This window comes from Pseudomonas sp. GW821-FHT09E04 (assembly GCF_059416185.1).
The window spans coordinates 659,514-774,856 of sequence record NZ_JBWKOR010000003.1 but is presented as its reverse complement, the minus strand read 5'-3'; the positions used below and the strand labels follow the sequence as shown (position 1 = coordinate 774,856).

Genomic DNA, 115,343 nt, shown 5'->3' with positions numbered 1-115,343 from the left:
GCGATGTGGTAGAGCGCATAGGCGGTCAGCAACCCGATAAACGAGCCCCAGATCCAGTCAATCGCCTTGGTGGTGGCGGGGCTTTCCGAGGCCATGACCTTGCGCGCCGAACGCGGCAAGCTCAGGCGCATGTTGCCGAGCCGGCTGATGACGCGGGTGACGGGGCGCAAAATGCGCTGGATCAACCGGGTGCGCTGGATCAGATTCAGTACCCAGGACTCCGGCGCGGCGGTCTGCGATGCGGTGTTTTCCATGCGGAACTTGTCGGCCCACGCCACCAGCGGGCGGAACAGGAACTGGTCGTAGATCAGGATGACCACGACCATCGTCAGGATGACGTAGCCCACCGCGTGCATGTCTTTTTGCGCGATGGCCATGGCCAGGAACGAACCGATCCCCGGCAGGGTGATGGTCTGGTCGCCGACGGTGATCGCTTCGGACGCCACCACGAAGAACCAGCCGCCGGACATGCTCATCATCATGTTCCAGACCAGTCCGGGCATGGCGAAGGGTACGTCGAGCTTCCAGAATTTCTGCCAGCCGGACAGTTGCAGGTTGGTCGATACCTCCACCAGGTCCCGCGGCAGCATGCGCAGCGACTGGTAGAAGCTGAAGGTCATGTTCCATGCCTGGCTGGTGAAAATGGCAAAGATCGCGGCGAGTTCCGCGCCCAGCACCCGGCCTGGAAACAATAATAGAAAGAAGGTCACGGTGAAGGAGATGTAACCCAGCACGGGCACCGATTGCAGGATGTCCAGCACCGGCACCAAGAGTTTTTCGGCCCGACGGCTTTTCGCCGCCAAGGTGCCGTAAAGCAGGGTGAACACCAGTGCCGCGACCATCGCCGCGAGCATGCGCAGGGTGGTGCGCATGGCGTATTCGGGCAGGTTGCTCGGGTCCAGGGACACCACTTCACTTTGCAGGGAGCCGATCGGGGCCCAGGTTTCCCGGGCACCGATGGAGAAAAACAGCAAAAAGCCGATCACCAGCGGCAGGGCGATCAAGTCCCAACGATTGGGCAGCAGGCGCCGTGTCGTGGCCGGTATGTAGTGACGGAACACTTTATTCATAAGCAGTGAGTCCTGCAGCGTTCTGAATGGAGGCGCGGCTGTCTGAGCGTAGCTTCTGTCTGCATTGCGCACCCGGGAACGAGCGGGCGCTCATTCCATGACTTCAAGCAGGAAGTGGATGCTGCGGACCCGGTGAATTCACCGGGTCGAGAGGGTTGGCGCATCCGGTTTCGGGCCGGATACGCAACTTGCGCGGATTGTATATTTCGGAATGTTACAGGGGCGTAAAAAACACCGCCCGCGAGGACTTTGCGTTAGTTCATTCAGCGTGCGTACAGGTTGAGGAACCAGGGGGTTACTTGAACCGCCGCTCCACACCTTTTTCCACCAGGATCTTCGCCGAAATCTCTTCCACCGAAAAATGCGTGGAGTTGATGTGCGGGATGTTCTCGCGGCGGAACAGGTTCTCCACTTCGCGCACTTCGAATTCGCACTGGGCGTAGCTCGAATAGCGGCTGTTGGGCTTGCGCTCGTTGCGGATCGCGGTGAGGCGGTCCGGGTCGATGGTCAGGCCGAACAGCTTGTGCTGGTGGGCGCGCAGGGCAGCCGGCAGTTGCAGGCGTTCCATGTCGTCTTCGGTCAGCGGATAGTTGGCCGCGCGGATGCCGAACTGCATCGCCATGTACAGACACGTCGGCGTCTTACCACAACGCGACACGCCCACTAGTATCAGGTCGGCCTTGTCGTAATAGTGGGTGCGGGCGCCGTCGTCGTTGTCGAGGGCGAAGTTCACCGCCTCGATCCGCTCCATGTAATTGGAGTTATGACCGATCGAATGGGATTTGCCGACGGTGTAGGAAGAATGCTCGGTCAGTTCCTGCTCGAGCGGGGCGAGGAAGGTCGAGAAGATGTCGATCATGAAACCATTGGAGGTTGCGAGAATCTCACGAATGTCCTGATTGACGATGGTGTCGAAGATGATCGGCCGGAAACCGTCGGTTTCAGCGGCTTTGTCGATTTGTTGTACCATGGCCCGCGCTTTTTCCACGCTGTCGATGTAGGGCCGCGTGAATTTGCTGAAGGTAATGTTTTCGAACTGCGCCAGAAGGCTTTGACCCAGGGTTTCGGCGGTGATGCCGGTGCCATCGGAGATAAAGAAAGCAGATCGTTTCATTTGCACCTTGGGCCTTAAGCTAGTGACGAATCTTGGATATGATAGGCGCGATTTGCCGGCCGCCATTGGCCCGCATTCTCACTTATTTTCCAGGTCCAGGCCATACAGCCGGCCAACGCTCCCCCGAGCCGCCGGTTTCTGAGCTTTTCCAACACAGTTAGTGGAGAGATCACCTTGGTAGAGTACGTAGTTTCCCTCGATAAGCTCGGCAAACACGATGTTGAGCATGTGGGGGGCAAGAACGCATCCCTGGGCGAGATGATCAGTAACCTGGCCGGTGCCGGTGTTTCGGTCCCCGGCGGCTTCGCCACCACGGCGCAGGCCTATCGCGACTTCCTGGAACTGAGCGGTCTGAACGATCAGATCCACAAGGCCCTCGATGCCCTGGACGTCGATGACGTCAATGCCCTGGCCAAGACCGGCGCCCAGATCCGCCAATGGATCATGGAAGCCGAATTCCCTGAAAAACTGAATGCCGAGATCCGCACCGCGTTCGCCGCGCTGTCGGCCGGCAATCCTGACGTGGCCGTGGCCGTGCGTTCCTCCGCCACCGCCGAAGACTTGCCGGACGCATCGTTCGCCGGTCAGCAGGAAACCTTCCTGAACATCCGTGGCGTTGAAAACGTCATCCGCGCGGCCAAGGAAGTGTTCGCTTCCCTGTTCAACGACCGTGCCATTTCCTACCGCGTGCACCAGGGCTTCGACCACAAACTGGTCGCCCTGTCGGCCGGCGTGCAGCGCATGGTGCGTTCGGAAACCGGCACCGCCGGCGTGATGTTCACCCTCGATACCGAATCCGGCTTCCGTGACGTGGTGTTCATCACCGGCGCCTACGGCCTGGGCGAAACCGTCGTACAAGGCGCGGTGAACCCGGACGAATTCTATGTCCACAAGGGCACGCTGGAGGCCGGTCGCCCGGCAATCCTGCGCCGCAACCTGGGCAGCAAGGCCATCAAGATGATCTACGGCGACGAGGCCAAGGCCGGTCGTTCCGTGAAGACCGTTGATGTCGACAAGGCCGAGCGCGCGCGTTTCTGCCTGACCGACGCTGAAGTCAGCGAACTGGCCAAGCAGGCGATGATCATCGAGAAGCACTACGGCTGCCCGATGGACATCGAGTGGGCCAAGGACGGTGACGACGGCAAGCTGTACATCGTGCAGGCCCGTCCGGAAACCGTGAAGAGCCGCACTCAGGCCAACGTCATGGAACGTTACCTGTTGAAAGAAACCGGCACCGTGCTGGTGGAAGGCCGTGCCATCGGCCAGCGCATCGGCGCCGGCAAGGTGCGGATCATCCGCGACGTGTCCGAGATGGACAAAGTCCAGCCGGGCGACGTGCTGGTCTCCGACATGACCGACCCGGACTGGGAACCGGTCATGAAGCGCGCCAGCGCCATCGTCACCAACCGTGGCGGCCGTACCTGCCACGCGGCGATCATCGCCCGTGAACTGGGGATTCCAGCCGTTGTAGGTTGCGGCAACGCCACCCAGCTGTTGAAAGATGGCCAGGGCGTGACCGTGTCCTGCGCCGAAGGCGACACCGGTTACATCTTCGAAGGCGAACTGGGCTTCGACATCAAGAAGAACTCCGTCGACGCCATGCCGGAGCTGCCGTTCAAGATCATGATGAACGTCGGCAACCCGGACCGCGCCTTCGATTTCGCGCAACTGCCGAATGCCGGTGTGGGCCTGGCCCGTCTGGAATTCATCATCAACCGCATGATCGGCGTCCACCCGAAAGCACTGTTGAACTACGACGGCCTGCCGCAGGAAATCAAGGACAGCGTCGACAAGCGCATCGCCGGCTACGACGATCCGGTCGGCTTCTATGTCGAAAAACTGGTTGAAGGCATCAGCACCCTGGCGGCGGCGTTCGCACCGAAGAAGGTCATCGTGCGTCTGTCGGACTTCAAGTCCAACGAATACGCCAACCTGATCGGCGGCAAACTGTACGAGCCGGAAGAAGAAAACCCGATGCTGGGCTTCCGTGGCGCGTCGCGTTACATCAGCGAATCGTTCCGTGACTGCTTCGAACTCGAGTGCCGTGCACTGAAACGCGTACGCAACGAGATGGGCCTGACCAACGTCGAAATCATGGTGCCGTTCGTGCGTACCCTGGGCGAAGCCAGCCAGGTGGTCGATCTGCTCGCCGAAAACGGCCTGGCCCGTGGCGACAACGGCCTGCGCGTGATCATGATGTGCGAACTGCCGTCCAACGCGATCCTGGCCGAAGAATTCCTCGAATTCTTCGACGGTTTCTCGATCGGTTCCAACGACCTGACTCAACTGACACTGGGTCTGGACCGTGATTCCGGGATCATCGCGCACCTGTTCGACGAGCGTAACCCGGCGGTCAAGAAGCTGCTGGCCAACGCGATTGCCGCGTGCAACAAGGCCGGCAAATACATCGGCATCTGCGGTCAGGGTCCTTCGGACCACCCGGACCTCGCCAAGTGGCTGATGGAACAAGGCATCGAAAGCGTTTCGCTGAACCCGGACTCCGTGCTGGAAACCTGGTTCTTCCTGGCTGAGGGTCAGGCGCAGGCCTGATCGGTGAGTGAAGAGGCCGGTCCCTGACCGGCCTCTTTAGGATTCAAGTAGGGCGAGCTCTCCGGATGCCGCCCTTTTTTGTGCAAGAGCATTATGCAAAGCAGCAGTGACCTATTTCCTGTCGCCCTGATCAGCGCCGAACGACGCGGTGATCTGAGCGAAGACGTATACCGCTTGAAACCGGGCAACAGCCCTGACTGGTCCGTGGAAATCGCGGTGACCCGTCTCGGCATGGCCGATGAACCGGCGACACGCGGCGTACCGGTAATTTTGCTGCATGGCAGCTTTTCCAATCGGCGCTTCTGGTTCTCCCCGAAAGGGCTGGGGCTGGGCGCCTACCTGACGCGTCTGGGTTTCGATGTGTGGATCCCGGAAATGCGCGGCCACGGCCTGTCCCAGCGTAACGAGGACTACCGCCGCAACCGCGTCGCCGACTACGCCCGTTACGATTTGCCGGCCATCGCCGCGTTCGTGCGTGAGCAGAGCGGGCAGGTACCGCACTGGATCGGCCATTCGCTGGGCGGCATCACCCTGGCGGCAGCGCTGGGCGGCGAATACCTCGGTGAACCGGCCGTGGCGTCGGCGGCGTTTTTCGGCACGCAGGTCAGCCGTACGTACTGGCCGTTGAAAATTCCGCCGGTGGAGTGGAGCGGACGCTTCATTCTCAAGCGTTTTGCCCAGTTGTCTGGCTCGCGGCTCAAGCGTGGCCCCGAAGATGAGCCGATCGGCCTGGCGCTGGAAAGCATGCGCTGGTACGGCCTGTTCGGGCGTTTTGGCGACAAGGACAAGGATTGGTGGGCGGGGCTCGCCGATGTTCAGGTGCCTGTCTTGGCGGTGACGGCGGCCGGCGATCATCAGGATCCGGCGTGGGCCTGTCGCAAACTGTTCGATCAGATCGGTTCCGAGCACAAGCAATTCATCAATCTGGGACGCGAGCAGGGCTTCAACGACAATTTCGGCCATGTCGAGATGTTGGTGAGCAAGGCTGCCCAGGCTGAAGTCTGGCCGCTGGTGGCGCGTTGGCTGGCGGATCAGCACACGCCGTTGCTGGGCGAAAAGCCCGATCTGGCAGCGGCGGTGTGATCGGAACACGCTGAAAAGGGCATTTCGTTCGAGTCGGCTTGCGGCTAAGATATGACGCATTGGACGGTTCTGGTCATATTTAGTGACTGTTTCGCTATTACGTTTCAGCCTTTGTTCAGGTTCGGTCAGCGACCATTGCATGGACTAAGGTAAACAGCGACCGCCGGGACTCGTTTCAAAAGAGTGCGACATCCTTGATCGTCTTCCTTGTTACAGGAGTTTTTCGATGAACCATTACCTTACGCCTGACCTGTGCGACGCCTATCCGGAGCTGGTGCAGGTGCTGGAACCGATGTTCAGCAATTTCGGCGGCCGTGATTCCTTCGGCGGCGAAATCGTGACCATCAAGTGCTTCGAAGACAACTCGCTGGTCAAGGAACAAGCCGAACTCAAGGGCAACGGCAAGGTGCTGGTGGTCGATGGCGGTGGTTCCCTGCGCTGCGCGCTGCTGGGCGACATGATCGCCGAGAAAGCCGCGAAAAACGGTTGGGAAGGGCTGGTGATCTACGGATGCATCCGCGATGTGGACGTCATCGCCCAGACCGATCTCGGTGTCCAGGCGCTGGCCAGCCACCCGAAGAAGACCGACAAGCGCGGTCTCGGCGACCTCAACGTGCCGGTGACGTTTGCGGGTGTCACGTTTCATCCGGGCCAATACATCTATGCGGACAACAACGGCGTGATCATCTCGCCGAGCCCGCTGAAGATGCCTGAATAAAATCGCGGTAAGCACTGGGGTGAGGATGTTCGAGGAAGAAAACGCGCAATGGGGGCTGGTGCATGCCCTGGTGCTGGACGGTAAAGGCGGTGCGCGTTCGATAGCCCGGACTGATCTCGACAGTTTGCAGCTGCAGGCACACGAAAGCCTGTGGCTGCACTGGGATCGCAGTCACCCGCAGACCCAGACCTGGCTGCGCAAATCCAGCGGACTCAACGAATTCACCTGCGACCTGCTGCTGGAAGAGAACACTCGCCCACGGCTGTTGCCGCTGCCCGATTCCGAATTGCTGCTGTTTTTGCGCGGGGTCAATCTCAATCCGGGTGCCGAACCGGAAGACATGGTGTCGGTACGGATTTTCGCTTCGGCCCAGCGTGTGATTTCCCTGCGTTTGCGCCCATTGCGCGCCACCGATGAACTGTTGGCGATGCTGGGGGAGGGCAAAGGCCCGAAAACCTCGTCCGAACTCATTCTCTATCTCGCTCAATACCTCACCAACAAGGTGCAGGATCTGGTCACTTGCCTCTCGGAAGTGGTCGATGAAGAGGAAGAAAAACTGGATGCCGACGAACGGTATACTCCCGAGCACGGTGCCATTTTGCACATCCGTCGCCGGGCGGCCGGACTGAAGCGTTTTCTTGCGCCGCAGCGGGATATTTTCGGACAGCTGACGCGGATAAAACTGCCCTGGTTCGTCGATGACGACGCCGACTACTGGAACGAATTGAACAACAGCCTGACCCGCTATCTCGAAGAGCTCGAATTGACCCGAGAGCGCGTGGGGCTTGTGCTGGACACCGAAGACCGGCGTTTGAGCGTGCGCATGAATCGCACGATGTACCGCTTCGGGATCATCACCGGGATCTTTTTGCCGATGAGTTTTCTCACCGGCCTGCTGGGGATCAATGTCGGCGGAATTCCGCTTTCCGGGAGCCCCTACGGATTCCTTGTGGCGTGCCTGCTGATGGTCTCGGTGGCGCTCGGACAATGGTGGTTGTTCCGCCGTTTGCGCTGGGTATGACGATGCGCCATGTGACCCGACCAAATTTGCCCGCGTCTTTCACAGACATCACGAGAGGTGCGTATGCACGATCCGTTTGAACAGTCTTTGCGCGACATGCTCAACGCCTCGCCGTCCGGCCGCGACGACGACGCCTGTCTGGGCCGCGTACTCAAAACCGCCAACCGCCAGGTCGGCGCCGGCGATCTGTTCAGCCTGCTGGGCCGTTGGCTGCCCGCGCTGATGATCGCCCTGAACAACGGCTCGGCCCATGTCGCGCCGGTTTCCCGTCTTCGTAAACCTACCGCTCGCACTGCTGATAAGGCTGATTGAATATGGAACTTGATCTCTGGACTCAGAGCCTCGTCACGGCAATGACTGCGTTGTGGACCAAAGTCGCTAATTTCATCCCGAACCTGTTCGGCGCACTGGTGGTGCTGCTGTTGGGCTTCGTGGTGGCCAAGCTGCTGGACACCCTGTTGTCCAAACTGCTGGCCAAGCTCGGTCTGGATCGCCTGATGGGCGGCACCGGGCTGACCAAATTGATGTCCCGTGCAGGACTGCAAGTGCCGATCTCGACCCTGATCGGAAAAATCGTGTATTGGTTCGTTCTGCTGATTTTCCTGGTTTCTGCAGCAGAATCCCTTGGGCTTGAGCGGGTTTCAGCTACGCTGGACATGCTGGCGCTGTATGTGCCGAAAGTTTTCGGCGCAGCCCTGGTGCTGCTGGTCGGTGTATTGCTGGCGCAGCTGGCCAACGGTCTGGTGCGCGGTGCGGCAGAAGGCGTGGGTCTGGACTACGCTTCAGGGCTTGGGCGAATTGCCCAGGGTCTGGTGATCATCATCAGTATCTCGGTCGCGATCAGTCAGCTCGAGGTCAAGACCGACCTGCTGAACCATGTGATCGTCATCGTATTGATTACCGTTGGTCTGGCGGTTGCGCTGGCCATGGGCCTGGGAAGCCGGGAAATTGCCGGTCAGATTCTTGCGGGAATCTATGTGCGTGAGTTGTATCAGGTTGGGCAACAAGTGCGTGTTGGCGAGGTCGAAGGCCAGATCGAAGAGATCGGCACGGTTAAGACTACATTGCTGACCGATGAGGGTGAGCTAGTCTCACTCTCCAATCGGATCCTGCTGGAACAGCATGTGAGTAGCCGCTAACCCGGCAAACCCTGCTAATGTATGCCGCCGCAAAATGCCAGCTGATGCTGGCAGCGGTGGACATTGACCTGACTGTCGGCACGACTTGTTTTGAATAAAGCCCAAACGCTATCCACGCGCTACGACCCCCGCGAGCTCTCTGATGAGGAGTTGGTCGCGCGCTCGCATACCGAGCTGTTTCACGTGACTCGCGCCTATGAAGAACTGATGCGGCGTTACCAGCGAACATTATTTAACGTTTGTGCGCGGTATCTTGGGAACGATCGCGACGCAGACGATGTCTGTCAGGAAGTGATGTTGAAGGTGCTGTACGGCCTGAAGAACTTCGAGGGGAAATCGAAGTTCAAGACATGGCTATATAGCATCACTTACAACGAATGCATCACGCAGTATCGGAAGGAACGGCGAAAGCGTCGCTTGATGGACGCACTGAGTCTTGACCCCCTCGAGGAAGCGTCCGAAGAAAAGGCGCCGAAACCCGAGGAGAAGGGCGGACTCGATCGCTGGCTGGTGTATGTGAACCCGATTGACCGTGAAATTCTGGTGCTTCGATTTGTCGCAGAGCTGGAATTTCAGGAGATCGCAGACATCATGCACATGGGTTTGAGTGCTACAAAAATGCGGTACAAACGTGCTCTAGATAAATTGCGTGAGAAATTTGCAGGCATTGCTGAAACTTAGTTCAGCGCAAATATCTCTTACGTGTAGGCAAGTTCTGATAGACTTGCCGCCGAGTTGTCCCCCGGTTTGCGGGACTGCTTCACAATCACCAGATGGGGATTTAACGGATGAAACTGAAAAACACCTTGGGCTTGGCCATTGGTTCTTTGATTGCCGCTACTTCGTTCGGCGCACTGGCACAAGGCCAAGGCGCAGTTGAAGGCGAACTGTTCTACAAGAAGCAGTACAACGACAGCGTTAACCATGTCGAAGACGGCTTCAACCCAGGCGCCTCTATCGGTTACTTCTTGACCGACGACGTATCGTTGAACTTGACCTACGACAAGAACAACCACACCCGTTCGAACGACGGCACCGGCAGCCAGAAGCTGGGTGGCGACAACTTCGGTCTGAACGCTCAGTACCACTTCAACAACGCTGGTGACGCTCTGCGTCCTTACGTTGCTGGCGGTGTGAAGCACGGCAGCCTGACCAACGTAGCTGCTGACGGCCACACCGGTCGCGATCAGTCGACCTACCTGACTGCTGGCGCTGGCGTTAAGTACTACTTCGCTGAAAACTTCTACGCCCGTGCTGGTGTAGACGCTGACTACAAACTGGACAACGGTCGCTGGAACTACGCTCCAGTAATCGGTCTGGGTGTGAACTTCGGTGGCGGCAACAAGCCTGCTGCTGCTCCAGTTCCAGCACCAGCTGAAGTCTGCTCCGACAGCGACAACGATGGCGTTTGCGACAACGTTGACAAGTGCCCAGACACCCCAGCCAACGTAACTGTTGACGCTGATGGCTGCCCGGCAGTTGCTGAAGTTGTTCGTGTTGAGCTGGACGTGAAATTCGACTTCGACAAGTCGGTCGTCAAGCCAAACAGCTACGGCGATATCAAAAACCTGGCTGACTTCATGAAGCAGTACCCATCGACTCGCACCACTGTTGAAGGTCACACTGACAACGTCGGTCCTGACGCTTACAACCAGAAACTGTCCGAGCGTCGTGCAAACGCCGTTAAACAAGTTCTGGTTAACCAGTACGGTGTTGAATCGTCCCGCGTTGGTTCGGTTGGCTACGGCGAATCCCGCCCAGTTGCTGACAACAAAACCGAAGCTGGTCGTGCTGTTAACCGTCGCGTAGAAGCGCAGGTTGAAGCTCAAGCTAAGTAATTAGCTCGCCGCTTTGAGAAAAGCCCGGCTTATGCCGGGCTTTTCTTTGTCTGCGATTTGGTGAAAACCAGATGATCAGGCTGACTGATCGGCTGGCCAGGCGAGAAAATCGGCTCGGGCCGCAGAAGCTGCTACCGCACCAATCACCAGAATGGCAGGGCTCTTGAGCGCAAACCTGCAGGCGTCTCCCTCCATTCTCGTCAGATCGCTCCGGCATTCCCGTTGTTGTGGCAGGGATGCGTTCTCGATCATCGCCACGGGCGTATTCATCGCCATCCCGCCGGCCAATAACTGCTCACGAATCTCGCTGAGCTTGGCCACTCCCATATAGATCACCAACGTCGTGCCGCTTTGCGCCAGCGCCTGCCAGTTCAATTGGCTGTCGTCCTGAGTGTGCGCAGTGACCAGCGTTACACCCCGCGCCACGCCGCGCAAAGTCAGCGGAATGTCACACTGCGTCGCCCCGGCCAGCCCGGCAGTGATGCCATTGACCAGCTCCACTTCAACCCTGCGCTCACGCAGCCACTGCGCTTCCTCGCCGCCACGGCCGAAGATGCAGGGATCGCCGCCCTTGAGGCGAACCACACATTTGCCCTGGCGCGCATAACGCAGCATTAGCCGATGGATGAATGCCTGTGGCGTCGAGCGACAGCCGCCGCGTTTGCCGACCGGAATGATCCGTGCGGCCGGGCAGTGCTCCAGCACGGCGTCGTTGACCAGATCGTCGATCAGCACCACATCCGCTTCGCGCAAGGCACGCACGGCTTTGAGCGTCAGCAATTCAGGATCGCCGGGACCCGCGCCCACCAGCCAGACTTTTGCATTCATGGTGTTTTCCTCTTCAGATGACGGCGACCGGCCGCGCTTCGGCGACCAGCAAACGCTTGATTTCCGGGACGCAGGAACCGCATTGCGTGCCGCAGCCCAGTGTGTTTTTCAAACCCTGCAAATCCAGACCTTCTCGAATGCCGGCGCAGACCGCGCTGTGGCTGACGTTTTTGCAATTGCACAGGGTCTTGTCGGCAACGCTCTGCACACCGGCATTACCCGGCGGCGCACTCATCGGCGCCAACAGCCAGCGCCGCAGTTGTTCGTCTGCGCGGCCCTCCAGCCACAAGCCTTGCAGCCAATGCTGGGCGAGGGTTTCGCCGGCGAGGCGGATCGCCGTGATTCGCCCGTTCTCGATGCGTACCCGTTTGCCGATGGCCCTGCGCGGATCGTCATAGGCCAGTACCGGACCGTCGATCAGGGCCAGGCACTGGTCGATTTCGCGCAGCAACTGCGGATCGGGTGCGGCGGCACTGGCAGCGCGTATCAGCAGCGCCGGACGCTCGCGACCGACGAGGCTGAGGCTGGCGTAGGAAAACGCCTCACACAGCGGTCGAAGCGCCTCAAAGTGTCGTTGAACATCGCCCTCGATCAGTGCGAAAAGCTGCCAGGGCAGATTCACCGGTTCCAGCCGTACACCGCTGTGCTTGAGTTCCGGTTGCTTCGACAAGGGATCGAAGGCGGGCAGGGTCAGGCAGTTCACGCCGCCCTTGAGAAAACGATCGCCCCAGTGCATCGGCAGAAAGGCCTGGCCCGGACGCACGCTGTCATCGCTTCCGACCGCCACGATCACCGCGCCCCGGCGGCTCTTCAGACTCACCAGATCCCCCGGCTGCAAACGGTGCCGACGCAATTCGTCCGGGTGCAGGCTCAGCACAGCTTCGCTGACATGCCCGAACAACTGTGCCGCCGTGCCAGTGCGGCTCATACCGTGCCATTGATCACGCAGGCGACCGGTGATCAGGGTCAGTGGAAAACGCGCGTCCCGTTGCTCTTTTGCAGCGCGATAGGGATCGGCAACAAACTGCGCGCGACCGCTGGCCGTAGGAAATATGCCGTCGCAGTACAGGCGCGGAGTGCCTTGTCGGGCGCCCTCAGGAAACGGCCATTGCTGCGGTCCGATTTCATCAAGCAACCCATGGCTGATGCCGCACACGTCCAGATCGCGGCCACGGGTCAGTGCTTTGAATTCATCGAACAGCTGAGCGGGCTGATCGAACGCAAACAGGCTCGGCTTTTGCGGGCGCAGACGTTTCTCCAGGCGTTGTGCGAAATCAACCGTGATCGCCCAGTCCGGTCGCGCTTCACCCGGTGCGGTAATGGCTTTGCGGACGTGGGAAATCCGCCGTTCGGAGTTGGTCACTGAACCTTCCTTCTCGCCCCAACTGGCCGCCGGCAGCAGCAGATCGGCAAACGCTGCGGTTTCAGTGGTGCGAAACGCCTCCTGCAACACCACGAACGGACAAGCCTCCAGCGCCGCGCGTACGGCGTTCTGATCCGGCATCGATTGCGCCGGGTTGGTGCAGGCAATCCACAGCGCCTTGATCTTGCCGCTGCGCACGTGTTCAAACAGTTCGATGGCACTGAGCCCGGTGTTTTCCGGCAGCGAATCTACGCCCCAATACGCCGCCACTTCTGCGCGGTGCTCCGGATTGGCAGCCTCACGATGACCGGGCAACAGGTTGGAGAGGCTGCCGGTTTCCCGCCCGCCCATGGCATTCGGCTGACCGGTCAGGGAGAAAGGTCCTGCACCGGGCCGGCCGATTTGCCCGGTGGCCAGGTGCAGGTTGATCAGCGCACTGTTCTTCGCGCTGCCGGCGGTGGACTGGTTCAGGCCCATGCACCACAGCGACAGAAAACTCGGCGCAGTGCCGATCCATTCGGCGCATTGCTGCAACTGCTCGACGCTGATCCCGCATAGCTGCGACACCATGGCCGGGGTGTAATCACGCACCAGGCTTTTCAGCTCGGCGAGGCCTTCGGTGTGGGCCTTGATGAAGTCACGGTCGATCCAATCTTCCCACAACAGCAGATGCAAAATCCCATGGAACAACGCGACATCGGTGCCCGGCAGAATCGCCAGGTGCAGGTCGGCAAGATCGCAGGTGTCGGTGCGCCGTGGGTCGATGACGATGACTTTCATCTGCGGACGACGGGATTTGGCCTCTTTAAGACGACGAAAAAGCACCGGGTGGGCGTAGGCCATGTTACTGCCGACGATCATCACGCAATCGCTCAGTTCCAGGTCTTCATAGCTGCACGGTGGCGCGTCGGCGCCGAGGCTGCGCTTGTAGCCGACCACTGCCGAAGACATGCAAAGCCGCGAGTTGCTGTCGATGTTATTGGTGCCGACCAGCGCCCGCGCCAGTTTGTTGAAGGCGTAGTAGTCCTCGGTCAGCAACTGCCCGGAGATGTAGAACGCCACGCTGTCCGGGCCATGTTCGGCGATGGTTTCGGCGAATACGTTGGCGGCGTGCTCCAGCGCGGTGTCCCAGTCGCAACGACTGCGCGCCAAACCTTTGCCCAAGCGCAGTTCCGGATACAGCGCGCGCGCTGCCAGATCACCGGTCAGGTGCAGGGTCGAGCCTTTGCTGCACAGTTTGCCGAAGTTGGCCGGGTGCGCCGGATCACCGCTGACGCCGAGAATGCGCTCGCCGTCATGCTCGATCAGCACGCCGCAGCCGACCCCGCAATAACAGCAGGTCGAGGCGGTCGTCTGGCGGTTCATCAGACGGCGTCCCGCAGGGCCAGCTGGACGCGGCCGTTTTCGACCCGGGCCGGGTGATGGTGCGCGCAACCGATGTCCGGCGCCTGGGCTTCGCCGGATTGCAGGTCGATCTGCCAGTTGTGCAGCGGACAGGCCACGCGCTTGCCGTAGATCAGGCCTTGGGACAGCGGGCCACCCTTGTGCGGGCAGCGGTCATCGAGCGCGAAAACCTCATCGTCACTTGTGCGAAAGATCGCAATGTCACCCTTGGGCCCGGCAATGATCCGCGAACCGAGGGCATTGATCTCTTCCAGGGCACAGATATCGAGCCAGTTCATGCCGGCACCTCCAGGTTTTTCACGGGGATCACGTCGAACTCTTTCTTCAGTTGCGGCTGCGCGAGGCGCTCTTTCCACGGGTCCTGTTCGAACGACAGGGAGAATTGCAGGCGCTCGTTCAGGGCCTTGCGGCGCTCGGGATCTTCCAGCACGGCTTTCTTGATGTGCTCCATGCCGACTCGTTGCAAGTAGTGCACGGTGCGTTCGAGGTAAAAGGCTTCTTCGCGGTACAGCTGCAGGAACGCGCCGTTGTATTCGCGGACTTCCTCGGCGGTCTTGAGCTTGACGAAGAACTCGGCGACTTCGGTCTTGATCCCGCCGTTGCCACCGATGTACATCTCCCAGCCGGAGTCGACACCGATGATTCCTACGTCCTTGATCCCTGCTTCCGAGCAGTTGCGCGGGCATCCGGAGACCGCCAGTTTCACTTTGTGCGGCGACCACATGTTGAACAGGTCATGTTCAAGGTCGATGCCCAACTGAGTCGAATTCTGCGTGCCGAAGCGGCAGAACTCGCTGCCGACGCAGGTTTTTACGGTGCGGATCGATTTGCCGTAGGCGTGGCCGGACGGCATGTCGAGGTCTTTCCACACACCGGGCAGGTCCTGCTTCTTGATCCCCAGCAAGTCGATGCGCTGGCCGCCGGTGACCTTGACCATTGGCACCTGATATTTGTCCGCCACGTCGGCGATTCGCCGCAGTTCCGACGGGTTGGTCACGCCGCCCCACATCCGTGGCACCACCGAGTAGGTTCCGTCCTTCTGAATGTTGGCGTGGGCCCGCTCGTTGATCAGGCGCGACTGCGGATCGTCCTTGGCTTCGCCGGGCCAGGTGGAAATCAGGTAGTAGTTGAGGGCGGGGCGGCAAGTGGCGCAGCCATTCGGGGTGCGCCAATTGAGGTAGCTCATGGTGCCGGCGATGGTCAGCAGGTGCTGCTCGCGAATGGCTTGACGGATCTGGCCGTGATTGAGGTCGCTGCAGCCGCAGATGGCTTTTTCGCTTTTCGGTTTGACATCCGCCGCGCCGCCGACGGTGTTGATCAGGATCTGCTCGACCAGACCGGCGCAGGAGCCGCAGGAACTGGCCGCCTTGGTGTGTTTCTTCACTTCGTCGACGCTGAACAGACCGTGTTCCTGAATCGCCTTGACGATGGTGCCCTTGCACACGCCGTTGCAGCCGCAGACTTCGGCGTTGTCGGCCATGCTCATGGCTTTGTCCTGGCCCTGATGTCCTACGTCGCCGAGGGCGTTTTCACCAAACATCAGATGATCGCGGATCTCGCCGATGGCGTGATTCTCACGAATTTGTCGGAAATACCAACCGCCATCTGCCGTATCGCCGTACAGACAGGCGCCGACCAGCACGTCATCCTTGATCACCAGTTTTTTGTACACCCCGCCGATCGGGTCGGAGAGGGTGATGGTCTCGGTGCCTTCGCCGCCCATGAAATCGCCAGCGGAAAACAGGTCGATGCCGGTGACTTTCAATTTGGTCGAAGTCACCGAGCCTTGATAACGGGCGAAACCCAGTTGCGCCAGGTGGTTGGCGCAGACCTTGGCCTGTTCGAACAGCGGCGCGACCAGGCCGTAGGCAATGCCACGGTGGCTGGCGCATTCGCCGATGGCATAGATGCGCGGGTCGTAGGTTTGCAGGGTGTCGTTGACCAGAATCCCGCGATTGCACGGGATGCCGGCCTTTTCCGCCAGTTCGGTATTGGGGCGGATGCCGGCGGCCATCACCACCAGATCGGCGGGGATGATGTCGCCGTTCTTGAATTGCACCGAGCCGACGCGACCGTTGCCGGCGTCGTGCAGGGCCTGGGTCTGTTCGCACAGGCGAAAGTGCAGGCCACGGGATTCGAGGGCGGTTTGCAGGAGCTGGCCGCTGGTCTTGTCCAGTTGCCGCTCCAGCAGCCATTCACCGAGGTGCACCACGGTGACGTGCATGCCGCGCAGCATCAGGCCGTTGGCCGCTTCGAGGCCGAGCAGGCCGCCGCCGATCACAACGGCGTGCTTGTGGGTCTTGGCGGTGTCGATCATGGCCTGAGTGTCGGCGATGTCGCGGTAACCGATCACGCCCTGCAAGGTGTTGCCGGGGATTGGCAGGATGAACGGGGTCGAGCCGGTGGCGATCAGCAGGCGATCGTATTCGGCCTCGGTGCCGTCTTCGGCGATCACCCGGCGCTTGACCCGGTCGATCTCCACCACTTTGCGGTTGAGCAGCAGTTTGATGTTGTTTTGCAGATACCAGTCGAGATCGTTGAGCACGATCTCTTCGAACGTCTGTTCGCCGGCCAGCACCGGCGACAGCAGGATGCGGTTGTAGTTGGTGTGCGGTTCGGCGCCGAAGACCGTGATGTCGTACAGCTCGTTGCTCAGCTTGAGCAATTCTTCCAGGGTACGGACCCCGGCCATGCCATTGCCGATCATCACCAGTTTGAGTTTTTTCATCAGGTTCTCCGCAAGCTTCGGGCGTGCCTCTTGTGGGCAGTCAGGCCTTGCTCGACAAAAATGGCGCAAACAAAAAAGGCGTCCCGCCAGTTACCTAGCGAGGACGCCTTTGTCCTTGTCCCGTTCTCTCGGGAAGCCTGGCCTTCGTCGTTGAAGGTCGGGCTTTATGTCAGTTGAAAACGTTAATGCAGTGGTTGTGCCAAGTCCTGATGAGCCGCGAATTCACTGGGATAGTGCTGGAATTGGCCAGATGTACATTGTGGCTTTTGCACTGAATGGAAGCGGCACGCCCGTTAATGGAGCGCTGGATTAGCCATGAAACAACAGAAACATCAGCACCAGATTGCCCAGCAGTGCCAGCAACGCCAGTGTCCGCCAGACTTTCAGTGGCTCCCGTTCGAGCAAGGGTCGAGGGCGTACATTCAGGCTGCGGCGTTCACCCTGTTCCAGCGTCAGCAGCCATTCCTCGGCGGTTTCATAGCGTTGCAGAGGATCAGCCGAGACGCCACGTTCCAGACACTGCGCCAGCCATTCCGGCAGATCCGGTCGATAACGCGCTGCACTTACCGGCACCCCGAAACGCGGACGCTGAAAGGCTTCGATTTCTCCGTAGGGGAAATGCCCGGTGAGCAGGAAATACAACGTCACGCCCACTGCATACAGATCCTGGCGAGCCTCGGGCGCATCACCCCGAAAGGACTCCGGGGCGATGTAGCTCGGGGTTCCCGGTAGCGTCGACGGTGTGTCCTGTGAAAGACCTGGGCAATAAGCCAGGCCGAAATCCAGCAGGCGCAACTCGCCGTCGTCCCCCAGCAGCAGGTTCTCCGGCTTGATGTCGCGGTGCAGAATCTGTCGCCGATGCAGCAAACCGACGGCCCGCAACAGGCGTTCGGCCACGTCCTGCCACTGAGCCAACGGTAGTGGGCCGGCTCGCTCGAACAACTGAGCCAGGGTTGTCCCCGAATATTCACGCATCACGTAGTACAAATGCTGACGCTGACTGGCGCTATGGACTTCAGGGAAATGTCGCCCGGCCACGCGTTTGAGAAACCATTCTTCCGCCAGCAAGGCCTGACCTGCGTGGGCATCGTCCGCCAGCCGTGTGGGCAAGGTTTTCAACAGCCACGCCTGGCCTTGGCTATCGAGGACGCGATACAGCAACGATTGCTGGCTCTGGCCGACGATGCCTTGCACCTGCCAGCCTTCGAAGGTCTGGCCCGGTTTGAGCACCGGGGGCAGCGGCCATTGCTGCAACTGGATCAGCGCATCGCCGATGCTCGCTTCCCCCACGGCATCCACCCGCACCAGCAAGGCACTGGCGTTGTCCTGACTGCCGGCCAGATGCGCGGCGTTGACCAGTGTTTGTGCCGCTCTGTGCAGATCCGGTTGATCACGCAGGATCCCGGCGATGGACGTGTCGCCGAGCGCGGCCCAGACACCATCGCTGAGCAGCACGAAGCTTTCGCCCTCACGCAGCTCGCCGTCGAGAAAGTCCAGCACCAGATGCTGGTCCAGGCCCAGTGCACGTTTGAGCACGTGCTGCATGCCCGGTTGCTCCCAGACGTGATCCTCGGTGATGCGCTGCAGGGTGTCGGCGTGCCAGCGATAGGCCCGGCAATCCCCCACATGCGCCAGCGTGAAGCGTCTGCCGCGCAGGACCAGCGCGCTGACGGTGGTGAGCAACGGCTGGCCGCCGCCATTGGCCTGCAACCAGCGGTTTTGCGCGAGCAACAGGCGATCCAGCGCCTGAGCCACGCTCCAGGTCTGCGGGGTGGCGTAGTAGTCCAGCGCCAGCGCCTGCAAGGTCGAGCGCGCAGCCAGACCGCCATCGGCGCACTGGCTGACGCCGTCGGCGATGGCGAACAGAAACCCTTTGCTGGCGGCCAGCGCCGGGGCCGGAGTGACCAGGCGCAAGGCGTCCTGATTCTCCGCGCGGGGGCCGGTGGCGCTGGCTTCAGCGAAGCTCAGTTGCAGGGCCATGCGGGCCTCAGACCCGGGCAGCGGTCACGGCCGCCGAGCCCCAGGTGGTTCTCCAGCGACGCTTGACCCCGTGCAGACCGAACCACGCCAATACGCCAAGACTGGCAAACAACCACAGCGCCAGTTGATAGCTGCCGGTGCTCTGTTTGATTGCGCCCATACCGGCGGCGAGGGCAAAACCGCCGATGCCGCCGGCCATGCCGATCAGCCCGGTCATCACGCCGATCTCCCGGCGAAAGCGCTGCGGCACCAATTGGAACACCGCGCCGTTACCGGCACCGAGACCGAGCATGGTGCAGACGAACAGTGCCAGTGCCGCGTAGGAACTCGGCAGGTTGAAGCCGACCGCTGCGATACAAACTGCGGCCACCGTGTACATCGCCAACAGCGTGCGAATTCCACCGAAACGGTCAGCCAGCGCGCCACCCAGCGGCCGCATCAGGCTGCCGCCGAACACGCAGGCGGCGGTGTAGTAACCGGCGGTGACCGGGCTCAGGCCGTATTGATCGTTGAAGTAGCCGGGCAGGGCGCTGGCCAGGCCGATGAAACCGCCGAAGGTGACACTGTAGAAAAACATGAACCACCAACTGTCGCGGTCGCCCAGGGCCTTGAAGTAGTCGGCCATAGATTTGGCTTTTGGTCGCTCCGGCGCGTTTTTCGCCAGCCACGCAAACAGCACCAGGGTCAGGATCAGCGGAATCAGGGCGAAACCGAACACGTTGCTCCAGCCGAACGACGCGGCCAGTACCGGGGCGATCAACGCAGCGAACACGGTGCCGGAGTTACCGGCGCCGGCGATGCCCATCGCCTTGCCCTGATGCTGCGGCGGATACCACTGCGAGGCCAGCGGCAGCGCCACGGCGAACGAAGCGCCGGCCATGCCGAGGAACAGGCCAAGCAGCAGGGCCTGTTCGTAACTGTGGATGCCGAGTTTCCAGGCGCCGAACAGTGCACAGATCACGGTCACTTGACCGATCAGACCGGCGGTTTTCGGCGACAGGCGATCGGCAAGCATGCCCATCGCAAAGCGCAGTACCGCACCAGCGAGAATCGGCGTGGCCACCACGAGGCCGCGCTGTTGGGTGGTCAGGTGCAGGTCGGCGGCGATCTGCACCGCCAACGGGCCGAGCAGATACCAGACCATGAAGCTCAGGTCGAAATACAGGAAGGCCGCGAACAGGGTCGGGGTGTGGCCGGATTTCCAGAAGCTTTTATTCATCGCGCACCTCAGCGGTAGAGAATCTCGAGAAGGAGTCAGAACCAGCACAGTGGGGCGCCGCCACGGCCGCACCACCGGCCCCGGTCAATGGGGCCAAAACGCAAAAACGCCGCTACCCGGATCGCCGAAAGGGGCGAAGAAGGTGAGCGACGTCTTTGTCGTGGGTGGGGCAACCGCCGTTGGTTACCTGTAGGGATTGCTTAGCGATATTTGTGCCAAGTCAAAATCAAAAGCCCCTCACCCTAACCCTCTCCCGGAGGGAGAGGGAACCGACCGGGGGATATTCGAGAGATACGCCGACGTGAACGATCGGCTTTGAATCCATAATCGACTGGTTTTTTCAGGTCGATGTATGACGCAAGACACTGCGGTCGGTCCCCTCTCCCTCGGGGAGAGGGTTAGGGTGAGGGGCTTTTCAGCCAAGCAGCTCGCTCATGGCGATGATCTGCTCCGCGACCTGAATCAGTTTCTGCTGGCGGCTCATGGCCTGGCGGCGCATCAGGGTGTAGGCCTCTTCTTCGTTGCAGTCCTTCATTTTCATCAACAGACCCTTGGCCAGTTCGATGCGTTTGCGCTCGGCCAGTTGCTGGTCGCGGGCCTGAAGCTGGGCGCGCAGGGCCTGATCGCTTTCGAAGCGGGCCATGGCCACGTCGAGAATCGGCTGCAAGCGTTGTGCGTGAATGCCTTCGACGATGTAGGCACTGACCCCGGACTTGATCGCCTGACGCATCACGCCAGGGTCATGCTCGTCGGTGAACATCACGATCGGCCGGGGCTGGTCGCGGCTGACCAGCACCACTTGTTCCATCACATCACGGCTCGGTGACTCGGTATCGATCAGAATCACGTCCGGGCGCACCGTTTCGACGCGCGCGGGCAGGTCGATGGTCAGGCCGGACTCGTCGATGACCTCGAAACCGGCCTCGGTCAACGCAGCTTTCAGGCGCCCGACTTTTTTCGCGGTGTCGTTGATCAGCAGAATGCGCAACATGTTCGCGGTCTCCTGTCAGCGGCGGGCGAGAAGGGGGGCGTTGTTGCTCAACGCGTGCAGCTTGAAACTTTGCGCGTAGGCGGCCGGGTCGCTGCCGTCCCAGACCTTGCCGTCGATCAACTGGCTGCTGCGCATGTCCTCGGTGCCGACCGGCACATCGACAGCGCTGGCAGCGTCGCGGTACAGCGCCAGTTGCTGCACCTGACGGGCGACGGCGAGGTAATCCGGGTCGTCGCGCAGCAACCCCCAGCGGCGGAACTGGGTCATGAACCACATGCCGTCCGACAGGTACGGCAGGTTCACCGCGCCATCGCCGTGAAAGCGCAGGGCGTGGGGGTCCTGCCAGCGATTGCCCAGACCGTCGTCGTAATCGCCGAGAAAACGCGGTTCGATGCAGGAAACCGGGGCGTCCAGATACTCGGCGGCGCTGAGCAGCTGCGCGGTGCTGCGGCGGTTTTCCGGGCTCTCTTCGATGAAACGGCTGGCTTCGAGGATCGCCATCACCAGTGCGCGGGCGGTGTTGGGGTATTGCTCGACGAAGGCGCGGGTGCAGCCGAGGACTTTTTCCGGGTGGTCGGGCCAGATGGTCTGGCTGGTCGCCATGGTGAAGCCGAGATTCAGCTGCACCGCGCTGGCTGCCCACGGCTCGCCCACGCAGAAACCGTCGATGCGACCGGCCTGCAGGTGCGCGACCATTTGCGGCGGCGGTACGACCACGCTGTCGACATCCTGCAACGGATGGATGCCCTGACTTGCGAGCCAGTAATAAAGCCACATGGCGTGGGTGCCGGTGGGGAAGGTCTGGGCAAAGGTCAGCCTTGCGCGGGTTTGGTGCACGTGGCGGTCCAGCGCCTCAGGACCGGTCACGCCCAGGCTCTGCAAACCGTGGGACAGGTTGAGGCTCTGGCCGTTCTGGTTCAGACCCATCAGCACCGCCATGTCGGTCGGCGCGACGCCACCGATGCCCAAGTGCACCGCGTAGATCAGACCGTACAGGCTGTGGGCGGCATCGAGTTCGCCGCTGACCAGATTGTCGCGCAGGTTGGCCCAGGAACTCTGGCGCTTGAGGTTCAGGGTCAGGCCGTAAGGCTGGGCAAAGCCTTGCGTGGCGGCGACCACCACCGAAGCGCAGTCGCTCAGGGCCATGAAGCCGAGGTTGATCGCGCTTTTTTCCGGGGCATCGCTGCCGTTGACCCAGGCCAGTGGCCCTATGGAGGTTTGAGTCATGAAAAGCCATCCTCAAAAAAAACGTCGTCACGGACTTTGTCGAGGCAAAACCCGGTGACGACGCCATTGTCCTTGCCTGCCTGCCGTCATTGGCCTGCGGGCTGATGCAGGGGAAGGTGCAAGGCATATGCCAGTGCAGGGGATTTGCGTGTGCGCCTCGCGCGGCGGGGCGATGCCCGGCTATAATCGCCGCCTCTTTTCGCCGCCTCGAGTCATACCCGCCCATGTACACCCTGGCCCGTCAGCTGTTGTTCAAACTTTCCCCGGAAACCTCCCACGATCTGTCGCTGGATCTGATCGGCGCGGGCGGGCGTTTGGGCCTCAACGGCTTGCTGTGCAAGGCCCCGGCGTCGCTGCCGGTGAATGTCATGGGCCTGGACTTCCCGAACCCTGTGGGTCTCGCGGCCGGTCTGGACAAGAACGGCGCGGCCATCGACGGCTTCGCGCAGCTGGGTTTCGGTTTTGTCGAAATCGGCACCGTGACTCCGCGCCCACAGCCGGGCAACCCGAAACCACGGATTTTCCGCCTGCCGGAAGCCGAGGCGATCATCAACCGCATGGGTTTCAACAACCTCGGTGTGGATAACCTGCTGGCGCGGGTCGCGGCGGCCAAATACAAAGGCGTGCTGGGGATCAACATCGGCAAGAACTTCGACACCCCGGTCGAGCGTGCGGTCGATGACTACCTGATCTGCCTGGACAAGGTCTACGCCCACGCCAGCTACATCACGGTCAACGTCAGTTCGCCGAATACCCCGGGCCTGCGCAGCCTGCAATTCGGCGACTCGCTCAAGCAATTGCTGGCAGACCTGGCCACGCGCCGCGCCGAACTGGCCCTGCGCCACGGCAAGCATGTACCGCTGGCGATCAAGATCGCGCCGGACATGACCGACGAAGAAACCGCGCAAGTCGCGCAAGCACTGATCGAAACCGGGATGGACGCGGTGATCGCCACCAACACCACCCTCAGCCGCGTGGGCGTTGAAGGCATGGAACACGGTGACGAGGCGGGCGGTCTGTCCGGCGCGCCGGTTCGCGAGAAGAGCACCCACACGGTCAAAGTGCTGGCGTCCGAGCTGGGTGGCAAACTGCCGATCATCGCGGCGGGCGGTATCACCGAAGGCAAACATGCGGCCGAGAAGATCGCTGCCGGCGCGAGCCTGGTGCAGATCTACTCCGGCTTCATCTATAAGGGCCCGGCGCTGATCCGTGAATCCGTGGACGCGATCGCCGCCAAGCGCTGATTGGCAGATATAAAAAGGCAGGCATAAAAAAGGGCTCCTCGAAGGAGCCCCTGGGCCGTAGCCCGCCGTCCGGGAAGGACGTGCATGGTGATCAGGGTGTTGCGAAATCAGATTGTCGTGTCGGAATAAGTGCCCTGTGTCAGCCGACGGCGTGAAGTTCGTTGAGTCTGTGGATTCCCGCAGTGCCGGTCATACCGTCCCAGTTGTCGCCGCGTCCTTCTCGCCAGCCGTTGATCCAGGCTTGACGTACCGACGGTAGAGTAAATGGGCAAAGCTCACGGGATTTGCCACCAACGCCATATTGATATCCGCGCAAAAATGCTCTTTCCAACGGATCACGCTTAAGTCTTCTCATAGGGTGTTTCCCTCACTTGTTGACTGTTTTTGTCGCGTCGACCTCAATTGAGGTCTGGCAGAAAACTCTGCCGTTGGCGGCTCGCTGCCGGCGTGGCGAGCCAAGGTGTTGACGCCGTTGCGACGTCAACCTGTGTCCAGTTCTAACCAATGAGTCACATCGAGGGAATGACCGTTTTGTCATAAGGACGTAACGAAAAGGATGCTATGGCGATAAGTAACGCCAGGTTTCATGAATGTTTATTCACCAAACCCCGGTATGATCGGCCCTGCACTGTATGACAGGTTTAATTCCTTAGTGAGAATGACCCACGTTTACCGTCGGGTACTTTTCGACGAAGGGTTGCTTTGAGTCATTTTGTTGCATCAACTTTTTTATCTGTCCCGGCATCTAAGCTCTTTTAACCCGAGCAGCGGGGATGGAACGGCACACCTTCGTGCCACGCGGGCGCTCTTGTAGAAAAGCGCCTGATTGAAAACCGGATCGGCAATGCGTTGTCGGTTCATTAGCCAAAGGCTCTGGAAAAACCATGTCCGACCGTTTCGAACTCTTCCTCACTTGCCCCAAAGGCCTTGAAGGCCTGCTCATCGAGGAAGCCGTCGGGCTTGGCCTTGAAGAAGCCCGCGAGCACACCTCCGCCGTGCGTGGCATGGCGACCATGGAAACCGCCTATCGCCTGTGCCTCTGGTCGCGTCTGGCCAACCGCGTGTTGCTGGTGCTCAAGCGCTTCCCGATGAAAGATGCCGAGGACCTGTATCACGGCGTGCTCGACGTCGAGTGGCAGGATCACATGCTGGCCGACGGCACCCTGGCCGTTGAATTCAGCGGCCACGGCTCGGGCATCGACAACACCCACTTCGGCGCCTTGAAGGTCAAGGACGCCATCGTCGACAAACTGCGCACCCCGCAGGGCGACCGTCCAAGCATCGACAAGCTCAACCCGGACCTGCGCATTCACCTGCGTCTGGATCGCGGCGAAGCGATCCTGTCCCTCGACCTCTCCGGCCACAGCCTGCACCAGCGCGGCTACCGCTTGCAGCAGGGCGCTGCGCCGCTGAAGGAAAACCTCGCGGCGGCAATCCTGATCCGTTCCGGCTGGCCGCGCATTGCCGCCGAAGGTGGCGCGCTGGCTGACCCGATGTGCGGTGTCGGCACGTTCCTGGTCGAAGCCGGCATGATCGCCGCCGACATGGCGCCGAACCTGCGTCGCGAGCAATGGGGCTTCACCGCCTGGCTCGGTCACGTGCCGGCGCTGTGGAAGAAGCTGCATGAAGAAGCTGTCGAGCGTGCCGCTGCCGGTCTGGCCAAGCCGCCGCTGTGGATCCGTGGTTATGAAGCCGACCCACGGCTGATCCAGCCGGGCCGCAACAACGTCGAGCGTGCCGGTCTGAGCGAATGGATCAAGATCTATCAGGGCGAAGTCGCGACCTTCGAACCGCGTCCGGACCAGAACCAGAAAGGTCTGGTGATCTGCAACCCGCCGTACGGCGAGCGTCTGGGTGACGAAGCCAGCCTGTTGTACCTCTACCAGAACCTCGGCGAGCGTCTGCGTCAGGCCTGCCTGAACTGGGAAGCGGCGGTGTTCACCGGCGCGCCGGACCTGGGCAAGCGCATGGGCATCCGCAGCCACAAACAGTATTCGTTCTGGAACGGCGCGCTGCCGTGCAAGCTGCTGTTGATCAAAGTGCTGCCGGATCAGTTCGTCACCGGCGAGCGTCGCACCCCGGAGCAGCGCCAGGCCGAGCGCGAGCAAGCCGCTTACGATCAGACGCCGGACGAGCCGCAAGAGCGCAAGTACAACAAGAACGGTAACCCGATCAAACCGACGCCGGCCCCGGCTCCGGTGATCGAGCAGCCGCGCCTGAGCGAAGGCGGGCAGATGTTTGCCAACCGCCTGCAAAAGAACCTCAAGGCGATGGGCAAGTGGGTCAAGCGCGAAGGCATCGACTGCTACCGCGTCTACGATGCGGACATGCCGGAATACGCCATGGCCATCGACCTGTACCACGACTGGGTGCACGTTCAGGAATACGCCGCGCCTAAATCGATCGACCCGGAAAAGGCCTCGATCCGCATGTTCGACGCCCTGGCTGCCATCCCGCAGGCGCTGAACATCGACAAGAGCCGCGTGGTGGTCAAGCGCCGCGAGCGTCAGAGCGGCACCAAGCAGTACGAACGTCAGGCGGCTCAGGGCAAATTCAACGAAGTCACCGAAGGCGGCGTGAAGCTGCTGGTGAACCTCACCGACTACCTCGACACCGGGTTGTTCCTCGATCACCGGCCAATGCGCATGCGGATCCAGAAAGAGGCGGCCGGCAAGCGCTTCCTCAACCTGTTCTGCTACACCGCGACCGCCAGTGTGCACGCCGCCAAGGGCGGTGCGCGCAGCACCACCAGCGTCGACCTGTCGAAAACCTACCTCGACTGGGCACGCCGCAACCTGTCGCTCAACGGCTTCTCCGACAAGAACCGTCTGGAGCAGGGCGACGTGATGGCGTGGCTGGAAAGCTGCCGGGAAGAGTACGACCTGATCTTCATCGACCCGCCGACTTTCTCCAACTCCAAGCGCATGGAAGGGATCTTCGACGTGCAGCGTGACCAGGTGCAGTTGATCGACCTGGCCATGGCCCGACTGGCAACGGGCGGGGTGTTGTACTTCTCCAACAACTTCCGCAAGTTCCAGCTGGAAGACAACCTGGCCGAGCGTTATGCGGTCGAGGAAATCACCGCCAGCACCATCGATCCGGATTTCGCCCGCAACGGCAAGATCCACCGCGCCTGGAAAATCACGGCCCGTTGACACTCTGATCAGTTGGATCCACAGAGCCTTGATTTTTAAGGCTCTTGGATCCGATCAGAGCTAGCCAAATTAGTGGCTAATAGCTATAACTCACTCACGGCCAATGGGGTTATCCCGCAAGTACTGGCGTAGTGAGTGGCCCTTATGTCGTTGCACCCCGTGCGCCCAAAGATCCTGGGTTTTATCAGCGAAGAAGTCTCGGCCTGGCTGGTCGCGCTGCTGGTATTGCTCGCCGGCGGGATTCTCACGGGGCTGCTCGCCTGGGCCACCCTCAATCAGTTTCACAGCCAGTTGCGCCAGCGTTTTCAACTGCTGGCCAATGAGCGCTACAGCCGCATCGAAGAACGTTTTCAGGATCAGGAGCAACGCCTCGATGGCCTGCGCCGGTTCTTCGCCAACTCCGAATCGGTGTCCCGCGCCGAATTCGACGGCTACACCCAACCTTTATTACTGCGCACCCAGGCCTATTCGTTCGCCTTGCGGGTGAGCGGTTCCGAGCGCGCCGCGTTCGAGCAGCGGGTGCGTGACGAAGGCCTGCCCACCTTCAGCGTGCGTGAACTCAATGCCCGCGGCGAGCTGCAACTGGCGGCGGCCCGAGATGAATACGTCGTCGTGGTGTACAGCCAGACCCAGAGCCGGCTCGGTTCACCGCTGGGTTATGACTTGCTGGCCCAGCCGTTGCGTCGCTCGACGCTGGAACGCGCCGATCAGCTCGGCGGCCTGGCGGTGTCGCAGCCAATGCATCTGGTCAGCATCGAACCGGCCTATGCGCGGGGCGTGCTGCTGGTGGCGCCGGTGCTGCGTGAGGGCGAGCCCAAGTCGTTCGGTTATGTGATGGCGGTGATCAGCATGCGCCAGTTGCTCGCCGATGGCCTGCCGGACGCGCTGCATGATTACCTGTCGGTACGGATCCTCGATCTGTCGACCAACGATCAGCACGAGGTGTTGTTCGAATCGACCAATGAACCGGCGCCGAGTGATCTGTCAGCCACGCGGCTGGTGCGCATGGCCGACCACGACTATCAGGTCGATATCTCGCCCAGCGAGTCCTTCCTGCAGGCCAACCATTCGTCGGTTGGCAGCGTGGTGGTCCTCGGCGGTTTGCTCAGCCTGCTGCTCAGCGCGCTGCTGTACGTGCTGGTCAGTCAGCGTCAGCGGGCCTTGCGCATGGTCGAACTGCGCACCCAGGAACTGCATGAGCGTGAACAGGAACTGCGGGGCACCCACGGCCAGTTGCGCGGGGTGCTCAACGCGGCGACTCAAGTGGCGATCATCGCCACCGACCTGCGCGGCGTGATCAACACCTTCAACCCCGGCGCGGAGCAGATGCTCGGTTACCGCAGCGCCGAGGTGGTCGGTCACATGACCCTGGAAAACCTGCATTTTCCTCGGGAGCTGATCACCCGTGCGGCGGAACTGAGCGCCCGCTATGGCAAGAGCATTCCGACCTGCCAGGCGATGCTGGTGGAGGGCGGTGAAGTCGGCGGGCATGAGGCACGCGAGTGGACGCTGGTGCGCAAGGACGGCAGTCATCTGCCGGTAAACATGCTCGCCACCCCGGTGCTCGATGAGCAGGGACTGTGGGTCGGGCACCTGGCGATCTGCATCGATATCACCGAGCGCAAGCGCGTCCACGAAGCGTTGGCGGCGCGGGACGTTCTGCTGAAGAAACTCAGCGCCCACGTTCCGGGCGGGATCTATCAGTTCAAGATGGAGTTCGACGGGCGCTTCAGCGTGATCTACGCCAGCGACGGCATCCGCGAGATCTACGAGCTGGAACCCGATGTGTTGCTGCTCAATGCCGAATCAATCTTTACCCGCATTCATCCGCAGGACGTCAGCCGCGTACGCAAATCGATCCGCGCCTCGGCGGACAACCTCAGTCCGTGGCGCGAGGAATACCGCGTGCAATTGCCCGAGCGCGGCCTGCGCTGGGTGCGCGGCGAAGCGACCCCCGAAGAGCTGCCGGGCGGCGGTGTGCTGTGGCATGGCTACATTTCGGACATTTCCGACCTGAAGCGGGTGGAAGAAGAGTTGCGCGCACTGTCGGTGACCGATGCGCTGACCGGCATCCACAACCGGCGTTATTTCCAGGAGCGCCTGACCACTGAAATGGCCCGGGTCGAGCGCGGAGGCGGCGAATTGTCGGTGATCATGCTCGATATCGATCACTTCAAACGGATCAACGATCAGTACGGCCATGCGGTCGGCGACCGGGTGTTGCAGGCGGTGTGCGAGCGCATCGGCCATCGCCTGCGGCGTACCGACGTGTTCTGTCGCCTGGGCGGCGAGGAGTTCATGGTGCTGTGCCCGGACATCGACGGTGATCACGCGTACATGCTGGCCGTGGAGCTATGGCAAGGCCTGCGCGGTGCGCCGGTGGATGTGGTGGGCGTGGTGACGGCCAGTTTCGGGATTGCCAGTTGGCGGCCGGGGGAGGGCGCGGATGCGCTGTTGCTGCGGGCGGATTCGGGGGTTTACGCGGCGAAGCAGGGTGGGCGGGATCGGGTCGAGCGGCAGATGAACTGATCCTGTTTGCCATGTGATCGTTCCCACGCACTGCGTGGGAACGATCTTGCCGGGGCGGCTTACAGAACGGAAGCCGTCTGCGGCGCTCGCGGCTGTTTGTAGAGATCCAGCAGCACCTGATCCAGCACCGACGATGCACCGAACGGTGCCTTGTCGTTGAGGATCGCCACCACCGCCCAGGTGTTGCCGTTGACGTCGCGGCTGAAGCCGGCGATGGCGCGCACGGTGTTCAGGGTGCCGGTCTTGACGTGGGCTTCGCCGCGCATCGCGGTGGTCTTCAGGCGTTTGCGCATGGTGCCGTCGGTGCCGGCGATCGGCAGCGAGCTGATGTACTCGGCGGCGTACGGGCTATGCCACGCGGCTTGCAGCATGGCGGCCATTTCCCGGGCGCTGACGCGCTCGGCTCGTGACAGGCCGGAGCCGTTCTCCATCACCAGGTGCGGCGCGGTGATGCCTTTCTTCGCCAGCCACTGACGTACCACGCGCTGCGCCGCCTTGGCGTCATCGCCGTCGGCGTCGTTGCGGAATTTCTGGCCCAGGCTCAGGAACAGCTGCTGAGCCATGGTGTTGTTACTGTATTTGTTGATGTCGCGGATGATTTCCGCCAGGTCCGGCGAGAACGCACGGGCCAGCACTTTGGCGTTGCTCGGGGTCGGGGCCAGACGATCCTTGCCCTGGATGCTGCCGCCCAGTTCCTTCCAGATCGCCCGCACGGCGCCGGCGGTGTAGGTCGCGTGGTCGAGCAGCGACAGATAAGTCTGCGAGCTGCAGCCTTCGCCCAACTGGCCGGCAACGGTCACGGTGACGCTGCCATCGGCCTGCGGCACCGGGTTGTAGCGCACGCCGCCGGTGCACTGTTTGGAGTTGAGCGCTTTGACGGTGTTTTCGATGTTGATGCTGGCAATCGGCGGTTCGACCGAAATCAATACCCGGCCATTGTCATTGCGGGCCACGAAACGCAGGGCCTTGAGGTTGACCAGCAGCGAGTCCGGCTTGACCAGGAACGGCTTGTTCTCATCGTTGCCGTCATCGTTGAATTCCGGCAGTTGCGGCTGCACGAAGAAGCTGCGGTCCAATACCAGGTCGCCGGTGATCTGGGTCACGCCGTTGGCGCGCAGGTCGCGCATCAGCAGCCAGAGTTTTTCCATGTTCAGCTTCGGATCGCCGCCACCCTTGAGGTAGAGGTTGCCGTTGAGAATGCCGCTGTTCAGGTCGCCGTCGGTGTAGAACTCGGTTTTCCACTGATGGTTGGGGCCGAGCATTTCCAGCGCCGCGTAGGTGGTGACCAGTTTCATGGTCGAGGCCGGGTTGACCGACACGTCGGCGTTGTACACGGTCGGCGTGCCCGGGCCATCCAGCGGCACCATCACCAGCGACAGGGCGCTGGGTTGCAGCTTGCTGGCCTTGAGGGCTTTTTCGACGTTGGGTGTCAGGGCGGTGTTGATGGTGGCAGCGGAAACAGGCAAGGCCAGGGGCAGAAGAAGGCCGGCCAGGAGCAGAGGACGCAACGATTTGATCATATGAAATAAAACCCTACAGCCGAGGGGAAAAAGACGAGGACATGGATGAAAAGGTCCTCAGTGGTCATGAAAGTGTCGGCATTATGCCCCAAGGTGTAACAGCTTGTGCCTTTCGCAAGGGTGCCAATTCGTTATTTTTTTACGGGCGGTCGCACGCTCGTCCCGGATAGGCGGGCAATCGCCGCCTTAAACTGGTAAAGTGCCGGCCGTTATTACTTAAGAGGATTGTTCCAATGGCGACTAACCGTTCCCAGCGTCTGCGCAAAAAACTGTGCGTCGATGAATTTCAAGAGCTGGGTTTCGAACTGAACCTGGGCTTCAAAGAAGACCTGTCCGAAGAAGCCATTGACGCTTTCCTCGAAGCATTCATCAAAGAAGCCATGGAAGCCAACGGTCTGGGCTATGTCGGCGGCGACGACTTCGGTCTGGTTTGCCTGCAGAAGCGTGGCTCGGTCTCCGAAGAGCAGCGCGCTGCTGTCGAAGCCTGGCTGAAAACCCGCTCCGAGCTGACCACCACTGAAATCAGCCCGCTGCTGGACGTTTGGTATCCGGAAAAGCCGATCAACGCGGCTAAGTGATACTGAAAAAAACGGCGACCCGAGGGTCGCCGTTTTTTTATGCCTGCTTTTTAACAAATCATGCCTTGCGCCAGTTGAGGATCAGCAAGGTCAGCACCCCCGCGACAATCCCCCAGAAGGCCGAACCAATGGAAAACAGCGTCAGCCCCGACGCCGTGACCATGAAGGTGATCAGCGCCGCTTCCCGTTCCTTCACCTCGGTCATGGCGATGCTCAAGCCATTGATGATCGAACCGAACAGCGCCAGCGCGGCAATCGACAGCACCAGTTCCTTGGGCAGCGCGGCAAACAGCGCCGCCAGCGTGGCGCCGAACACCCCGGCAATCCCGTAGAAAATCCCGCACCACACCGCTGCGGTGTAGCGTTTGTTGCGATCCTCGTGGGCATGGGGCCCGGTGCAGATCGCGGCGCTGATCGCTGCCAGGTTGATGCCGTGGGAACCGAACGGCGCCAGCAGCAACGACGCGATGCCGGTGGTGGTGATCAACGGCGAGGCCGGTACGTTGTAGCCGTCGGCCCGAAGGACAGCGACACCGGGCATGTTCTGCGAGGTCATCGCCACCACGAACAGCGGAATGCCGATGCTGATGGTCGCCGCGAGAGAAAAGTGCGGCGTGGTCCAGACCGGTGTCGCCACTTCCAGGTGAAAACCGCTGAAATCCAGCAGCCCCATGAAGCCCGACAGCGCGGTGCCGATCAGCAGCGCGGCCAGCACCGCATAACGCGGCGTCAGGCGTTTGACCAGCAGATAAGTGAAGAACATTCCCAGTACCAGCCCGGTGCGGTGCTGCGCGGCGACGAAGATTTCGCTGCCGATCTTGAACAGAATCCCCGCCAGCAATGCGGCCGCCAGAGAGGCCGGGATCTTTTTCACCAGCCGTTCGAAGCTGCCGGTCAGGCCACAGATCGTCACCAATACGGCGCAGGTAATGTAGGCGCCGATGGCTTCGCCGTAGGTAACGCCGCCGAGGCTGGTGATCAGCAAGGCTGCGCCGGGCGTCGACCAGGCAATGGTGATCGGCGTGCGGTAACGCAGCGAAAGGCCGATCGAACACACCGCCATGCCGATGGAGATCGCCCAGATCCACGAGGAAATCTGCCCGCTGCTCAGGCCCGCCGCCTGCCCGGCCTGGAACATCAGCACCAGCGAACTGGTGTAGCCAGTCATCATCGCGATGAATCCGGCGACGATGGCGGAGGGCGACGTGTCCGCAAAGGGGCGCAGTCGGGTGTGGGTGATTTCGTTCATGACAGCGGCGTTCCTTGTTCAAGCCACGGATTTCGGGTTTAAGCCTAAACTCAAACGTAACGATGCGTTGCAATACAGCCGAAGTCACAAACAGCCGTACAGTCGTGTTGCCACCTTCCATTGTGTACAATCGCGCTGTTTTTTACGCGATACTTGCCAGCGACCCACTGTGCCGTATTACAGTCACGGTCAATTCGCCGCCGTTCTTCCCGACTCGAGTGCCCATGAACGAACAGTTGCAACCCCTCAAGAAACAACCGCGAGCAGGCAAAGCCGGCCGCAGCGGAACCCAGGACGATATTGTCTATGCGCATATCTTCGAGGCCATCCTCGAACAGCGTCTGGCGCCCGGTACAAAGTTGAGCGAAGAAGCGCTGGGGGAAATTTTCGGGGTCAGCCGCACCATCATTCGCCGCGCACTTTCGCGTCTGGCCCATGAAGGCGTGGTGCTGTTGCGGCCGAACCGTGGCGCGGTGGTGGCGAGCCCGAGCGTTGAAGAGGCGCGTCAGGTGTTCCTCGCTCGCCGTCTGGTGGAGCGCGCGATCACTGAACTGGCGGTGCAGCACGCAACGGCCGAGCAGATCGCCGAATTGCGCCAGATGGTCAACGACGAACGTGACAGCTTCTCTCGTGGCGATCGCGGTGCCGGCATCCGTCTCTCGGGCGAATTCCACCTGAAACTGGCCGAAGCGGCGAAGAACGCGCCATTGATCAGCTTCCAGCGCAGCCTGGTTTCGCAGACTTCGCTGATCATTGCCCAATATGAAAGCGGCAACCGTTCGCACTGTTCCTACGACGAGCACACCCAGTTGATTGACGCCATCGAAGCGCGTAACGGCGAGCTGGCGGTGGACCTGATGATGCATCACATGGATCACATCGACAGCAAGCTCAACCTCGACGAGGAAAGCGCTTCGGACGATCTGCATGCGGTGTTCTCGCACCTGTTGCAGACCAAGAAGCCGGGGCGTCCGGCGGCCAAGCTCTAAAACGAATCGACAGGCAATAAAAATCCCCCGGACTGAAAAGTACCGGGGGATTTTTTTTGTTTGTCTGTCTGATCCTGATCGTCTGATCGTTCCCACGCTCTGCGTGGTAACGCCTCTGGGGACGCTCCGCGTCCAGTGACGCGGAGCGTCACGGGCTGCATTCCCACGCAGAGCGTGGGAACGATCAGCGCGGGGGCGAGCAGTGTCGGAGAGTTAGCGCTGATGCACCAGCGCACCCGCCGCATAGGTCTGAGCCACGGTACGGTCATCGCCCAGGGTCATCAGTACAAACAACGTCTCGGCAATGTTGTTGGCCTGCTTCAGGCGGTAGCTCAGCAGCGGCGTGGCGTTGTAGTCCAGCACCAGGAAGTCGGCGTCGGAGCCCGGTTGCAGGTTGCCGATCTTGTCTTCCAGACGCAGCGCCCGCGCACCGCCGAGGGTGGCGAGGTATAGCGACTTGAACGGGCTCAGGCGCGCACCTTGCAGCTGCATCACCTTGTAGGCTTCGTTCAGGGTTTGCAGCAGCGAGAAACTGGTACCGCCACCGACGTCAGTGCCAAGGCCGACGTTCAGTTTGTGCTTCTCGGCCATCGGCAGGTTGAACAGGCCGCTGCCGAGGAAGAAGTTCGAGGTCGGGCAGAACGCGACCGCCGAACCGGTCTCCGCCAGGCGCGCGCACTCGTCGTCGCACAGGTGCACGCCGTGGGCGAACACCGAGCGCTCGCCGAGCAATTGGTAATGGTCGTAAACGTCCAGGTAGCCCTTGCGCTCCGGGAACAATTCCTTGACCCACTCGACTTCCTTGAGGTTTTCGCTGATGTGGGTCTGCATGTACAGATCCGGGTATTCACCGAGCAACTGGCCGGCGAGGGTCAGTTGTTCCGGGGTGCTGGTCGGGGCGAAGCGCGGAGTCACGGCGTAGTGTAGGCGGCCCTTGCCGTGCCAGCGCTCGATCAGCGCCTTGCTGTCGACGTAGCTCGATTCCGGGGTGTCGGTCAGGTAGTCCGGCGCGTTGCGGTCCATCATCACCTTGCCGGCGATCATCCGCAGGTCCAGCTTCTCGGCCGCTTCGAAGAACGAGTTCACCGATTGCGGGTGCACGCTGCCGAACACCAGCGCGGTGGTGGTGCCATTGCGCAGCAGTTCCTTGATGAAGATGTCCGCTACTTCATCGGCGTGGGCCTTGTCGGCGAACTGGCTTTCGCACGGGAAGGTGTAGGTGTTCAGCCAGTCCAGCAGTTGCTCGCCGTAGGCACCGACCATGCCGGTCTGCGGCAGGTGGATGTGGGTGTCGATGAAGCCCGGGGTGATCAGCGCATCCTTGTGATGCGTGATCTCGATGTCCGCCGGCAGCGTCGGCAGCAGTTCGCTGGCGTGGCCGAGGGCGCTGATCTTGCCGTCATCGACCACCAGCAGGCCGTCCTCGAAATACTCGTAGGAGGCTTCGATGCCGACCTCGGCAGGGTCGGCGATGCTGTGCAGGATGGCGGCGCGGTAGGCTTTGCGAGTCAGAGGCATGAGGGTTCTCTAATCAGTTTGAGGCTTTGAGTGTGGCGGCCTGACTGCGGCGGGAAACCGGCAGCAGTTTGGCAATCGGTTCGGCGCTGGCGGTGTGCTGGCCGAAATTGGCGTTATAGGTGGCGATGATTTCGCCGGCGATGGAGATGGCGATTTCCACAGGCAGCTTGCCTTTGACTTCGCCGATGCCCATCGGGCAGCGCATGCGTTGCACGACGCCGCTGTCGAAGCCACGGTCACGCAAGCGGTGTTCGAACTTGGCCCGTTTGGTTTTCGAGCCGATCAGGCCGAAGTAGGCGAAGTCGTTGCGCTTGAGGATCGCGGCAGTGAGTTCCAGGTCCAGCTGATGATTGTGGGTCATGACGATGCAGTAGCTGCCGGCGGGCAGGTCGTCGATTTCATCCACAGGCTCCTCGGCGACGATTTTGCGCACGCCGTGAGGAATCTGCTCGGGAAATTCTTCTTCCCGGGAATCGATCCAGCGCACCCGGCAGGGCAGGCTGGCGAGCAAGGGTACCAGTGCGCGGCCCACATGACCGGCGCCGAACACGGCAATCTGCGCCTGCACCTGGCCCATCGGTTCGAACAACAGCACCGTGGCGCCGCCGCAGCACTGGCCGAGACTGGCGCCGAGGCTGAAGCGCTCCAGATGGGTGTCCTGCTTGCCGCTGGCGAGCATCTCGCGGGCGATCTGCATGGCTTTGTATTCCAGGTGCCCGCCACCGATGGTGTCGAACGTCTGGCGGGCGCTGACGACCATCTTCGAGCCGGCATTGCGCGGCGTCGAGCCGAGCTCTTCGATGATCGTCACCAGAACGCAGGGTTCGCCCTGGTTCTGCAGGTCGGCGAGGGCGTCGATCCAGTTGTACATATCTCACCTCTCAGATCGTTCCCACGCTCTGCGTGGGAATGCATCACTGGACGCTCCGCGTCCGCTGTTCAGGATGCGACGCAGAGCGTCGCGGGCTGCATTCCCACGCAGAGCGTGGGAACGATCATCAAACAACCTCTGTTTCAGCTTCTACGGCTTTCACCGCTTTGAGCTGACGCATCTGCTCGCAACCCCACAACACCCGCTCCGGGGTCGCCGGCGCGTCGATCTTCGGCTGATGCTTGTAGTCGCCGAGGCTGGCCACTGCATCCTTGATCGCACACCACGCGGCGATGCCGAGCATGAACGGCGGCTCACCCACAGCCTTGGAATGGAACACCGTGTCTTCCGGGTTCTTGCGGTTTTCCACCAGCTTCACCCGCAGGTCCAGCGGCATGTCCGCCACGGCCGGGATCTTGTAGCTGGCCGGGCCGTTGGTCATCAGCTTGCCCTTGTTGTTCCACACCAGTTCTTCCATGGTCAGCCAGCCCATGCCCTGGACGAAGCCGCCCTCGACCTGGCCGATGTCGATCGCCGGATTCAGCGAGGCGCCGACGTCGTGGAGGATGTCGGTACGCAGCATCTTGTACTCGCCGGTCAGGGTGTCGACGATCACCTCGCAGCACGCCGCACCGAAGGCGAAGTAGTAGAACGGCCGGCCACGGGCCTGGCTGCGGTCGTAGTAGATTTTCGGGGTCTTGTAGAACCCGGTGCTCGACAGCGACACCTGATTGAAATACGCCAGCTGGATCAGCGCTTCGAAGGTCAGGATGTGGTCGCGCACACGGACATGGCCGTTGTGGAATTCCACGTCTTCTTCGCTGACCTTGTAGTGCCGCGCGGCGAATTCGACCAGGCGCTGCTTGATGATTTCTGCCGCATTCTGCGCGGCTTTGCCGTTGAGGTCGGCGCCGCTGGACGCCGCCGTCGGCGAGGTGTTCGGCACCTTGTCGGTGTTGGTCGCGGTGATCTGCACGCGGTCCATTTCCACCTGGAACACTTCGGCCACGACTTGTGCGACTTTGGTGTTCAGGCCCTGGCCCATTTCCGTGCCGCCGTGGTTCAGGTGGATGCTGCCGTCGGTGTAGACGTGCACCAGGGCACCTGCCTGGTTGAGGAAACTGGCGGTGAAGGAAATGCCGAATTTCACCGGGGTCAGCGCCAGGCCTTTCTTCAGGATCGGGCTGTTGGCGTTGTAGCGACGGATCGCTTCGCGGCGCTCGGCGTACTGGCTGCTTTCTTCCAGCTCGGCGGTCATTTCCTCGAGCATGTTGTGCTCGACGGTCTGGTAGTAATGGGTGACGTTGCGTTCGGTCTTGCCGTAGTAGTTGGCCTTGCGCACGGCCAGCGGATCGAGGTTCAGGTGACGGGCGATGGCGTCCATCACTTCTTCGATCGCGACCATCCCTTGCGGGCCGCCGAAACCACGGTACGCGGTGTTCGACGCGGTGTTGGTCTTGCAGCGGTGACCGTTGATGGTCGCATCACCGAGGTAGTACGAGTTGTCCGAGTGGAACATCGCCCGGTCGACAATCGAGGCCGACAGGTCAGGGGAACAGCCGCAGTTACCGGCCAGGTCCATCGCAATCCCGTGCAGGCGCCCGGTGCTGTCGAAGCCGACGTCGTACTCGACGTAGAACGGGTGACGCTTGCCGGTCATCAGCATGTCTTCGACCCGTGGCAGGCGCATCTTGGTCGGCTGGCCGGTGAGGTGCGCGATCACCGCGCACAGGCAGGCCGGGCTCGCGGCCTGGGTTTCCTTACCGCCGAAACCACCGCCCATGCGGCGCATGTCGACGACGATTTTGTTCATCGATACGTCGAGGACTTCGGCCACCAGTTTCTGCACTTCGGTGGGGTTCTGCGTCGAGCAGTAGACGATCATGCCGCCGTCTTCGGTCGGCATTACCGAGGAGATCTGGGTCTCCAGATAGAAGTGTTCCTGGCCACCAATGTGCAGCGTGCCTTGGATGCGATGTTCAGCGGTAGCCAAAGCGCTGGCCGAATCGCCACGTTGATGGGTGTGGCTGTCGAGCACGAAGTGGCGTTTGCGCAGGGCTTCGACCACGTCCAGCACCGGCTCCAGATCTTCGTATTCGATGATCGCGGCCATCGCGGCCTTGCGTGCGGTTTCCAGATCCTTGGCGGCCACGGCCAGCACCGGTTGACCGACGAACTGCACGTCATCGATGGCCAGCAGCGGATCGCCCGGCAGCAGCGGGCCGATGTCTTTCAGGCCCGGCACGTCTTCGTGGGTGATGGCGATGCGCACGCCTTCGAAGGCGTAGCAGGGTTTGGTGTCGATGCTGATGATTTTCGCGTGGGCGCGATCCGACAGCCGCGCGTAAACGTGCAACTGGTTCGGGAATTCGAGCCGGTCATCGATGTACTGCGCTTCACCGGAAACATGCTTGGCGGCGCTGTCGTGCTTGACGCTGCGGCCAACACCGGTAGTCAGGTCTTTGGCGAACAGTTCAGCCAGTTCAGCTTGAGTTTTCTCTACGCCGTGATGGTTAGACATAAGCGGTCACCCGAGTCTCGATGTGCGGTGTTTGCAGTTCGATGAAGTATTTGCGCAGCAGGTTCTGCGCGCTGAGCAGGCGGTATTCCTTGCTGGCGCGGAAGTCCGAGAGCGGGGTGAAATCCTCGCCCAGCGCGGTGCAGGCACGTTCGACCACAGCGTTGTTGAACGGCTGGCCGAGCAGCACGGCTTCGCAGTGAGCGGCGCGTTTCGGGATCGCGGCCATGCCGCCGAAGGCGACACGGGCGTCGGTGATCACACCGTTTTCGACGCGCAGGTTGAACGCGGCGCAGACGGCAGAGATGTCGTCGTCCAGGCGCTTGGAGACTTTGTAGGCGCGAAAGCGCTGCTCGGCCGTGGCGCGAGGGACGATGATTTTTTCGATGAACTCGCTTTCCTGACGCGCGGTGACCCGGTAATCGATGAAGTAATCTTCCAGGTTCAGCGTGCGCCGGGTCTCGCCCTTGCACAGCACGATCTGCGCGCCGAGGGCGATCAGCAGCGGTGGCGAGTCACCAATCGGCGAGGCGTTGCCGATGTTGCCGCCGAGGGTGCCCTGGTTGCGGATCTGCAAAGAGGCGAAACGGTGCAGCAGTTCGCCGAAGTCCGGGTACTCGGCGTTCAACGCTTCGTAGCAATCGGAGAGGGCAGTGGCGGCGCCGATTTCGATGCGGTCTTCGAAGGTTTCGATGCGCTTCATTTCAGCGACGTTGCCGACGTAGATCATCACCGGCAGGGTGCGATGGAACTGCGTGACTTCCAGCGCCAGATCGGTGCCGCCGGCCAGCAGCCGGGCTTGTGGATACGCGTCGTAGAGATCGGCCAGATCGGCCACGGTCAGCGGCACCAGGCAGCGTTTGTCGCCGCTGTTGAGTTCGCCGATCGATGTCGGGGCAATGGCTTTGAGGCGAGTGATGGTTTCCGCTTCCCGGGCGTCGAACTGGTCCGGTTGCTTGCCGCAGCAGGATTGTTCGGCAGCGGCGAGAATCGGCCGGTAGCCGGTGCAGCGGCAAAGGTTGCCGGCCAGCGCTTCGTGGGCTTTGGCATGGTCCGGTGCATCGCTGTTCTTTTGCAGGGCGAACAGCGACATCACGAAACCGGGGGTACAGAAACCGCACTGCGAACCGTGGCACTCGACCATGGCTTTCTGCACGCTGTGCAGTTCGCCCTTGTGCTTGAGGTCTTCGACGCTGATCAATTGTTTGCCGTGCAGCGACGAAACGAACGTCAGGCACGAGTTGAGGCTGCGATAGCGAATGTGTTCGCGGCCATCGTCATCCGTCTGCAACTCGCCGACCACCACCGTACAGGCGCCGCAGTCACCGCTGGCGCAGCCTTCTTTGGTGCCGGATTTGCCCACGTGTTCACGCAGGTAGTTGAGCACAGTCAGGTTCGGGTCCAGGGCGTGCTCGCTACGGAGTTCCTGGTTGAGTAAAAACTGGATCACGGAAGGCCTCGCAGACTCATTATTGTTGTTAAGCGACTTGAGCCGAATTTAGCAGGTCTGACTTTTCGGTCAATGGTTTTCTGACTTAAAGGTCAGGAAAAGCCATTTTGTCGCTCGACAACGTGTCTATTCAGTATTGACCCTCATTGGATCAAGCGCTTTTTTGCGGGATTCGTGCCAAAAACCGCTGTGCGGGCACTCCGCCATGAACGCGCATTGCGCTACACTGCGCCGCTTGTGCAGATCGAAGAGTTTGAAGGACAACCATGACGTTCAAGGCGCCGGACAGCCTCGCCGAGCAAATCGCTCACCACCTCGCCGAACGGATCATTCGCGGCGAAATGAAGCCGGGAGAGCGTATCCAGGAACAGAAGGTCACGCTGGCGCTGAACGTCAGCCGCGGCTCGGTCCGCGAAGCCTTGCTGATCCTCGAGCGCCGTCACCTGATCGCGATCCTGCCGCGTCGCGGCGCCCACGTCACCGAGCTTACGGCGCACAAGGTGCAGAGCCTGTGCACGTTGATGAGCGAGCTGTACATCCTGCTCGGCAACGCAGTGGCCAACGGCTGGCAAGTCCAGGCCGACATGGCGCCGTTCGTGCAGATCCAGCAGCGCCTGAGCGCCAGCTACGAGCGTCAGGACATCCGTACCTTCGTCGACGACAGCTTCAACGTGATGCGTGCCGCGTATCCGTTTGCCAACAACCCGTACCTGCAGGAAACCGTCGAGAACCTGCAACCGGCCATGAGCCGTGCGTACTTCCTCGCGCTGGAACAGCGCAAGGCCGAGATGAGCGAGTTCCTCGAACTGTTCGAGCGCTTGCTGGCCGCCGTCCTCGCCCGTGACCTGCCGCAGATCCGCATCGTGCTGACGGCTTACGCCCAGCGCAGCTGCGATCTGGTGGTGTCCGCCCTGACGGTTGCCTGACCTTGCGGCTCAAGTGCATCAAACTGGCGGGGTTCAAATCCTTCGTCGACCCGACCACGGTGAACTTCCCCAGCAATATGGCGGCGGTCGTCGGGCCGAACGGTTGCGGCAAGTCGAACATCATCGACGCCGTGCGCTGGGTGATGGGCGAAAGCTCGGCCAAGAACCTGCGCGGCGAGTCGATGACCGACGTCATCTTCAACGGCTCGACCAGCCGCAAACCGGTGAGCCAGGCGAGCATCGAGCTGGTGTTCGACAACTCCGACGGCACCCTGCTGGGCGAGTGGGCTGCTTATGCGGAAATTTCGATCCGCCGCAAAGTGACCCGCGACAGCCAGACGACTTATTACCTCAACGGCGCCAAATGCCGTCGTCGCGACATCACCGACATCTTCCTCGGCACCGGCCTCGGCCCGCGCAGCTACTCGATCATCGAGCAGGGGATGATCTCCAAGCTGATCGAGTCCAAGCCCGAAGACCTGCGCAACTTCATCGAAGAAGCCGCCGGCATCTCCAAGTACAAAGAGCGCCGGCGCGAGACCGAAAACCGCATCCGCCGCACCCACGAAAACCTTGCCCGTCTGACCGACCTGCGCGAAGAACTCGAGCGCCAGCTCGAACGCTTGCACCGCCAGGCCGAGGCCGCCAAGAAGTATCAGGAATTCAAGGCTGAAGAGCGCCAGCTCAAGGCGCAACTGTCGGCCCTGCGCTGGCAGGATCTGAACGATCAGGTCGGCCAGCGCGAGTCGATCATCGGCAACCAGGAAATCAGCTTTGAAGCGCTGGTCGCCGAACAACGCAACGCCGACGCCGCCATTGAACGCCTGCGCGACGGTCACCATGATTTGTCCGAGCGCTTCAATCTGGTGCAGGGGCGCTTCTATTCGGTTGGCGGCGACATCGCCCGGGTCGAACAGAGCATCCAGCACGGCCAACAGCGCTTGCGCCAATTGCAGGACGACCTGAAAGAAGCCGAGCGCGCGCGCCTCGAAACCGAATCGCACCTGGGTCACGACCGTACCTTGCTGCTGACCCTCGGCGAAGAGCTCGATCAACTGACCCCTGAACAGGAAATCACCAACGCCGCCGCTGAAGAAGCCGCCGCTGCGCTGGAAGATTCCGAAACCGTGATGCACGGCTGGCAGGAGCAGTGGGACACCTTCAACCTGACCGCCGCCGAACCGCGCCGTCAGGCCGAAGTGCAGCAGTCGCGGATCCAGCAGCTGGAAACCAGCATGGAGCGTCTGGCCGATCGGCAAAAGCGTCTGGGCGAAGAGCGGGCGTTGCTCTCGGCAGATCCTGAGGACGCGGCGATCATGGAACTCAGCGAACAGCTCGCCGAGTCCGAAGCCACCCTTGAAGATTTGCAGACCAGCGAAGAAGCCCAGGTCGAAAAACTCGAGCAACTGCGCCAGGAATTGCAGCAAGCGCTGACCGCACAGCAACAGGCGCAGGGCGATTTGCAGCGCCTCAACGGTCGCCTCGCCTCCCTCGAAGCCTTGCAGCAGGCCGCGCTCGATCCGGGCACCGGCACCGCCGAATGGCTGAAAGAACACAACCTCGCCGAACGTCCGCGTCTGGCCGAAGGCCTGAAGGTCGAGGCCGGTTGGGAACTGGCGGTGGAAACCGTGCTCGGCGCCGACCTGCAAGCGGTGCTGGTGGATGATTTCGACGGTTTCGATCTGTCCGGTTTCGACCAGGGCGATCTACGTTTGCTCAGCCCCGGCAGTGATGGCGTGCGCGTGGCCGGCAGCCTGCTGGACAAGGTCGAGGCGCAGGTTGATTTGTCGCCATGGCTCGCTCAAGTCAAACCAGTCGACAGCCTTGAACAGGCGCTGGCCCTGCGCGGCCAACTGGCTGCCGGGCAGAGCCTGATCAGTCGCGACGGTTATTGGGTCGGCCGGCATTTCCTGCGAGTACGCCGCGCCAGCGAAGCCGAAAGCGGCATGCTCGCACGCGGACAGGAAATCGAATCGTTGCATGCGGAACGCGAAGAGCGCGAAGCCACGGTCGAGGCCATGGAAACCCGTTTACAGACCCTGCGCGCGCAACAGCGTCAGCAGGAAAACGGTCGCGAACATCTGCGTCGTTTGCTGCAGGACGAAGCCCGTCAGCAAGGTGAATTGAAAGCTCAACTGTCCGCCGGCAAAGCCAAGGCCGAGCAGTTGACCCTGCGCCGTACCCGTCTCGATGACGAGTTGGTCGAGCTCGCCGAGCAGCGCGAGCTGGAGCACGAAAATATCGGCGAAGCGCGGATCCAGTTGCAGGACGCCCTCGACGCCATGGCCCTCGACACCGAGCAGCGCGAACTGCTGCTGGCCCAGCGTGACAGCCTGCGCGAGCGTCTCGACCGGGTGCGTCAGGAAGCGCGTCAGCACAAGGATCACGCGCATCAATTGGCCGTGCGCCTTGGCTCGCTGCGCGCACAACACGATTCGACCCGCCAGGCCCTCGAGCGTCTGGAAATGCAGGCCGAGCGCCTCACTGAAAAACGTGAACAGCTCAGTCTGAATCTGGAGGAGGGCGAGGCGCCGCTGGAAGAGCTGCGCCTCAAGCTTGAAGAATTGCTCGACAAGCGCATGAGCGTCGACGATGAACTCAAGACCGCGCAGATCGCCCTGGAAGACGCCGACCGCGAACTGCGTGACGCGGAAAAACGCCGGACCCAGGCCGAGCAGCAATCGCAATTGATCCGTGGCCAGCTCGAACAGCAACGCATGGAATGGCAGGCCCTGACCGTGCGCCGCAAGGCCCTGCAGGATCAACTGCTGGAAGACGGCTACGATTTGCACGGCGTGCTCAATACCCTGACCGCCGAGGCCAGCGAGAAGGAGGCCGAAGAAGAACTTGAACGCATCGCCGCGCGCATTCAGCGTCTGGGTGCGATCAACCTCGCGGCGATCGACGAATACACGCAACAATCCGAGCGTAAACGTTATCTGGATGCACAGGACGCCGATCTGGTCGAAGCCCTGGAGACCCTGGAAAACGTCATCCGCAAGATCGACAAGGAAACCCGTAACCGTTTCAAAGATACCTTTGATCAGATCAATGGCGGTTTACAGGCGCTTTTCCCGAAAGTTTTCGGTGGCGGGCGCGCGTATTTGGAACTGACGGGCGAAGATCTACTCGATACAGGGGTGACGATCATGGCGCAGCCGCCCGGGAAGAAGAACAGCACCATCCATTTGCTGTCCGGCGGCGAAAAAGCCCTGACCGCACTGGCACTGGTTTTTGCGATCTTCAAGTTGAACCCGGCGCCGTTCTGCATGCTCGATGAGGTTGACGCGCCACTGGATGACGCTAACGTTGGACGCTACGCACGATTGGTCAAAGAGATGTCGCAGACCGTGCAGTTCATCTATATCACCCACAACAAGATCGCCATGGAAATGGCCGAGCAGTTGATGGGTGTAACGATGCACGAGCCGGGTTGTTCGCGACTGGTAGCCGTGGATGTCGAGGAGGCGATGGCGATGGTGGATGCCTGAGCCGGCGCAGTGTCGGAAAGGTATTTGAAGGTTGTAGGACTTTTTTACCAGCTCCGACTTGCTGGCCAATCGACATATTCGCGCAAGCCAATGAGACAGACGGTGTAAAGTTGTCTTTGGTCGTGCTAGTTTAATGTCAATTTTTCGTATACGTGGGCAAAACGCCTGTCAGAACATAGAGTTGGCGCCACGTTTTAAAGCGGTTTGCACAGTGTAAACCCCTTATTTTTCAGCATTTTTTATAGAGGCACGGGATTACATGGAAATCGGTCTGCGCGAGTGGCTGATCGTCATCGGCATCATTGTGATAGCCGGTATTCTTTTCGATGGCTGGCGCCGTATGCGCGGCGGCAAGGGAAAACTGAAATTCCGTCTTGACCGAAGTCTGTCCAACCTGCCGGACGAGGACACCAGCGCTGAGCTGTTGGGCCCGGCCCGCGTACTGGACAACCATAAAGAGCCGCAACTGGACGAACACGACCTGCCATCGGTGAGCATGCCGGCCCGCGAAGCACGCGAGCCTCGCGAATCCGCTTCCAAGCGCGGCAAGCGCGGCAGCAACGGTCCGGCCCAGGGCGACCTGAACCTCGATCTGGACCTGGACGGCGGCCCGAGCTTCAGCAGCCGTGACGATGATTTCATCGAGCCGGTCGCCAAGGCGTCGCCGGCAGTTGCCGATAAAGATCAGCCGCAAGCCGAAGAAGTATTGGTCATCAGCGTGATCTGCCGCGACCCGGCCGGCTTCAAAGGCCCGGCACTGCTGCAGAACATTCTGGAAAGCGGTCTGCGTTTCGGCGAGATGGATATCTTCCACCGTCACGAAAGCATGGCCGGCAACGGCGAAGTGCTGTTCTCCATGGCCAACGCGGTCAAGCCGGGCATCTTCGATCTGGACGACATCGACCATTTCAGCACCCCGGCGGTGAGCTTCTTCCTCGGCCTGCCAGGCCCGCGTCATCCGAAGCAGGCCTTCGACGTGATGGTCGCGGCAGCACGCAAGCTGTCCCAGGAACTGAACGGCGAATTGAAAGATGACCAGCGCAGCGTCCTGACCGCGCAGACCATCGAGCACTACCGTCAGCGCATCGTCGAGTTCGAACGCCGCGCCCTGACCCAGAAGCGTTGATTGAAAAGGTTGCCTCGCGATAAAGAGGCAATCGGCAAATAGATTGAGCAGCCTCGGCTGCTCTTTTGCTTTATGAGAGAACACCCATGACTGCCGCCGAAACCCGCATTCTAGAGCTGCGTGCTGAGCTCGATCAGCACAACTACCGTTACCACGTTCTCGATGAGCCGAGCATTCCGGATGCCGAGTACGACCGGTTGTTCCACGAGCTCAAGGCGCTGGAAGCGGCCAACCCGGAACTGATCACCAGCGACTCGCCGACCCAGCGCGTCGGCAGCGTGGCGCTGACCGCGTTCACCCAGGTGCGTCACGAAGTGCCGATGCTCAGCCTCGGCAACGCCTTCGAAGAAACCGACATGCGCGAGTTCGATCGCCGGGTGACCGAAGGTCTGGACCTGCCGGCCGGCGATCTGTTCGGTGGTGGTGCGGCGGTGGAATACAGCTGCGAGCCGAAACTCGATGGCCTGGCAGTCAGCCTGCTGTATCAGGACGGCGTGCTGGTGCGCGGCGCCACGCGCGGCGACGGCACCACCGGCGAAGACATCAGCGTCAACGTGCGCACCGTGCGCAACATCCCGCTGAAGCTTCACGGCGAAGGCTGGCCGGCGACGTTGGAAGTGCGCGGTGAAGTGTTCATGTCCAAGGCCGGTTTCGAACGCCTGAACGCCTCGCAACTGGAAGTCGGCGGCAAGACCTTCGCCAACCCGCGCAACGCCGCCGCCGGTAGCTTGCGTCAGTTGGATTCGAAGATCACCGCCAACCGTCCGCTGGAATTCTGCTGCTACGGCATCGGCCAAGTCTCCAACGACATCGCCGACACTCACATTGGCAACCTCAAGCAACTGCAAGCCTGGGGCATGCCGATCAGCCACGAATTGAAACTGGCCAAGGGCATCGGCGAATGCCTGGATTACTACCGCGATATCGGTGAGCGTCGTAACTCGCTGGCCTATGAAATCGACGGCGTGGTGTTCAAGGTCAACAGCATTGCCGACCAGCGCGAACTGGGCTTCCGCGCCCGCGAGCCGCGCTGGGCCATCGCCCACAAATTCCCGGCGATGGAAGAACTCACCGAGCTGCTCGATGTGGAATTCCAGGTTGGCCGCACTGGCGCGGTCACGCCTGTGGCGCGGTTGAAACCGGTCAAGGTTGCCGGCGTCACCGTGGCCAACGCCACGTTGCACAACATGGACGAAGTCGCCCGGCTGGGCCTGATGATCGGCGATACGGTGATCATTCGCCGCGCCGGTGATGTGATTCCGCAAGTGGTGCAAGTGGTCATCGAGCGCCGCCCGGAAGATGCGCGCCCCGTGCAAATCCCTGAGAGCTGCCCGGTCTGCGGCTCCCACGTCGAGCGCACGCAACTGGTCAAACGCAGCAAAGGCAAGGAGACCATCAGCGAAGGTGCGGTGTACCGTTGCGTCGGCCGACTGGCCTGCGGTGCGCAGCTCAAGCAGGCGATCATCCACTTCGTATCGCGCCGCGCGATGGACATCGAAGGCCTCGGCGACAAGAGCGTCGAGCAGTTGGTGGACGAAGGTCTGGTCAGTTCGCCGGCCTATCTCTACGCGCTGAAGTTCGACGACATCGTCGATCTGGAAGGCTTTGCCGAGGTGTCGAGCAACAAGTTGCTGGCCGCCATCGAAGACAGCAAGAGGCCGGGTCTGGCGCGGTTCATTTATGCGCTGGGTATCCCGGATGTCGGCGAGGAGACGGCCAAGGTGCTGGCGCGCTCGCTGGGGTCGCTGGAGCGCGTCCAGCAAGCCTTGCCGCAAGTGCTGACGTACTTGCCGGACATCGGCCTGGAAGTGGCGCACGAGATTCACAGCTTCTTTGAAGATGCGCACAACCAGCAAGTAATCACCGAGCTGCTGGGCCACGGTTTGCAGATTCAGGATCAGGGCGAGCTGGGTGCCGAGTTTGCCGCGAGCACTACGCTGGGCGGCTTCCTCGACAAACTGCATATTCCTTCGGTGGGGCCGGGCGGCGCGCAGAAGCTGGCGGACCGGTTCGGTTCACTGGAGGGTGTGATCGCGGCAGATTGGCTGGACATGCGCCAGACACTGCCGGAGAAACAGGCGAACTCGGTGCGTGAGTTTTTCGAGTTGCCCGAGCATCGGCAATTGGCTGAAAGCGCCGAGAAGCAACTGCGCGATTTCGGCATGCACTGGCAGAGCGAAAAGAAAGTCGTCGAAGGCCTGCCGTTGGCCGGAGAAACCTGGGTGCTGACCGGCAAGGTCGAGCTGATGAGCCGCGACGTCGCCAAGGAACACCTGGAAAGCCTCGGTGCCAAGGTCGCCGGTTCGGTGTCGGCCAAGACCCATTGTGTGGTCGCCGGGCCGGGCGCCGGGTCGAAACTGACCAAGGCCAACGAACTGGGCGTGAAGGTGATGGATGAAGAGGCGTTTATCGCGTTCCTGAAAGGACACGGTATCAGCGCCTAACTGATCGACAGATGATCGTTCCCACGCTCCGCGTGGGAATGCCGCCCCGGACGCTCCGCGTCCGCTGTGACGCAGAGCGTCACGGTATGCGTTACCACGCGGAGCGTGGGAACGATCTGTTCGCGGGAATGATCTAGTCTTGGCAAGCCCAAGGGAGAGATCGCCATGTACCGCTTTTTCGAGCAGCTCAGTTCCCGCATCGTCGCGCCGTTCATGGGCGAATCTTCACGCAACAGCAAAGTCTGGCCGTGCCGTTGCGGCCAGTCGTTGTTCTTTCGCAACAGTCAGTGCCTGGCCTGCAACGCGGCGCTGGGTTATCAACCGGAACACAGTCGGCTGACGTCGCTGCAACCGGGGCCGTTTGAGGGCACCTGGACGCTGGATGCCGATCCCGAGGCCGGCCTGTTCCGGCGCTGCGCCAACCTCGATACCCCGGCGGCCTGTAACTGGCTGCTGCCCGCCAGCGATCACGACACCCTGTGCGCGGCTTGCGATCTGAATCGCACCATCCCCGATCTGTCCGTCCCGGAAAACCCCGAACGCTGGCGCAAGGTGGAAATCGCCAAGCGCCGACTGGTCGCACAACTGATCAGCCTCGGCCTGCCGGTCGTCCCGAAAGCCGTCGACGAAGACACCGGCCTGGCGTTCGATTTCATCGGTGTCGATCTGGAAGGCAATTCACCGATGACCGGCCACGCCAACGGCCTGATCACCCTCGATATCGCAGAGGCCGACGACGCCCACCGCGAGCAGGTTCGGGCGCAGATGCACGAACCCTATCGCACATTGCTCGGGCATTTTCGCCATGAGGTCGGGCATTACTACTGGGATCGGCTGATCGACAACGGCCCTTGGCTGGGTTCGTTCCGCAACCTGTTCGGCGACGAACGCGCCAGTTATGCCGAGGCGCTGGAGCGGCATTATCAACAGGGCGCGCCGGCGGACTGGTCGCAGCATTACGTCAGTGCCTACGCCACCATGCACCCGTGGGAAGACTGGGCGGAAACCTGGGCGCATTACCTGCACATGATGGACGCAGTGGACACGGCGCTGGGTTTCGGCATGAGCGCCCGGGAGATGGACCTCGATTATCAGCCGTTTCCATCGAGCACGCTGTACGACCCTGAGCATCCCGGCGGCGCGGCGTTCCTGTCATTCGTCAACGCGTGGATCGAGCTGGCCGGCATGCTCAACGAACTGTCGCGCAGCATGGGCCAGCCGGATTTCTATCCCTTTGTGCTGCCGCCTGCGGCGATCGCCAAGCTGCACTTCATTCATCTGGTGATCCAGCAAGAGGGCGGGCGGGCCGACGAGGTGCTTCAGGCGCAATAGCAAGTGCTTGAAGCCCTTCATATTTTTTATCTACAACCAGCGGTTGTAACTTCGTCTCAGATAGGTACAATGGCGCGGCTCGCCGACAGGTGAGCGTCGTTATGGTGACCCTATCGGTCCCCCCGCAACGATTACCCGTGAACCTGGTCAGAGCCGGAAGGCAGCAGCCACAGCGGGAACATTGTGTGCCGGGGTGTGGCTGGTAGGGTTACCACCTTAACGAACATCGAACGAATCAACACCGAACTGCATGGGTTTCGCCCACTGCGGTTTTTTTATGCCTGCGATTTGGCGGTTCGTCCCCAAACCCCCTGCTCGCGAGGGTGCCGACACGGGGTAATCATTTGCTCTTCAATCCCGCATACTCGCAGCCACCGAAATAAATGAAGAGTCTGGCCGGGATCGACCTTGTAAGGTCTGCACCCTGGCCGCGAGGTTTTATGCTCCCGGAACATTCCGATTTATCCAGCCCCGTGTTTTTGCCCGTCACGGATGAAACCTGCGCGAACCTGCTGCAGGCGAGTGGCGCCAAAGCCCTCGAAGCCCTGACCGATCCGGAGTTGGCGGCAGTGCTGGTCATCCAGAATCTGGTGCAAACGACAGAGCAGGATCTCGGCGCCGTGGCGGCAGAGAAGATTCTGGCCAAGCTCTTGTCTTGGGCTGCCGAAAAGCGGCAGTCAACAACGGCGGGCCTGCTGTCGGAAGCGCAGCGGCTGTTCGACCCGCGCAAATTGTATTTCGGCCTGAAAGTTCTCAAACCACTGAACCTGCGTTTTCTGCTGGCCGAAGAAGTGTCCGCACGCGACTATTTGTTGCCCGATGGTCAGTGGGATTTCGAATACAAAGTCCGGCGCCACCGTAGCCATGACCCGTTCAGTCAACAGATCGTGACGCCCCGGCAGCGCGAGCGCTGGTTGAGCCCGGCGCAGGACAAACTGGTCAGGACCTTCCGCGCCAACCTGGATGAAGATCTCCACGTTCAAGGTTACGCAGGGATCGGCAAGAGCCATCTGCTGGTGGCCTTGCTGGAGCATCTACGCCCGGAAAAAACCCTGTTGCTGGCGCGCACCCCGGCCAAGCTCGAAGTCCTTCGCCAGCGCATGGTGGGGCCGAGCGAGAAGAAGGCCGGCAAGACCTTCCTGGCGTTTGCCCAGTCGCTGATGCTCGGTCGCAGGCCTGCGGCGGAGGGGGCTCGAATCCCGACTCGGCAGGCGCTGGCGCAGGAACTGAACATCTTCGGTTTCCGCCACCACGACGGGCAGGCGACCCTTGAGCTCTGCCTCAAAGTGATCGAGCGCTACTGCCGTTTCCGTGATCACACTTTTTCGGCGAAGCATCTGCCGCACTTCAACCAGCCGCTCTCCAGCGTGGACGCGCAGGTTTTACTGGAGTATTCGAGCCGGGTGTGGGGCTACCTCGAACTCAACCCGGCGTGGGGCAGTCAGACCGGCTTCGAAGCTCTGTTGATGATCAAGCGCGCCTGTATTGCCGGCTGCGTGGTGCCGGCGCGCTACACCCACGTGCTGATCGACGAGAGTCAGGACATTCCCGGCTCGCTGTTGCAGATCATCGAACGCGGTCGTCAGGTGCTGATCACCCTCGGCGACGAGTACCAGCAGGCCAGCGGCGTGTCGGTCAAGCGGCACCGCGAGGTCCGCCAGAGCGATATCAGCTATTCCGTGCGCTCGGGCCGCAACGTTGAAAGGCTGGTCAACCCGCTGATCGCCCGGCACTCGCAGAAGGGCAAGATTCCGTTCGAAGGCGCCAGTGATGCTGACGTCGTCATCAAGGAGTACCCGGAAGGTTTCGTCCCGTCCGAAGGTTGCGTAGTGCTGACGGCATCGCCGTGGGACACCATGATCTGGGCCATCCACCTGCACGATTCCAACTGCAAGTTCAGATTCCCGGACAAGCGAACCCAGGATGATCTGAAGCATTTCATGGCTACGGCCATCGAATTGTTCAAACCGGATTTCTATCGCTCCGAATACAGCGAAAACGGCGTGCATCCTTACTTCAGCGACTTGCCCGACTGGCAGGCCGTGTGCGACGCCAATCAGTTCGACGAGTCGTTTCTGCGGGTCAAGGCCAAGCTGGAAAACGGCTTCATGATTGCCGACCTGACACGCCTGAACCGAATGATCGACAACACAGGCAACGGCTGCATGTTGATGCTGGCGGAAGAGGCGGGGGGCATGGAGTTCGACAAGGTGCTGCTGACCCCCGGCCTGCTGACCAACGAGAAATTCAAGGATGCCTATGCGTTCGATCAGCGGATCTGTGCCGTGTACATCGCCATTTCCCGCGCCAGGCTGAAGCTTTACGTGCCGTACGATGTGGTTGCGTGGGTCGAGTATCACGAATACCAGAAATTCCGCGATACGGCCGGCCATTGATGGTGCCGGGCTGTTGAGATCCTTCGGTCATGGACAGAGTGGTGGCGCATTAGTAGCATTCGCGCGCTTCAGCCTTCTATTCAGCGGGTTGAGCTCTTCTCGTATCGAAAGTCATGGAGACACTGTGTTCAAGCGTTCAATCATCGTTTTATCTGTTCTGGTGTCAGGCTGTTCCGCCAAGTACGTTCAGCAGGATTTGACGACAAGCACTGAAAAGTTGATTCAAGGTCAGTCGGTCTCTATCGCAACGCCTGTCGATGGTCGTTACGAGACCACCGTTTATAAAGCGTCGGGTGCCATGACGGCGGGCGCGGTCCGGTCGGCATTTGCCCGCTATGCGAATCAGGTGAAAGTGTCCGAATCCTGTGCGGATCTTGCCTGTATCAGGCAGCAGGGGAGTGCCGGGTACTACGTTGTGCCGGAAATCCTGCATTGGGAAGACCGGGCTACGGAGTGGTCGGGTATTCCGGACCGGATCGAAGTGAAATTGGCGATTTACGGCGCGAAGGGCGATGAACCTCTGGCGTCGACCGTGGTGTCAGGCAAGAGCAAGTGGCTGACGTTCGGCGGCGATCATCCACAGGATCTGCTGCAGAAACCGATCGAAAGTTATGTGAAGGCTCAGTATTGAGATTTGTAGCTGGCTGAAAAACATCGGCAATGAAAAAAGGAACTCGTCAGACGGGTTCCTTTTTTTTGTGGGTGTTTACGGGTCAAGGTTCGCTGCCCGACCCCCCGGTATACAACCGGATAATGTCATCAATCTCCCCCGACATTTTCATCTGCAGCAACGTCCTCAATATCCGCTGCACCGGCACTTTCGGATCGTTGCGGACGTAGCAGCCGACCTGCTGCTCCTGCAACACCGCCACCCCTTGCATTTGCTGCCCCGGCAGCAGGCGCTGGTTGAACCAGTCCAGCGTCCATTGATTGCTCACAGCGTAGCGGTAACGGCCGGCCAGGAGTTTGTCCAGCACCTGTTCCTGGTTGCGTGCGTCTTCGCGCCATAACCGGTCGGCGTCGAACAGCGGTTGCAGCGTGGGGTAGCTGTAGCCGAGCACGGTGCCGATCGATTGGCGGGGCAGGTGGGCCGGATCGACGCTGGAGGGTTGATCCTGGCGGCCGATCAGCAGGTCGCGCTGGAAGAATAGCGGGATGCTCCAGATGTAATTCCCGGACAGGTTCGGCAGCCACGATTGCGAGGCATAACAGCGCACGTCGACTTCGCCGTGTTCCATGGCGTTTTGCACGCGGGTGCGGGGCAGGACGTGAAACTCCGCCGGCACGCCGACCTGGGTCGCCAGGCTGAGCATCATGTCGTAAAGGATGCCCTGGGTCGGGCGGCCGCGTTCGTATTGCGCCAGCGGCATCGCCCAGCTGTCGGCCATGGCGAAGCGCAGCGGCGGCTGCGCGGCCATCGCGTTCAGGCTGATTCCCAGTATTGCCCCCACGGCCCACCGCATAAATGCTCCGGTAATTCCCGTTCCCGTGCCGACAAAAGCCTCCGCCCATGCAGCTTAGCCAGAATAGAAGAGCGCACCGGATGCAATTTTGCCCTTGCTCCGCTAGCATTAGCCGCTTCTGCTTCCTTTGCCGCGACGGTTTTCGATGAGTTATCAGGTTCTTGCACGTAAATGGCGTCCGCGCTCGTTCCGCGAAATGGTCGGCCAGACCCATGTGCTCAAGGCTCTGATCAATGCCTTGGACAGCCAGCGCCTGCACCACGCCTACCTGTTCACCGGGACGCGGGGCGTCGGCAAGACGACGATTGCGCGGATCATCGCCAAATGTCTGAACTGTGAAACAGGTATCACTTCAAGCCCGTGCGGCGAGTGTTCGGTGTGCCGCGAGATCGATGAAGGACGCTTCGTCGACCTGATCGAGATCGACGCCGCGAGCCGGACCAAGGTCGAGGACACCCGCGAGCTGCTCGACAACGTGCAGTACGCCCCGAGTCGCGGGCGCTTCAAGGTCTACCTGATCGACGAAGTGCACATGCTCTCCAGCCATTCCTTCAATGCGCTGCTGAAAACCCTCGAAGAGCCGCCGCCCTACGTCAAGTTCATCCTGGCGACCACCGATCCGCAGAAACTTCCGGCAACGATTTTGTCGCGATGCCTGCAATTCTCGCTGAAGAACATGACCCCCGAGCGGGTGGTCGAGCATTTGACCCACGTTCTCGGCGCGGAAAACGTGCCGTTCGAAGACGACGCCCTGTGGCTGCTCGGTCGCGCGGCCGACGGTTCGATGCGCGACGCCATGAGCCTGACCGATCAGGCCATCGCCTTCGGTGAAGGCAAGGTGTTGGCCGCTGATGTGCGGGCAATGCTCGGTACGCTGGATCACGGTCAGGTCTACGACGTGCTGCACGCGCTGATCGAAGGTGACGCCAAGGCGTTGCTCGAAGCCGTGCGTCACCTGGCCGAACAAGGGCCGGACTGGAACGGCGTGCTCTCGGAAATTCTCAACGTGCTGCACCGCGTCGCCATCGCCCAGGCCTTGCCGGAAGGCGTCGACAACGGCCACGGCGACCGTGACCGGGTGCTGGCACTGGCCCAGGCCTTGCCGGCCGAAGACGTGCAGTTCTATTACCAGATGGGCCTGATCGGCCGCCGCGACTTGCCGCTGGCGCCAGACCCGCGTGGCGGATTCGAAATGGTCCTGCTGCGGATGCTGGCCTTCCGGCCGGCGGATACGGCGGACGCCCCGAGGCAACCGCTAAAGCCAGTGGGGATCAGCCAGGCCACAGTTGATTCCGCAAACTCAGTGGCTGCCGCGCCGAAACCTGCGCCGGTAGTTGCTGCGGCTGTTGCGCCGGCTCCGGTGGTTGCACCTGCGCCAGCGCCTGCTCCCGAGCCCGCCCCGGTTGCCCCGGTGATTGCGCCTGAACCCCTGCCTGAGCCGGAACCAGAGCCGGTCGCCGTCGAGGAAGTCGTCGATCTGCCGTGGAATGACCCGGTAGAACCGGCTCCTGTGCAACAGCCAGCGGTCGAGCCGGTTCTGGAAACCACCGCCGAGCAGCCTGACCTGCCGCCGATGCCGCTGCCGACCCCGGACAGCGTCGTGCCGGATGCGCCGGAGTGGGCCGCCGCGCCGATCCCCGAGCCGTCGGTAGCCGAGGTCGATGCCGCCACGCCGGGCATGGATATGGACGACGAGCCGCCGCTCGACGAAGACTACATCGAGCCGGACATGGATTCGGCCTACAGTTACCTCGACGATCTGGCCAGCGAACACGCGGCCGATCCGGTCCCGGAGCCCGAGCCGGAACCCGCCGCCGCGCCGGCCACCGGTCTGGCCCTGCAATGGCTGGAGCTGTTCCCGAAACTGCCGATTTCCGGCATGACCGGTAGCATCGCCGCCAACTGCACGCTGATCGCGGTCGATGGCGACAACTGGCTGATGCACCTGGACCCGGCCCACAGCGCCTTGTTCAACGCCACTCAGCAGCGTCGTCTGAACGATGCGTTGAACCAGTACCACGGTCGCACGATCAACCTGAGCATGGAGCTGATCAAGCCCGAGCAGGAAACCCCGGCCCAGGCTGCGTCCCGGCGCCGTGCCAACCGTCAGCGCGAGGCGGAGGAGTCGATCCACGGCGATCCGTTCATCCAGCAGATGGTGCAGCAGTTCGGTGCGGTCGTGCGACACGATACTATTGAACCTGTCGACGCCCTGGTCAGTCAGGGCTAATAACTGAAGGCGTTCGGCGCAAATCGCCGGACGCTGTATTGATCCAAGTACTTTTGAGGTGATTACCATGATGAAAGGTGGCATGGCCGGCCTGATGAAGCAGGCGCAGCAGATGCAGGAAAAAATGGCCAAGATGCAGGAAGAGCTGGCCAACGCAGAAGTCACCGGTAAGGCCGGCGGCGATCTGGTCACCGTGGTGATGACCGGTCGTCACGACGTGAAAAAAGTCAGCATCGACCCAAGCGTTCTGCCGGGCCTGGACGAAGACGACCGTGAAGTGGTCGAAGATCTGGTGGCCGCTGCCGTCAACGCTGCCGTGCGTCAGATCGAAGCCAACAGCCAGGCCAAGATGGGCAGCATGACCGCTGGCATGAACCTGCCGGCCGGTATGAAACTGCCGTTCTGATTCGCCTTTGCGGATTGGATGAGCTACAAAAAATGCCAGGCATCGCGCCTGGCATTTTTGTTTCTGGCTGAAGAAGCATCGAATGCGCAAAAGCCACCAAGGTCTGCTCCCTATACCCCGAATTCATTATTCAAAGGAGACGCTGACATGTCCGACCCCCTGACCCTCAATCAACGCATCGTGCTGGCCTCGCGTCCGGTGGGCGCGCCAACACCCGAGAATTTCCGTCTGGAGCGCGAAGCGCTGCCGGCGCTTGAAGACGGCCAGTTGCTGCTCAAGACCCTTTACCTGTCACTCGATCCCTACATGCGCGGGCGCATGAGTGACGCACCGTCCTACGCGGCGCCGGTACAAATCGGCGAGGTGATGACCGGTGGGGCTGTCAGCCGGGTCGAGCAATCGCGTCATCCAAAATTCCAGGTCGGCGATCTGGTGGTCGGCGCCACGGGTTGGCAAAGCCACAGCCTCAGCGACGGGCGCAACATCATTCCGATCCCGTCGGGGCTGCCGAGCCCGTCGATGGCCCTCGGCGTGCTGGGCATGCCGGGCATGACCGCTTACATGGGGCTGATGGACATCGGCCAGCCGAAGGCAGGGGAGACCCTGGTGGTCGCCGCTGCTTCTGGCGCAGTAGGTTCGGTGGTCGGGCAGGTGGCGAAGATCAAAGGCCTGCGCGCCGTCGGCGTGGCCGGCGGTGCAGAGAAATGCAAATACGTGGTCGAGGAGTTGGGTTTCGACGCCTGTATCGATCACAAGGCGTCTGACTTCGCCGAGCAATTGGCCAAGGCCTGCCCGAAAGGCATCGACGTCTATTACGAAAACGTCGGCGGCCATGTCTTCGATGCGGTCGTCCCGCTGCTCAATCCCAAGGCGCGGATCCCGCTGTGCGGCCTGATTGCCGGCTACAACGCCACTGAAGTACCGAAAGGTCCGGATCGCCTGCCCGCACTGCAACGCACCTTGCTGACCAAGCGAGTACGCATTCAGGGCTTCATCGTGTTCGACGACTATGGCGACCGTCAGCCGGAATTCATCAGCGCCATGGTGCCGTGGGTGCGCGAGGGCAAGGTGAAATTCCGCGAAGACGTGGTCGATGGCCTGGAGCAAGCGCCGCAAGCGTTTATCGGGCTGCTGGAGGGGCGCAACTTCGGCAAACTGGTGGTGCGGGTCGCCCAGGACTGAGGATTTGACGCTGGCCGGAGGCGCGGGTATAAACCGCGTCTCGTTGTTTTGTCGGACTTTTTCCCCATGAGCTTCAGCCCTTTGATTCGCCAACTGATCGACGCCCTGCGAATTCTGCCGGGCGTGGGTCAGAAAACTGCCCAGCGTATGGCGTTGCAGTTGCTCGAACGTGACCGCAGCGGCGGCACGCGCCTGGCCCAGGCCTTGAGCCAGGCCATGGAAGGGGTCGGACACTGCCGTCAGTGCCGCACGCTGACCGAAGACGACCTGTGCCCGCAATGCGCCGACACACGCCGTGACGACACGCTGCTGTGCGTGGTGGAAGGTCCGATGGACGTCTACGCGGTCGAGCAGACCGGGTTCCGTGGGCGCTATTTCGTGCTCAAGGGGCATCTGTCGCCGCTGGACGGGCTCGGCCCGGAGGCCATCGGCATTCCGCAGTTGATGACGCGAATCGAAGAGGCAGGCACCTTCACCGAGGTCATCCTTGCCACCAACCCGACCGTGGAAGGTGAAGCGACGGCTCACTACATCGCGCAATTGCTCAACAACAAAGGCCTGATCGCCTCGCGCATCGCTCACGGTGTGCCGTTGGGTGGCGAGCTGGAACTGGTGGACGGCGGCACGCTGGCTCACTCGTTTGCCGGGCGCAAGCCGATTTCCCTCTGAACCACACAATCCTGTTGAAAACCAAGCAAGCGCTCGGTTAAGTTCGGCGAACCCTTCCATGGAGTTCGCCGATGCCCGCCTTCCAGGAATACTTCGACCCCAGCCACCAAATGGTCCGCGACAGCGTCAGACGTTTCGTCGAACGCGAGATCCTGCCGGGCATCGATGCGTGGGAAGAAGCCGAAAACTTCCCCCGTGAGCTGTACTTCAAGGCCGGTGCGGCCGGCATCCTCGGCATCGGTTATCCCGAAGCGCTGGGTGGCAGTCACGAAGGTGATCTGTTCGCCAAGATCGCCGCCAGTGAAGAACTGATGCGCTGTGGCTCCGGCGGGTTGGTGGCCGGGCTCGGTTCGCTCGATATCGGTTTACCGCCAATCGTCAAATGGGCCCGGCCCGAAGTGCGTGATCGCGTCGTGCCTCAAGTGCTCAGTGGCGAGAAAATCAGCGCATTGGCCGTCACCGAGCCGGGCGGCGGTTCTGACGTCGCCAACCTGCAGACCCGCGCCATCCGCGACGGCGATCATTACCGGGTCAGCGGCAGTAAAACCTTTATCACCAGTGGCGTACGCGCGGATTACTACACCGTCGCGGTGCGTACCGGTGCGCCCGGGTTTGGCGGCATCAGCCTGCTGTTGATCGAGAAGGGCACGCCCGGTTTTACCGTCGGTCGGCAGCTGAAGAAAATGGGTTGGTGGGCGTCGGACACGGCTGAGTTGTTCTTCGATGATTGCCGGGTACCTGTGGGAAATCTGATCGGCGCGGAGAACATGGGGTTCGCCTGCATCATGGGCAACTTCCAGAGCGAGCGGCTGGCCCTGGCGTTGATGGCCAACATGACCGCGCAACTGGCGCTGGAAGAAAGCCTGAAGTGGGCGCGGGAGCGTGAAGCGTTCGGCAAACCCATCGGCAAGTTCCAGGTGATCAAGCATCGCCTCGCGGAAATGGCCACGGCGCTGGAAGTCTCGCGGGAGTTCACCTACCGGCAGGCGGCGAAAATGGCGGCTGGGCAGAGTGTGATCAAGGAAATCTCCATGGCCAAGAATTTCGCCACGGACACCTCGGACCGCATCACCACGGAAGCGGTGCAGATTCTCGGCGGGTTGGGTTATATGCGCGAGAGCCTGGTGGAGCGGCTGTATCGGGATAACCGCATCTTGTCGATTGGCGGCGGGACGCGGGAAGTGATGAACGAGATCATCAGCAAACAGATGGGGCTTTAGATTTTGTGACTGATCGTTCCCACGCTCTGCGTGGGAATGCAGCCCGGGACGCTCCGCGTCCCTTCCAAAGGCGAACGCGGAGCGTCCGTTGAGGCATTCCCACGCGGAGCGTGGGAACGATCGGGAGTCGCGGAGCGGGGTTGCTTACTTGTCGGTCAGCGCAAACTGCGTCAGGCAGAACGTAGGAATGCCCATGTCCTCAAGACGCTGCGACCCCCCCAGTTCCGGCAGGTCGATGATCGCCGCTGCTTCGTGAACGCGGGCGCCCATGCGGCGGATCAGGTTGGCCGCTGCGATCAGCGTGCCACCGGTGGCGATCAGGTCATCGAACATCACCACCGAATCGCCTTCACACAGGCTGTCGGCGTGCACTTCGAGGAACGCTTCGCCGTATTCGGTCGCGTAGCCTTCAGCCAGTACGTCCGCCGGCAGTTTGCCTTGCTTGCGGAACAGCACCAGCGGCTTGTTCAACTGATACGCCAGCACCGAACCGATCAGAAAGCCCCGCGCATCCATCGCGCCGATGTGGGTGAAGTCGGCTTCCACATAGCGGTGGGCGAAGCTGTCCATCACCAGGCGCAGGGCCTTGGGCGACTGGAACAGCGGGGTGATGTCGCGAAAGATCACGCCCGGTTTCGGGAAATCGATCACAGGGCGGATCAGGGATTTGATGTCGAAGGAGTCGAAGACCATCGTCGAGGTGTCCTGGCAGGGCTGCAAACGGCGCAGTATACCCGCGGCTGAAACGATACGCTCGGCCGCGGGTCGAGATCAGACTTCGAGCGAGCCGCCGGCCAAGGCGCAGAGCTGGATCGGGTCGAGGATATGGATTTCCTTGCCCTCGGCGGCGATCAGTTCGTTTTGCTGGAAGCGGGTGAAGACCCGGGACACGGTTTCCACCGCCAGCCCCAGGTAGTTGCCGATTTCATTGCGCGACATGCTCAAACGGAACTGGTTGGCCGAGAACCCGCGAGCGCGGAAGCGGGCCGACAGGTTGACCAGGAACGTGGCGATGCGCTCGTCGGCGGTTTTCTTCGACAGCAACAGCATCATTTGCTGGTCGTCGCGGATTTCGCGGCTCATCACGCGCATCAACTGACGGCGCAGCTGCGGCAGTTGCAGGGCCAGTTCGTCGAGGCGTTCGAACGGAATCTCGCAGACCGAGGTGGTTTCCAGAGCCTGGGCGGAGACCGGGTGTTTCTCGGTGTCCATGCCGGACAGGCCGACCAGTTCGCTCGGCAGGTGGAAACCCGTGAGTTGTTCTTCGCCGGTATCGCTCAGGCTGAAGGTCTTCAGGGCGCCGGAGCGTACTGCATAAACGGAATCGAAGGTGTCGCCCTGGCGGAACAGGAACTCACCCTTTTTCAGCGGGCGGCCACGTTTAACGATTTCGTCCAGCGCATCCATGTCTTCCAGATTCAGCGAAAGTGGCAGGCAGAGAGGGGCCAGGCTGCAATCCTTGCAATTAGCCTGGTTGTGAGCGCGCAGTTTAACTGGCTCGGACATTTCTTAAATCCTTGTGGGAAAACACACATAAGGCGTAAGGGTAACCCAGGGGAGGACATTCAGGCCAGCCTGTGGCGAGATTGCTCCCACGGCATAAAGCCGCAGGGATGACGGCCGATAAACAGGTATCTGACGGCATGCAAGGAACCGCTTCGATGACTGCTATTGGTACGCTGACCCCCGGTAACAGTGGCGTTGCGTCGTTGCTGGAAAGTGCTGAAACCTCCGTTGACGATGAGTCCGGCACAGACGCGGCATTGTTGGGAACCCCGACTTTGGTCGAGGGCGTCAAAGTGTCGCTGTCCGGTGCCGCCATTGCAAAATCCGCCGGTGTCGGCGGGAAAAACAGCGATATCGATGAAAGCGGCTTGCCGGAAAACGTCCAGCAATTGCTGAAGATGATTCGCAAGTTGCGCCAGCAGATCGCCGAAAAGAACGCCCAGATCAACGCGCTGATGGCCAACAAGACCCTCTCCAACGAAGAGCGATTCGCCAAGATCGCTGCCCTCAAAGGCGCCATTTCTGCCCTCAACAACGGTCTCATTACCGCCAATCTGTCCCTGGCCAAGGTCATCGATCAATCGGGCCTGACCGCGGACCAGAACCTGAAAACCAATACCTTGCTGATGAAAAGCTAGATCACCCGCGAGAAACGCTGGCGGTTCTGCTGTTCCAGATACGCGTCGAACACCATGCACACCGAACGCACCAGCAGGCGCCCGGCCGGCAGCACGCTGATTCGTTCGCGATCCAGTTCGATCAACCCGTCCTTTGCCATGCCTTGCAACTGCGGCCAGAGCGCGCCGAAGTAGCCCTGGAAATCGATGTTGAAACTGCGCTCGATCTCGGCGAAATCCAGGCTGAAATTGCAGATCAGTTGCTGAATCACTGCGCGACGCAGGCGATCGTCAGCGTTGCACACCAGGCCACGGCTGGTGGCCAGTTGCGCGCCAGCCAGGGTGTTCTGGTATTGATTGAGGTCGCTGCTGTTCTGGCAGTACAGGTCGCCGATCTGGCTGATGGCCGATACGCCCAGACCGATCAGGTCGCAATGACCGTGGGTGGTGTAGCCCTGGAAGTTGCGTTGCAGGGTCGATTCTTCCTGGGCAATCGCCAGTTCATCGTCGGGCAGGGCGAAGTGGTCCATGCCGATGTAGCGATAGCCGGCGGCGGTCAGTTGTTCGATGGTGCGTTGCAGCATTTCCAGTTTCTGCGTCGGGCTCGGCAGTTCGTTGCCGTTGATCCGCCGCTGCGGCATGAAGCGTTCTGGCAGGTGTGCGTAGTTGAACACCGACAGCCGATCCGGTTGCAGGCTGATGACTTCCTCGACGGTACGGGCGAAGTTGTCCGGGGTCTGCTTGGGCAGGCCGTAGATCAGGTCGATGTTGATCGAGCGAAATTGCAGGGTCCGCGCTGCGTCGATCACGGCGCGGGTTTCTTCCAGGCTTTGCAGGCGATTGACTGCGCGTTGCACCGCCGGGTCGAGATCCTGCAGGCCGATGCTGACCCGGTTGAAGCCCAGCTCACGCAGCAGGCCCATGGTCGACCAGTCGGCTTCGCGTGGGTCGATCTCAATGCCGTAATCGCCAGAATCGTCATCCAGCAGATTGAAATGTTTGCGCAGGTGCGCCATCAACTGCCGCAGTTCGTCGTGGCTGAGAAAGGTCGGGGTGCCGCCGCCGAAGTGCAGTTGTTCGACTTTCTGCGCCGGGTCGAGGTGGCAGGCGATCAGCTGGATTTCCTGTTCGAGCCGTTGCAGGTACGGCAGGGCGCGGCCGCGATCCTTGGTGATGACCTTGTTGCAGGCGCAGTAGTAGCAAATGTTCGCGCAGAACGGCACGTGCACGTACAGCGACAACGGGCGCAGGGCCTTGCGGCTGTCGCGCAGGGCATGGAACAGGTCGAAGGTGCCGACCTGACTGTTGAATTGCACGGCCGTCGGGTACGAGGTGTAGCGCGGCCCCGCCAGGTCGTAGCGGCGGATCAAATCGGTGTCCCAACGAATGGCGTCGAGCATGCGGGCATTCCCCCGGATAGGCTGGCAGTGTGAGCGAGTCTAGGGGAGGGCGCGGAGGGGCATCTTGATTTGCATCAAGCCTGGATCAGTGGCCCATCAGCCAGTGCTGGTGTGGCCCCGGCAGGGTCCAGATGCCGAACAGGATCACCAGCAATCCACCAGCCATGCGCACGCTGCGTTTGCGCAACAGCGCTGTGACCCGCTCGGCCGCGAGGCCGGTCGCCAGCAATACCGGCCAGGTGCCGAGCCCGAAGGCGAGCATCAGCAAGGCGCTGTCGAGTGCATTGCCCTGGCTGGCCGACCACAGCAACGTGCTGTAAACCAGCCCGCACGGCAGCCAGCCCCACAGCGCGCCGAGCAGCAGCGCCCGGGGCAGACTCGACACCGGCAGCAGACGATTGGCGACAGGCTGAATGTAGCGCCACAGTCCGCGACCGAGGCTTTCGATGCGAGTCAGGCCGCTCCACCAGCCCGCCAGGTACAGGCCCATGGCGATCAGCAGCAACCCGGCGAGCACGCGCATGAACAGCGCCGCAGGACTGTTGGCGACGGCCCATCCGGCCAGCCCGATCAGCAATCCAGCCGTGGCATAACTGAGGATTCGTCCGAGGTTGTAGGCCAGCAGCAATCGAAAGCGTCGGCTGCGTTGTTCCTTGGGAATCGCCAGGGTCAGCGCGCCCATCAGGCCGCCGCACATGCCCAGGCAATGCCCGCCGCCGAGCAGGCCGAGAATCAACGCAGACACCAACAGCGGCGCCAGTTCAAGCATGGGGTGGCGCCTTGTCGTCCGGCTTGGCCGGGTTGGCTTCGTCCACCGCGGCGGTGTGGTTCGGGTCCTGATCGTCGAACAGGATGCTGTGGGCGGGGCCGTCGAGGTCGTCGTACTGGCCGCTGTCCACCGCCCAGAAGAAGATGTAGACGGCGATGGCCACGATCAGCAGCGCGGCCGGGATCATCACGTAGAGAGCTGGCATCTGTACTCCATGCCCGCGCGGCTCAGGCCGGCAGCGGGCGGGTTTCTGACGAGGCGCTGACGGCCGGCGCACTCGGCAGGCGAGTCAGGCGCAGGGCGTTGAGCACCACGGTCAGCGAACTGATCGACATGCCGACGGCGGCCCACACCGGAGTGATCCAGCCGAGGGCGGCGAACGGCAACATGAGGCCATTGTACAGCGCGGCCCACAACAGGTTCTCGATGATCACCCGCCGTGTGCGACGGGCGAGCGAGAAGGCTTGTACGAGGGCGTCGAGACGGTTGGACAGCAGCACCGCATCGGCACTGGTTTTCGCAAGATCAGTGGCCGAGCCCATGGCCACGCTGATGTCCGCAGCGGCCAGCACCGGCACGTCATTGACCCCGTCGCCGAGCATCAGCACCTTGCGGCCGTCCTTGTGCAGTTGTTGCAACACTTGCAGCTTGTCGTCCGGACGCAGACCGCCCCGGGCCTCGTCGATGCCCAGTTCGGTGGCGACACTGGCGACCATCGGCGAACTGTCGCCCGACAACAGCAGCGTGTGCCAGCCGCGCGCCTTGCACGCAGCGAGCAGGGCCGGGGCGTCGGCGCGCAGGCGATCATCAAGGACGAACCAGGCCAGCGGCCCCTGATCGTCACCGAGCAACAACCATTGGCCCGGTTCATCGGGCATCGACGGCACAGGCGCGCCGCTCAGATCGCAGACAAAATCGGCCTGACCGATACGCAAGCGCTGTGTTCCGACCAATCCTTCAAGCCCCAGCCCCGGCGTGCTGTGAACTTCTTCGGCGGCCAGCGGCGCCCGGCCAAAAGCCCGGGCAATCGGGTGTTCCGAGCGGTTTTCCAGCGCGGCGGCCAGGCTCAGGCATTGATCGCTGTCGAGGGCGCCAAGCGGGCGGATCGAGCGCAGCACCAGTCGGCCTTCGGTGAGGGTGCCGGTCTTGTCGAAGATCACCGTGTCGATCTGGTTCAGACCTTCCAGCACATGACCGCGGGTCAGCAGCAGGCCGAGTTTGTGCAGGGTGCCGGTGGCGGCGGTGAGGGCGGTCGGCGTCGCCAGAGACAGCGCGCACGGGCAGGTCGCCACCAGCATGGCGAGGACGATCCAGAACGCCCGCGACGAATCCAGTTCCCACCACAGCAGACCGATGGCGGCCGCCGCGATCAGCGACAGCAACAGGAACCACTGCGCGGCACGGTCGGCGATTTCCGCCAGCCGAGGTTTTTCCGCCTGGGCGCGATCCAGCAGGCGGACGATGGCCGACAGCCGCGTGTCCTGACCCAACGCCTGCACTTCGACGGTCAGCGCACCTTCCACATTCAGCGTGCCGGCGGTGACTGCATCGCCCAATGTGCGCGGCTGTGGCAGGTATTCGCCGGTCAGCAGCGACTCATCAATACTCGACTGGCCGTCGAGGATCTTGCCGTCCGCCGGCAGCACAGAACCCGGTTGAACCAGCACCCGGTCACCGAGGCGCAGTTCGCTGAGCAGGATCCGCTCGCTCTGGCCGGCGGCGTCGAGGCGCAGGCACGAAGCCGGCAATAGATTGACCAGTTGCGCGGTGGCAGCGGCGGTGCGTTCCCGGGCGCGGCGTTCCAGATAGCGCCCGGCCAACAGGAACAGGGCGAACATGCCCACCGCATCGAAATAAAGCTCGCCGACCCCGGTGATCGAGGTCCAGATCCCGGCGACATAAGCCGCACCGATCGCCAGCGATACCGAGACGTCCATGGTCAGGTGGCGAGTGCGCAAGTCGCGCATGGCACCTTTGAAAAACGGCGCGCAGCTGTAGAACACAATCGGCGTGGTGAGGAACAGCGCGACCCAGCGCAGGATGGTGTGCAATTCCGGGCTGAGGTCGATGTTGAATTCCGGCCATGTCGCCATGGTCGCCATCATCGCCTGAAACCACAGCAGCCCGGCGACCCCGAGTTGGCGCAGCGCGAGGCGGTTTTCGCTGGCCAGTTGTTCGCTGGCGCGGTCGGCCTGATACGGGTGCGCGGCGTAGCCGATGTGACGCAGTTCGCCGAGGATCTGGCTCAGCGGCAATTGGGCGTCAGCCCAGCGCACATGAAGGCGATGGTTGGACAGATTCAGCCGCGCCTCGGCCACGGCGGGCAGGGTGCGCAGGTGTTTCTCGATCAGCCAGCCGCAGGCGGCGCAACTGATGCCTTCCATCAACAGCGTGGTCTCGGCCAGTTCACCTTCGTGGCGCACGAAAGGTTGCTGCACGTCGGCGCGGTCGTACAGCTCAAGCTCATCGACCAGTTGCACCGGCAGCGCTTCGGGGTTGGCCGAGGCTTCGCTGCGGTGCTGGTAATAACTTTCCAGCCCGCCAGCGACGATGGCTTCGGCCACGGCCTGACAGCCGGGGCAGCAGAACTCGCGGGACTTCCCGAGCACGATGGCGGTGAAGCGACTGCCCGAAGGGACGGGCAGGGCGCAGTGGTAGCAGGTGATGGGGGTGGTCATGGCATTGTCGAAGGGGTGAGCCCTTTTTTTCGGGTTGTCCGCTTGCCCTCACCCCAGCCCTCTCCCGGAGGGAGAGGGAGCCGATCGGTGGAGGCCGGATTAATGGGTTCAGTCAGCGTTATCGTCACTGGCATACATCGATTATGCAAACACCCGAGATCAGTGCCTTCTCCAGGGAGAGGGAGCCGATCGGTATAGGCCGGAAAAATGTGTTCAGTCAGCGCTATCGGCACTGGTGTACATCGAATTTATAAACACCCGAGATCAGTTCCCTCTCCTGGGGGAGAGGGCTAGGGTGAGGGGGCACTTGCAGGCTGTTTACTTCTTCAAATCCTCAGCACCCTGCAGCGGTTCATCACCCAACAACAAATCCTTGTCATGGCTGACTACTTCTTCTTCGAACATCCGCCACACGTGATCGTCCTGCGAACCCAGCAGTTCCACAAAGCGCCGGCCTTCGATCTTGTCGCTCAACTGGCCAATGTAGCGGCCGGTTTCGGTTTCACTGCGGGTCAGGACAATCTTGCGATCCTTGTCCGGCTGGGTCGGCGAGATCAGGTTCAGCTCAAGGGTCTTCGGCTGGCTGTTGCCGCTCAACCGCAGATCGACTTCACCGGTGACGTCATCCAGATGCACGGCAGCGCGCATCTTCAGGTTCTGCGCCAGCAGTTCGCGATCCAGCGAACGGTTGATGCCTTTGCCGGCCTCGTAGTAGTTGTCGTTGACCAGGTTGTCCGGGTTGTTTACCGCAATGGTCACCATGGACAGCGTCAGGGTCACCGAACAGGCCAGAATCCCGATGATGATCCATGGCCAGAGATGCTTGTACCAAGGGCTTGCGGCGTTTGCTGCGGGCATGTTCAGTTCTCTCAACGATTTTGTGGGCCGATGAACCGGCTCTTGGCTTCTACGTGGACGCTGTCGTCATCGGCATCCTTGAGGATGAATTTCACCTCGTTGGTGCTCGACGGCAGCTGTTCGGGCGCGCTCGACAGCTCGACCGGCATGCTGAAGATTTCCCCGGCAGGCACCTTGATCTCGCGTTTGCCTTGCAGGCGCAGATCCGGCAAACCGGCGGCTTCCAGCACGTAGGTGTGGTCGCGCTGATCCTTGTTCATGATTTTCAGGCTGTAGACGTTTTCGATCCGGCCTTCGGCGTTTTCACGGTACAGCACGCGGTCCTTGCTGACGTCGAAACCCACCAGCGAACGCATGAAAAAGGCCGTCACCAACAGGCTGATCATCGCCAGCAGCACCACGGCGTAGCCGATCAGACGTGGTCGCAGTTTATGGGTCTTCTGGCCGGACAGGTTGTGTTCGGTGGTGTAGCTGATCAGCCCGCGCGGGTAATCCATCTTGTCCATGATGCTGTCACAGGCGTCGATGCACGCGGCGCAGCCGATGCACTCGATCTGCAGGCCGTCGCGGATGTCGATGCCGGTCGGGCAGACCTGGACGCACATGGTGCAGTCGATGCAGTCGCCCAGGCCCTGAGCCTTGTAGTCGACGCCTTTCTTGCGCGGGCCACGGCTTTCGCCGCGACGCGGGTCGTAGGAAACGATCAGTGTGTCCTTGTCGAACATCACGCTCTGGAAGCGCGCATACGGACACATGTAGATGCACACCTGCTCACGCAGCCAACCGGCGTTGCCGTACGTGGCGAGGGTGAAGAAACCGACCCAGAAATACGACCAGCCATCGGCTTGCCCGGTGAAGAACTCGAACACCAGTTCGCGGATCGGCGAGAAGTAGCCGACAAAGGTCATGCCGGTGACGAAACCGATCAGCAGCCACAGTGCGTGCTTGGAGAATTTACGCAGGAACTTGTTGGCGCTCATCGGCGCCTTGTCGAGCTTGATGCGCTGGTTGCGGTCGCCTTCGGTGACCTTCTCGCACCACATGAAAATCCACGTCCACACGCTTTGCGGGCAGGTGTAGCCACACCAGACCCGGCCGGCATACACCGTGATGAAGAACAGGCCGAACGCGGCAATGATCAGCAGGCCCGAGAGCAGAATGAAGTCCTGCGGCCAGAAGGTCGCACCGAAGATGAAGAACTTGCGTTCCGGCAGGTTCCACCACACCGCCTGATGGCCGCCCCAGTTCAGCCAGACCGTTCCGAAATACAGCAGGAACAGCGCCGCGCCGCCCATCATCCGCAGATTGCGGAACAGGCCGGTGAAAGCACGGGTGTAGATTTTTTCTCGAGAGGCGTAAAGGTCGACGCTGTTGTTCGCGTTCTTGTTGGGGGGCGTGACGTCGTGTACCGGAATCTGATTACTCATCATTGCATCCCACGGCAGTGGAAAAATGCCTCGGTCGATGCGTGCCGGCCGGGGTCAAAAAGGGGTGTTGCAGTGGCGCAATGATACGCCTGTCATGCCGACGAACGGGTGCGACCTTTGGTCGCGTTGGGGAAAAATCTTGAATGGTGTAGCGAATGTAACAAAGCATGATGCAGATCAATTGACTATAGACGATGGCTGCTGCTGAGATCGCGACGGCTTTCTGTAGAAGCGCAGGCATTGCCGTCGCTTTTATCAGTCGGTCACGGCAAGCGGCCGCCGCCAAGGCTGTCGATCCCGCCGGTGCTGCGTTTTCTGTCGGCGCCGGCTTCGCTCACGACGGATCGCGCTTGTCGTCTCAAGTTGGCGCTGTCGTTCGCATCATTTTGTGACGTTTGTTCGCCAGCCTGGATCGTCTGATCAGTTTCCAGATTCTGATGTTGTTCTGTCATTGCATAGCTTCCTTGCCAGATGAGTCGTGAAGTCTTCATGTACAGCACAACGGCTGCAGGGGGACGTTATCGCGTGCCAGCAAATGTGCCCATCGAATTTCAATTGCGAGATGTGAAGCTGCGATGCTTCCTGCTGAGGTACGGGCCTTTCAGTCCCACGGATTGATGAGCGCAACGCCACTGGATTCAAAATCGGCGACGTTGCGGGTGACCACCGTCAGTCCATGGACCAATGCCGTCGCGGCGATCAATGCATCGCTTTCATTGGCCTGATCCGGCACATGAAGGCGGGCGCAGCGCAGGGCGACGGCGGCATCGACTGGCAGGATTCGCGCATCGAAGGCCGGCATCACATGACGCTTGAGCCAGGTGCGCAAAACCTTTCCCTGAGCCGGATCGCGACGCTCCATGCGGAGCACCCCGGTCTCCAGTTCCTTCAAGGTAATGGCCGAAATAAACATACGAGGGGCAATGACAGATCTGGCCCAGGCGACAACGTTCTTGTCGGCCTGGGGTTTGCGCAGTTCAGAAATCACATTGGTGTCGAGCAAATACATTCAGGACAGATCCACGGGGCGGTGAGTGATCACGGCACGCTCGGTTTCGAACTCGATGTCTGCCGCTTCCGGCATGACCAGCAGATCGACGATGCTCGCGTTGAGGCCGGTGAGTTTTTCGTACTCCTCAATGCTTAGCAGTACGTGGGCGGGCTTGCCACGATCAGTGATGATTACCGGCCCGTTGCGGGTGGCTTTTTTGGCACTGCTTGTGTCCTGATTGAATTCGCGGCTGGAAATGGTGGTGATGGCCATCATTGCGACCTCTCCTGAAGAAGATTTGTAGCAACGTTACTACCGCGTGCGATCCCCCACAACCTGGAAAGCCTGTCGAGCGCAACCACTGGTCGGCCCATCAAAGGCCAGAAACAAAAAGGCCCCGCCAATTCTCATTGGCGGGGCCTTTTTTTGCTTCAAGCGTTGGCCTTACTGCGCCTCGGCTTCCGCTGGTTTTTCACCATGGGACAGGCTGTAAACATACGCCGCCAGCAGGTGAACCTTGTCGTTGCCTTGCAGTTGTTCCTGGGCAGGCATCTGGCCCTGACGGCCGTAACGGATGGTCTGCTGCAGTTGCGCGAAGCTCGAACCGTAGATGAACGCGGCCGGGTGGGTCAGGTTGGGTGCGCCCATCGCCGGGGTGCCTTTACCTTCCGGACCGTGGCAGGCCACGCAGTTGGTCGCGAACAGTTTCTGGCCGGCAACCGGGTCAGCCTTGGTGCCTTCCGGCAGCTTGCGGCCATCGAGGTTGGTCAGCACGAATGCCGCCACGTCGGCTACGCCTTGCTCACCAATGACTTCAGCCCAGGCTGGCATCACGGCGTGACGACCGCCCATGATGGTGGTCTTGATGGTTTCCGGCTCGCCGCCCCAGCGCCAGTCGGCGTCGGTCAGGTTAGGGAAACCATAAGCGCCCTTGGCGTCGGAACCGTGGCAGACCGAGCAGTTGGAGGCGAACAGACGGCCGCCCATCTTCAGGGCTTGCGGATCCTTGGCCACTTCTTCAATCGGCATGGCGGCGAACTTGGCGAAGATCGGACCGAACTTGGCGTCCGAACGAGCCATTTCCTTTTCCCACTCGTGAACGCCGGTCCAGCCGGTCTGACCGTTGGCGAACGCGGTCTGCTTGTCGTTATCGAGGTAGTTGTAGCCCGGCAGCAGACCTTTCCAGTTGCCCAGGCCCGGGTACAGCACCAGATAACCCAGAGCGAAGACGATGGTGCCCACGAACAGCATGAACCACCATTTCGGCAGCGGGTTGTCGTACTCCTCGATCCCGTCGAAGGAGTGGCCGACCGTCTCGTCGGTCTGCTCGGCGCGCTGACCCTTGCGGGTCGACAGCAACAGCCAGGTCAGGGAAAAGATCGTACCGAGACTGAGGACTGTGACGTACAGACTCCAGAATGTAGTCATTCTTTGTTACTCCTAGAAGCTTGCTCGACGTGCTTGATGGCTTCGGGATCATCCGCGAAGGGCAGCAAGGTCGCGTCTTCAAACTCCGACTTGCGCTTGGGGCTGAACACCCACAACGCCAGACCGATGAAGGCAACCATCACGACAACGGTGCCCAGGCCTCGAATCATCCCGATATCCATCCAGATCACCGTTTGCTTTTGATGATGGTGCCCAGGCCTTGCAGATAGGCCACCAGCGCGTCCATTTCGGTTTTACCCTTCACAGCGTCTTTTGCACCGGCAATGTCTTCGTCGGTGTAAGGGACGCCGAGCGTGCGCAACACTTCCATTTTCTTGGCCGTGTCTTTGCCGTCGAGCTTGTTTTCCACGAGGAACGGGTAAGCCGGCATTTTCGACTCAGGCACGACGTTGCGCGGGTTGTACAAGTGCGCACGCTGCCAGTCATCGGAGTAACGACCGCCGACACGGGCCAGGTCCGGGCCGGTACGCTTGGAACCCCACAGGAACGGGTGATCCCAGACGCTTTCACCGGCGACCGAGTAGTGGCCGTAGCGTTCGGTTTCGGCACGGAACGGACGGATCATCTGCGAGTGGCAGCCGACACAGCCGTTGGCGATGTAAACGTCGCGGCCTTCCAGTTCAAGGGCGGTGCGCGGCTTCATGCCTTCGACCGGCTTGTTGGTGACGTCCTGGAAAAACAGCGGAACGATTTGGGTCAGGCCACCGACGCTGACGGCGATGACCATGAAGAAGGCCAGCAGGCCAATATTCTTCTCGACAGCTTCATGCTTCATCAGTGAGCTCCAACTACGGCGATCTTGGCGGCGGCTTCAGCTTCAGCCGGGTCCGAGGCGCGAACGGTGCGCCACACGTTGTAGGCCATCAGGAACATGCCGCTGGCGAAGAACGCACCGCCCAGGGCACGGACGATGTAGCCAGGGTGGCTGGCCTGCAGCGCTTCAACGAACGAGTAGGTGAGGGTGCCGTCGTCGTTGATTGCACGCCACATCAGGCCTTGAGTGATGCCGTTGACCCACATCGAAGCGATGTACAGCACGGTACCGATGGTCGCGAGCCAGAAGTGCGCGTTGATCAGACCGACGCTGTGCATCTGCGCGCGGCCGAACAGTTTCGGGATCATGTGGTAGATCGCGCCGATCGAGATCATCGCCACCCAGCCGAGTGCGCCAGCGTGTACGTGGCCGATGGTCCAGTCGGTGTAGTGCGAGAGCGAGTTGACGGTCTTGATCGCCATCATCGGACCTTCGAAGGTCGACATGCCGTAGAACGCCAGCGATACCACGAGGAAACGCAGGATCGGGTCGGTGCGCAGCTTATGCCAGGCGCCCGACAGGGTCATCATGCCGTTGATCATGCCGCCCCAGCTTGGTGCCAGCAGGATGATCGACATCGCCATGCCCAGCGATTGCGCCCAGTCCGGCAGCGCGGTGTAGTGCAGGTGGTGCGGGCCGGCCCAGATGTACAGGGTGATCAGCGCCCAGAAGTGCACGATCGACAGGCGATAGGAGTAGATCGGACGTTCGGCCTGTTTCGGCACGAAGTAGTACATCATCCCCAGGAAGCCGGTGGTCAGGAAGAAACCCACGGCGTTGTGGCCGTACCACCACTGGATCATCGCGTCGGTCGCACCGGCATAGGCCGAGTAGGACTTGAAGAAGCTGACCGGCAGCGAGGCGTGGTTGACGATGTGCAGCATCGCCGTCACGACGATGAACGCGCCGTAGAACCAGTTACCCACGTAGATGTGCTTGGTCTTGCGCTTGGTGATGGTGCCGAAGAACACCAGACCGTAGGTGACCCAGACAATGGCCAGCAAAATGGCGAGAGGCCATTCCAGTTCCGCGTATTCCTTGGTGGTGGTGTAACCCAGCGGCAAGGTAATGATCGCGCCGACGATGACCGCTTGCCATCCCCAGAAGGTGAAGGCCGCGAGGCTGTCGGAAATCAGTCGCGTCTGGCAGGTTCGCTGCACGACATAGTAGGAAGTGGCAAACAGTGCACAACCACCGAAGGCGAAAATCACCAGGTTTGTGTGCAACGGGCGCAGGCGTCCAAAGCTCGTCCACGGCAGGCCGAAGTTCAACTCCGGCCAGACCAGTTGCGAGGCGATGAAGACACCGAGCCCCATGCCAAGGATCCCCCAGACCACCGTCATGATGGCGAACTGGCGGACTACCTTATAGTTATAAGCAGTCGGACTGATTGCTGTGCTCATTCTAAGGTTCCACGGTTTGGGTGTTTTATTAGGATTAAAATCGGCCGCAAGTATGTAGAAAGCAGGGGGTCAATGCAACGCGCCATGACCTGGGTCAATGCTTTCCAACGCTGATTCTGCGGCCTTTCCATGCGCCGCGTAAGGACAAAATTGCCCTCGGGCAAAATGTCGCAGCGGACGAAAAAAGCGAGGGGTCCCGGTCGGATGTAACGGGGTGTGTTCGAACGCTCGGTTCGGGTGACGGACGGTAATCGGCACGACAGCCGGTATCTACCGGCCTTTGCGGCCATGTCAGTCAGCCGATTCGTTCAACGCCTCGCTCAGGGTCGACCTGGAACCGGCACGGGCCAGTCCGCATCGAGCAAGCGTAGACCCGAATCCGGGTAACCGAAAGGAGAGGGGGTGACGGGGTGCGACAATGCGTCGCAAAGAGGCTGGAAACTGCCGCACTGGAAACGTGCGGCAGTGTTGTACGCAATGATTACTGTTTGTTGTCTTCAGTAATCAGTTTTTCTGTATTCAATCCATGGCTAAGGCTGTACACATAAGCCGCCAGCAATTGCACTTTATCGTTGCCCAGCAGCTCGTTCTGAGCTGGCATGTGGCCCTGACGACCATGGCGAATGGTCTGTTCAAGTTGGGTCAGGCTGGTGCCATAGATGAATCCGGCCGGGTGCGTCAGATTCGGCGCCCCCATGGCTTCAGTGCCCTGGCCGGTTGCCCCATGACAGGCTACGCACATGGTGCTGAACGTTTGCTGTCCTGCTTGCAGGTCGGCCTTGTTGTCCGCCGGCAGTGGCAGCCCGGCCAGTTCGTGGCGCACGTACGCCGCGACGTTTTTCACGCCAACCTCACCGAGTGACTCGCCCCAGGCCGGCATTGCAGCGACCCGGCCACCCATGATGGTGGTCTTGATCGTGTCGGCACTGCCGCCCCAGCGCCAGTCCTGGTCGGCGAGGTTAGGGAAGCCGAAGGCACCCTTGGCATCCGAACCGTGGCACACCGAGCAGTTCGACGCGAACAGACGGCCGCCCATTTTCAGCGCCTGCGGATCCTTCGCCACTTCTTCCACCGGCATCGCGGCGAATTTGGCGAAGATCGGCCCGAATTTGGCGTCGGCCTTGCTCATTTCCTTTTCCCACTCGTGGACGCCGGTCCAGCCGTCCTCGTAGCCGGGCAGGATGCCTTTCCAGTTGCCCAGACCCGGGTAGAGGATCAGATAGCCCACGGAAAACACCAGCGTGCCGGCGAACAGCATGAACCACCACTGCGGCAGCGGGTTGTCGTACTCCTCGATGCCGTCGAAGCTGTGGCCCATGGTCTGGTCGACGCTGCCCTTAGTCTCGCCCCGACGGGTGCCGACCAGCAGCCAGGTCAGGCCGATCAGGCTGCCGATGGTCAGTACGCAGATCCACGTACTCCAGAAGGTGGTCATGGCCGGGTACTCCTTGTTTCAGATGCTTGGGTTGGGTCGGGTTGCGGCTCGTCGGCAAACGGCAGCAGGCGCGCTTCGGCGAATTCCGGTGTGCGCTTGCGGTTGAACACCCACAGGGTCAGGCCGACGAAGGCCACGAACACCACGACCGTGCCGAGGCCGCGTATCAGCCCCGCGCTCATTTCAAAGACCATGGCTCACCTCTTGCTCTTGATCGCAGTGCCAAGCACCTGCAGGTAGGAGACGAGGGCGTCCATTTCGGTCTTGCCCTTGAGGCTGGCCACCGCACCGCTGATGTCGTCATCGGTGTACGGCACGCCGAGGGTGCGCATGACCTTGAGCTTGGTTTCGGTGTGGCTGCTGTCGACCGGTTGGGTGACCAGCCATGGGTAGGCCGGCATTTTCGATTCCGGTACGACGTTGCGCGGGTTGTACAAGTGCGCACGGTGCCAGTCATCCGAGTAACGCGCGCCAACCCGGGCCAGGTCCGGACCGGTACGTTTCGAGCCCCACAGGAACGGGTGATCCCACACGCTTTCGCCGGCCACCGAGTAGTGGCCGTAGCGTTCGGTTTCGGCGCGGAACGGACGGATCATCTGCGAATGGCAACCGACGCAGCCTTCGCGGATGTAGATGTCACGGCCTTCCAGTTGCAGCGCGGTGTAGGGCTTCATGCCTTCCACCGGTTTGTTGGTCACGTCCTGGAAGAACAGCGGGACGATCTGGGTCAGGCCGCCGATGCTCACGGCGAACACCATCAGCAGCATCAGCAGGCCGACGTTCTTTTCAATCGTTTCGTGTTTCATGGCGGACTCCTCAGGCCATCTGCGCGGCAGCAACGACGTCAGCAGGCTGCGAGGCCCGCACGGTGCGCCAGGTGTTGTAAGCCATCAGGAACATGCCGCTGAGGAAGATCGCCCCGCCAATCAACCGCACGACGAAGCCTGGGTGGCTGGCCACCAGGGTTTCGACGAAGGAGTAGGTCAGCGTGCCGTCCTCGTTCACTGCGCGCCACATCAGGCCTTGTGCAATGCCGTTGACCCACATCGAAGCGATGTAGAGCACGGTGCCGATGGTCGCGAGCCAGAAGTGCGCATTGATCAGGCCGATGCTGTGCATCTGCTCTTTGCCGAAGATTTTCGGGATCATGTGGTACAGCGCGCCGATGGAAATCATCGCCACCCAGCCGAGCGCGCCGGCGTGTACGTGGCCGATGGTCCAGTCGGTGTAGTGGGAGAGGGCGTTGACGGTCTTGATCGCCATCATCGGACCTTCGAAGGTCGACATGCCGTAGAACGCCAGCGACACCACGAGGAAGCGCAGGATCGGGTCGCTGCGCAACTTATGCCAGGCGCCCGACAGGGTCATCATACCGTTGATCATGCCGCCCCAGCTCGGTGCCAGCAGTACCAGCGACATCACCATGCCCAGCGACTGCGCCCAGTCCGGCAGCGCGGTGTAGTGCAAGTGGTGCGGGCCGGCCCAGATGTACAGAGTGATCAGCGCCCAGAAGTGCACGATCGACAGGCGATACGAATACACCGGACGTTCGGCCTGTTTCGGCACGAAGTAGTACATCATCCCGAGGAAACCGGCGGTGAGGAAAAAGCCTACGGCGTTGTGGCCGTACCACCATTGCACCATCGCGTCGGTCGCGCCGGCGTACACCGAGTAGGACTTGGTGAAGCTCACCGGCAACTCAAGGTTGTTGACGATGTGCAGGATCGCCACGGTGATGATGAACGCGCCGAAGAACCAGTTGCCCACATAAATGTGCTTGGTCTTGCGCTGCATGATCGTGCCGAAGAACACGATGGCGTAGGCGACCCAGACGATGGTGATCAGGATGTCGATCGGCCATTCCAGCTCGGCGTACTCCTTGGAACTGGTGTAACCCAGTGGCAGGCTGATGGCCGCCAGCAGGATCACCAGTTGCCAGCCCCAGAAGCAGAACGCGGCAATTTTCGGCGCGAACAGTTGGGTCTGGCAGGTGCGCTGCACCGAGTAGAACGAACTGGCGAACAAGGCACAGCCGCCGAACGCGAAGATCACCGCGTTGGTGTGCAGCGGGCGCAGGCGTCCGAAGCTGGTCCACGGCAGGTTGAAGTTGAGTTCGGGCCAGACCAATTGAGCCGCGAGAAAAACCCCGAGCCCCATGCCGACGATGCCCCACACCACCGTCATAATGGCGAATTGGCGGACCACCTTGTAGTTGTAGGCGGTACTGATAGAAGTGTTCATGGTTCCCCATCCACGGTTCAGCCGAAGTGAGCGCGCGCAGAAAACGCCGCGAATCCTTCGCCTGGAGTTATAGGCAGACTAAAAGCGAGGCAAGCATGGACAAACAGCACAAGGCCAGTATTGACGGGGATCAATGGGCGCAGTGCCTGCGGGATCACGGGTGGCTTTGGGATGCCGCTGTTGGCGAGGCTTCGGCGACTTTGATCCTGGCGCATGGGGCGGGGGCGCCGATGGATAGCGACTGGATGAACGATATGGCTGGGCGCCTTGCTGGGCTTGGGGTGAATGTGTTGCGGTTTGAGTTTCCTTATATGGCGCAGCGGCGGGTTGATGGGGTCAAGCGGCCGCCGAATCCTGCGGGGAAATTGCAGGAGTGCTGGCGTGAGGTTTATGGCTTGGTGCGACTTCATGTCGCTGGGGTTTTGGCGGTTGGCGGGAAGTCTATGGGGGGGCGGATGGCCAGTCTGCTTGCCGATGAGCTTGGCGCGGATGCGTTGGTTTGCCTGGGTTATCCGTTTTATGCAGTGGGTAAGCCTGAGAAACCACGGGTTGAGCATCTGGCTGGGTTAAAGACTCGGACGTTGATTGTGCAAGGCGAGCGCGATGCTCTTGGCAATCGGGACGCTGTCGGGGCTTACGATCTATCGCCGAGTATTGAGGTGTTTTGGTTGGCTTCTGGGGATCATGACTTGAAGCCGCTGAAGGTTTCCGGATTTACGCATGAGCAGCATTTGGCTACCGCCGCGCAGAAAGTTGCTGCGTTTCTCAAGCGCTGATCGAGATTTTGAACCGCATGAAGATCGGCTCCCTTTCCCCCTCGCCCCCTTGGGGGAGAGGGCTGGGGTGAGGGGGTAGATCTTGAACGTTGCACACTTTTCGATCTATGTGCATATCCATTGCTGCGGTTAATTCCACCTAGGGTTTCGCCCTTACGGCGACTCACTTTTTTGACAAACGCCTCAAAAAAGTAAGCAAAAAAACGCTTGCTCCTACGTTCGGCCCGCTCGCTAAGGCTCGGGGTTCCTTCGCTCCGGGATTCATCCGGGGGGCATCGCCTACGGTTTGCTTCGCTGCACCTCCTCTCGATGTGTTTGGCTTCGCCAAACGGTCGCTGCGCTCCCACCCCCGGATAAATCCCTCCACTCAGCCTTCCGAAGTCGCCCGTGGATCAAGATCAAAAGCTGCAGCCGAGCTAACGCTCATCCTGTTGAGTGGTTAGGAGCCGATTGAAGTGCTGTTCAAAACCTGAGTTCAACTCGGTATCCCACGTCGGCGTACCTCGCCCAAACACCTCCGTCAGTCCCCTCTCCCTCGGGGAGAGGGCTAGGGTGAGGGGTAAGGATTTCACTGACACACCACAAAAACTGAAAGCCCCCCAGCCCGGCATTTCCAGCGAATAAACACGATCGCGTCACCACGTTTAAAGTACACGAACCGTTACGCCATAAGGGCTACAACACCTTGCGTCGTTGCCTACGCGTACGCCAGAATCCGCCGGCTTACGCGGTTTGGAAAGGGCTATATCGTTTCCCTGTCACTGAAAAACAGTGATCGGGTTTGGTAGCCCGCTTCGAAACCGTCGTATGGCGTCACCATATGCAGTCCCTTATTTGGGGCTCAGATTTTATGGTGGGCATGCGCGGGGCTCCTTTGTGAGCGCCGGGTTTCCCGTTTCGACCGGTCTACCAACCCGCGTATGGCCACCACCCTTCGTTTGGTAGCGAGGGTGATGGCTCCTAAATATTCGAAACTGGAGTTAAATCTATGTTCAAAGCCACGCCTAACCCACCAGAAGCCGACCCAATCCTCCAAGACCCCGAGCTCGAGTCCCAAAAGACAAAAGAAGCCGCCGACCGCGCACTCGACTTTTACCTCGGCCCCGAAATTCCGAAGTACTTCCCACCCAAGGCCCGTCCCATCTACATGGTCGATCCCACGCTCGATGACGAAACACTGCTTGTCGAAGCCAGTGAATCACTGTCGTCAGCCAACGCCATGGCCGGCAATATCGCCAACTCGGTAAAAGGCCCGGAACGCAAACCGCTGCTGGCGCTGCAACAGCTGATCATGTTGAACGAGCTGCTGGTAAATCGACTGCTGGACAGGCTGCGCTTGCCACAGTAATCGCTGGTAACCGCGTGTAACGCCAAATCAAAAACAAAAAACCGGATAGCTCTCACTATCCGGTTTTTTGTTATCACCCACTCAATACATTTTCCGAGAACTGGCCAGCCAGTTAATCAAAAGTCGTCGAGGTCCAGATAGATGACTTTTCCCACGATCCATGGCTCAACAATCTCGTAATGCACCGTTCGCAGAAATGAACCCCACTCACCCCGGTTATGGGCATCCGGGCCAGTGATTGTCAGCAAAAGGTATTCATCCCGGAAAGCGTCGTAGGCGTAGATAAGCCAGAAGTCGTTGTCAGGATCGTCAACCAGGGCAGTTCGATAATACTGACGGTCTATTTTTGCCCACCGCGTCTGGGTCGCTTGAGTGCTGGCCAGGTGGATATGATGCATATCGCTGAGATCGAGTCGTTCGTCTCGCCCGAAAATAGCGGGCAGTTCACCGCACACTTTGTAGTTATAAAAATGAGCGGCGAAATTTTTCCAGTTGTTGATTTGTTCGAAAAGCGCAGAGATTTTGACTGCTGGCATCTATGGCTACTTTGTTATGGGTAGCTTGCCAGTGATCACATATTTATCGAACGCTTTCTGCCCATCACGCGCGGCTTGCCGGACATCAAGAAAAGTCAGTTCATCGCGAATGACTTTTTTAACCGGCTTGTCGATCTTTCTGGTGGTGGCCATCGGAGCCTCCAAAGGAGATGTATTCATACTGACCAGCTTAAGGGATTGGATTTCTACCGGCAAACGATAGAACCGGACCCAAAGGCGCACCAGTCAGCGGATTCTGGCGTGCTTGTAGGGCATGGCGCCCCTATGTGTAGTCACGCCGTAAGCCACAATAAAAAACCCGGAAGCTCTCGCTATCCGGGTTTTTTGTATTGCAGATCAATCAGCGGTTAAACCGCTCCACCAACGAATACTGCGTATTAGCCGTCTTCGTCAGCTCTTCACTCAACAGCGCCGAGTTATGCGCCTGTTCCGAGGTCTGGTCCGCCAGTTCCGAGATGTTGCTGATGTTGCGGCTGATTTCTTCAGCCACGGCACTTTGCTCTTCGGTCGCGGCGGCGATCTGGGTGGTCATGTCGGTGATGTTGGCCACCGCTTCGCTGATGCCGACCAGGGCCTGATCCGCTTCCAGTACCCGCGCCACACCTTCTTCCGCCTGGCGATGGCCGGCTTCCATGGTTTGTACGGCGCTGGATGCAGTCTGTTGCAGCTTGGCGATCAGGGCGTGGATCTGGCCGGTGGATTCGCTGGTGCGTTGTGCCAGTTGGCGGACTTCGTCGGCGACCACGGCAAAACCGCGACCCATTTCGCCGGCACGCGCGGCTTCAATCGCAGCGTTGAGGGCGAGCAGGTTGGTCTGGTCGGCGATGCCTTTGATCACGTCGACCACGCCGCCGATTTCGTCGCTGTCCTTGGCCAGTTGGGTTACGGTCAGGCCGGTTTCACCGACGACGACCGAAAGGCGCTGGATGGCTTCGCGGGTTTCGCCGGCGATGTCGCGACCGCGACCGGTCAGGCGATTGGCTTCCTGGGTGGCGTCGGCGGTGCGCTGGACGTGGCTCGCCACTTCCTGGGTGGTGGCGGCCATCTGGTTGACGGCGGTGGCGACCTGTTCGGTTTCCACGCGCTGGCGTTCCAGGCCGATGGAGCTGTTGTGCGCCAGACTGTCGGACTGTTTGGCCTGATCGGTCAGGTGCTCGGCGGTGTCCTGCAGACGGGTCAGGCAGGTTTTCAGGCGGGCTTCCTGGCTGAGGATCGACATTTCCAGACGCGCCTGGGCGCCACGGCTGTCGGTGTACATCTGCGCGATCAACGGGTCGGACGTGGTCTGCTCGGCCAGACGCAGCAGGCGCTTGAGCCCGCGTTGCTGCCATTGCAGGCCCAGCAGGCCCAGCGGCACCGAGAGACCGGCGGCGAGGGCGAAGCCCCACTGCGAGTTCAGGGTGGCGCCGATCATGAAGCTCAACTGGCTGACCAGAATGAACGGCAGCCAGTCCTGCACAATTGGCAGCCATTTGTCGCTCGAAGGAATCGCCGACTTGCCCTGGTTGATGCGTTGGTAGAGCGCTTCGGCACGGCGGATCTGTTCGGCGGACGGCTTGACCCGCACCGACTCGTAACCGACCACCTGACTGCCATCGAACACCGGCGTTACGTAGGCGTTCACCCAGTAATGATCACCGGTCTTGCAGCGATTCTTGACAATGCCCATCCATGGCAAGCCTTGTTTCAGTGTGCCCCACATGTGCGAAAACACCGCAGCCGGGACGTCGGGGTGACGTACCAGGTTGTGCGGCGCACGGATCAGCTCCTCACGCGAAAACCCGCTGATTTCGACGAAAGCGTCGTTGCAGTAGGTGATCACGCCCTTGGCGTCGGTTGTGGAGATCAACCGTTGCTGAGCCGGGAAAGTCCGTTCGCGTTGTGTAATGGGCTGGTTATTACGCATGGTTTTTCAATCCGCAAGGCTTTGAAAGGTTGTCGGCGGGGTCGGCGATTTGTTGAAGTTTTTTTTCATTTATAAGTACGGCGTCGCAAAACGGGGCTTGCTTCAACCCGCGAGCATCGGATAGGTGAACAGGCCGAAATGCAGCAGGTTCAGACCAAAGTGCGTCATGATCGCCGCGCCGAGCCCGCCAAAACGGTAGGCCAGACCATAGCCGACACCCGCCAGGCCCGCCAGCAACACCCATTGCCAGCCGGCGCCCACATGCACCAGGCCGAACAGCAGGGACGCGAGCAGCAGCGCGAGGTTTTCGCCGTAGGGCAAGTGTTTGAAATGCCGGCTGAGGCCGCCCTGTATATAGCCGCGAAACAGCGCTTCTTCGACCAGTGTCACCAGCAGCAGGTTGTTCAGCACCCACAGCCACGCCTGATCCGGCCATTTCGGCGCCCAGGTGATCATGCCCAGCAACACGGCGCCGCCCAGCGCCAGGATCACGCTCAACGTCAGTGCCAGTGCGGTGGCGTAAACGGTCAGGCGCAACGACCGCCGCGCGACGATCCACGGGCAGACCAGCAGCAGCCAGAAGCCGATCAGCGGTTTGTCGAGGTTCACGAACATCGAGAACGGCACGGCGTTGTCAGTGAAGCGCTGCGCCGGAATGGCCCGGCCGTTATAGAAGCCCGGCAGCCAGTGCATGGCCAGCGCCACGGCCAGCACGATAAACAGGCCATGACCGAGAAAACGCCCGACCGGCACGGTTTGCTGGCGCACGGCGTAACCGGCGAAAACCAGCAGTGCAATGGAGATCAGCGCCAGCCAGCCGAGCTGGCCAAAGCTCAGCGCCAATCCGTAACCAAGGCTGAGAAGCCCGAGATAGAGCCATGGCAGAGCTGTCATGGAAAGTCCTTGTGCACGATTTGTGGACAGGCTTTCTACACGGGTGGGGGCGAGGGGACAAGTGAAGGTGTAGGGGAAAACCGGGACGCAGGCCCTGTGGGTTGGTCCCCACAGGGCCTGTGCTGCGCACGAATCAGCGCAGATTGAGCTTCGCCGCCGCGCGCTCAGTGATTTCAGTGCGCAGTTTCAGCGAAGGCGCCGCACGTTTGCGCGCCTCATCGACAACCGCACTCGGCGCCGTCTCCGGGCTGCCCGAATTAAACGGTGGCGCCGGTGCATATTCCAGCTGCAACTGCACCAGTTGCGCCGTGTCGACGCCGACCAGTTCTTGCGCCAGCGTCAACGCAAAATCGATCCCGGCCGTGATACCACCCCCGGTAAACAGATTGCCGTCACGCACCACCCGATCCTTCACCGCAATTGCGCCCAGTGTCGGCAACAGATCGTGATAAGCCCAGTGCGTGGTCGCCCGTTTGCCCTGCAACAGACCCGCCGCCCCAAGCACCAGCGAACCCGTACACACCGATGTCACGTACCGCGCCTGCGCAGCTTGTGTCTTGATGAACGACAGCGTCTGCTCATCTTCCATCAACGGCCCGACGCCCGCACCGCCAGGCACGCAGATCACATCCAGATCCGGGCAGTCCTCGAAGGTGGTGGTCGGTTTCAGCACCAGCCCGGTGCTGGCGGTGACCGGCACCAGATCCTTCCAGATCAGGTGCACTTGCACGTCCGGCAACGAGGCCAGCACGTCATAGGGGCCAGTCAGGTCGAGTTGCTGCACCTGGGGAAACAACAGAAAACCGATCTGCAACGCCATGATTCTTCTCCGTGAAAAGGGGTGGACGGCTTCACTGTAGGCGCGTAGGTTTTGGCGCATACGCCAATCAGCCCACGAATTACGCCAAATGCCGAAAACCATCCACGTCCTCGCGTTCGCCAATGTGCAGCTGCTCGATGTCACCGGGCCGTTGCAGGTCTTCGCCTCGGCCAACGACATTGCCCGCCAGCAGGGTCTGCCTGCGCCGTACGCGCCAACGGTCATCGCCAGCGGCGGCGGGGCGGTGAACTCTTCGGCCGGGTTGGCGATGCTGGCCGAATCGCTGCCGGAGCAGCCCAGCGATACCCTGATCATCGCCGGAGGCTGGGGCGTGTATGCGGCCTCTGAAGATGCCGAGTTAGTGAGTTGGGTGCGTGAACATGCGAACGGATGCCGACGCGTGGCTTCGGTGTGTACCGGTGCATTTCTGCTGGCCGCCAGCGGCTGGCTCGACGGTCGCCGGGTCGTCACCCACTGGACCCGTTGCGAACAACTGGCGCAGCAACACCCGCGCTTGCAGGTCGAGCCCAATCCGATCTTCATCAACGACGGCCCGGTCTGGACCTCGGCGGGTGTCACCGCCGGCATCGACCTGGCGCTGGCCATGGTCGAAGACGACCTCGGTCGCGACATGGCCCTGGACGTCGCCCGGCAACTGGTGGTGTTCCTCAAGCGACCGGGCGGGCAGTCGCAATTCAGCGTGACGCTGTCGCTGCAAAAACAGGGCAACCGCTTCGATGATTTGCACGCGTGGATTGCCGAACACCTGACTTGCGACCTGGGCATCCCGACCCTCGCCGAACAGGCTGGCATGAGCGAACGCAGCTTCGTGCGCCACTACCGCGCCGACACCGGCCAGACCCCGGCCCGCGCCATCGAACTGATCCGCGTTGAAACTGCCCGCCGGTTGCTGAGTGATACCGGACTGCCGGTCAAACGGGTCGCGGCCAATTGTGGGTTTGGCAGTGAAGAGACGTTAAGACGCAGTTTCCTGCGGGCCATGGGTGTGACGCCGCAGGCGTATCGGGAGCGGTTTTCGGTCAGCGCTGGAGCAGATCCAGTAATGCCTTGAGCGTTTCACCCGGCGCCTCCTCGGGAAGGTTGTGCCCGACACCCGCCAGCACCCGCCGCTCGTAAGGTCCGGTGAAGTGGTGTACATCTTCATCGTCCTCTGGTGCCGGGCCCACGCCATCATCAGCACCGCACAGCGAAATCGTCGGAACGCTGATCACCGGTTGTCTCTCCAGCGCCTGCTCCATCCCTTCCAGCGCCGGATCGCCCGGCGCATACATGAAGCGATGACGGTAGGAGTGAATCACCACCTCGACGAAATCCGGGTTATCGAACGCCGACGCACTCAGCGGATAACGCTCGGCGTTCCGCGCCCAGGTCGGCGACCACAACTGCCACAGCAACTCGCACAGCGCCCGACGATTCTGCGTCAGCCCTTCAACGCCACGGGGCGTGTGGAAGTAATACTGATACCAGTAGCGATGCTCGCTCTGCGGATCCAGCGGCTGGACCGAGTTCGGTATGTCTTGCAGGTTGTAGCCATCGCCCGTCACCAACCCACGCACGCGTTCGGGAAACAGCGCCGCAACGATGCACGCCGCCCGACCGCCCCAGTCGTAACCGCACAACGTCGCTTGCTCGATCCCCAGCGCATCCATCAGGTCCAGCAGATCCTGAGCCAGCGCCGCTTGCTGGCCGGAGCGCAGCGTGTCCGGGCTGTTGAAACGGGTCGGCCCGTAACCACGCAGGTACGGCACGATCACCCGGTAGCCTTTGACGGCGAGGGGGGCAGCGATTTCATCGTAGGCGCGGGGGGAGTAGGGGAAGCCGTGGAGGAGGATGACCGGCGTACCGTTTTCCGGGCCGTGATGCTCATAGGCGATGGTCAGACTTTTGGTCTTGCAACGTTGCATCACGGCTTGGGTCATACGGGATTCCTCAAGTTTCAGCTTCCGCCACCTGATTGAAATACTTGCTGCGATCCGGCGTAAACGTCACCACCATTTTCGTCCGCGAGCAGGTCATGACTCGCTCGGAACCCAGATCAATGTCCAGATCTTCGCCACGCAACCCCTGCCACTGCGCAAGGTATTTCAGCGAACCGTACTTTTCATTCTTCTTCAGGCTACGGCTGACGCCACCTTTCCAGCCCAGCACCGGAAGTTCATCGGCAGTGCAACGTTGGGCGAGGTCGGGGAAGCGGGCGGCGCGCTGGCGGCCGATTTCCCAGCATTTGATCAGGCCCTTGTCGGCGGCTTCCCACAGTTCGTCGCGGGTCAGGCCCGTGCGCAGAGGGGCGTCGATCTGGCGGTGGATGCGTTGGCTCATTCTGGTTCCTTGAATCGGGTTTTTATTGGACAGCTCCGCTGTGCCCGTTGCGGTGGATGGTAGGGGGGGATGTAACAGCTGGCAACAAGGTATTTCGGGGTGTAAGTGCGAGTTGTGAGCCAAGCGTTACACGGGTTCTGGCAGGTCTTTGTAGGCCGTGCCATCAACAAGTTGTATCGAAAGTAATCGATTGTGCAGGCCGGCCCTTCAACCACAAGGCTCGAGGTTGTTTACCGTTCGTAGGAGGTCATCCTACAAACGGCGGTTGAAGTGGAGATCTTTCCTACAGCATGTGGCGAAAAATGATGACTACGGCTGCCAGTAATTCTTCTCCCCACTCAACTTGCGATCAAGAAAACTCGCCGCACTGATCAGTGCCAGATGGGTCAATGCCTGAGGCGTGTTGCCCAGATGCCGGCCACGGTTGTCGAATTCCTCCGCGTACAACCCCAGTGGGTTGGCGTAACGCAACAGTTGTTCAAATTCCAGATGGGCCTTCTCCAGTTGTCCAGCGCGGGCCAGGCATTCGACGTACCAGAACGAGCAGGCGGCGAAAGCGCCCTCGGTGCCGGACAATCCGTCGATGCCGGTGTCGTCATTGCGATAGCGGTAAACCATGCCGTCGCGCACCAAGTGTTTTTCGATGGCTTCAAGCGTCGCGAGCCAGCGCGGATCCTTTGCGCTGACGAAGCGCACCAGCGGCATCAGCAACATCGAGCCGTCCAGCGCGGTGCCGCCCTGGTACTGCACGAAATGCCCGTGTTCTTCATTCCAGAAGTTGTCCCAGATGTCGGCATGAATCGCCTGGCGGGTCTGGTCCCAGCGGGCGAAAGGCGCCGGCAGCGAGCGTTTCGAGGCCAGGCGGATCGCCCGGTCCAGCGCCACCCAGCACATCAGTCGCGAGTGCAGAAAGTGATGTTGCTCACCGCGCATTTCCCAGATGCCTACGTCCTTGGTCTGCCAGGTCTCACAGACCTGATCGACCACTTCCATCACATGTTTCCAGCCTTCGTGGGAAATCGCGTCGCCGTACTTGTTGACCAGATAAACGGCGTCCATCAGTTCGCCGAAGATATCCAGTTGAATCTGGTCGTACGCGCCATTGCCGATGCGCACCGGTTTTGCGCCGCCATGCCCGGACAAATGCGTGAGTTCGGTTTCCGGCAGTTCCTGGCGGCCGTCGATGGCGTAGAGGATGTTGAGTTTCATCGGCTGGCCGCTGCAATCGCTGACCCGCCCGCGCAGCCAGCGCATGTAGCCGTTGGCTTCGTCGACAAAGCCCAGGCGCATGAAGGCGTAAACGGTGAAGGAGGCGTCGCGGATCCAGGTGTAGCGATAGTCCCAGTTGCGTTCGCCGCCGGGTGTTTCCGGCAGGCCGAAGGTGGCGGCGGCGAGGATTGCGCCGTGCTGGCGTGAGGTCAGCAGCTTAAGGGCCAGGGCGGAGCGGTTGACCATTTCCCGCCAGCGACCGCGATAGTTGGACTGGCCGATCCAGTCGCGCCAGAACTTCAGCGTGCGTTCGATGCACAGCTTGGCGGCCCCTTCGGCGAAGCGCGGATCGTCGCTGGCGCCGAGCATGAACGCGGCGGTCTGATCTTGTTTGAGGGTGAATTGCCCGACTGCCGCATCGTGATCGACGCTCAAGGTTTGATCCGAGGCCAGCCGCAGTGTCGGCTGCCCGTTGGCGCTGAACAGCACATCCTTTTTATCAATGACGGCGTGCGTTTCCGCGCGGGCGTAGTCATGCCGAACGGCGCAGCGCAGGTGAAATGTCGCCTGCCCGCTGACCACCCGAACCCGGCGGATCAACAGCGGCAAGGCATCGTCGTTGTCGCCAATCGGCAGCAGATCGGTGATTTCCACCACGGCATGATCGCTGAGCCAGCGGGTTTGCAGGACGTTGGTGTCCGGCAGGTAAATCTGCTCGCGCCGGGCATCGGGCAGGTCCGGGGCCAACTGGAAAATCCCCGCATCGGGCGTATCCAGCAGCGAACAGAAGATCGACGGGCTGTCGAACTCTGGCCAGCAGAAGAAATCCACGCTGCCCTTGTCATTGACCAGCGCCGCACTGCGCATATCGCCAATGATGCCGTGGGCGTCGATGGGGCTTTGTCGTTCAGGGTGATGCTCGGCCATGGTCGTCTGGCTCCGAGGCGAAGGCTTACCTAGCTGACTGATGGCCGGCGGCGAGAGTTCATCCGCGTACATGAAATGATCGACAGCTTTGCGCGGCAGCGATTGGCCTTGCACGCCACAGGGACTTCACATTCCACCAACAATTGCGCGCTTTCCCGTCCGTCAGGCTTTGTGGCAAGTTGGCCGCCCCTGATGAGGCTGTATCCGATGGCAAACCCTTACCGCGAACTGTTCAACGCCCCCGGCGCCCGGGCCTTTGTGATGGCCGGGATGATCGCGCGCATGCCGATTTCCATGACCGGCATCGGCGTGATCACCATGCTCTCGCAATTGACCGGCGGCTATGCGCTGGCAGGCGGGGTGGCGGCGACGTTTGCCTTGGCCACGGCGTTCTGCGCACCGCAGGTGTCGCGGCTGGTGGACCGTTACGGTCAGGGACGGATTCTGCCGGTGTCGGCGCTGATCGGTGGCGGGGCGTTGCTGATGTTGCTGCTGTGCACCCGTTTGCAGGCGCCGACCTGGACGCTGTTCATCTGCGCTGCACTGGCCGGTTGCATGCCGAGCATGTCGGCGATGGTGCGGGCGCGCTGGACGGAAATCTATCGCGGCCAGCCGCAATTGCAGACGGCGTATGCGCTGGAATCGGTGCTCGACGAAGTCTGCTTTATCGTCGGGCCGCCGTTGTCGGTGGGGCTGTGCGTCGGCGTGTTTCCCGAGGCCGGGCCGCTGGCGGCGCTGTTGATGCTGGCGATCGGCGTGACGGCGTTTGTCGCCCAGCGCAGCACCGAGCCGCCGGTGCATCCCCACGAATCAGAGCATCAAGGTTCGATCATTCGTTCGACCGACGTGCAATGGCTGCTGCTGTTGATGGTCGCCATGGGCATGATCGTCGGCGTGGTCGATGTGGTCAGCGTTGCGTTCGCTCAGCAACAAGGGCAACCGGCAGCGGCGAGCATCGTGTTGTCGGTGTACGCCATTGGTTCCTGTCTGGCGGGTATCGCGTTTGGTGCGATGCGCTCGAAACTGCCGTTGCCGCGCCTGTTTCTGTATGGCGGTCTGGCGACGGCGGTGACCACGCTGCCGCTGTTGCTGGCGACCAATATTTTCGGTTTGTCCTTGGCGGTGTTCATCGCCGGGTTGTTCTTCTCGCCAACCTTGATCGTGGCGATGGCGTTGATCGAACGCATCGTGCCGCCGGCCAAACTCACCGAAGGCCTGACCTGGTTGGTGACCGGTCTGAGCATTGGCGTGGCCATCGGTGCCGCCGGTTCCGGTGCATTGGTGGATGCATTCGGTGCTCGCAGCGGCTTCTGGCTGGCGATTGCTGCGGGTGCGGTGGTGCTGTGTTCGGCGGTGCAGAGCTTCCGCCACCTCAAGTGATCGGGGTTACCAGCCCCGGCCCGAATTCACCCAGAAATTCACTGATAACGAAGTCGACACCGATTCCACCTGATGGAACCAGCCTTCCGGCAGAAACAACAGGTCGCCGGCCTCCAGCGTCACCCGCAGGAAGGTCACGTCGCGGGCCTTGGGGAAGCGCTCATAGTCCGGCTCATCCGGGTTGAAGTCGCAGCCGTCCAGACCGCCCTCGGGTGCGGTGGACCAAGTACCCAACGCTTCACGATGATGCGGCGCGGCGAGGGTGAACTTTTTCTGGCCCCAGACCTGGGCGAACAGGTTGTCGGTGTCGTCGCGGTGCAACGGGGTCAACGTGCCTTTGGGGCCGATCCAGATGCGCGGTGGGATGAACAACGAAGCGTCGAAGTAGGGCGGATATTGAATCTGTTGCATCAACGCCGCCGGCAGAATGTTGTTGCCCATGTAGGCCGGTGGTTCTCCGTCCGCACCTTTGACCGCCGGGCTGTCCAGCGAGGCGATGAAGTCGGCCATCGACGTGGAGCGGAAATCCCGTTCGGTCGAGAACGTCTTTTTCACGTAATCGCCGTGGCGGGTGATGCCTTGCAGTTCGGTGAAATGCACCAGTGATTCTTCGCGGCTGAGCCTGAACAGCGGCCAGTCCTGCAGGGCATTGCTGATCACTAGCGGAACGCCGTTGGGCAGGTAACGGCTCTCGAATTCGATCGGCGACAACTCGCTGCGCGGTCGCCGTTCGACGACGGTTTGCGCTGGCAGGCTGGCGGTGAGTTTTTCGCTGAAGCGCGGCGGCGTCGGGTACCGCTTGTTCATGTCGACCTTTTCCACCGGCGCCGCACCCCGGCGAGCGTGGTCGATGATCTGCGGCAGCATCGTCGCCAGGCCCATGTTGCCGCTGATCTTCAGTCGGCCGCTGGCGAACAGTTCCTCGACGTTGGCGATGCCGGCCATGATCCCGAGAAAATCCTGCTCAGCGACTTCGATGGTTACGTCGGGGCTGGCATGGCGACCGGCCTCGGTGCGGCTGCTCGCGCTGACCTCGGACCAGAACGCCTGTGACCCCAGCACGAATTGGAAAACGCCTTCGATACCGACCGCGCCGGCATTGGCGAACAGCTTGCCCAGGATGGTCTGCAGGTCCACGGTGAATCCTCTTTGTTGTTTTGGTCTGAACGGTTAACGAGCATTTGTAACGGTAATTTACAAACTGCCGACTAATTTGCCCGGGCATCAATCCGTACCCTTTGAAGAGACATTTTTCCGAGGGAAGCGTGGTGACCAAGTTGACCCTGCTGTGCCTGCCGTATTCCGGCGCCAGTGCCATGGTCTACAGCCGCTGGCGGCCGAAGCTGCCGCAGTGGCTGCAATTGCAACCGGTGGAATTGCCGGGGCGCGGCGCCCGGTTCGGCGAACCGCTGCACACCGACATGCGTGCGTTGGCCATGCAACTGGCCAGGGAACTGCGCCCGACACTCAAGGCCCCTTACGCACTGTTCGGCCATAGTCTGGGCGCCTTGCTGGCCTGCGAAATCGCTCACGCCTTGCGCGCGTTGGGCTGCCCGGAGCCGGTGGCGCTGTTCGCCTCGGGCACTGCGGCGCCGACGTTGCGCGCCGACTACGACCGCGGCTTTGCCGAGCCGAAGACGGATGCAGAGCTGATCGATCAACTGCGCACGCTCAACGGCACCAGCGAGGAAGTGCTGGCCAATCAGGAGCTGATGAGCCTGACGCTGCCAATCCTGCGCGCCGATTTCCTGCTCTGCGGCAAATTCCAGCCGTTGCAGCGGCCGCTGCTCAACTGCCCGGTGCATGTGCTGGGCGGCAAGGCTGATAAGGCGACTACGGAGCAGTTGATCGGCTGGAGCAAGGAAACCCGTGGCAGCTTCTCGGTGGACATGCTGGCCGGCGGGCACTTCTTCATTCATGAACACGAAGCCAAGGTGCTGCGGGTGATCAAGGATCAACTCGACGTGCATCATCGTCGGCACGGCTTGATGGCTGCCGTTTAACCCGAATTCATTGCTGTCCGGAACCCTGTGAGGAGCGAGCAGGCATGCTCCCGCAGGGTTTTTTATCGCCCGCAAATCCCCGCTGCACCTCCCTTCTGATAGTTCTTCTCAATCGCTAATTTTTCCGCTTTGCATTCGTTTTATAGGGACGACGTGCCTTTGTGCTGCCAGCCTACTGATTCGGATACCAAGAAATGAATGCTGAAGACTCCTTGAAACTTGCTCGCCGGTTTATCGGGTTGCCCCTGGAAAAGCGCCAGATGTTCCTCGCGGCCCTGCACAAGGAGGGCGTGGATTTCGCCCGTTTTCCGATTCCTCAAGGGGTCGAGGCCGATGATCGGCAGGCGCTGTCCTACGCGCAGCAGCGCATGTGGTTTCTCTGGCAGCTGGACCCGCACAGCGGCGCCTACAACTTGCCGGGCGCGGTGCGCCTGACGGGGCGCTTGAGCCTGCCTGCGCTCGAGGCGGCGTTTGCCAGCCTGGTGGCGCGTCACGAAACCCTGGGCACGGTGTTCCAGCGACAGGCCGACGACAGTCTGCTGCAAGTGCCGGCCGAAGCGCCGCTGGTGATCGAACACGTAGATTTCAGCGGTCTCGCCGCGCCCGAGCGCGAAGTCGCAGTGGCCGACGCCGCGCAGCAACAATCCTTGCAGCCATTCGATCTGGCCGTCGGCCCGCTGCTGCGGGTCAAGTTGCTCAAGCTTGATGAGCAGGAACATGTGCTGCTGCTGACCCTGCACCACATCGTTTCCGATGGCTGGTCGATGAATGTGCTGATCGACGAATTCATCCGTTGCTATGACGCCCATGAAGCCGGGCAGTCGCCGCAACTGGCGCCGTTGCCGATCCAGTACAGCGACTACGCACTGTGGCAGCGCCGCTGGCTGGAAGCGGGCGAACAGGCGCGGCAACTGGAATACTGGCAGGCGCAACTGGGCAATGAGCACCCGGTGCTGGAGCTGCCAACCGATCACCCGCGCCCGGCAATGCCGAGCTATCGCGGCACGCGCTACGAATTCGCCATCGACGGCGCGCTGGCGGAACAACTGCGCAGCAGCGCCCAACAGCACAACATCACCTTGTTCATGTTGCTGCTCGGCGCTTTCAACGTGCTGCTGCATCGCTACACCGGGCAGTCGGACATTCGCGTCGGCGTGCCGATCGCCAACCGCAACCGGGGTGAAATCGAAGGCCTGATCGGCTTCTTCGTCAACACCCAGGTCCTGCGTACCGAACTGGACGGGCAGACGCGCGTCGGCGATCTGTTGCGCGTCGTCAAAGAGACCGCGCTCGGCGCCCAGGCTCATCAGGACTTGCCGTTCGAGCGGCTGGTCGAAGCGCTGAAACTGGAACGCAGCCTCAGCCACACGCCGCTGTTTCAGGTGATGTACAACCATCAGCCGCAAGTCGCCGACATCAGCACGGTGAGCACCGCGTCCGGGCTGGAACTGGGCGTCATCGAATGGCAGGGGCGCACCACGCAATTCGATCTGACCCTGGACACTTACGAGAAGGGCGGCCGGCTGCACGCCGCGCTGACCTACGCCAACGATCTGTTCGACCCACAGACCATCACGCGCATGGCGCAGCACTGGCTGAACCTGCTGCGTGGCATGGTGCAGAACAGCAATCAGCGCATCAGCGATCTGCCGCTGCTGGAAGCGGCCGAATACCAACGCATGGTGTTCGACTGGAACAGCGCGCAGGCCAGCACTGCCGAGGCGTCGAGCATCCATCGCTTGATCGAGCAACAAGTTACCGCCCAGCCGGACGCGCTGGCCGTGACCTTTGGCGAGCAAACCTTCACCTACGCCGAGATCGATGCGCGGGCCAATGCGCTGGCGCACAAACTGATCGAATGCGGCGTCGGCCCGGAAGTCCGGGTCGGCGTTGCCATGCAGCGTTCCGACAGTTTGCTGGTGGCGTTGCTGGCGGTGCTCAAGGCCGGTGGCGCCTACGTGCCGCTGGACCCGGATTACCCGGCGGATCGCGTCGCCTACATGCTTGAAGACAGCCGCGCGCTGGTGCTGCTGACCGAGCAGGCCGTGGCCGAGACGCTTTCCGTCAACGCCGAAACCCAAGTCCTGTTGCTGGACCGGATCGCCGCCGAACTGGCGGCGTATCCGTCCAGTACGCCAGTCACGGCGGTGACGCCGGACAACCTCGCTTACGTGATCTACACCTCCGGTTCCACCGGCAAACCAAAAGGCGTGGCCATCGCGCACCGCAACGTGCAGGCCTTGATCGACTGGTCGCACACGGTCTACAACCGTGATGACATTCAAGGTGTGCTGGCGTCGACGTCGGTGTGCTTTGACCTGTCCGTGTGGGAGCTGTTTGTCACCCTCGCCAATGGTGGCTCGGTGATCATCGCGCGCAATGCCCTGGAGCTGCCGCAACTGCCGGCACGCGATCAGGTGCGGTTGATCAACACCGTGCCTTCGGCGATCAATGCCTTGCAGCGCGACGGTGCGATCCCGTCGAGCGTGCGCATCATCAACCTCGCGGGTGAACCGCTGAAGCAAAGCCTGGTGGAAGCGCTGTATCAGCAGGCCAGCGTCGAACATATCTACGACCTGTACGGCCCGTCGGAAGACACCACGTATTCCACCTGGACCCGTCGTGCAGCGGGCGGTACGCCGAGCATCGGTCGTCCACTGACCGGCACCGCCAGCTACCTGCTGGACGCTGATTTGCAACCAGTGCCGCAAGGCGCGGCGGCCGAACTGTATCTGGCGGGTGCCGGTATTACCCGTGGCTATCTGGGCCGCGCGGCGATGACCGCCGAGAAGTACGTGCCCAATCCATTCGCCAACAACGGCGAGCGGCTGTACCGCACCGGCGACCTGACCCGTTATCAGGCCGATGGCGCGCTGCAATACGTCGGCCGGATCGACCACCAGGTGAAGGTGCGCGGTTTCCGCATCGAGCTCGGCGAAATCGAAGCGCGGCTGTTGCAGCAAGAGGACGTGCGCGAGCTGGCGGTGCTGGCTCAGGAAGGCGCCAGCGGCCAACAATTGGTGGCCTACATCGTGCCGACCGACGCGACCGTGCTGGCGGCGGATGCCGATGCCCAAGCGAGCCTGCGCGAAACCCTGAAAGCGGCGCTGCGCCAACATTTGCCGGACTACATGGTGCCGGCGTACCTGCTGTTCCTCGAGCAATTGCCGCTGACGCCCAACGGCAAACTCGACCGCAAGGCGCTGCCGGCCGTCGATGGCAGCCAGCAACAACGCGAACACGTGGCGCCACGCAGCGCCCTGGAAAAAGCCCTGGCGGCGATCTGGCAGGACGTGTTGTCGATTGAAAACGTCGGCCTCGAAGACAACTTCTTCGAACTGGGCGGCGACTCCATCGTATCGATGCAAGTGGTCAGCCGCGCCCGTCAGGCCGGGATCGTGCTGAGCCCCAAAGAGCTGTTCCAGCACCAGACTATCCGCAGCCTCGCGCAAGTCGCCCGTCAGGGCCAACAGACGCTGATCGACCAAGGCCCGGCCGTGGGCGCCGTGGCGCTGGCGCCGGTGCAGCAGTGGTTCTTCGAACAGGACATTCCTCAACGTCAGCACTGGAACCAGTCGCTGTTGCTGACGGCGCAACAGCCTGTGGACGCTGGCGCGCTGGATCGCGCGCTGAGCCAGTTGCTCAACCATCACGACGCGCTGCGCCTGCGCTACGAATCGACTGCCGAGGGTTGGCAGCAGGCGTATGCCGCGCCAACCGGCGAGTCGGTGTTGTGGCAGCGCAACGCGCAATCGCTGGAAGACCTCAAGGCCTTGTGCGACGAAGCCCAGCGCAGCCTGGACCTGAGCAACGGCCCTTTGCTGCGCGCAATGCTGGTAAATCTGGCCGATGGCAGCCAGCGTTTGCTGCTGGTCGCGCATCACCTGGTGATCGACGGCGTGTCGTGGCGCGTTTTGCTGGAAGACTTGCAAGCCGCTTACACCCAGTCCCTGAGCGGCGCGGCGAGCGCCTTGCCAGGCAAGACCAGTTCGTATCAGCAGTGGGTCGCACGCCTGCAAGGGCACCTGCCGACTTTCGCCGAAAGCCTCGATTACTGGCAGGCGCAACTGCGTGATGCACCGCATGCCGAACTGCCTTGCGAGCGTCCTGACGGCGCACTGGAAAACCGTTTCGAAGACAAGGTCGAGCTCAAGCTCAGCGCCGAGCAAACCCGCAAGTTGCTGCAACAGGCGCCGGCGGCCTATCGCACCCAGGTCAACGACCTGCTGCTGACCGCGCTGGCCCGCGTGGTCTGCCGCTGGAGCGGCCAGGCCAGCACCCTGATTCAACTGGAAGGTCACGGTCGCGAAGACCTGTTCGATGACGTCGACCTGACCCGCACCCTTGGCTGGTTCACCAGCCTGTTCCCGGTCAATCTTCGCCCGGCGGACAACCTCGGCGCTTCGATCAAAGCCATCAAGGAACAACTGCGTGCCGTGCCGGACAAAGGCCTGAGCTACGGCGCACTGCGTTATCTGGCGGATGCGCAAACGGCGGCGTCGCTGAACAGCGACGTCAAACCGCGCATCACCTTCAACTACCTCGGCCAGTTCGACCGTCAGTTCGATGAGGCAGCCCTGTTTGTGCCGTCCGGTGAAGGTGGCGGTGAAGCGCAGGATCCGTCGGCGCCGCTGGCCAACTGGCTGACGGTCGAAGGCCAGGTGTACGGCGGCGAGCTGGCGCTGAACTGGGGCTTCAGCCGTGAGATGTTCGACACGGCGACCGTGCAGCAACTGGCAGATCAATACGCCCTTGAACTCAACGCTTTGATCGACCATTGCTGTGCGCTCGAAGCGCCGCAAGCGACACCGTCGGACTTCCCGCTGGCGCGCGTGACGCAGGCGCAACTCGATGCGCTGCCGGTGCCGGCCGGAGAGCTGGACGAACTCTATCCGCTGTCGCCGATGCAGCAGGGGCTGCTGTTCCATACCCTGTACGAGCAAGCGGCGGGCGAATACATCAACCAGATGCGCGTCGACGTTCAAGGCATCGATCCACAGCGTTTCCGCGATGCGTGGCAAGCCACCGTCGATGCTCAGGACATCCTGCGCAGCGGGTTTGTCTGGCAGGGCGAGCTGGCCGAGCCGGTGCAAATCGTCCACAAACAGGTGCAGTTGCCGTTCACCGCGCTGGACTGGCGCTCCCGTGACGATCAGCCACAAGCCCTCGCGGCGCTGGCCGATGCCGAGCGCCAACAAGGCTTCGACCTGACCTGCGCGCCGCTGCTGCGTCTGGTGCTGGTGCAGACCGGCGCCGAGCAGTGGCACCTGATCTACACCCATCACCACATCCTGATGGATGGCTGGAGCAACTCGCAGTTGCTCGGCGAAGTGTTGCAGCGCTACAGCGGGCAGATTCCGGCGAATGCCGGCGGACGCTATCGCGACTACATCGCCTGGCTGCAACGTCAGGACGCTCGACTCAGCGAAAACTTCTGGGGCGAGCAACTGGCCGCCCTGCAAGAGCCGACCCGTCTGGCCCGCGTGGCCTCGACCAGCGACAGCCAGAGCGGTCACGGCGATCACTTCCAGACCCTCGACGTGGCGCAAACCCGTGTGCTGGAAACCTTCGCCCGCCAGCAGAAAGTCACCGTCAACACCTTGATCCAGGCCGCGTGGCTGCTGTTGCTGCAACGCTACACCGGTCACGAAGCCGTGGCGTTCGGGGCCACGGTTGCCGGGCGTCCGGCGGACCTGCCGGGCATCGAGCAGCAAGTTGGACTGTTCATCAACACCTTGCCAGTGATCGGTGCGCCGCGTCCCGATCAAAGCGTGGGCCACTGGCTGCAAGCCGTGCAGGGGCAGAACCTCGGCCTGCGCGATTTCGAGCACACGCCGCTGGCGGACATTCAGCGTTGGGCCGGGCAGGGCGGTGAAGCGCTGTTCGACAACATTCTGGTGTTCGAAAACTACCCGATTGCCCAGGCCCTGAAGCAAGGCGCCGATCAGGGCGTGGTGTTCGGCGAAGTCGCCAACCTGGAACAGACCCACTATGCGTTGAGCGTCGCCGTCACCCTCGGTGAGCAACTGGCGCTGCACTACAGCTTCGACCGTGGCCATTTCGCCAGCGCTGCCATCGAAGGCATCAGCGCGCACCTGCTGCAATTGCTTGAGCAGTTTGCCGTGTCGGCCGAGCGCAGCCTCGGTGAAATCGCCTTGGCCGACGCCGGCGAACACGCCCGCCAACAAGCCGATAACCACCCGCAGCCGTACCCGGTGGACGTCGCTGTACATCAGCGGATCAGCACCTTGGCCGCCGAGCGTCCGCAGCGCACCGCAGTGATTTTCAATGGTCAGCACTTCAGCTATGGCGAGATCGATCAGCGCGCCAATCAACTGGCCCACGCGCTGATTGCCCGCGGTGTCGGCGCCGAAACCCGGGTCGGCGTGGCCTTGCCGCGCAGCGAATCGGTGATCGTCGCCTTGCTGGCCGTACTCAAGGCGGGCGGTGCCTATGTGCCGCTGGACACCAGTTATCCGCGCGAGCGTCTGGCGTACCTGATCGAGGATTCGGGGCTGGCGTTGCTGATCAGCGATTCGTTGGTGTCGGCACAATTGCCGGTCGCCGAATCGGTGCCGGTGCTGGAACTGGATCGCCTCGACTTGCGCGAGTGGCCGATCAAGGCACCGCAGGTGCAGCTCGATCCGGACAACCTCGCCTACGTGATCTACACCTCCGGTTCCACCGGTAATCCGAAGGGCGTCAGCGTTGCCCATGGCCCGTTGGCGATGCACTGCCAGGCCATCGGTAAGCGTTATGAAATGCGTGACAGCGACTGCGAATTCCACTTCATGTCGTTCGCCTTCGACGGTGCCCACGAGCGCTGGCTGACCAGCCTGACCCACGGTGCCTCGCTGCTGATCCGCGACGACACGCTGTGGACCCCGGAACAGACGTACAACGCGATGCGCGAACACGGCGTGACTGTGGTTGCGTTCCCGCCGGTGTACTTGCAACAACTGGCCGAACACGCCGAGCGCGAGGGCAACCCACCCAAGGTGCGTATCTACTGCTTCGGCGGTGATGCGGTGCCGAGCGCCAGTTTCGAACGGGTCAAACGCGCCCTCGATCCGGACTACATCATCAACGGTTACGGGCCGACCGAAACCGTGGTCACGCCGCTGATCTGGAAGGCCGGTCGCGAAGTGCCGTGCGGTGCGGCCTACGCGCCGATCGGCAGCCGTATCGGCGACCGCAGCGCCTATGTGCTCGACGCCGATCTGAACCTGTTACCGCAAGGCATGGCCGGTGAGTTGTACCTCGGCGGCACGGGCCTGGCGCGCGGTTACCTCAATCGTCCGGGGCTGACGGCCGAGCGTTTTGTCGCGGATCCGTTCAGCCACACCGGTGGTTTGCTGTACCGCACCGGCGACCTGGTGCGCCAGCGTGCCGACGGCACCTTCGACTATCTGGATCGCATCGACAATCAGGTGAAGATCCGTGGTTTCCGGATCGAACTGGGGGAAATCGAAGCCTGCCTGCAAGCCCTCGACGGCGTGCGGGAAGCAGTAGTCGTGGCGCAGGAAGGCAGCGCCGGCAGCGGCAAGCGTCTGGTGGCCTACGTGGTCGGTGATTCGGCGCGCGAGGATTTCGCCGAAGACCTGCGCGAGCAGCTCAAAGCCACACTGCCGGCGCACATGGTGCCGGCCTACGTGCTGCGTCTGGAACGCATGCCGCTGACACCGAACGGCAAACTCGACCGCAAGAACCTGCCGAAACCGGATGTCAGCCAACTGCAACAAGCCTACGTCGCGCCGCAAACCGTGCTGGAGCAGCAACTGGCGACGATCTGGCAGGACGTGCTGAAACTTCAGCAGGTGGGTGTCAGCGACAACTTCTTCGAACTGGGTGGCGATTCGATCATCTCGATCCAGGTGGTCAGCCGTGCGCGGCAGGCCGGGATCCGCTTCACGCCGAAAGACTTGTTCCAGCACCAGACCATCGCCGCACTGGCGGCGGTGGCCAAGGTGGGCGAGCAGGCGCAAGCCATCGATCAGGGTCCGGTGACCGGTGCGCTGCCGTTGCTGGCGGTGCAACAGGCCTTCTTCGAACAGGACATCCCTGAGCGTCAGCACTGGAACCAGGCGGTGATGCTCAAGCCGACTCAGCCGTTGCAAGCAGCTGCACTGGAGCAGGCGCTGGAATCGCTGGTCGCGCATCACGATGGTTTGCGCCTGAGTTTCGTCGAGCAGGCCGATGGCTGGCACGCCGAGTACCGTGGCGTCGACAGCCGCAGCGATGCTCTTCTGTGGACGGTCGATGTGGCCGATGCCGCCGCGCTGGAAGCGGTGGCCAACGAGGCGCAACGCAGCCTCGATCTGCAAGCCGGGCCGCTGCTGCGTGCGGTGCTGGCAAACCTCGACGACGGCAGTCAGCGGTTGCTGCTGGCGATCCATCACCTGGTGGTGGACGGCGTGTCGTGGCGGATTCTGTTCGATGATCTGCAAAGCGCTTACCGGCAGATCGCAGCGGGCGAACCCCTGCAATTGCCGGCGAAAACCAGCGCCGCCAAGGCTTGGGCCGAACACCTGCAAACCTACGCCCGCAGCAGTGAGCTGCGTTCCGAACTGGCGTACTGGCAGGGGCAACTTCAAGGCGCCGATGTCGCGCTGCCGCTGGACAACGCCGACGGTGGTCTGCAAAACCGTCATGCGTTGACTGTGCGTACCCGTCTGGACAAGGCCCTGACCCGTCAGTTGCTGCAGGACGCTCCGGCGGCCTATCGCACCCAGGTCAATGACTTGCTGTTGACCGCACTGGCCCGCGTGATGGTGCGCTGGACCGGCGCCGACAGTGCGTTGATTCAACTCGAAGGCCATGGCCGTGAAGAGCTGTTCGACAGCATCGACCTGACCCGCACCGTGGGCTGGTTCACCACCGTGTACCCGGCCAAACTGACGCCGGTTGCAGAACTGGGCGCGTCGCTGAAACAGATCAAGGAACAACTGCGCGCGATCCCCAACAAAGGCATCGGTTTCGGTGCGCTGGCGTATCTGGGCGAGGACGCTGATCGCGCCTCCCTCGCGCAGCTGCCGGTTCCGCGCCTGACCTTCAACTACCTGGGTCAGTTCGACGGCAGCTTCGACGCCGCCGATGGCGCGCTGTTCGTGCCGTCCAGCGAAGCGGCGGGCGATGAACTGAATGCCAATGCGCCGCTGGCCAACCAGTTGGCGCTCAACGGCCAGGTGTATGGCGGCGAACTGAACCTGGGCTGGACGTTCAGCCATGAGATGTTCGATGAGACAACGATTCAGCGTCTGGCCGATGATTACGCCCAGGAACTGCAAGCGCTGATCGCGCATTGCTGCCAGGCCGATCATCACGGTGTCACGCCGTCGGACTTCCCGCTGGCATGTTTGAGCCAGGCTCAACTGGACGGCTTGCCGCTGGCGCCGCAGTTGATCGAAGACGTTTATCCGCTGTCGCCGATGCAGCAGGGCATGCTGTTCCACGCGGTGTATGAAGAATCCACCGGCAACTACATCAACCAGATGCGCCTGGACGTCGAAGGCCTCGACCCTGAGCGTTTCCATCAGGCCTGGCAGGCCGCCGTCGATGCGCACGACATTCTGCGCACGCGGTTCGTCTGGCAAGGTGAGCTGGATGCCCCGGTGCAAGTGGTCAGCAAGCACGCGCAAATGCCTTACAGCCTGCACGACTGGCGCGCGCAGCCGCATCGGGAAGACGCGTTGCAGACCCTGGCCGACGCCGAGCGTCAAAGCCTGGACCTGAATGCGTCGACCCTGCTGCGTCTGGTGATCGTACGTATTGATGATCAGCGTCATCACTTGATCTACACCAACCACCACATCCTGATGGATGGCTGGAGCAACTCGCAGTTGCTCGGCGAAGTGCTGCAACGCTACAGCGGCAAGTTCAGTGCCGCGCACGCAGGTCGCTACGGCGATTACATCGGCTGGTTGCAGCGTCAGGACGCGGCGGCGAGCGAGGCGTTCTGGCTGCCGGCGTTGCGTACGCTGGACGAGCCGACGCGCCTGGCTCATGCCATCGCCCGGCCAAAAGATGCGCCTGTGGTGCAAGGCTATGGCGACCATTATCGCGTGCTCGACAGCGAGCAGACCGCTCGCCTGGGTGAGTTCGCCCGTGCTTCCAAAGTCACCGTCAACACCCTCGTCCAGGCTGCATGGCTGCTGGTGCTGCAACGCTACACCGGCAAGGCCAGCGTCGCGTTCGGCGCCACCGTGGCGGGGCGTCCGGCGGACTTGCCGGGGATCGAGCAACAGATCGGTCTGTTCATCAACACCTTGCCGGTGATCGCCAGCCCACGGCCCGAGCAATCGCTCGGCAGCTGGCTGCAAGCGGTGCAGGCGCAAAACCTGGCACTGCGCGAGTTCGAACACACCGCGCTGTTCGATATCCAGCGTTGGGCCGGGCAGGGCGGTGAAGCGCTGTTCGACAACATTCTGGTGTTCGAAAACTACCCGATTGCCCAGGCGCTGGAGCAGGGCGCACCGCAAGGTCTGCGCTTCGGCCCGGTGGCCAACCACGAACAGACCAACTACCCGCTGACCCTGGGCGTAAGCCTGGAAGGCACGCTGGAAGTGCATTACAGCTTTGACCGCGAACACTTTGCCGACGCCACCGTCGAGCAACTGGGCGCTCAGTTGAACCACGTGCTGATGCAGATGGCCGGCGGTTCCGATCAACGTTGCCTGGGCGACCTGCAACTGCTCGACGCGGCTGCACGGGAGCTGGCGCTCAATGATTGGGGCTATTGCGCAGGGCACTACCCAACTGCGCTGCACGTGCATCAATTGTTCGAACAGCAGGTGCAACGCGCGCCGGATCAGGTCGCGCTGTACTTTGCCGACCAGCGTCTGACGTACGCCGAACTCAATCAGCAGGCCAACCGCCTGGCGCACACCTTGCGTCAGCGCGGCGTTGGCCCAGACGTGTTGGTGGGGATCGCTGTCGAGCGTTCGCTGGAGATGATCATCAGCCTGCTGGCGGTGCTCAAGGCTGGCGGCGCGTACGTGCCGCTGGACCCGCAATACCCGAGTGATCGCCTGACCTGCATGATCGAAGACAGTGGCCTGCTGCTGTTGCTGAGCCAGAGCCATTTGCTGGAGCGTCTGCCGCAGGTCGCAGGCGTCGAGGTGCTGTGTGTTGATCGTCAACCAGAGCAGCTCGAAAGCGCTGATCTGCCGAACCTGACCCTGGCCGATAACCTCGCGTACGTGATGTTCACCTCGGGCTCAACTGGACGTCCGAAAGGCGTAGGGATCAATCAGGCGTCGCTGACCAAGCACGCCTACGTGACCGTGGACCTGATGGCGTTGACCGCGCAGGACTGCGTGCTGCAATTCTCGACGTTCAACTTCGACGGTTTCGTCGAGCAGCTGTACCCGGCGCTGATCACCGGTGCTTCGGTGGTGCTGCGCGGCACCGAGATCTGGGACAGCGAAACCCTTTACACCGAGATGCTCGACAAGCGCATCAGCGTGATCGATCTGACCACCGCCTACTGGGGCATGCTGGCCAAGGACTTCGCCGAAGTCGGCCCGCGTGACTACGGCGTGTTGCGTCAGGTGCATGCCGGCGGTGAAGCGATGCCGCCCGAAGGCATGGCGGCCTGGAACAAGGCCGGTCTGGCCCACGTTCGTTTGCTCAACACCTACGGCCCGACCGAAGCCACCGTGACCGCCACATCGCTGGATTGCGGCGACTATGTGACCGGTGCCGAGCCGACGCCATCGACCTTGCCGATCGGTTCGGCGTTGCCGGGCCGTTCCATCTACCTGCTGGACATCGCCGGGCAACCGGTGCCGGTGGGCGCGGTGGGCGAGCTGATGATCGGCGGCGAGTTGCTTGCTCGCGGTTATTTCAACCGTCCGGACCTGAGCGCCGAGCGCTTCATGCCGGATCCGTTCTCGGTGCAGCCGGGGGCACGTCTGTATCGCACCGGTGACCTGGCGCGGTTCCGTGCCGACGGGGTGATCGAGTACATCGGGCGTGTCGACCATCAGGTGAAGATTCGTGGTTTCCGTATCGAACTGGGTGAAATCGAAGCGCGTCTGCTGGATGCCCGGAGCGTCCGCGAAACACTGGTGATGGCGGTGGCCGGGCCAAGCGGTCAGCAACTGGTGGCCTACGTGGTGCCGACTGACGCCGAACCGGTCATGGCCGACAACGATCTGCAAAGCGAACTGCGCCGAGCATTGCGCGAGCAGCTTCAGCAAACCTTGCCGGACTACATGGTGCCGACGCACCTGTTGTTCCTGGCGAAAATGCCGCTGTCACCTAACGGCAAGCTTGATCGTCATGCGTTGCCGAAACCCGATGCGGCGCAAGCGCAGCAGGATTACCTGGCCGCCACCAATGCCGCCGAGCAAACGCTGGTGGACATCTGGCAAGCGGTGCTGGGCCTGGCGCAAATCGGTGTGACCGACAACTTCTTCGAGCTGGGCGGTGATTCGATCGTCTCGATTCAAGTGGTCAGCCGCGCCCGTCAGGCGGGTATTCATTTCAGTCCGAAAGACCTGTTCCAGCACCAGACCATTCAAGGTCTGGCCAGTGTCGCGCGGGTCGGCGAGGGCGGTTTTGTCATCGACCAGTCGCCGGTCACCGGTGCGTCGCTGTTGCTGCCGGCGCAGTTGCAGTTCTTCGAAGAAGGCGTCGCCGAGCCGCATCACTGGAACCAGTCGGTGCTGCTCAACACCTCGCAGACCCTGGACGCCGGGCATCTGAAGGCCGCCCTCGACGCGTTGATCGAACACCACGATGCACTGCGCTTGTCGTTTGCGTCTGTCGACGGTCAATGGATCGCGCAACACCTGGCAGTCGGCGAGCAGCCTGATGATCTGCTGTGGCAAACCCAAGTGGCAGACGCCGCCGAGCTCGAAGCGCTGGGCCTTGAAGCGCAGCGCAGCCTCGCCCTCGGCGGGCCGTTGTTGCGCGCCGTACTGGCGACCCTGGCGGACGGTACTCAGCGGCTGTTGCTGGTGATTCATCACCTGGTGGTCGACGGCGTTTCGTGGCGTGTTCTGCTGGAAGACTTGCAAGGGCTTTACCAGCAAATCAGTAGCGCTCAGCCGGTGAAACTGCCGGCCCGGACCAGCGCGTTCAAAACCTGGGCCGAGCGCCTGCATGCCTATGCGAGCAGCGAAGCGCTGCTGGCCGAGCAACCTTATTGGCTCGAGCAACTGCAAAACGTATCCAGCCAGTTGCCGGTGGATCACGCCGACGGCAGCTTGCAGAGTCGTCATGAACACACGGTGCAGACCCGACTCGGCGCGGACCTGACCCGCCAACTGCTGCAAGACGCGCCAGCGGCCTATCGCACCCAGGTCAATGACCTGTTGCTGACCGCACTGGCACGGGTGATCAGCCGCTGGACCGGTGAGGATTCGACGCTGATTCAGCTCGAAGGCCATGGCCGCGAAGACCTGTTCGCCGACATCGACCTGAGCCGCAGTGTCGGCTGGTTCACCAGCCTGTTCCCGGTCAAGCTGACCGCCAGCGTCGAGCTCGGCGCTTCGCTCAAAGCGGTCAAGGAACAACTGCGCGCCATCCCGAACAAAGGCATTGGCTTCGGTGTGCTGCGTTATCTGGGCAGCGACGCAGTACGCGAAACCTTGCGAGCCTTGCCGCAACCGGCGATCACCTTCAACTACCTGGGGCAGTTCGACAGCAGCTTCGATGCTGGGCAGGCAGCCCTGTTTACGCCGTCCAGTGAAGCACGCGGTGTGGAGCAGAGCCTGGACGCCTTGCTCAGCAGTCCGTTGACCCTCAACGGTGGCATTTACGGTGGCGAATTCAGCCTCGGCTGGACCTTCAGTGAGCGCATGTTCGAGCGCGGCACCGTGCAGGCCCTGGCCGACGATTACGCGCAGGAACTGGCGGCGCTGATCGAACATTGCTGCTGCGACGGCGTGCACGGTGTGACGCCGTCGGACTTCCCGCTGGCGCCGCTGAGCCAGGCACAACTCGATGGGTTGCCGCTGCCGGCGTCGTTGATCGAAGACATCTACCCGCTGTCGCCGATGCAGCAAGGCATGCTGTTCCACACGCTGTACGAGGAAGAGGCGGGCGATTACATCAACCAGACCCGCGCCGATGTGCAGGGCCTGGATGTCGAGCGCTTCCGTGCCGCCTGGCAGGCAGCGTTGCAGGCGCATGACGTGCTTCGCAGCGGTTTCCTGTGGCAGGGCGAGCGCCCGGTGCAAGTGGTGCACAAACAGGTCGAACTGCCGTTCAACGTGCAGGACTGGCGTGGTCGCCGCGACTATCAGGCCGACCTCGACGCACTGGCCGCGCAGGAACGCAAACAGGGCTTCGAGCTGACTGCCGCGCCGTTGCTGCGCCTGTGTCTGGTGCGCATCGACGATGACACCTATCACCTGATCTACACCAACCATCACATCCTGATGGATGGCTGGGGCAACTCGCAGTTGATGGGCGAAGTGCTGCACCGCTACAGCGGTCAGCCGCTGGCGCAATCGATGGGGCGTTATCGCGACTACATCGCCTGGCTGCAACGTCAGGACGGCAGCGTCAGCGAGTCCTTCTGGAAAACCCAGTTGGCCGACCTGCAAGAGCCGACCCGCCTGACTCAAGCCATCGCCCGTCGTGATGACCTGATGGACGTCGCAGGGTATGCCGATCATCAGCGCGTCATGAATGCCGCTGCCACCCGGCAACTGGCCGAGTTCGCCCGCGAGCAGAAAGTCACCCTCAACACGCTGGTGCAAGCGGCGTGGCTGCTGTTGCTGCAACGCTACAGCGGTCAGGACACGGTCGCGTTCGGTGCGACGGTGGCCGGGCGTCCGGCGGATCTCAAAGGCATCGAGCAGCAGATCGGGCTGTTCATCAACACCTTGCCGGTGATCGGCACCCCGCGCGCCGAGCAGAGTGTCGGCCAGTGGCTGCACACCGTGCAGACGCAAAACCTGAGCCTGCGCGAGCACGAACACACGCCGCTGTTCGAGATCCAGCGCTGGGCCGGCAAGGGCGGCGATGCCCTGTTCGACAGCATTCTGGTGTTCGAGAACTACCCGGTGTCCGAGGCCATGCAACAGGGTGCGCCGGCCGGATTGCGCTTCAGCGACGTCACCAACCACGAGCAGACCAACTACCCGTTGACCCTCGCCGTGAGCATGGGCGACACCCTGTCGCTGCACTTCAGCTACGGCCGTGCGCATTTTGCCGAAGTCGACATTGCGCGACTGGGCGAACACTTGCACAACCTGCTGACGCAGATGATGCAGGGCGGCGCTTTGGCGTTGGGCCAACTGGAATTGCTCTCCTGCGAGGAGCAACAGCAGCAGGTCGAACAATGGAACGCGACGGCCACCGAGTACCCGCTGTCGCGCAGCGTGCATTCGCTGATCGAGGATCAGGTGCGCGCCACCCCGAACGCTCTGGCGCTGGTGTTTGGTGAACAACGTCTGACTTACGCCCAGCTCAACGCCCGCGCGAATCAACTGGCAGCGGTGCTGATCGAAAACGGTGTTGGCCCGGAAGTATTGGTCGGGATCTCGGTCGAGCGCTCGCTGGAAATGGTTGTCGGGCTACTGGCGATTCTCAAGGCCGGCGGTGCGTATCTGCCGCTCGATCCGGAGTATCCGCAGGATCGTCTGGCCTACATGTTCGAGGACAGCGGGATTGCGCTGTTGCTGACCCAAAGCCATCTGCTGGCGCAACTGCCGGTTCCGGCGGGGCTGCGCAGTCTGGTGCTGGATCAGGAAGGTGACTGGCTGGAAGGTCGTAGCGAGGCCAACCCGGAGCTGAACATCGATCCGGAAAACCTCGCTTACGTGATCTACACCTCCGGCTCGACCGGCAAACCGAAAGGCGCGGGCAACCGCCATTCGGCACTGGTCAACCGCTTGTGCTGGATGCAACAGGCCTATCAGCTGACGGCTGACGACAGCGTGCTGCAAAAGACCCCGTTCAGTTTCGACGTCTCGGTGTGGGAATTCTTCTGGCCGTTGATGACCGGCTCCTCCTTGGTGGTGGCGGCTCCGGGCGCGCACCGTGATCCGGCGCAACTGATTCAGGTCATCACCGAACAGCGCATCACCACGCTGCACTTCGTGCCGTCGATGTTGCAGGCGTTCCTGCAGGATCCGGCAGTGGCCGAGTGCACCAGCCTGACGCGGATCGTGTGCAGCGGCGAAGCCCTGCAGGTTGACGCGCAGCAGCAAGTGTTCGCCAAGTTGCCGAACGCCGGGTTGTTCAACCTCTACGGCCCGACCGAAGCAGCGATCGACGTCACCCACTGGACTTGCCGCGACGAAGGGCGCGACAGCGTGCCGATCGGTCAGCCGATTGCCAACCTCAGCACTTACATCCTCGACAACAGCCTCGCCCCGTTGCCAGTCGGTGTGATCGGCGAGTTGTACCTGGGCGGCGAAGGCCTGGCCCGGGGTTACCACCGTCGTCCGGCGCTCACTGCCGAGCGCTTTGTCACCAGCCCGTTCGGTGACGGCCAGCGTCTGTACCGCACCGGCGACCTGGCGCGCTACCGCGCCGACGGCGTGATCGAGTACGCCGGGCGTATGGACCATCAGGTGAAGATCCGTGGCCTGCGTATCGAACTGGGCGAAATCGAGGCGCGTCTGGCCGAACACGATGACGTGCGCGAAACCGTGGTCATCGCTCAGGACGGCTCCTTGCTGGTGGGTTACGTGGTGCCAAACGACGCCCGTCTGGTGGAGGCCGACGAGGCCAGCCGCAGCGAACTGTTCCAGCGCCTTAAAGAACACCTCGCCCGGAACGTTCCTGACTATATGGTTCCGCTGCACTGGGTGCTGCTGGCGAAAATGCCGGTCAGCCCGAACGGCAAACTCGAACGCAAGGCACTGCCCAAGTTCGATGCCAGCCAGGCGCAGCAGGCCTTTGTCGCGCCGTCCACTGAACTGCAACAACAAGTGGCGGCCATCTGGCAGGACGTGCTGCAACTGGAGCGCATCGGCCTCAACGACAACTTCTTCGAACTGGGCGGCCACTCCTTGCTGGCCGTCACCGTGGTTTCGCGCCTGCAACTGGAACTGGGCCTGAAGCTGACACCGCAATTGATTTTCCAGCACCCCGTGCTTGGCGATTTCGTCAGCCAGCTGGACGCCGCCGATGAGCAAGTCGATATGTTGAAACTGAGCAAGCTGGAATCCCTGCTTGATGAAATGGAGGAGGCTTGATGGATAGGAATGTCGCACTGAAGATTGCCAGGCGGTTTATTTGTCTGCCCCTGGAAAAGCGCACGCTCTATCTTGAAAAGATGCTCCAGGAAGGGGTTTCCCCCGCGAACCTGCCGATTCCGCAGACCCGCGAGGAGTTCACCGCGATCCCGTTGTCGTTCGCTCAGGACCGGCAATGGTTTGTCTGGCAGATGGACCCGAACAGTGCGGCCTACAACATCCCGACGGCGCTGCAGTTGCGCGGCGTCCTCGACGTGCCGGCGCTGGAGCGTGCGTTCAACGCCGTGATCGCCCGTCACGACAGCCTGCGCACCACCTTCGGTCAGGACGACGAGGGCGCGGTGCAGGTGATTCACGCGCAGCTGCCGCTGACCATCGCGGTGGATGCGCTGGATAGCGCGGCGGATCCGGCGCAACGCGAGCAGCAGATTCAGGCCTACATCAACGAACAGTTGCACCTTCCGTTCGATCTGCAGACCGGCCCGCTGATGCGCGCCAGCCTGCTGCGTCTGGCGGATGACGAGCATGTGCTGGCAGTCACCGTGCACCACATTGCGGCCGATGGCTGGTCGATGCGGGTCATGGTCGAAGAGCTGGTGCAGTTGTATTCCGGTTATGCACAGGGGCGCGACGTCAGCCTCGCCGAATTGCCGATCCAGTACGCCGACTACGCCATCTGGCAGCGACACTGGATGGAGGCGGGCGAGCGCGCGCGGCAATTGGCTTACTGGCAGGAACAACTGGGCACCGACCATTCGGTGCTGCAACTGCCGACCGATTTTCCTCGGCCGTCGGTGCAGAGCTTCCGTGGCCAGCGGCTCGACGTAACCCTCGACAATCAATTGGCTGCCGGTCTGAAAACCCTCGCCCAGCGCGAAGGCATGACTGTGTTCATGGTCTTGCTGGCCTCGTTCCAGGCCTTGTTGCACCGCTACAGCGGCCAGAACGAAATCAGCGTCGGCGTGCCCAACGCCAACCGCAACCGGGTCGAGACCGAGCGCCTGATCGGCTTCTTCGTCAACACCCAGGTGCTCAAGGCACGCATTGATCCGCAGGCGAGTTTTCGCAGCCTGTTGCAACAGGTCAAGCAATCGGCGATGGGCGCCCAGGCGCATCAGGAACTGCCGTTCGAACAGTTGGTGGAGGCCCTGCAACCGGAACGCAGCCTGAGCCACAGCCCGCTGTTCCAGGTGATGTTCAACCACCAGAACCTCGCGACCGGCGAGTCCCAGCAAGGCGCGCGCCTGCCGGGTCTGCAAATCGATCCGCTGAGCATGGCCAGCCAGACTGCCCAGTTCGACCTGAGCCTGGACACCTTCGAGACCCCGCAAGGTCTCGGCGCACAGCTGACTTTCGCCACTGATCTGTTCAGCGCTGCGACCATCGAACGGATGGCCGCGCATTGGCAGAACCTGCTGGCGGCGGTTGTGGCCGACGCGAGTTGCTCGCTGGCCGAACTGGTGTTGCTCGACGCCGCAGAACGCGACGTGATTGTCGAAGGCTGGAACGCCACCGCCACGGAATACCCGCTTTCACGCAGCGTGCATTCGTTGATCGAGGATCAGGTACGCACCACCCCGGACGCCTTGGCGCTGGTGTTTGGTGAACAGCGTCTGACTTACGCCCAGCTCAATGCCCGCGCTAATCAATTGGCAGCGGTGTTGATCGAACACGGTGTCGGCCCGGAAGTGCTGGTCGGCATCTCGGTCGAGCGCTCGCTGGAAATGGTCGTCGGCCTGCTGGCGATTCTCAAGGCGGGCGGTGCGTATCTGCCGCTGGATCCTGAGTATCCGCAGGATCGACTGGCCTACATGTTCGAGGACAGCGGCATTGCCTTGCTGCTGACCCAAAGCCATCTGCTGGCGCAACTGCCGGTTCCGGCCGGGCTGCTCAGTCTGGTGCTGGATCAGGAAGGCGATTGGCTCGAAGGTCGCAGCGAGGTCAACCCGGAGCTGAACATCGATCCGGAAAACCTCGCTTACGTGATCTACACCTCCGGCTCGACCGGCAAACCGAAAGGCGCGGGCAACCGCCATTCGGCACTGGTCAACCGTTTGTGCTGGATGCAGCAGGCCTATCAGCTGACGGCTGAAGACAGCGTGCTGCAAAAGACCCCGTTCAGTTTCGACGTGTCGGTGTGGGAGTTCTTCTGGCCGTTGATGACCGGCTCCTCCTTGGTGGTCGCGGCTCCGAGCGCGCACCGTGATCCGGCGCAACTGATTCAGGTGATTACCGAGCAACGCATCACCACGCTGCACTTCGTGCCGTCGATGTTGCAGGCGTTCCTGCAGGATCCGGCGGTCGCGGAATGCACCAGCCTGACGCGGATTGTGTGCAGCGGTGAAGCCCTGCAAGTCGATGCGCAGCAGCAGGTGTTCGCCAAACTGCCGAATGCTGGGCTGTTCAACCTGTACGGCCCGACCGAAGCGGCCATCGACGTGACCCACTGGACGTGCCGCGACGAAGGCCGCGACAGCGTGCCGATCGGTCAGCCGATTGCCAACCTCAGCACCTACATCCTCGACAACAGCCTGGCGCCGTTGCCGGTGGGTGTGATCGGCGAGTTGTACCTGGGCGGCGAAGGCCTGGCCCGGGGTTACCACCGTCGCCCAGCACTGACCGCCGAGCGTTTCGTCACCAGCCCGTTCGGTGACGGTCAGCGTCTGTACCGCACCGGTGACCTGGCGCGCTATCGCGCCGACGGCGTGATCGAGTACGCCGGGCGTATGGACCACCAGGTGAAGATCCGTGGCCTGCGCATCGAACTGGGCGAAATCGAGGCGCGTCTGGCCGAACACGATGACGTGCGCGAGACCGTGGTCATCGCTCAGGACGGCTCGCTGCTGGTGGCGTACGTGGTGCCCGACGACGAAGCGCTGTTGAGTGCCGATGACGCCACGCGCAGCGCGAAAAACCTCGAGCTCAAGGCGCATCTGGGGCAGAGCCTGCCGGAGTTCATGGTGCCGCAGCACTGGGTCTGGCTGGAGAAAATGCCGGTCAGCCCCAACGGCAAACTCGAACGCAAGGCGTTGCCGAAGTTTGATGCCAGCACCCTGCAAAACACCTTTGTCGCGCCGCAGAGCGAACTGCAAAAACACGTCGCGGCGATCTGGCAGGACGTGCTCAAGCTCGAGCGCGTCGGCCTGACCGACAACTTCTTCGAACTGGGCGGGCATTCGCTGCTGGTGACCCAGGTGGTGTCGCGCATCCGCCGCACGCTGGATATTCAGGTGCCGCTGCGCACGCTGTTCGAACACAGCAGCCTGGAAGCTTTTGTCCGCGTCCTTGATGCCGATCAACAGACCACGCAAACCCCGATTCCACAGGTCAGCCGCGAGCAACCGCTGGCGCTGTCCTACGCACAGGAACGTCAATGGTTCCTGTGGCAGATGGACCCGCAAAGCGCCGCCTACAACATTCCCACCGCGCTGCGCCTGCGCGGCGAACTCGATCGTGCGGCACTGGAGCAAAGCTTCCAGGCGCTGATCCAGCGCCACGAAAGCCTGCGCACGGCGTTTGTCGATACCGACGGGCGCGTGCAGCAAGTGATCCGGCCGAGCGGGCAGGTCGCGTTGCACGAGCAGACGCTGGCCAACGCCACGGATGAGCAGATCAAAGCCTTCGTCGAACAACAGACCCAGCAGGCGTTCGACCTGTTGGCGGGCGAGTTGCTGCGGGTGGCCTTGCTGCGCATCAGCGACACCGACCATGTGCTGGTCCTGACCCTGCACCACATCGTCTCCGATGGCTGGTCGATGCAGGTGATGATCGAAGACCTGATCGCCTGCTACGCGGCGTTCAGTCAGGGCCGCGCGGCCGAGTTGCCGGCGCTGGCGGTGCAGTACGCCGATTACGCGGTGTGGCAGCGCGAGTGGATGGACAACGGCGAGCGCGAGCGTCAGTTGACGTACTGGAAGACTCAACTGGGCAGCGAACAACCGCTGCTGGAAATGCCGGCCGACCATCCGCGTCCCGCCGTGCAGAGCTTTCGCGGTGCGCGCCTGAACGTGACCATCGAACCGTCACTGGGAGATGCACTCAAGGCGCTGGCGCGGCGTGAAGGCGTGACCGTGTTCATGTTGCTGCTGGCTTCGTTCCAGACCCTGTTGCACCGTTACAGCGGTCAGTCGGATATCCGCGTCGGGGTGCCGATTGCCAACCGCAATCGTCTGGAAATCGAGCGACTGATCGGCTTCTTCGTCAACACCCAGGTGCTGCGGGCCGAGGTCGATCCGGCACTGGATTTCGCCCGGTTGCTGCAGCAGGTGAAGCACACCGCGATTGCCGCGCAAATGCATCAGGACCTGCCGTTCGAGCAACTGGTCGATGCCTTGCAGCCTGAGCGCAATCTGAGCCACAGCCCGTTGTTCCAAGCGATGTTCAACCATCGCACCGAAGCCGAGTCCGATCTCGTCGCGCAATTGCCGGGGCTGAACCTGCAAAGCCTGAGCTGGGAACACCGGACCGCGCAGTTCGATCTGGCGCTGGACACCGGCGACAGCCCGGAAGGCCTGGATGCGTCCTTTACCTATGCCACCGATCTGTTCGAGGCGAGCAGCATCCAGCGCCTCGCCGGGCATTGGCTGAACCTGCTCAAAGCCGTCGTGGCCGACGCGGCGCGTCCGCTGGCCGAACTGGTGCTGCTCGACGGCGCAGAACGCGAACTGATTGTCGAAGGCTGGAACGCCACCGCCACCGAATATCCGCTGTCACGCAGTGTGTATTCGCTGATTGAGGAACAGGTGCGCGCCACGCCGGACGCTCTGGCGCTGGTGTTTGGTGAACAACGTCTGACCTACGCCCAACTCAACGCCCGCGCCAACCAGTTGGCTGCGGTGTTGATCGAACACGGTGTCGGCCCGGAAGTATTGGTCGGCATCTCGGTCGAGCGCTCGCTGGAAATGGTCGTCGGCCTGCTGGCGATTCTCAAGGCCGGCGGTGCGTATCTGCCGCTGGATCCTGAATACCCGCAGGATCGTCTGGCCTACATGTTCGAGGACAGCGGGATTGCGCTGTTGCTGACTCAAAGTCATCTGCTGGCGCAACTGCCGGTTCCGGCCGGGCTGCGCAGTCTGGTGCTGGATCAGGAAGGTGATTGGCTGGAAGGTCGCAGCGAAGCCAACCCGGAGCTGAACATCGATCCGGAAAACCTCGCCTACGTGATCTACACCTCCGGCTCCACCGGCAAACCGAAAGGTGCGGGCAACCGTCACTCGGCACTGGTCAACCGCTTGTGCTGGATGCAGCAGGCCTATCAGTTGACCGCTGACGACAGCGTGCTGCAAAAGACCCCGTTCAGCTTCGACGTGTCGGTATGGGAGTTCTTCTGGCCGTTGATGACCGGTTCCTCCTTGGTGGTGGCGGCTCCGGGCGCGCACCGTGATCCGGCGCAACTGATTCAGGTCATCACCGAACAGCGCATCACCACGCTGCACTTCGTACCGTCGATGTTGCAGGCGTTCCTGCAAGACCCAGCGGTGGTCGAATGCACCAGCCTGGCGCGGATCGTGTGCAGCGGCGAAGCGTTGCAGGTCGATGCGCAACAGCAAGTGTTCGCCAAACTGCCGAACGCCGGGTTGTTCAACCTCTACGGCCCGACCGAAGCGGCCATCGACGTGACCCATTGGACGTGCCGCGACGAAGGCCGTGACAGCGTGCCGATCGGTCAGCCCATCGCCAACCTCAGCACTTACATCCTCGACAACCGCCTGGCGCCATTGCCGGTCGGTGTGATCGGCGAGTTGTACCTGGGCGGCGAAGGCCTGGCCCGGGGTTACCACCGTCGTCCGGCGTTGACCGCCGAGCGTTTTGTCACCAGTCCGTTCGGTGACGGTCAGCGCCTGTACCGCACCGGCGACCTGGCACGCTACCGCGCTGACGGCGTGATCGAGTACGCCGGGCGCATGGACCATCAGGTGAAGATTCGTGGCCTGCGCATCGAACTGGGAGAAATCGAGGCGCGTCTGGCTGAGCACGATGACGTGCGCGAAACCGTAGTCATCGCCCAGGACGGTTCGTTGCTGGTGGGTTATGTGGTGCCGAACGATGAGTCGCTGCTTGAGGCGGACGATGATCGTCGTCAGGCCTTCCAGCGCCGTCTCAAGGAACACCTGAGCCAGAACCTGCCGGAATACATGATCCCGCAACACTGGCTGTTGCTGGCGAAGATGCCGGTCAGCCCCAACGGCAAACTCGAGCGCAAAGCCCTGCCGAAGGCCGATCTGAGCGTCAGCCAGAAAGCCTACAGCGCGCCGACCAGCGAGATCGAGCAAGCGCTGGTGGCGATCTGGCAGAACGTGCTGGGCCTGGAGCAGGTGGGCATTCACGACAACTTCTTCGAGCTGGGCGGGGATTCGATCATCTCGATTCAGGTGGTCAGCCGCGCGCGTCAGGCCGGGATTCATTTCAGTCCCAAGGATCTGTTCCTGCACCAGAACGTGCAGAGTCTGGCGGCCGTGGCCAAGGTCGGTGTGGCCGGTCCGAGCATTGATCAGGGCCCGGTGACGGGCGACAGTCCATTGCTGCCGTTCCAGCAATTGTTCTTCGACAGCGCCATGGCCGAGCCGCATCACTGGAACCAGTCGGTGTTGCTCAAACCGCGCGAAACGCTGGAGGCCGCCCACGTCGAACAAGCGCTGCAGGCGCTGCTGGTGCAGCACGACGCCTTGCGATTGGCGTTCAGTCAGCGTGACGGTCAGTGGTCTGCAACTCACCGAGCACCGGGCGCTGAACCGCTGCTCTGGCAACACGCGGTGGCGGATGATGCCGCGCTGGAACAACTGGGTGAACAGGCGCAACGCAGCCTCGACCTGGCAAACGGCCCGTTGTTGCGGGCACTGTTGGCGACCCTGGCCGATGGCAGCCAGCGCTTGTTGTTGGTGATCCATCACCTGGCGGTCGACGGGGTGTCGTGGCGGATTCTGCTGGAAGACCTGCAACAGGCGTATCAGCAGTTGCAGGCCGGTCAGGCACTCAAACTGCCGGCCAAGACCAGCGCTGCGAAAACCTGGGCGCAACGTCTGCAAACCTACGCCGCCAGCCCGGCACTGCAAACGGAGCTGGGTTTCTGGCAGGCGCAGTTGCAAGGTGCGAAGGTTGAACTGCCGCTGGATCACGCGGATGGCGCGCTGCAAAACCGCTACGCCGCGAGCGTCGAAACCCGCCTGGACAAAGAGCAGACCCGCCAACTGCTGCAACAGGCACCCGCGGCGTATCGCACGCAGGTCAACGACCTGTTGCTGACCGCGCTGGCACGGGTCATTTCCCGCTGGACCGCCAGCGACTCGACCCTGATTCAGCTCGAAGGCCACGGCCGTGAAGACCTGTTCGATGAACTGGATCTGAGCCGCACCGTGGGCTGGTTCACCAGCCTGTTCCCGGTCCGGTTGACCCCGACTGGTGATCTCGCCGGTTCGGTCAAGGCAATCAAGGAGCAACTGCGCGCGATTCCGGCCAAAGGCCTCGGTTTCGGTGCCCTGCGTTATCTGGGCGACGACGCGGCGCGTCAGACCCTGCAAGCGCTGCCGATGCCGCGCATCACCTTCAACTACCTGGGTCAGTTCGACGCCGGTTTCGCTGACGATGGTGGTGCACTATTCAGCCCGGCCAACGAGCCGGCCGGCGCCGAACAGAGCCCGTTGGCGGCGCTGGGTAACTG

Annotated in this window: 79 protein-coding genes and 1 other RNA gene (2 of these 80 cut by a window edge); 34 read left to right on the top strand and 46 right to left on the bottom strand. The window is 61.7% G+C overall.

All coding sequences use genetic code 11. The annotated features are described in order from the left end of the window. Positions 1-1,070, bottom strand: partial view of an ABC transporter permease gene (locus AC07N4_RS14515; RefSeq protein WP_102622610.1) — the 5' portion only. 676 nt of this gene lie to the left of the window's left edge; only the first 1,070 of its 1,746 coding nucleotides appear in the window; it begins with the start codon at positions 1,068-1,070; its stop codon lies off the left edge, out of view. A gap of 295 nt (positions 1,071-1,365) precedes the next feature. Next, entirely contained in the window at positions 1,366-2,184 is an 819-nt protein-coding gene (ppsR, locus tag AC07N4_RS14510) for a posphoenolpyruvate synthetase regulatory kinase/phosphorylase PpsR (RefSeq protein WP_096822521.1), read from the bottom strand. 174 nt (positions 2,185-2,358) lie between these two features. On the opposite strand from ppsR, the gene ppsA reads away from it, so the two are divergent. The 8 genes from ppsA (at position 2,359) to AC07N4_RS14470 (ending at position 10,533) form a co-directional block, all read left to right on the top strand. Continuing rightward, positions 2,359-4,734 carry a phosphoenolpyruvate synthase gene (gene ppsA / locus AC07N4_RS14505; protein WP_096822520.1) on the top strand — a complete coding sequence of 792 codons (2,376 nt, stop codon included), beginning with the start codon at positions 2,359-2,361 and terminating at the stop codon, positions 4,732-4,734. A 93-nt stretch (positions 4,735-4,827) separates the two neighbouring features. Beyond that, positions 4,828-5,817 (top strand): alpha/beta fold hydrolase, encoded by a 990-nt coding sequence (locus tag AC07N4_RS14500; protein WP_493066310.1) that lies wholly within the window; start codon positions 4,828-4,830, stop codon positions 5,815-5,817. Between the two features lie 226 nt (positions 5,818-6,043). Next, positions 6,044-6,535, top strand: coding sequence for a ribonuclease E activity regulator RraA (gene rraA / locus AC07N4_RS14495; RefSeq protein ID WP_096822518.1), 492 nt, complete (start codon positions 6,044-6,046; stop codon positions 6,533-6,535). 25 nt (positions 6,536-6,560) lie between these two features. Beyond that, entirely contained in the window at positions 6,561-7,556 is a 996-nt protein-coding gene (locus AC07N4_RS14490; RefSeq protein WP_085732397.1) for a zinc transporter ZntB, read from the top strand. A 63-nt stretch (positions 7,557-7,619) separates the two neighbouring features. Then, on the top strand, positions 7,620-7,868 hold the full coding sequence (locus AC07N4_RS14485; protein ID WP_085700244.1) for a CrfX protein: 249 nt from the start codon (positions 7,620-7,622) through the stop codon (positions 7,866-7,868). Between the two features lie 2 nt (positions 7,869-7,870). Then, positions 7,871-8,695, top strand: coding sequence for a mechanosensitive ion channel family protein (locus AC07N4_RS14480; protein WP_065259736.1), 825 nt, complete (start codon positions 7,871-7,873; stop codon positions 8,693-8,695). 90 nt (positions 8,696-8,785) lie between these two features. Continuing rightward, positions 8,786-9,376: an RNA polymerase sigma factor SigX gene (gene sigX, locus AC07N4_RS14475; RefSeq protein WP_011333251.1), complete on the top strand. Its 591-nt coding sequence runs from the start codon at positions 8,786-8,788 to the stop codon at positions 9,374-9,376. Between the two features lie 107 nt (positions 9,377-9,483). Beyond that, the gene (locus AC07N4_RS14470; protein ID WP_096822517.1) at positions 9,484-10,533 is read left to right on the top strand and encodes an OmpA family protein; all 1,050 of its coding nucleotides are present in this window, start codon (positions 9,484-9,486) and stop codon (positions 10,531-10,533) included. 75 nt (positions 10,534-10,608) lie between these two features. Here AC07N4_RS14470 and cobA read toward each other — a convergent pair whose 3' ends face one another. The 8 genes from cobA to AC07N4_RS14430 all read right to left on the bottom strand — a co-directional run bounded on the left by cobA (position 10,609) and on the right by AC07N4_RS14430 (position 22,273). Next, positions 10,609-11,361: a uroporphyrinogen-III C-methyltransferase gene (cobA, locus tag AC07N4_RS14465; protein ID WP_493066309.1), complete on the bottom strand. Its 753-nt coding sequence runs from the start codon at positions 11,359-11,361 to the stop codon at positions 10,609-10,611. A 13-nt stretch (positions 11,362-11,374) separates the two neighbouring features. After that, positions 11,375-14,089: a nitrate reductase gene (locus AC07N4_RS14460; RefSeq protein ID WP_493066308.1), complete on the bottom strand. Its 2,715-nt coding sequence runs from the start codon at positions 14,087-14,089 to the stop codon at positions 11,375-11,377. Continuing rightward, positions 14,089-14,406, bottom strand: coding sequence for a nitrite reductase small subunit NirD (nirD, locus tag AC07N4_RS14455; protein ID WP_064586764.1), 318 nt, complete (start codon positions 14,404-14,406; stop codon positions 14,089-14,091). Before nirD ends, AC07N4_RS14460 begins: the two co-directional genes overlap by 1 nt. Beyond that, on the bottom strand, positions 14,403-16,856 hold the full coding sequence (nirB, locus tag AC07N4_RS14450; protein ID WP_085732400.1) for a nitrite reductase large subunit NirB: 2,454 nt from the start codon (positions 16,854-16,856) through the stop codon (positions 14,403-14,405). The genes nirD and nirB overlap by 4 nt, the downstream gene beginning before the upstream one ends. A gap of 309 nt (positions 16,857-17,165) precedes the next feature. Continuing rightward, positions 17,166-18,836 carry a bifunctional protein-serine/threonine kinase/phosphatase gene (locus tag AC07N4_RS14445; RefSeq protein WP_493066307.1) on the bottom strand — a complete coding sequence of 557 codons (1,671 nt, stop codon included), beginning with the start codon at positions 18,834-18,836 and terminating at the stop codon, positions 17,166-17,168. 7 nt (positions 18,837-18,843) lie between these two features. Continuing rightward, positions 18,844-20,055: a nitrate/nitrite transporter gene (locus tag AC07N4_RS14440; protein ID WP_493066306.1), complete on the bottom strand. Its 1,212-nt coding sequence runs from the start codon at positions 20,053-20,055 to the stop codon at positions 18,844-18,846. A gap of 415 nt (positions 20,056-20,470) precedes the next feature. Continuing rightward, entirely contained in the window at positions 20,471-21,046 is a 576-nt protein-coding gene (locus tag AC07N4_RS14435) for an ANTAR domain-containing response regulator (protein WP_007916390.1), read from the bottom strand. Positions 21,047-21,061: 15 nt separating this feature from the next. Next, positions 21,062-22,273, bottom strand: a complete 1,212-nt coding sequence (locus AC07N4_RS14430; protein WP_493066305.1) for a CmpA/NrtA family ABC transporter substrate-binding protein — start codon at positions 22,271-22,273, stop codon at positions 21,062-21,064. Positions 22,274-22,497: 224 nt separating this feature from the next. On the opposite strand from AC07N4_RS14430, the gene AC07N4_RS14425 reads away from it, so the two are divergent. Then, positions 22,498-23,517 carry a quinone-dependent dihydroorotate dehydrogenase gene (locus AC07N4_RS14425; RefSeq protein ID WP_192560172.1) on the top strand — a complete coding sequence of 340 codons (1,020 nt, stop codon included), beginning with the start codon at positions 22,498-22,500 and terminating at the stop codon, positions 23,515-23,517. 139 nt (positions 23,518-23,656) lie between these two features. Here AC07N4_RS14425 and rmf read toward each other — a convergent pair whose 3' ends face one another. Then, on the bottom strand, positions 23,657-23,872 hold the full coding sequence (rmf, locus tag AC07N4_RS14420; protein ID WP_003223300.1) for a ribosome modulation factor: 216 nt from the start codon (positions 23,870-23,872) through the stop codon (positions 23,657-23,659). A 529-nt stretch (positions 23,873-24,401) separates the two neighbouring features. Here rmf and rlmKL point away from each other — a divergent pair. Beyond that, positions 24,402-26,672 (top strand): bifunctional 23S rRNA (guanine(2069)-N(7))-methyltransferase RlmK/23S rRNA (guanine(2445)-N(2))-methyltransferase RlmL, encoded by a 2,271-nt coding sequence (gene rlmKL, locus AC07N4_RS14415; protein WP_493066304.1) that lies wholly within the window; start codon positions 24,402-24,404, stop codon positions 26,670-26,672. A gap of 144 nt (positions 26,673-26,816) precedes the next feature. Then, entirely contained in the window at positions 26,817-29,201 is a 2,385-nt protein-coding gene (locus tag AC07N4_RS14410; protein ID WP_096822509.1) for a sensor domain-containing diguanylate cyclase, read from the top strand. 59 nt (positions 29,202-29,260) lie between these two features. Here AC07N4_RS14410 and dacB read toward each other — a convergent pair whose 3' ends face one another. Then, a complete protein-coding gene (gene dacB, locus AC07N4_RS14405; protein WP_102622575.1) occupies positions 29,261-30,721 on the bottom strand; it encodes a D-alanyl-D-alanine carboxypeptidase/D-alanyl-D-alanine endopeptidase in 1,461 nt (486 codons plus the stop codon). A 233-nt stretch (positions 30,722-30,954) separates the two neighbouring features. On the opposite strand from dacB, the gene AC07N4_RS14400 reads away from it, so the two are divergent. After that, a complete protein-coding gene (locus tag AC07N4_RS14400; protein ID WP_011333263.1) occupies positions 30,955-31,299 on the top strand; it encodes a YggL family protein in 345 nt (114 codons plus the stop codon). 58 nt (positions 31,300-31,357) lie between these two features. Here the strand turns inward: AC07N4_RS14400 and AC07N4_RS14395 are convergent, their stop codons facing one another. Then, entirely contained in the window at positions 31,358-32,548 is a 1,191-nt protein-coding gene (locus AC07N4_RS14395; protein WP_192560174.1) for a benzoate/H(+) symporter BenE family transporter, read from the bottom strand. 224 nt (positions 32,549-32,772) lie between these two features. Between AC07N4_RS14395 and AC07N4_RS14390 the strand changes: the two genes are divergently transcribed. Beyond that, a complete protein-coding gene (locus AC07N4_RS14390; protein ID WP_064378756.1) occupies positions 32,773-33,537 on the top strand; it encodes a GntR family transcriptional regulator in 765 nt (254 codons plus the stop codon). A 213-nt stretch (positions 33,538-33,750) separates the two neighbouring features. Here AC07N4_RS14390 and guaD read toward each other — a convergent pair whose 3' ends face one another. The 4 genes from guaD to xdhA form a co-directional block, all read right to left on the bottom strand. Beyond that, positions 33,751-35,055, bottom strand: a complete 1,305-nt coding sequence (guaD, locus tag AC07N4_RS14385; RefSeq protein WP_493066303.1) for a guanine deaminase — start codon at positions 35,053-35,055, stop codon at positions 33,751-33,753. Between the two features lie 13 nt (positions 35,056-35,068). After that, entirely contained in the window at positions 35,069-35,926 is an 858-nt protein-coding gene (xdhC, locus tag AC07N4_RS14380) for a xanthine dehydrogenase accessory protein XdhC (RefSeq protein WP_493066302.1), read from the bottom strand. Between the two features lie 127 nt (positions 35,927-36,053). Further along, positions 36,054-38,447 carry a xanthine dehydrogenase molybdopterin binding subunit gene (xdhB, locus tag AC07N4_RS14375; RefSeq protein ID WP_493066301.1) on the bottom strand — a complete coding sequence of 798 codons (2,394 nt, stop codon included), beginning with the start codon at positions 38,445-38,447 and terminating at the stop codon, positions 36,054-36,056. After that, entirely contained in the window at positions 38,440-39,894 is a 1,455-nt protein-coding gene (gene xdhA / locus AC07N4_RS14370) for a xanthine dehydrogenase small subunit (RefSeq protein WP_096822503.1), read from the bottom strand. Before xdhA ends, xdhB begins: the two co-directional genes overlap by 8 nt. A gap of 266 nt (positions 39,895-40,160) precedes the next feature. Here xdhA and AC07N4_RS14365 point away from each other — a divergent pair, with 266 nt between their 5' ends. From AC07N4_RS14365 to AC07N4_RS14330, 8 genes are all read left to right on the top strand, one after another. Further along, on the top strand, positions 40,161-40,820 hold the full coding sequence (locus AC07N4_RS14365; protein WP_096822502.1) for a GntR family transcriptional regulator: 660 nt from the start codon (positions 40,161-40,163) through the stop codon (positions 40,818-40,820). A 2-nt stretch (positions 40,821-40,822) separates the two neighbouring features. After that, the gene (gene smc, locus AC07N4_RS14360) at positions 40,823-44,311 is read left to right on the top strand and encodes a chromosome segregation protein SMC (RefSeq protein WP_493066300.1); all 3,489 of its coding nucleotides are present in this window, start codon (positions 40,823-40,825) and stop codon (positions 44,309-44,311) included. Between the two features lie 259 nt (positions 44,312-44,570). Further along, on the top strand, positions 44,571-45,437 hold the full coding sequence (gene zipA / locus AC07N4_RS14355; protein ID WP_096822500.1) for a cell division protein ZipA: 867 nt from the start codon (positions 44,571-44,573) through the stop codon (positions 45,435-45,437). 86 nt (positions 45,438-45,523) lie between these two features. Next, the gene (ligA, locus tag AC07N4_RS14350; RefSeq protein ID WP_493066299.1) at positions 45,524-47,881 is read left to right on the top strand and encodes an NAD-dependent DNA ligase LigA; all 2,358 of its coding nucleotides are present in this window, start codon (positions 45,524-45,526) and stop codon (positions 47,879-47,881) included. Positions 47,882-48,046: 165 nt separating this feature from the next. Next, positions 48,047-49,213 (top strand): zinc-binding metallopeptidase family protein, encoded by a 1,167-nt coding sequence (locus AC07N4_RS14345; RefSeq protein WP_493066298.1) that lies wholly within the window; start codon positions 48,047-48,049, stop codon positions 49,211-49,213. 111 nt (positions 49,214-49,324) lie between these two features. Further along, an RNA gene (gene ffs / locus AC07N4_RS14340) (signal recognition particle sRNA small type) lies at positions 49,325-49,421 on the top strand. 232 nt (positions 49,422-49,653) lie between these two features. Then, positions 49,654-51,609 carry a hypothetical protein gene (locus AC07N4_RS14335; RefSeq protein WP_493066297.1) on the top strand — a complete coding sequence of 652 codons (1,956 nt, stop codon included), beginning with the start codon at positions 49,654-49,656 and terminating at the stop codon, positions 51,607-51,609. Positions 51,610-51,733: 124 nt separating this feature from the next. Further along, the gene (locus tag AC07N4_RS14330) at positions 51,734-52,240 is read left to right on the top strand and encodes a DUF4823 domain-containing protein (protein ID WP_493066296.1); all 507 of its coding nucleotides are present in this window, start codon (positions 51,734-51,736) and stop codon (positions 52,238-52,240) included. Between the two features lie 82 nt (positions 52,241-52,322). Here the strand turns inward: AC07N4_RS14330 and AC07N4_RS14325 are convergent, their stop codons facing one another. Beyond that, positions 52,323-53,072, bottom strand: a complete 750-nt coding sequence (locus AC07N4_RS14325; RefSeq protein ID WP_493066295.1) for a substrate-binding periplasmic protein — start codon at positions 53,070-53,072, stop codon at positions 52,323-52,325. 145 nt (positions 53,073-53,217) lie between these two features. On the opposite strand from AC07N4_RS14325, the gene dnaX reads away from it, so the two are divergent. From dnaX to AC07N4_RS14300, 5 genes are all read left to right on the top strand, one after another. Continuing rightward, complete coding sequence (gene dnaX, locus AC07N4_RS14320; RefSeq protein WP_493066294.1) at positions 53,218-55,302, top strand: DNA polymerase III subunit gamma/tau; 2,085 nt, start codon at positions 53,218-53,220, stop codon at positions 55,300-55,302. Between the two features lie 67 nt (positions 55,303-55,369). Beyond that, entirely contained in the window at positions 55,370-55,708 is a 339-nt protein-coding gene (locus AC07N4_RS14315; RefSeq protein ID WP_007951650.1) for a YbaB/EbfC family nucleoid-associated protein, read from the top strand. Between the two features lie 147 nt (positions 55,709-55,855). Then, complete coding sequence (gene curA, locus AC07N4_RS14310) at positions 55,856-56,890, top strand: NADPH-dependent curcumin/dihydrocurcumin reductase (RefSeq protein ID WP_493066293.1); 1,035 nt, start codon at positions 55,856-55,858, stop codon at positions 56,888-56,890. Between the two features lie 66 nt (positions 56,891-56,956). Continuing rightward, positions 56,957-57,559, top strand: a complete 603-nt coding sequence (gene recR / locus AC07N4_RS14305) for a recombination mediator RecR (RefSeq protein ID WP_096822493.1) — start codon at positions 56,957-56,959, stop codon at positions 57,557-57,559. Positions 57,560-57,630: 71 nt separating this feature from the next. Beyond that, positions 57,631-58,779, top strand: coding sequence for an acyl-CoA dehydrogenase family protein (locus tag AC07N4_RS14300; RefSeq protein ID WP_493066292.1), 1,149 nt, complete (start codon positions 57,631-57,633; stop codon positions 58,777-58,779). Between the two features lie 144 nt (positions 58,780-58,923). Here the strand turns inward: AC07N4_RS14300 and AC07N4_RS14295 are convergent, their stop codons facing one another. Next, entirely contained in the window at positions 58,924-59,472 is a 549-nt protein-coding gene (locus tag AC07N4_RS14295) for an adenine phosphoribosyltransferase (RefSeq protein WP_003223345.1), read from the bottom strand. 78 nt (positions 59,473-59,550) lie between these two features. Further along, positions 59,551-60,285 (bottom strand): fumarate/nitrate reduction transcriptional regulator Fnr, encoded by a 735-nt coding sequence (gene fnr / locus AC07N4_RS14290; protein ID WP_007951654.1) that lies wholly within the window; start codon positions 60,283-60,285, stop codon positions 59,551-59,553. A gap of 155 nt (positions 60,286-60,440) precedes the next feature. Between fnr and AC07N4_RS14285 the strand changes: the two genes are divergently transcribed. Continuing rightward, entirely contained in the window at positions 60,441-60,923 is a 483-nt protein-coding gene (locus tag AC07N4_RS14285; protein WP_096822491.1) for a hypothetical protein, read from the top strand. Here AC07N4_RS14285 and hemN read toward each other — a convergent pair. From hemN to ccoN (AC07N4_RS14200), 17 genes are all read right to left on the bottom strand, one after another. Further along, a complete protein-coding gene (hemN, locus tag AC07N4_RS14280) occupies positions 60,920-62,302 on the bottom strand; it encodes an oxygen-independent coproporphyrinogen III oxidase (RefSeq protein ID WP_096822490.1) in 1,383 nt (460 codons plus the stop codon). The genes AC07N4_RS14285 and hemN overlap by 4 nt on opposite strands. A gap of 85 nt (positions 62,303-62,387) precedes the next feature. After that, positions 62,388-63,071, bottom strand: coding sequence for a sulfite exporter TauE/SafE family protein (locus AC07N4_RS14275; protein WP_039770036.1), 684 nt, complete (start codon positions 63,069-63,071; stop codon positions 62,388-62,390). Continuing rightward, the gene (gene ccoS / locus AC07N4_RS14270) at positions 63,064-63,276 is read right to left on the bottom strand and encodes a cbb3-type cytochrome oxidase assembly protein CcoS (protein ID WP_007951659.1); all 213 of its coding nucleotides are present in this window, start codon (positions 63,274-63,276) and stop codon (positions 63,064-63,066) included. Before ccoS ends, AC07N4_RS14275 begins: the two co-directional genes overlap by 8 nt. 22 nt (positions 63,277-63,298) lie before the next feature. Continuing rightward, positions 63,299-65,749 (bottom strand): heavy metal translocating P-type ATPase, encoded by a 2,451-nt coding sequence (locus tag AC07N4_RS14265; protein ID WP_493066291.1) that lies wholly within the window; start codon positions 65,747-65,749, stop codon positions 63,299-63,301. 318 nt (positions 65,750-66,067) lie between these two features. Next, positions 66,068-66,607: a FixH family protein gene (locus AC07N4_RS14260; protein ID WP_102622556.1), complete on the bottom strand. Its 540-nt coding sequence runs from the start codon at positions 66,605-66,607 to the stop codon at positions 66,068-66,070. An 11-nt stretch (positions 66,608-66,618) separates the two neighbouring features. Next, the gene (gene ccoG, locus AC07N4_RS14255) at positions 66,619-68,034 is read right to left on the bottom strand and encodes a cytochrome c oxidase accessory protein CcoG (RefSeq protein WP_192560188.1); all 1,416 of its coding nucleotides are present in this window, start codon (positions 68,032-68,034) and stop codon (positions 66,619-66,621) included. 263 nt (positions 68,035-68,297) lie between these two features. After that, positions 68,298-68,486, bottom strand: a complete 189-nt coding sequence (locus tag AC07N4_RS14250; protein ID WP_102622554.1) for a hypothetical protein — start codon at positions 68,484-68,486, stop codon at positions 68,298-68,300. Positions 68,487-68,635: 149 nt separating this feature from the next. After that, positions 68,636-69,043, bottom strand: coding sequence for a type II toxin-antitoxin system VapC family toxin (locus AC07N4_RS14245; protein WP_102622553.1), 408 nt, complete (start codon positions 69,041-69,043; stop codon positions 68,636-68,638). Then, positions 69,044-69,298: a type II toxin-antitoxin system Phd/YefM family antitoxin gene (locus AC07N4_RS14240; protein ID WP_065259746.1), complete on the bottom strand. Its 255-nt coding sequence runs from the start codon at positions 69,296-69,298 to the stop codon at positions 69,044-69,046. A 171-nt stretch (positions 69,299-69,469) separates the two neighbouring features. Continuing rightward, positions 69,470-70,453, bottom strand: a complete 984-nt coding sequence (ccoP, locus tag AC07N4_RS14235) for a cytochrome-c oxidase, cbb3-type subunit III (RefSeq protein ID WP_096822486.1) — start codon at positions 70,451-70,453, stop codon at positions 69,470-69,472. Continuing rightward, positions 70,450-70,635 (bottom strand): CcoQ/FixQ family Cbb3-type cytochrome c oxidase assembly chaperone, encoded by a 186-nt coding sequence (locus AC07N4_RS14230; RefSeq protein WP_003175465.1) that lies wholly within the window; start codon positions 70,633-70,635, stop codon positions 70,450-70,452. Before AC07N4_RS14230 ends, ccoP (AC07N4_RS14235) begins: the two co-directional genes overlap by 4 nt. 5 nt (positions 70,636-70,640) lie before the next feature. Further along, positions 70,641-71,249 carry a cytochrome-c oxidase, cbb3-type subunit II gene (gene ccoO, locus AC07N4_RS14225; protein WP_007905434.1) on the bottom strand — a complete coding sequence of 203 codons (609 nt, stop codon included), beginning with the start codon at positions 71,247-71,249 and terminating at the stop codon, positions 70,641-70,643. Next, the gene (gene ccoN / locus AC07N4_RS14220; RefSeq protein ID WP_085711942.1) at positions 71,249-72,691 is read right to left on the bottom strand and encodes a cytochrome-c oxidase, cbb3-type subunit I; all 1,443 of its coding nucleotides are present in this window, start codon (positions 72,689-72,691) and stop codon (positions 71,249-71,251) included. The genes ccoO (AC07N4_RS14225) and ccoN (AC07N4_RS14220) overlap by 1 nt, the downstream gene beginning before the upstream one ends. A 481-nt stretch (positions 72,692-73,172) precedes the next feature. Beyond that, positions 73,173-74,126, bottom strand: a complete 954-nt coding sequence (ccoP, locus tag AC07N4_RS14215) for a cytochrome-c oxidase, cbb3-type subunit III (protein ID WP_493066290.1) — start codon at positions 74,124-74,126, stop codon at positions 73,173-73,175. Continuing rightward, positions 74,123-74,320, bottom strand: coding sequence for a cbb3-type cytochrome oxidase subunit 3 (locus AC07N4_RS14210; protein ID WP_085609010.1), 198 nt, complete (start codon positions 74,318-74,320; stop codon positions 74,123-74,125). Before AC07N4_RS14210 ends, ccoP (AC07N4_RS14215) begins: the two co-directional genes overlap by 4 nt. 3 nt (positions 74,321-74,323) lie before the next feature. Next, positions 74,324-74,932, bottom strand: coding sequence for a cytochrome-c oxidase, cbb3-type subunit II (gene ccoO, locus AC07N4_RS14205; protein WP_007960355.1), 609 nt, complete (start codon positions 74,930-74,932; stop codon positions 74,324-74,326). A gap of 10 nt (positions 74,933-74,942) precedes the next feature. After that, positions 74,943-76,367 carry a cytochrome-c oxidase, cbb3-type subunit I gene (gene ccoN, locus AC07N4_RS14200; protein WP_007960356.1) on the bottom strand — a complete coding sequence of 475 codons (1,425 nt, stop codon included), beginning with the start codon at positions 76,365-76,367 and terminating at the stop codon, positions 74,943-74,945. A 95-nt stretch (positions 76,368-76,462) separates the two neighbouring features. Here ccoN (AC07N4_RS14200) and AC07N4_RS14195 point away from each other — a divergent pair, with 95 nt between their 5' ends. Both AC07N4_RS14195 and AC07N4_RS14190 read left to right on the top strand, forming a co-directional pair. After that, positions 76,463-77,143 carry an alpha/beta family hydrolase gene (locus AC07N4_RS14195; protein WP_493066289.1) on the top strand — a complete coding sequence of 227 codons (681 nt, stop codon included), beginning with the start codon at positions 76,463-76,465 and terminating at the stop codon, positions 77,141-77,143. Positions 77,144-78,131: 988 nt separating this feature from the next. Beyond that, positions 78,132-78,491: a DUF6124 family protein gene (locus AC07N4_RS14190; protein ID WP_039770060.1), complete on the top strand. Its 360-nt coding sequence runs from the start codon at positions 78,132-78,134 to the stop codon at positions 78,489-78,491. Positions 78,492-78,607: 116 nt separating this feature from the next. Here AC07N4_RS14190 and AC07N4_RS14185 read toward each other — a convergent pair whose 3' ends face one another. From AC07N4_RS14185 to inhA, 5 genes are all read right to left on the bottom strand, one after another. Beyond that, the gene (locus AC07N4_RS14185) at positions 78,608-79,027 is read right to left on the bottom strand and encodes a type II toxin-antitoxin system YafO family toxin (RefSeq protein ID WP_493066288.1); all 420 of its coding nucleotides are present in this window, start codon (positions 79,025-79,027) and stop codon (positions 78,608-78,610) included. Positions 79,028-79,033: 6 nt separating this feature from the next. After that, positions 79,034-79,180 carry a hypothetical protein gene (locus AC07N4_RS14180; protein ID WP_165369536.1) on the bottom strand — a complete coding sequence of 49 codons (147 nt, stop codon included), beginning with the start codon at positions 79,178-79,180 and terminating at the stop codon, positions 79,034-79,036. 208 nt (positions 79,181-79,388) lie between these two features. Beyond that, positions 79,389-80,954 (bottom strand): methyl-accepting chemotaxis protein, encoded by a 1,566-nt coding sequence (locus AC07N4_RS14175; protein ID WP_096822476.1) that lies wholly within the window; start codon positions 80,952-80,954, stop codon positions 79,389-79,391. A gap of 102 nt (positions 80,955-81,056) precedes the next feature. Beyond that, positions 81,057-81,848, bottom strand: a complete 792-nt coding sequence (locus AC07N4_RS14170; protein ID WP_438301177.1) for a CPBP family glutamic-type intramembrane protease — start codon at positions 81,846-81,848, stop codon at positions 81,057-81,059. 133 nt (positions 81,849-81,981) lie between these two features. Then, positions 81,982-82,668: an isonitrile hydratase gene (gene inhA / locus AC07N4_RS14165; RefSeq protein WP_493066287.1), complete on the bottom strand. Its 687-nt coding sequence runs from the start codon at positions 82,666-82,668 to the stop codon at positions 81,982-81,984. An 88-nt stretch (positions 82,669-82,756) separates the two neighbouring features. Here inhA and AC07N4_RS14160 point away from each other — a divergent pair, with 88 nt between their 5' ends. Further along, complete coding sequence (locus AC07N4_RS14160; RefSeq protein ID WP_493066286.1) at positions 82,757-83,740, top strand: GlxA family transcriptional regulator; 984 nt, start codon at positions 82,757-82,759, stop codon at positions 83,738-83,740. On the opposite strand, the gene AC07N4_RS14155 is transcribed toward AC07N4_RS14160, so the two are convergent. The 3 genes from AC07N4_RS14155 to AC07N4_RS14145 form a co-directional block, all read right to left on the bottom strand. Beyond that, positions 83,709-84,608: an alpha/beta fold hydrolase gene (locus AC07N4_RS14155; protein WP_493066285.1), complete on the bottom strand. Its 900-nt coding sequence runs from the start codon at positions 84,606-84,608 to the stop codon at positions 83,709-83,711. The two genes, AC07N4_RS14160 and AC07N4_RS14155, sit on opposite strands and share 32 nt — an antisense overlap. A 10-nt stretch (positions 84,609-84,618) precedes the next feature. Further along, positions 84,619-85,008, bottom strand: a complete 390-nt coding sequence (locus AC07N4_RS14150; RefSeq protein ID WP_493066284.1) for a hypothetical protein — start codon at positions 85,006-85,008, stop codon at positions 84,619-84,621. Positions 85,009-85,317: 309 nt separating this feature from the next. Next, positions 85,318-87,144, bottom strand: a complete 1,827-nt coding sequence (locus tag AC07N4_RS14145) for a glycoside hydrolase family 15 protein (protein WP_493066283.1) — start codon at positions 87,142-87,144, stop codon at positions 85,318-85,320. 207 nt (positions 87,145-87,351) lie between these two features. Between AC07N4_RS14145 and AC07N4_RS14140 the strand changes: the two genes are divergently transcribed. Further along, the gene (locus tag AC07N4_RS14140) at positions 87,352-88,524 is read left to right on the top strand and encodes an MFS transporter (protein WP_096822469.1); all 1,173 of its coding nucleotides are present in this window, start codon (positions 87,352-87,354) and stop codon (positions 88,522-88,524) included. Positions 88,525-88,530: 6 nt separating this feature from the next. On the opposite strand, the gene AC07N4_RS14135 is transcribed toward AC07N4_RS14140, so the two are convergent. Then, positions 88,531-89,661: a cupin-like domain-containing protein gene (locus tag AC07N4_RS14135; RefSeq protein WP_493066282.1), complete on the bottom strand. Its 1,131-nt coding sequence runs from the start codon at positions 89,659-89,661 to the stop codon at positions 88,531-88,533. A 128-nt stretch (positions 89,662-89,789) separates the two neighbouring features. Between AC07N4_RS14135 and AC07N4_RS14130 the strand changes: the two genes are divergently transcribed. The 3 genes from AC07N4_RS14130 to AC07N4_RS14120 all read left to right on the top strand — a co-directional run. Further along, positions 89,790-90,527: a thioesterase II family protein gene (locus AC07N4_RS14130; RefSeq protein WP_096822467.1), complete on the top strand. Its 738-nt coding sequence runs from the start codon at positions 89,790-89,792 to the stop codon at positions 90,525-90,527. Between the two features lie 194 nt (positions 90,528-90,721). Next, the gene (locus tag AC07N4_RS14125; RefSeq protein WP_493066281.1) at positions 90,722-107,686 is read left to right on the top strand and encodes a non-ribosomal peptide synthase/polyketide synthase; all 16,965 of its coding nucleotides are present in this window, start codon (positions 90,722-90,724) and stop codon (positions 107,684-107,686) included. Further along, positions 107,686-115,343, top strand: partial view of a non-ribosomal peptide synthase/polyketide synthase gene (locus AC07N4_RS14120; protein WP_493066280.1) — the 5' portion only. The gene runs 5,848 nt beyond the window's last position; only the first 7,658 of its 13,506 coding nucleotides appear in the window; its start codon is at positions 107,686-107,688; its stop codon lies beyond the right edge, outside the window. The genes AC07N4_RS14125 and AC07N4_RS14120 overlap by 1 nt, the downstream gene beginning before the upstream one ends.

Bases quoted from the DNA above. Each gene is read 5' to 3' on its own strand.
- xdhB (WP_493066301.1), bottom strand. From the start codon at position 38,447: ATGTCTAACCATCACGGCGTAGAGAAAACTCAAGCTGAACTGGCTGAA.
- xdhC (WP_493066302.1), bottom strand. From the start codon at position 35,926: ATGTACAACTGGATCGACGCCCTCGCCGACCTGCAGAACCAGGGCGAA.
- AC07N4_RS14195 (WP_493066289.1), top strand. From the start codon at position 76,463: ATGGACAAACAGCACAAGGCCAGTATTGACGGGGATCAATGGGCGCAG.
- rlmKL (WP_493066304.1), top strand. From the start codon at position 24,402: ATGTCCGACCGTTTCGAACTCTTCCTCACTTGCCCCAAAGGCCTTGAA.
- AC07N4_RS14485 (WP_085700244.1), top strand. From the start codon at position 7,620: ATGCACGATCCGTTTGAACAGTCTTTGCGCGACATGCTCAACGCCTCG.
- ccoN (WP_085711942.1), bottom strand. From the start codon at position 72,691: ATGAGCACAGCAATCAGTCCGACTGCTTATAACTATAAGGTAGTCCGC.
- inhA (WP_493066287.1), bottom strand. From the start codon at position 82,668: ATGGCGTTGCAGATCGGTTTTCTGTTGTTTCCCCAGGTGCAGCAACTC.
- AC07N4_RS14345 (WP_493066298.1), top strand. From the start codon at position 48,047: ATGTACCGCTTTTTCGAGCAGCTCAGTTCCCGCATCGTCGCGCCGTTC.
- dnaX (WP_493066294.1), top strand. From the start codon at position 53,218: ATGAGTTATCAGGTTCTTGCACGTAAATGGCGTCCGCGCTCGTTCCGC.
- AC07N4_RS14315 (WP_007951650.1), top strand. From the start codon at position 55,370: ATGATGAAAGGTGGCATGGCCGGCCTGATGAAGCAGGCGCAGCAGATG.
- AC07N4_RS14435 (WP_007916390.1), bottom strand. From the start codon at position 21,046: ATGTTGCGCATTCTGCTGATCAACGACACCGCGAAAAAAGTCGGGCGC.
- AC07N4_RS14285 (WP_096822491.1), top strand. From the start codon at position 60,441: ATGACTGCTATTGGTACGCTGACCCCCGGTAACAGTGGCGTTGCGTCG.
- AC07N4_RS14500 (WP_493066310.1), top strand. From the start codon at position 4,828: ATGCAAAGCAGCAGTGACCTATTTCCTGTCGCCCTGATCAGCGCCGAA.
- AC07N4_RS14440 (WP_493066306.1), bottom strand. From the start codon at position 20,055: ATGAATAAAAGCTTCTGGAAATCCGGCCACACCCCGACCCTGTTCGCG.
- ccoS (WP_007951659.1), bottom strand. From the start codon at position 63,276: ATGCCAGCTCTCTACGTGATGATCCCGGCCGCGCTGCTGATCGTGGCC.
- AC07N4_RS14410 (WP_096822509.1), top strand. From the start codon at position 26,817: ATGTCGTTGCACCCCGTGCGCCCAAAGATCCTGGGTTTTATCAGCGAA.
- AC07N4_RS14150 (WP_493066284.1), bottom strand. From the start codon at position 85,008: ATGAGCCAACGCATCCACCGCCAGATCGACGCCCCTCTGCGCACGGGC.
- AC07N4_RS14170 (WP_438301177.1), bottom strand. From the start codon at position 81,848: ATGACAGCTCTGCCATGGCTCTATCTCGGGCTTCTCAGCCTTGGTTAC.
- AC07N4_RS14260 (WP_102622556.1), bottom strand. From the start codon at position 66,607: ATGCCCGCAGCAAACGCCGCAAGCCCTTGGTACAAGCATCTCTGGCCA.
- AC07N4_RS14400 (WP_011333263.1), top strand. From the start codon at position 30,955: ATGGCGACTAACCGTTCCCAGCGTCTGCGCAAAAAACTGTGCGTCGAT.
- ccoP (WP_096822486.1), bottom strand. From the start codon at position 70,453: ATGACTACATTCTGGAGTCTGTACGTCACAGTCCTCAGTCTCGGTACG.
- fnr (WP_007951654.1), bottom strand. From the start codon at position 60,285: ATGTCCGAGCCAGTTAAACTGCGCGCTCACAACCAGGCTAATTGCAAG.
- AC07N4_RS14295 (WP_003223345.1), bottom strand. From the start codon at position 59,472: ATGGTCTTCGACTCCTTCGACATCAAATCCCTGATCCGCCCTGTGATC.
- dacB (WP_102622575.1), bottom strand. From the start codon at position 30,721: ATGATCAAATCGTTGCGTCCTCTGCTCCTGGCCGGCCTTCTTCTGCCC.
- AC07N4_RS14490 (WP_085732397.1), top strand. From the start codon at position 6,561: ATGTTCGAGGAAGAAAACGCGCAATGGGGGCTGGTGCATGCCCTGGTG.
- AC07N4_RS14250 (WP_102622554.1), bottom strand. From the start codon at position 68,486: ATGACAGAACAACATCAGAATCTGGAAACTGATCAGACGATCCAGGCT.
- ccoG (WP_192560188.1), bottom strand. From the start codon at position 68,034: ATGAGTAATCAGATTCCGGTACACGACGTCACGCCCCCCAACAAGAAC.
- AC07N4_RS14175 (WP_096822476.1), bottom strand. From the start codon at position 80,954: ATGCGTAATAACCAGCCCATTACACAACGCGAACGGACTTTCCCGGCT.
- AC07N4_RS14125 (WP_493066281.1), top strand. From the start codon at position 90,722: ATGAATGCTGAAGACTCCTTGAAACTTGCTCGCCGGTTTATCGGGTTG.
- nirD (WP_064586764.1), bottom strand. From the start codon at position 14,406: ATGAACTGGCTCGATATCTGTGCCCTGGAAGAGATCAATGCCCTCGGT.
- zipA (WP_096822500.1), top strand. From the start codon at position 44,571: ATGGAAATCGGTCTGCGCGAGTGGCTGATCGTCATCGGCATCATTGTG.
- ligA (WP_493066299.1), top strand. From the start codon at position 45,524: ATGACTGCCGCCGAAACCCGCATTCTAGAGCTGCGTGCTGAGCTCGAT.
- AC07N4_RS14140 (WP_096822469.1), top strand. From the start codon at position 87,352: ATGGCAAACCCTTACCGCGAACTGTTCAACGCCCCCGGCGCCCGGGCC.
- AC07N4_RS14155 (WP_493066285.1), bottom strand. From the start codon at position 84,608: ATGACCCAAGCCGTGATGCAACGTTGCAAGACCAAAAGTCTGACCATC.
- nirB (WP_085732400.1), bottom strand. From the start codon at position 16,856: ATGAAAAAACTCAAACTGGTGATGATCGGCAATGGCATGGCCGGGGTC.
- guaD (WP_493066303.1), bottom strand. From the start codon at position 35,055: ATGCCTCTGACTCGCAAAGCCTACCGCGCCGCCATCCTGCACAGCATC.
- ppsR (WP_096822521.1), bottom strand. From the start codon at position 2,184: ATGAAACGATCTGCTTTCTTTATCTCCGATGGCACCGGCATCACCGCC.
- AC07N4_RS14325 (WP_493066295.1), bottom strand. From the start codon at position 53,072: ATGCGGTGGGCCGTGGGGGCAATACTGGGAATCAGCCTGAACGCGATG.
- ccoP (WP_493066290.1), bottom strand. From the start codon at position 74,126: ATGACCACCTTCTGGAGTACGTGGATCTGCGTACTGACCATCGGCAGC.
- AC07N4_RS14335 (WP_493066297.1), top strand. From the start codon at position 49,654: ATGCTCCCGGAACATTCCGATTTATCCAGCCCCGTGTTTTTGCCCGTC.
- ccoN (WP_007960356.1), bottom strand. From the start codon at position 76,367: ATGAACACTTCTATCAGTACCGCCTACAACTACAAGGTGGTCCGCCAA.
- AC07N4_RS14190 (WP_039770060.1), top strand. From the start codon at position 78,132: ATGTTCAAAGCCACGCCTAACCCACCAGAAGCCGACCCAATCCTCCAA.
- ccoO (WP_007960355.1), bottom strand. From the start codon at position 74,932: ATGAAACACGAAACGATTGAAAAGAACGTCGGCCTGCTGATGCTGCTG.
- AC07N4_RS14185 (WP_493066288.1), bottom strand. From the start codon at position 79,027: ATGCCAGCAGTCAAAATCTCTGCGCTTTTCGAACAAATCAACAACTGG.
- AC07N4_RS14240 (WP_065259746.1), bottom strand. From the start codon at position 69,298: ATGGCCATCACCACCATTTCCAGCCGCGAATTCAATCAGGACACAAGC.
- AC07N4_RS14470 (WP_096822517.1), top strand. From the start codon at position 9,484: ATGAAACTGAAAAACACCTTGGGCTTGGCCATTGGTTCTTTGATTGCC.
- AC07N4_RS14210 (WP_085609010.1), bottom strand. From the start codon at position 74,320: ATGGTCTTTGAAATGAGCGCGGGGCTGATACGCGGCCTCGGCACGGTC.
- recR (WP_096822493.1), top strand. From the start codon at position 56,957: ATGAGCTTCAGCCCTTTGATTCGCCAACTGATCGACGCCCTGCGAATT.
- AC07N4_RS14300 (WP_493066292.1), top strand. From the start codon at position 57,631: ATGCCCGCCTTCCAGGAATACTTCGACCCCAGCCACCAAATGGTCCGC.
- ccoO (WP_007905434.1), bottom strand. From the start codon at position 71,249: ATGAAGCATGAAGCTGTCGAGAAGAATATTGGCCTGCTGGCCTTCTTC.
- AC07N4_RS14275 (WP_039770036.1), bottom strand. From the start codon at position 63,071: ATGCTTGAACTGGCGCCGCTGTTGGTGTCTGCGTTGATTCTCGGCCTG.
- AC07N4_RS14395 (WP_192560174.1), bottom strand. From the start codon at position 32,548: ATGAACGAAATCACCCACACCCGACTGCGCCCCTTTGCGGACACGTCG.
- AC07N4_RS14430 (WP_493066305.1), bottom strand. From the start codon at position 22,273: ATGACTCAAACCTCCATAGGGCCACTGGCCTGGGTCAACGGCAGCGAT.
- AC07N4_RS14230 (WP_003175465.1), bottom strand. From the start codon at position 70,635: ATGGATATCGGGATGATTCGAGGCCTGGGCACCGTTGTCGTGATGGTT.
- AC07N4_RS14460 (WP_493066308.1), bottom strand. From the start codon at position 14,089: ATGAACCGCCAGACGACCGCCTCGACCTGCTGTTATTGCGGGGTCGGC.
- AC07N4_RS14145 (WP_493066283.1), bottom strand. From the start codon at position 87,144: ATGGCCGAGCATCACCCTGAACGACAAAGCCCCATCGACGCCCACGGC.
- AC07N4_RS14480 (WP_065259736.1), top strand. From the start codon at position 7,871: ATGGAACTTGATCTCTGGACTCAGAGCCTCGTCACGGCAATGACTGCG.
- rraA (WP_096822518.1), top strand. From the start codon at position 6,044: ATGAACCATTACCTTACGCCTGACCTGTGCGACGCCTATCCGGAGCTG.
- AC07N4_RS14390 (WP_064378756.1), top strand. From the start codon at position 32,773: ATGAACGAACAGTTGCAACCCCTCAAGAAACAACCGCGAGCAGGCAAA.
- AC07N4_RS14445 (WP_493066307.1), bottom strand. From the start codon at position 18,836: ATGGCCCTGCAACTGAGCTTCGCTGAAGCCAGCGCCACCGGCCCCCGC.
- AC07N4_RS14365 (WP_096822502.1), top strand. From the start codon at position 40,161: ATGACGTTCAAGGCGCCGGACAGCCTCGCCGAGCAAATCGCTCACCAC.
- curA (WP_493066293.1), top strand. From the start codon at position 55,856: ATGTCCGACCCCCTGACCCTCAATCAACGCATCGTGCTGGCCTCGCGT.
- AC07N4_RS14245 (WP_102622553.1), bottom strand. From the start codon at position 69,043: ATGTATTTGCTCGACACCAATGTGATTTCTGAACTGCGCAAACCCCAG.
- cobA (WP_493066309.1), bottom strand. From the start codon at position 11,361: ATGAATGCAAAAGTCTGGCTGGTGGGCGCGGGTCCCGGCGATCCTGAA.
- hemN (WP_096822490.1), bottom strand. From the start codon at position 62,302: ATGCTCGACGCCATTCGTTGGGACACCGATTTGATCCGCCGCTACGAC.
- AC07N4_RS14180 (WP_165369536.1), bottom strand. From the start codon at position 79,180: ATGGCCACCACCAGAAAGATCGACAAGCCGGTTAAAAAAGTCATTCGC.
- AC07N4_RS14265 (WP_493066291.1), bottom strand. From the start codon at position 65,749: ATGACCACCCCCATCACCTGCTACCACTGCGCCCTGCCCGTCCCTTCG.
- AC07N4_RS14425 (WP_192560172.1), top strand. From the start codon at position 22,498: ATGTACACCCTGGCCCGTCAGCTGTTGTTCAAACTTTCCCCGGAAACC.
- AC07N4_RS14160 (WP_493066286.1), top strand. From the start codon at position 82,757: ATGCCGAAAACCATCCACGTCCTCGCGTTCGCCAATGTGCAGCTGCTC.
- rmf (WP_003223300.1), bottom strand. From the start codon at position 23,872: ATGAGAAGACTTAAGCGTGATCCGTTGGAAAGAGCATTTTTGCGCGGA.